Consider the following 115,343-nt stretch of genomic DNA (forward strand, 5'->3'; position numbering starts at 1 on the left):
CGCGTGTTTCTTGCCGGAGGTAGAGCACTGGATGGTCTAGGGGGCCCACAAGCTTACTGAAATCAGCCAAACTCCGAATGCCGGTAAGTGAGAGCGCGGCAGTGAGACTGCGGGGGATAAGCTTCGTAGTCGAGAGGGAAACAGCCCAGATCGCCAGCTAAGGCCCCTAAGCGTGTGCTAAGTGGAAAAGGATGTGGGATCGCATTGACAACCAGGAGGTTGGCTTAGAAGCAGCCACCCTTTAAAGAGTGCGTAATAGCTCACTGGTCAAGTGGTTCCGCGCCGACAATGTAGCGGGGCTCAAGCACACCGCCGAAGCTGTGGCATTCACATATTAACTTAGCTTGGTCCCTTGAGGATCTTGTTCAGGTGTGTGGATGGGTAGGGGAGCGTCGTATGGCGGGTGAAGCGGCGGAGTGATCCAGCCGTGGACGCCATACGAGTGAGAATGCAGGCATGAGTAGCGAATGAAGGGTGAGAACCCCTTCCGCCGGATGACCAAGGGTTCCAGGGGCAGGCTAATCCGCCCTGGGTGAGTCGGGGCCTAAGGCGAGGCCGAGAGGCGTAGTCGATGGATAACGGGTTGATATTCCCGTACCCGCGTAGAAGCGCCCAAGACGAACCCATCTGTACTAAGCACATGAAGCGCCGGCGGTCTTCGGACTTATGGTGTGGAGTCTGTGACCTCGGGTGGTAGTAGTTTAGCGATGGGGTGACGCAGGAAGGTAGATGATCCCGGCCGGTGGTTGTGCCGGGGTAAGCGTGTAGGCCGTACCGTAGGCAAATCCGCGGTGCATATGAGGCTGAGACGTGATGCCGAGCCGTTCTGGTGAAGTCATTGATCCTATGCTGCCGAGAAAAGCCTCTAGCGAGCTTCGAGCGGCCCGTACCCTAAACCGACACAGGTGGTCAGGTAGAGAATACCGAGGTGACGGGTGAACTGTGGTTAAGGAACTCGGCAAATTGCCCCCGTAACTTAGGGAGAAGGGGGGCCGGACGCGTGAAGCCCCTTGCGGGTGGAGCGTGGTATGGCCGCAGAGAGCAGGGGGAAGCGACTGTTTACTAAAAACACAGGTCCATGCGAAGTCGTAAGACGATGTATATGGACTGACGCCTGCCCGGTGCTGGAACGTTAAGGGGACCTGTTAGCGAGTAATCGCGAGGCGGAGAACTTAAGCGCCAGTAAACGGCGGTGGTAACTATAACCATCCTAAGGTAGCGAAATTCCTTGTCGGGTAAGTTCCGACCTGCACGAATGGCGTAACGACTTCCCCACTGTCTCAACCACAGGCCCGGCGAAATTGCAGTACGAGTAAAGATGCTCGTTACGCGCGGCAGGACGGAAAGACCCCGGGACCTTTACTATAGCTTGACATTGGTATCCGAATTTAATTGTGTAGGATAGGTGGGAGCCGGTGAAGCTCGGACGCCAGTTCGGGTGGAGGCATTGTTGAAATACCACTCTGTTGGGTTTGGGTATCTAACTTGCGGCCCTGATCGGGTCGAGGGACAGTGTCTGGTGGGTAGTTTAACTGGGGCGGTTGCCTCCTAAAGGGTAACGGAGGCGCCCAAAGGTTCCCTCAGCCTGGTTGGCAATCAGGTGTTGAGTGTAAGTGCATAAGGGAGCTTGACTGTGAGACTGACGGGTCGAGCAGGGACGAAAGTCGGGACTAGTGATCCGGCACTTGCGTGTGGAAGCGGTGTCGCTCAACGGATAAAAGGTACCCCGGGGATAACAGGCTGATCTTCCCCAAGAGTCCATATCGACGGGATGGTTTGGCACCTCGATGTCGGCTCGTCGCATCCTGGGGCTGTAGCAGGTCCCAAGGGTTGGGCTGTTCGCCCATTAAAGCGGTACGCGAGCTGGGTTTAGAACGTCGTGAGACAGTTCGGTCCCTATCCGCCGTGCGCGTTGGATACTTGAGAAGGGCTGTCCCTAGTACGAGAGGACCGGGACGGACGAACCTCTGGTGTGCCAGTTGTTCCGCCAGGAGCATGGCTGGTTGGCTACGTTCGGAAGGGATAACCGCTGAAAGCATCTAAGCGGGAAGCCTGCTTCGAGATGAGGTATCCCACCACCTTGAGTGGGTAAGGCTCCCAGTAGACTACTGGGTTGATAGGCCGGAAATGTAAGCACGGTAACGTGTTGAGTTGACCGGTACTAATAGGCCGAGGGCTTAACCACCCTAAATTTTATGCTTACGCGTCCACTGTGTGATTCACAGCAAACGAACAACCACCTCGTTTGCCGGCCTTTCGGCTGGCATATCGAGTTGCTGGTTCTTCGCTGCGCTGAAAGGTGTTTCGGTGGTCATAGCGGAGGGGAAACGCCCGGTTACATTCCGAACCCGGTAGCTAAGCCCTCCAGCGCCGATGGTACTGCACTCGGGAGGGTGTGGGAGAGTAGGACGCCGCCGGACTCAACTTGTATGAAAGCCCACCCGGGTTATCCGGGTGGGCTTTCTGCGTTTCTGCGCCGTTTTTTGCTGCCGGCTTGGACGGTTTTGGGGCGGGGATAGGCCACGCAGGGCGGTCAGGCTTGATCCCTGCGTGGCCTATCCCCGCCCCAAAACCTTGCCTACTCGATCGACTTTTGGTCATCCTGGGTGGTCGAGGAAACTCCTCGATCTTCAGCCGGTCCGCGCCAGCCTCGATAGCAGCTTGCGGTATTTCACGCGAAGCGACTCCCGCACTGCGACGGCTCGCTGGTTGGGCCTTGCCGGCTTGCCGGCTTGCTTGCTTGCCTGCCGGATTTGGTTAGGGGAGGGGGAGGGTGCGCCAGTCCACGTATTTGAAGTTGGTGCTGACCCGGTCGTTGTTGGGGGTGTTTTCGCCGTCGTGGAGGACGAGGAGGCCCTTGGGGTAACCGGGAAGAGGGGTGGCTGTGGCTGCTGCGCCGTCCGAGTGCTGGACGCCGTCGATGTTGGAGCCGTCGGTGACCGCGAAGGTGGTCAGTGGGCGGTTGGTTTTGCGGTCGTAGGCGAAGAAGCGGCTGTCGCCCTGGCTGGAGACGATCAGATATCCGGAGCGGGTGCCCGTGGAGTAGATGGTGGCGCCCTCCACGTCAGCGGTGATTCGGCCGCCGAAACCCGGGTCGTTCTGGGTGTCCAGGGTGCATTCTTCGGTTTCGGGGTCGTAGGTGGCTGGGACTCCGAACTCTTTTACCCGCTCCACGACTCTGGGGATGCTGCTGAAGGTGCCGCCCTTGAGGTTGATGCGCCATAGGGCTACGTCCTCTTGGGCTGCGTACAGGACGCCGGCCTCCTGGTCCACGACCATTCCCTCCACCTGCGGGTCCTCGCCTGGTTCGCCGCAGGGGGTCCAGCTGGTGCCGTTGGGGAGGCGGAATGTCTTGGGCAGGTCGAGGGTGTCGGTGGTGCGGTAAGTGACCTTTCCGTGCTTCTCCTCCAGGCGGAAGATGCCAAGGCGGGTGCTGTGGCGGCGGCTCACCACGGCGTATCGGTCGTACAGGGCCAGGCCGTAACCGGTGGCCTGTTCCTCGACCTCGGCTTCGTCCTTGGCGAAAAGCAGGGGGACGTTTGCCGCGGTGATGTCGGTCAGGCCGGTGGCGTCGATCTGGTAGATGCGGAGCTTGTCGAGGCCCCGGTCGGTTACTACGGCTACGTCGACCTTCTTGGTGCCCAGCTTGAAGCCGGTCAGGATGTCCACGTTGTTGAAGCGGCCGCCGACGGGGGTCGCGATGGCCTGGATCTCGTGGCCGGCCAGGTTGTAGACGCGCAGACCACCGTTCTTGGCGGTACCGATGATCAGGCTGCGACCCTTGTCGGCTTTGTTGACCCAGATGGCCGGGTCGTCGGCGTCGGCGTCGCCACCGAGCTCGTCGTCGTAAAGCGACGGGGTCTCGACTGTTGCGGTGATCTCGCGGGGCGGGCGATGGGCCGCCTGTGCGGGAACGGCGGAGAACGTGGTCAGTGCGACCAGTGCGGCAATACCGGCAGTCCGTTGCATGACAACGAAGCTATCTCGATCAATCTAGCCGGTGGGTGGCCGGTGCTTTAACAGCGTGCGCGTGGGACAGGGAGGGTGCAGGATGTCGGTGAGGATCGTGGAACGGTAGGCTGACACCCGACGGGCCGCTAGCTCAATGGCAGAGCTGTGGACTTTTAATCCATAGGTTCAGGGTTCGAGTCCCTGGCGGCCCACCACTCACTTCTCGCCGATCCGGCCCCGCGCGGACACCGCGCCGGGCCGGTTCGTCGTATTTCAATCCGTAACTTAAATGCGAGTAAACCTCTGGTAGATTCCTGCCCCGGAGTCGAGATATCCGGCGCTCTGGCCGCGTTGAGGCCGGGCGCTTCCAGCCGCACTCCTGCAAGCCGATGAGCTCCCGTTTCGGGCCGCGGCGCAGGGCAGGCGCATCAAGAATACGGGGAGTAAGTCGTTGAGCACGGCGCCCTTTACGCTGTCGGTCGTCATACCCATGTACAACGAGGAAGCGGTTCTACCCCTCCTCGTCGAGCGGTTGCGGCCGGTTCTCGACGGCCTGCGCGAGCCGTACGAGGTGGTTGCCGTCGACGACGGCAGCACTGACCACACCGCAGCCGTGCTGATCGGCCTGCGGCGCAACTGGCCGGAGCTGCGGGTCGTGCGTCTGCGCCGGAACAGCGGGCACCAGGCGGCGCTTTCCGCCGGGCTCTTCAGCGCCCGAGGCGAGTACGTCGCCAGCATCGACGCGGACCTCCAGGACCCGCCGGAGAAGATCACCGAGATGCTCGACGTGGCGCGCAAGCACCAGCTCGACATCGTCTACGGGGTGCGCACCGACCGCAGCACCGACACCTTCTTCAAGCGCTGGACCGCCGGCGCGTACTACAACCTGATCCGGCGCCTGGTCGGCAAGAACGTGCCGTCGCAGGCCGGCGACTTCCGGCTGCTGAGCCGCACCACCGTCGAGGCGCTGCGTGAGCTGCCCGAGCGTGCTCCGGTGCTGCGTCTCATCGTGCCGTGGATCGGTTTCCCGAGCGGCCAGGTGGCGTACGTCCGGGAGGAGCGCGCTGCCGGCAGCACGAAGTACCCGCTCGGCAAGATGATCAAGCTGGCGACGGAGAGCATCACCAGCTTCTCCGCGGCGCCGCTGCGGCTGGCGACCTGGCTGGGCCTGATCGGGGTCGGCATCTGCTCGCTGCTCCTGGTGATGGCCCTCGTGGCGTACCTGATGGACGAGACGGTGCCCGGGTGGTCGTCGCAGTTCGTCGCCTCACTCTTCCTCGGTGCCGTCCAGCTGCTCTGCCTGGGCCTGCTGGGTGAGTACGTCGGTCGCATCTACACCGCGGTGCAGGACCGGCCGACGTTCTACATCGCGTCCGACACCGCCGAAACCGAGGACGCGGCTGACAGCACCGAGACGCAGGCTGCCGGAGCGGGTCGGTGACGGTCGGCGCCTCCGCTGCCGAAACGGTCATTCTGGAGCGGGTGACCGAGTCCGACGCTGACCCGGTCGAGCCTCAGCAGGTCGCCGCGCTCTGGCGCTGGCTGCCGGCCGCTGTCGGTCTCGTCGCGTTCGTGGTGATCCTGCTGGTCACCGGAACACCGGTGCTGGACGTTCTCCGGTACGCGGGCTACGTCGCGTACGCCGTGGTGTTGCCCGGCACGCTTGTCTACCGGCTGCTGCGCCGGACCCCGCACACCCTGGTCGAGGACCTCGCTTTCGGTGCGGCCGTCGGGCTGGCGATGGAGCTGGTGGCCTGGGCGGTCTACTCCTACCTGGATCTCCGGTCGCTGATCTGGACCTGGCCGCTGCTGGTGGTCGCGGTGTTCGCCGCGGTGCCACGACTGCGGCGGCACTGGTCGCCGAGCGGTTACCGGATCGTTCCGCTGGGCTGGTCGTGGGCGGTCACCGGGGTGGTCGTCTTCTTCACCGGATACATCTGGGCGACGTTCTTCGCGCAGAACCCGATCATGCCGACCGGCGAGGACACGCTTCAATTCATCGACCTGCCGTACCAGCTGTCGCTGGCCGGTGAGGCGAAGAACCATTTCCCGATGCACCTGCCGCAGGTGGCCGGCGAGGCGTTGCCGTACCACTGGTTCGCGTTCGTGCACGCCGCGATGATCAGCATGATCGGGCACGTCGACCTCTCGGTCGTGACGATGCGGCTGCTGGTCCCTGGCATCGGGGCGTTGATCGCTCTGGTGACCGCGGTGGCCGGCTGGCGGATCACCGGCCGGGCGTACGCCGGTGCGGCCGCCGCCGCGCTGTTCCTGGTCGTCGGTGAGTTCCAGTTCACCGAGGTGTTCAGCACCACGCTCGGCGTCCAGGTTGCCTGGATCGTCTGGCCCAGCCTTTCCATGACGTACAGCTGGGCCTTGCTTGTCGCTCTTGTCGCCGTGATCGGTGACGCTCTGCGGCGCAAGGACGACGACTCGCCGGTGCCGCGACTGGGTCTGCCGGGTGCGTTCGCGCTGGCCGCGATCCTGGCGTTCGCGTCGAGCGCTGCGAAGGCGAGCTCGCTCCCGGTGACCCTGGCCGGTCTGGCGCTGGCCGGAGTGATGGTGCTGGTGACCACCCGCCGGATTCCCTGGACCCTGGTCGGCATGGGCGTCGTGGTTGCGCTGGCGCAGCTCTTCTGCACCGCGGTGATCTTCCAATTCCAGTCGTACGGTCTCGGTGTTCATCCGTTCGGCGGCCTGATCCCGCTCTGGAACGACCCGGAGGGTGAGCGTTCGTTCCTGGCGCAGGGCGCTGTCATCGCCGGCGTGAGCATCGCCTGGATCCTGTCGATGCAGATCCGGCTGGCCGGCATCATCCCGCTGGCCTGGTTGAAGCGCGGGCGGCTGGAGCCGGTGCAGTGGTTCCTGCTCGGCGGGGCGCTCGCCGGACCGGCGCTCTTCATGCTGCTGGGCACCTTCAACGCGAGCTGGTTCTACCGGGCCTCGCTGCCGTTCGGGCTGATTCTCTCGGCGTGGGGTTTCGCTATGGTCTGGGACCGGGCGAAACTGTCCCGCCGGGCCGTGCTGGTCCTCGGCGCCGGCGCTCTGGTGTTCGCCGAGGCGCTGCTGATCGCGGTGCTGCTCTTCGCGCCGAGGCAGCCGCGCGGTGAGTCGTACTCGGGTGTGCTCCCGATCCTGTGGTGGGCCGGGGTGCTGAGCGCGCTGGCGCTCGTCATCGGGTTCGCTTGGCGACCGGCGGCTCGGCGCTGGCCCGGTCTGGCCGGGCGTGGCGGTGTGGTCCTGCTCGCGGCGATCCTGCTGACCGGAACCCCCGGTTTGATCATGGAGGCGCGGCGCAGTCAGCTCGCACCCAACGGCGGCGGCAACACCACTGTCCCGATGCCGGAGTCGCGGGTGGAAGCGGCGCGCTGGGTCCGGGCGAACAGCGACCCGAACGACATCATCGCCACGAACGTCCACTGCTCGCACGACGTGCCGCTGGCGAAGTGCCGGGACGCGCGCTCGTTCTGGCTGAGCGCGTACTCGGAACGGTCCGTCCTGGTCGAGGGCTGGACGTTCGCGCCTCGGCTGGCCGGTGTGCCGGATGCCCGGTGGAAGTTCTGGGACTCCAAGAAGCTGGCCTTCAACGACGACGCCATCTACAAGCCGTCGGCGAAGGCGCTGAACCGCATGCGCGACCGCTACCACGTGCGTTACCTCGTGGTGGACCGCCGGCTGCGGGCAGAGGGCACGAAGCTGAGCCAGCTCGCGACCCTGCGCTTCGACAACGGCCGGATGGCGGTCTACGAGCTGCGATGACCGAGAAACGAATCTCGCGGCGAACCCTGATCGCCGGCTCGGCAGCCGGTGGTGTGCTGATCACCGGCCTTGGCGTCGGGTTGAGCCGCCTGGGCGGCCCCGGCACGCCGTCCGGAACCGACGACGACGCGGTGCCGGTGCCGTCGACGCAGATTCAGATCGTCGCCCACCCGGACGACGACCTGATGTTTTTCGCCCCCGACTCGTTGCGGGCGATCGACGACGGCGCGAAGCTGATCACCGTCTGCCTCACGGCGGGTGAGGGCGACGGGCGCAACGTCGACGCGTACACCCCGGCTGTGGCGATCGCGCCGGTCCGGTACGGCGATTACGCGGTTGCTCGGTACGACGGTTTGCGGGCGGCGTACGCCAAGCGCGCGACCGGCGACCCGAACAGCGTCTGGCGACGTGAGGCACTGCCGGTCGCCGGTGGCGCGGTGGCCGAGCTCTGCACGCTGGACGCCGCACCGCAGATCCAGGTGATCCTGCTGAACATGCGGGAACTGGCGGACGGCTCGACGCTGCGTACCCTCTGGGACAAGAAAAAGGACTCCCAGCCGGTGCTCCGGATCCCCGGCTCGCCGGTCACCGAGTCCCGGGCCTTCTCCCGGGCCTCGCTGATCCGTTCGCTTGCCGATCTCCTTGAGCGTTACCAGCCCACGCTGGTCCGGACCATGGATCCCGACCCGGATCGTCTGGTGCACAACGAGAGCAACGCGCAGTTCTCCGACTTCGGCTACTTCTCCGACCAGATCGACCACGCGCCGGCCGGGCTGTTCGCCTGGGCCGCCGTGCAGGAGTGGTGCCGTGAGGGTCAGCGCCGGACAGTCGTGCAGAGCTACCGGGGCAACTACAACCGGCGCTGGCCGGCCAACCTCGGCCCGGCGCTGGCGCGCGAGAAAATCGACTATCTGAACGTCTACGGTGAGCACGACCGCAAGAGCGGGCGGCAGGTCTCGCTGATCGGTAACGGTCAGAGCACCACGGCTCGGTACGCCCTCAGCACCGCCTGGCTTGGCCGCGGTGACAAGGACGAACGACTTGCCGCGTTCGGCGTGCTGGGCGGCCGGGCCGTGCACTGGTCGGAGACCGAGGCGGGTTCGGGCGCCTGGCTGCCGCCGACCGTGCTCGACGGTGAAGGCCTGCTGCCGCACCTGGCCGCGGCTCAGCTGAAGGACGGCCGGTGGCAGGTGTTCGGCGTATGGGCCGTGCTGGGCGCCACCGAGGCGCAGCAACGGCGTGAGGTCGTCACCGCGGTGCAGCGGGCGCCGGGTGAGGCGTTCGGGCCGTGGGCCAACCTCGGCAATCCGGTACTGAGCACCAAAATCAAAGGCGTCAAGATCAGCCCTGAGGGCGCTGTTCCGGTGTGGCCGCGTGGCCTCGGCATGCCGGTGGTGGCGGCTAACAAGGATGGCCGGCTGCAGTTCTTTGTGCGTACCTTCACCGGGGCCGTGCACACCCGGACGCAGACCGCCGGTGGCGACTGGGGCCCGTGGGTTGACCTGCGCGGCAGCCAGACCCAGGACGGGCTGACCACGATCACCACGGGCGGCGGGCGCATCGAGGTGCTCGCGGCCCGGCAGAACGGGATCGCGCGGTGGCTTCAGCGCAACCGGAACGTGGAGAGCTTCCGGCGTTCGCTCATCGACGTCCCGGCGCCGGCTGGGCCGCCGACCGTGCTGAAGGTCGGTGACGGGCGGCTGATGATCCTGGTCCGGGAGGCGCTCACCGGGCGCGTTCTCGCGTACCAGCAGCAGGGCGACAATCGGCAGTGGAGTAATGAGGCCGTCGATCTGGGCGGTCACGGCGGTTTTGGCCCGGTCGCCGGAGCGGGTTATCGCGACGACATGGTCGCGATCAGTCAGTGCAATGACGATGGTACGACCAGTTTGACGCTGCGGTACCTCGATGCCCTCCACGAGGGCGATTGGAAGCGGACCGGCCCGGTGCTAGCGTCCCCGCCGGCGCTGTCGGTCGACGCTTCCGGACATCTGGTGCTCGCGGCGATCTGCGCCGATGGACGGCTGCGTGTCACACGCCAGGAGCAGCCGGGCCCGACGATGAGTCTGCGGTCCTGGGTCGCGGTGGAAGGTTAGCGGTGTCGACGACAACGAAGACGACAGAGGCGGCAGCCGAGCGGAAACGCCCGCGCCTGGAGGTCCTGGACGGTCTGCGTCTGGTGGCGGCGCTGGTGGTGCTGATCTACCACTACTCGGCTGTCAAGAACAACCACATCTGGTCGGAGCCGCCGAAGGAGGCGTTTCCGACCGCCCACTCGATCACGTTCTACGGTTGGCTCGGCGTCAACCTGTTCTTCCTGATCAGTGGCTTCGTCATCTGCATGAGCAGCTGGGGTCGCAGCCTCGGTGACTTCTTCACCTCGCGGGCCGCGCGGCTCTATCCGGCGTACTGGTTCGCGGTCGTCGCGGCGATCGTCGTGCAGCACTTCTGGCCGGAGCACAACGCGGGGCGCGACTGGCTCACGAACCTGGTGAACTTCACCATGCTCCAGGAGCCGTTCGGGTACGGCGGCGTCTCGGCGGTCTTCTGGACGCTCTGGACCGAACTGCGGTTCTACCTGCTGTTCGCCCTTTTTGTGGTGTGGCGCGGAGTCACGTACAAAAGGGTGGTTGTCTTCTGCTGTGTGTGGACCGTCGCTTCGGTGATGGCGAACGCGGCGGACACCGAGGCACTGGCGCCGCTGCTGCTGATGATCGTGCCGGACTACTCGTTCCTGTTCATCGCCGGCATCGCCTGTTACCTGATGTACCGCTTCGGCCCGAACCTGCTGCTCTGGGGCATCTTGGGCATGTCGTTCATCCTGGGCCTGCCGGTGACCATCCGGAAGCACTACCGGGTCGAGAAGGGCGAGACCGGGCACATGGTGGCCCGCTGGCCCACCGCGGTGATCATGTTCCTGATCTTCGCGGTCATGGTGGCGGTGGCGCTCGGCTGGCTGTCCTGGATCCACGGTCGCTGGCTGACCGTTCTCGGCACCATGACGTACCCGCTGTACCTGCTGCACGAGACGGTCGGTGGAACCCTCCTGCACGAGCTGGAGGGAACGATGAACCGGTGGGTTCTGATCGTGCTGGTGACGCTGGGCCTACTGGTGGCGAGCTGGCTGGTCCATAGATGGATCGAGAAACCGCTGGGGCTGAGGCTCCGGTCGGCGATCAAGAACGGTGTGAAGGAACTCAGCAAGGACGTCGAGAAGCCGGAGCCGGTGGCGCCGAAGCGGGCGGACATGGATCAGACGCAGGAGCTGACAGCGGTTCGCTGAAATAACGTGAAGTCAGCTGAAGGGGGCCGGGATCCGGTCCCCTTCAGCGTTGGTAAAGGGTCACCGTCGCCCGGTAGACCCGCCAGCTCTGCTTGACGTGGAACCGGCCGTTCTTCAGCATCGACCGGGCCGGCATGTGCAGGCCGACCGCCGGATTGTCCAGGCAGTCGCCGTAACAGGTCACCCAGATCCGGGCCACCCGCGGGTCGACACAGGACGGAGCGTTGATGCACTCCGGGACCTCGAGCCGGCCGGCCTCCACCGCGCTGCCGGCGACCAGGATGTCGTCGGGGCGCTTGTCGGCCGGCAGGTAGTACTCGACGCCCTCACGGAACCGGCCACGCGGCGTGTACATGATCGCGTCACCGGGGATCACGTGGTCCGCGATGATCGCGGCGATCGCCTGATGGTCGATGTCGTCGTGGCCGTTCACTCCGCGCAGGGTGATCTGTTGCGGCAGGCTGAAGAGCGCGAGCGCGGCCAGGGCCGCTGTCACCGGTACGCGATTGAGCCGGGCCAGCGCGGCACCCGCCAGCAGAGCCCAGCCCGGGATGGTGAACAGGACGTACCGCATCATCCACAGTGGCGACACGGCGAGCGACATGATCGCGAGGACCAGCAACGGCAGCACCGCGATGCCGAGGCAGAGCGCGGTCGCCGACCATTTGCGGTTCACCGCGAGCAGGGCCAGGACGACCACCAGGCCGCCGACCGCGCCGTCCATGAAGAGCTGCTCGTGCCAGACCTGGCCGGTGTCCCAGTTCAGCTCGGGGATCCAGGCGACCTGGCCGCTCTGCTTCGTCGAGACGTAGGCCAGCGGCGCGATCACGACGATCCCGGCGGCCACCGAGGCGGTCCAGGCCGGAACCCGGCTCTGCCGGATCCAGGTGAGGAGCGGACGCTTGCGCTCGGCGAAGAAGCCGAAGAGAACGTACGCGGCATGCGCGCTCAGCACGGTCAGCGCGAAGATGTGACCGGCGCCCACGAGGACCACCGAGACGGCGTACGCGATCCAGCGCGTCCACCGGGGCTGCCGGACCGCGCGGAGCAGGAGCCACGACGAGAGCAGTGTGAACGCGACGACCGCGGCGTAGACCCGGATCTCCTGGCCGTACCGGGTGACCGCCGGGATCGAGGCGAAGATCAGGCCGGCGAAGAGACCGGTCTTGCGGTCGTAGAGGTCCTGGCCGATCCGGGCGACGAGCCCACCGGCGACCGCCATCGCGAGCACCGACGGCAGGCGCAGCGACAGCATCGAGATGCCGAACAGTTCCGTCCACACGTGCATGAACGCGTAGTAGACGGCGAAGACGGCGTCGAGGTTGTGTTCCATGTGCAGCTGCTCGCTGAACGAGCGCTGCGCGGCGATCAGCGTCGCGAGTTCGTCGCGCCACGGCACCGGCGAACCGGCCCGCACCAGGCAGACGATCCCGGTCACCAGACCGGCGACGAGCCAGGCCGGTATCGACAGGGGATCCAGACGTGACCGGCGGGCCGGGGGCGGGTCGTCGTGCACGACCCGCTCCTCGGCGACGGTGACCGCTGACATCAGATTTCCTGTACCGGCTTCCGGTTACGGGCGCTGCCGAGCTCGAACTCGCTCGGCACCGGGAAGTAGTTCTCCAGGAAGACCTTGACGACCTGAGCGCGCTCGGCCGGCGACAACACGCTGTGGTGCGTGTCGTTGAGGCAGAACACGTCGTTGCCGCGGATCGTCAGGAGCTGGGTGAGCCGCGGGTGCTGGTCCGGGTCGCCGATGTCGACGTACGCGACCCGGATCGAACCACGCGAGCTGCGCCCGGTGAAGTACGCGTAGTAGTGGTGCAGCGACGACGGGATCGAGATGTCGGTCGCCGACCGGAGACGGCTGTTCGCGGTCCGGTTCACCGCGTCCGCGAACTGCTCTTCCAGCTCGTTGAGCACGCTGGTCCGCAGCGAGTACGGCGCGTGCAGGAACGACTGGGTGATCGTGTGGCCGAAGGCCTCCTTGATCAGTACCCGGTTGTTCTTGGCGGCCGCGAAGTTGAAGTCGTCGTCGGCCGAGATCGGGGTCATCGGCACCGGCGTCGGCGACTGGAAGAACTGCGCCACGCCGTTGGCGGCGAAGAACATGCTCGGCTGCAACGGGCGACCGATGAAGAAGTCGTCGTTGAAGTAGAGGAAGTGCTCGGCCAACCCGTCGATGTGGTGCAGCTGGCTCTCGATCGCGTGCGAGTTGAAGGTCGGCAGCGCGCTCGAGTCCTTGAAGATCTCCTTGTGGCTGACCACCTGGATGCCCGGGTGCTCGGCGTCCAGCCAGCTCGGGGTCTGGTCGTCGGTCACCAGCCAGATCTTGCGGACCCAGGGCGCGAACATCGCGATCGAGCGCAGCGAGTACTTGAGCTCGTCGCGGCTGCTGAACCGGGCGTCGCCGTCGGCCGCCGGGATCGGCGGGAGGCCGAGCTGCTCCAGCGTCGTGGACTTTTTCGCCCGCCAGGCCGGGTCGTCGCCGTCCACCCAGGTATAGACGACGTCGATCGGGAATTGGATGTCCGACACCAGCGTCTCGGTGAACGCGCTGAGCGTCGGGTACTCCCGCTCGCGGATCGTCACCTGGGTCCTCGACTCGAGGACGGCGGTCGGTACGGTCGCGCCGATGAGCGTACGGCGCAGCGGCCGCATGCCGGTGCCGTCCTCCTCGTCGCGCCAGAACTCGACGTCGCACCCGTACGCCGGGCCGAACCGCAGGGTCCGCGACGTGGTCACGATCGGCTGGAAGATGCGCAGGCCACCGGCCCGCTTGCCCTCGTCCGAGGTGCCGGCCAGGCCGGCCAGGGTGATGCCGGAGACGGCGGCGCTCGGGCTGATCAGCTCGGTGTAGATCGGTTGCTCGGCCCACTCCTGTGCCAGGGCGGCGAGGGTGGCCGGACGGTTCGACTCGTGGATCGCGACGCGGATCCGGACGCCGTGGTCGCGAACGATCCAGTACTCGATGCCGTGCTTCTCCAGCACGTCGACGACGAGCCGCAGGTTACGGTCGGCCGCGTCGTACGGGTTCAGGTCGTCCGACAGGATGCAGAGCTGGCCGGCCGAGCGGACCAGGGTCTCGTCGCGTTCCGCGATCAGCGCCTCGATGTCACGCGCGGTGCGCTGGAACAGCGGCCGGTCCGGGCGCGGCGCCGCCGGGGCGAGGCCCATGCCGCCGGTGCCGGCGATCCAGGCCGCCAGCCGGTCGGCCTTCTTCTCCAGGCGTGACGACTGCTGCCGCTCGTCGACGAGCTTGCCGTACAGCGCCGTCCACTGGCCCATGATCCGGTCGAGGTCGTACGCCTGCGACGCGCGCAGAGCCGCCTCACCGAAGGAGTGTCGCAGCGCCTCGTCCTCGATCAGCTTGCCCAGCGCGTCGGCGAGGCCGTCGATGTCGCCGGAACCGATGATGTAGCCGTTCTCCCCGTGGGTGATGATCTCCGCGGGGCCGGTCTGGATGTCGTAGCTGACCGCCGGGACGCCGGCGGTGAACGCCTCGATCAGGACCAGCGGGAGTGCTTCGCCGTCTTTCGAGGTCAGCAGCGCGATGCTGCTCTTCGACCACTCCTCGGCCATCGCCTGCACCGAACCGAGGAACTGGACGTTGTCGTTGAGGCCAAGGCTCTCGGCGAGCCGGCGCAGGGTTCCGAGCTGCTGCCCGTCGCCGAGGACCCGCAGGATCCAGTCCGGGTGCTTCTCGGAGACCTTGGCCCACGCGCGGATGGCGTGGTCGATCTGCTTCTCGGCGACGACCCGGCCGGCCAGGGTGACGGTACGCGTGGTCCGGCTCGATTTCGGCCGGAAGCCGGGCGGCAGCGCGTTGCCGATGATCTGCAGGTGCGGCGCCGCACCGCGCAGCGTGTCCTGGAACCAGCTCCGGGTGCGCTCGGTGAGCAGCACGAGCGAGTCGAGGCGCGGGATGAACTGGAACAGCGGGTCACCGGTGGCGCCACGCAGCTGCGATGGGCGGTGCTCCTGGTGCACCGTGACGACCTCGGGCGGGCTCAGCGTCGTGGTGGCCGCCATCAGGGCCGGCGACGACGAGACCAGGACGTCCGAGTCGAGGTGGCGCAGAGCGTATTCCAGCTCGAGGTCGGCCAGGCGGTGGAAGGTCTTCTCCCACCGCTTGTGGATGATGCGGCTGTCCGCGGCGACCAGGGCCTGGCACTGCGCGTCGTCCAGGCCGCTCTCGCGGACCGGGCGGGGCACCGCGCCGGTGTTGTCGACGAGGTACCGCACCGTGATCCGGGGGTCGATCGTGAAGAAGCGTTCCTTGCTGGTGCGGAAGACGCTGAGTACCTCGACCTCGTGCTCCCGGACCAGGTACTCGGCCTGCGTGTAGATGGCCCGTTCGGTGCCACCCATCGCGTCCGCTGTGTTGAGGAGGAACGTGATCTTCATACGGTGTCTCCAGGGTTGGCACCGGTGCAGGTGAGCGCGAGGCTGCCGGCGGGTGTGTAGTACGGGCGCAGGTGGAAGACCACACCACCGGGCATCAGCATGCGGCGCTCGTAGGTGCGGAGGGTGGCCCGGATGTCCTTGAGGTCGTGCAGGTAACGACCGACGCGCAGGCGACGCCCGCCGACCCGGATCCGGATGTCCCAGATGTCTTTCTCGCCGGGGACCGGCGCCATCTCGGCCAGCGGTACGCGAATCCGGAAGATGTCGCCGTCCACGTGGACCGGGGTCTCGTGGACCGTGGTGTCCTCACGCCGGCTGAACTCGGCCACCGCGTCGGAGCCGTCAGGGACGTTCACGAAACGTCCAAGGATCTCGGCCTTGCCCAGGTCCAGCATGAGCCGGGCCACCTCGGCGCGGACCTGCGGACCACGCACGATGAGCTGGGCCAGGCCGAACGACGTGATGGTGGGCCGGAACCGCATGCCGGTGTCAGCGCACGGCGGCACCGCCACCGTCGGGGTGGCGCCCCGGACCGGACCGGCGTTCATCCGGCGGATCGTGATGTTGCGACTCTCCCCGGAGCTCAGCTCGACGCGGAGGCCGACCGTCCAGGTGCCCGGGTCCAGCGGGATGCGACCCGGCACAGGACCGAACACGGCGATGGTGTCGGCGTACCAATAACCGTCGTACATCTTTTTCAGTGTGGCCGGCGCCTGATGTTCGGCGCGGTCCTTGCTGAAGACGATCTCGGCCGAGGTGGGGTCGGCGTCTTCCAGGACGGGCAGCCGGACCTGCAGGTTGAGCGTGTGCCCGTCGAGAACCGCGAAGTACTCGGCGTTCGCGATGTTCTGGCTGGGCCCGAGACGGACCATCCCGAGGGCAATCTTGGTCCAGGTGCGCTGCGCCCGGGACTTGATCGCCGTGTCGACCTTGCGGCGCGCGACCGAGATCGTCTCCGCCGGTCCACGGCGCAAGGTCCGCTCCACCCGAACAGCTAGCGGGTCCACGCTCATCTGCTGTATTTCCTTCATCCGGCCGTTGGACATGGTCGTGTCACGCCACCGGCCGGTCGGTAAGTGGCGGGAAGGCTAACAATAGTGGGCGCGCCGGGTAAATATTGCCCGCCAAGATCGAGGGGGATCTCTCAGTCGGGCGGCAACCGTTCCGGTCGCCGCCCGACGAGATCAGTGGATCTCCGAAGCCTGGATCTCCGGCGCTTGGTGCTCGCGGGTGACCTGCCGTGGCAGCGTCGGAGCGCCCTCGCGGGCCGCCAGAGCAAGCTGCGTCGCGCTGAACTTGGCACGCTCGGCAGCCACCTCGTCGGGCAGCTCGAATGGCGAGCGGAACGGGAAGTACTGAGGCAGGAAGTCCGCCATCATCGCCGCTTGCTCGCTCAGGGCCACGGCCGCCGAGTCGGTGTCGTTGAGGCAGAAGACGTCACAGTGGCGGCGGGCCAGCAGGAAGGCCAGCTGCACGGGAGTCGACGGGTGCGCCAGGTCGGCGTAGGTGTACTTGATCGAACCGGGCACCGCCCGCTTCGTCAGGTACGACCAGTAGTGCTGCAGCGACGACGGGATGGACAGGTCGCCCGGGTGCCGGAACGGGTGCTCGGCGGTCTGCCGCACCTCGTCCGGCAGCCACTTCTCGATCTCCTCGAGAACGCTCTTCTGCAGCGTGTACGGCACGTGCTGCATCTTCTGCGTGATGCTGCGGTCGAAGCGGTCGGCAATGTGCCGGCGGTTGTTCTTGCCCGCCGCCGTCACCGGCGCGTCGAAGATGGTGGCCGGACCGGCGTCGAGCTGCGCTTTCGACTGGAAGAACTTCGCGATGCCGTTGCCGTGGAAGAACGCTTCCGGCGAAACCGGGCGGCCCAGGAACATGTCGTCGTTGAAATAGATGAAGTGTTCGGACAGGCCGGGGATCCGGTGCAGCCGGGACTCGATCGCGTGCGAGTTGAAGGTCGGCAGCATGCCGGTGTCACCGAACAGCTCGCGGTGGCTGACCACGGTGAGCCGCGGGTCCGAGGTGTCCAGCCAGGCTGGGATCTGGTCGTCGGTGACGAGGAAGATCTTCCGGACCCAGGGCGCGTACGACGCGATCGACCGCAGCGAGTACTTCAGCTCGTCGCGGCTGATGAACCGGGACGCGTTCGTCGCGATCGTGTTGATCTGCTCGTGGCCGAACGCGGCGAGCGAGGTGTTCTTCCGCGCGACCCAGTCGGGGTCGTTGCCGTCGACCCAGGTGTAGACCACGTCGATCGGGAAGCGGACGTCCTCGGCCGGCACCATCGCGAACTCGGAGCGGGTGCGGTAACGCGGTTCGTCGTCCTCGATCGAGAGCATCGGGTTCAGCGCGACCGGCGGGACCTGGCAGAACTCCGCCTCGGCCGGCAGTTCGTCGGCCACCGAGTTGCGGCGCGGCGCGACGATCGTGTCGGGGGCGCCACCCTCACCCTTCACGGTCTTCCAGAACTCGATCTCGCAGGCCGAGCCGCTGCCGAGCACCGTGGTGCCGTACGGGCTGGTGACCGGGAAGTAGACCTGGACGCCGGTCTTGCCGCGACCGGACGAGAAGCCGAGGTCGTTGACCTCACCGGTGCGGATCTGGGCGCCGGCGAGCTGGTTGTCGGCGCGCAGCGCGGCAAGCGTCCGGTCCCGGTCGCGCCGGTTGACCGCGACGGCGCTGTGCAGGTTGTTGATCGGGCGCAGGTTGAAGTACTCGATGCCGGCGCGTTCGAGCACGGCGACGACCGAGTCCAGGTTGTGCTGCCATGCGGCGGCCGGCGTCATGTCGGGCACGACGCGCGCGGAGACGGCCTCGCCCGCGTCGCGGACGGTGACCATCGAGCCTGGCGCTGCGGGCTTGGGCAGCGGCCGTTGCCTGGTGAGGCGACGGACCAGCCAGAGTTGCCGGTTGGGCGGAAGGAGTTCCACCAGCTTGAGCCGGTAGTCCTTCGGCAACAGCCGGTAAAAACGAAGCGCGATCATGCAGCACCCAGCACTGTCGCCATGGCGAGCAGCGACGATCGCCGGCTCGCAAGCCCGTCAAAGTCCTTCGAAGACACCTCAGCCTTCCCCCCGTGCACCGCTGTATCGGCCGGAGGTCGACGTCTGGCGCCGATGGTCTTGGCCGTAGCGAGTTGCCAGGGTAGTTGGCTGAGCTTCGCGAAACAAATCCATGTATGGTAGGTGGCCGGTCGGTTACAGAGCGCTGGTGCTAATAGACCCAGACGCGAGTCTTGATCGGGATTTCGTCGTTCGACCATAGCCAGTTCATCGCCGATATCGACACACGGGCGCACCCGTGTGATGCCGGATAGGCCGGAACGCTTGGCGCACCGTGCACCGCGATCCCGCCGTTGAAGTATTTCGGCCGCCACAGCATGCCGAGTGGAGCGTCGCGCCAGCCGTCGATCTGCCGGCTTACCTTGAACTTGCCGCGAGGGGTGTCCGCGAGATAGGTCTCGCCCTCCTGCTCGTAGTACTCGTTCGAACCGGTCGACGTGTTGAAGATCTGCTCGACCTGACCCTCGTCCACCAGCAGCAGAAGCTGCCGTTTCAGGTCGATCTCCACGAACTTTCCGGTGGTGGAGCGCGCTTTCGGGCGGACGCCCGTGTCGAGCGCCTGCTGCGTCTTGGGCCCGACGACGCCGTCACGGCCCACTTTCGCCGCTTTCTGCAGCGCGAACACCGCCTGCTGGGTGGTCGAGCCGAACTTGCCGTCGGCCTTCCCGTTCCAATACCCCAGCTCGGTCAGCCTGTTCTGCAGCGCGAGCACCTCGGCGCCTTTGGCGCCTGACTTCAACTTCTTGGCGGTGGTCGCGCTGGGTGCCACAGTCGCGCTGGGTGTCACAGTCGCGCTGGGTGCGGGCGCTGCGGCTGAGGGATCTGCCGGACCAGCAGACGACGACGGTACGGGTGAAGCACCCCCGTTGGCCGAAGGATCTTCCGTCTCCGGATCGGCGGAGTCGCAGCCAGCAGCGAGGATCGACGCCGTCACCACGGCGACCGTGATCGCCAGGAATTTCCGCACCGGTTCCTCCCTCCGTCACTGCTGGTGGCCGTCAGTGTAGAGACGTATGTCCACTTGATCCACCGAAGATCACCGATTGATCACCCGCCAGGGTGGATGGCCGGAGATGTTTTCACAAAAGAGCCGAGTAGTCTTTGGCTATGTCATGGAAGGCGAGCTCGCGGCACGGCGTCCGAGAAGCGCCGGGTGGCTTCGCGCTCGTCCAGGAGCTGCTGAACACTCGCGGCACGATGTCGTACGGCGCTGACCTGCTCGGCACGGTCGAGGACGCCCAGTGGTGGGTGACCGACACGCTCGGCAGCTGGTCGCGGGTTTCCGGCCTTCCGGCGCCGACGCTGCTGCTCTCCTCCGGCGACCTGCGTTCGCTGCGCCGGCTGCGGGCCGCGTTCGAGCAGGTGGTCCTCGCCGGGGCGAACCCGGAGCGGGACGGCGCCCTGCCCCCGGCCGACGTGCAGGTGAGCCTGGTCCCGGACGCGGATGGCTGGGTTCGGATGGTGCCGACCGGCCGGGGCACCCGGTGGTTCGCGTCGGCGCTCTGGGCCGAGGCGCTCGCGGCTCAGCAGAGCGGGCTGTGGCCCCGGCTGAAGCTCTGCCACAACGCGGCCTGCCGCGCGGCGTTCTTCGACACCTCACGCAACAACAGCGGCGTCTGGCACGACGTCAGCACCTGCGGCAACACGGCGAACCTGCGAGCGTTCCGGGAGCGCCGCCGGTTGCTCGGGCACACCGGCGGCCAGCAGGTGGGTGTGCCGGGCGGCCCAGAAATGGGCTGAACCCGCCGGGAACCGAACGGCCGCGCGGGGCGACTATTGATGCATGGCATGTGAGCGGTGGCGCGAGATGCTTTCCGCGCAGTTGGACGGCGAGGACGACCCGGCCCTGCGGCCGCTGGTCGACGAACACCTGGCCGGGTGCGCCGGCTGCCGGGACTGGCTGGACCGGGCGGCGGCGGTGAACCGCTTGACGCGTACTGCTCTGGTGCCCTCGGTGCCGGACCTGAGTGACGCGATCCTGGCCGCCCTGCCCCCGGTGGCTCCGCCTGTGCCTTCTGGCAAGACTGTGCCCTCGGTCAAGACTGTGCCTTTTGTCAAGAAAGCGGTGCGCCGGCTGCCGGTCGCCACACTGCTTTATATAGCGCTGGCGCTGGTCGGCACGGTGCAGCTGATCCTCGGGCTGACCCAGGTCGGCGGTGGGGTGAGCGCCGGGCACGACCACGCCGGGCTGGACGCGACCCCGGGGCACCTCTGGCACGAGTCAGCCGCCTGGAACGTCGCGGTGGGCGCTGGTTATCTCTTCATCGCGCTGCGCCGGACCCGGCCGACCGGCCTGCTGCCGATGCTCACGGCTTTCGTCGCGATGCTGCTGCTTCTCTCGGTCAACGACCTCACCGGCGGCCGGGTCGACGTGACCCGGCTGGTCGGCCACGGCTTCGTGATCCTCGGTTACCTGCTGGTGATCGCGCTGTCGCGTGGCGCCGGGGAGATCGCCCAGCCGCCCGGCCGGCGGGCCGGCGTGGGATGGCGGGCCCGGTTCGACACGGTTTCCTTCGACACCGGTTCCGAGGGGGGGACCGAGCCGCAAGTCAGGCCGGGGCTGCGGTTGTTGCCGCCGTCTGGCCCGCTCACCGCGCGGCAGGTCTCGCACCCCGGCGATCAAGCGGCCTGATCAGCGAACCGGCGGGCGGACCGAGAGCTCGCGCCACTCGTCCGGGCCGTTCAGCAGGGAACGGACCAGGTCCAGCGCGGCGTCCTCGCTGTTGAACTCGAAGAAGTGCGAAGCGCCGTCGGAGCCACCGGCGCGCTGCTCGACGTACCACTGGTCGCCGCTGACGCGTAAGTAGACATCCTTGCGGGCCAGCCGCCCCCACTTGCCGTTCCACCAGTGCTTACGCTGCTCCATCCCGGCACTGTATCGAACAAATGTTCGAACAGTGCCGGGTGGGGCGATCTTTTTCGGTACGTGTCAGCGCGGGGGCTCCGCGTGACGGCCGAGAACCTCGTCCAGGGCGTTGTTCGACACCTGGTGACCCTGGCCGCGCAGCAGCGCGTCGCGGATCTCGGTGAGCAGCTTGACCTCTTCGCTGGGCGCCTTCGGCGGCGGCTCCTCGCCACGGCGGCGACGCTCGGCCAGCTTGTTCAGCGGCATGACCACGAGGAAGTAGAGCACCGCGGCGGTCAGCAGGAAGGTGATCAGGGTGTTGATGAAGGCCGCGTAGGTGAATTCCACGCCCTTCGCCGGCGACACGGAGCCGGCGAGTTCACCGGTTCCACCGGAGATCCACTTGATGAGGGGCTCAAGGAAAGACTTGGTGAAGCTGCTCACGACAGCGGTGAAGGCAGTGCCGATCACCACGCCGACCGCGAGGTCGACGACGTTGCCGCGCATGATGAAGTCTTTGAAGCCTTGGAACATCTTGCTCACAGGCACTCCCGGGGGGCCGAAGTTTTCCTCCGGCGACGGACGTGCCCGTCACCGGTCGGCGACAAACTACGCCGACCGGTCCGATCGCGGGAATTTCGACGCGCGGGTGGCGTCAGTCGAGCACCGGCTCCTCGGCCGTGACCGCCTCGTCCACGGTCGGGTAGGTGTGCAGGACCTCGACCAGGCCACTTACCTCAAGGATGCGCAGAACGCCTCGCTGCGGCGCGGCCAGGCGGACCGTGCCGCCGGCGTCGTCGGTGCTGTTCTTCGCCCGGACGAAGACCGAAAGACCGGTGGAGTCGCAGAAGGACACCTCGGCCAGGTCGAAGATCAGGCGGGTCCGGCCCTTCTCCAGCAGGTCACTGATCTGATCCTGCAGTTGGGGGGCGGTCGCCATGTCGAGCTCGCCAGCCACCGAGACGACGACCATGTCGCCGCGCTGCTCTGTTTGTACCGTCAGGGACATTCGCCGACCTCCAGTTATTGCTGAACGGTACTCCAGGTACCCGGGGATGCGCAGAACCGGACCGGGCTCCCCCGGTCCCTATATTTGGTCTACAGCAAGTAACGGACCTTCTGATGGTAAAGTCCGGCCGTTGTGCACGGTTCATGTGGTTGGGGAGGCAGCGGTGCCGCTGAGTTCGGACGAGGCGAGTCGCTTCGCCGACCTGCTGAAGGAGCACGCGGAGTCACTGACGGCCCGATGGGTCGAGCTGGCCGGCGCGAGCCTGCGGGGCCGGTTGAGCAGTGCTGAGCTGCGGCGACAGCTGGATGATCTCCGGAAAGGCTTCGAGCAGGCCTTGCGATCCGGCTCGGTGCACCTGACCGACGAGGGGTCGGCCGAGCTCCGTGCCCAGCTCGCCGAGATCTCCGGCCATCGTGCCCGCCAGGGCTTCAGCGCCAACGAGACCGCGGTCAGCGTTTTCGCGCTCAAGGACGCGGTGCTGGATGCGCTCGGTGACGGTGACGACGCGGGCACGCTGCGCGATTACGTGGCGTTCTCCGCCTTCGTCGACCGGGCCGCGCTCTTCACCTTCGACAGTTACGTGCAGGTCCGCGAGTCACTCATCGCCGACCAGGCCGAGCAGCTGCTGGAGCTCTCCACCCCGGTGGTGAAACTCTGGGACGGCGTCGTGGCGGTGCCGCTGGTCGGCACGCTCGACTCGGCCCGCGCCCAGGTGGTGATGGAGCGGCTGCTGCAGACCCTGGTGGATACCGGGTCGCCGTACGCGATCATCGACATCACCGGTGTGCCGGCCGTTGACACCCAGGTGGCGCAGCACGTTCTCAAGACCGTGGTGGCCGCCCGGCTGATGGGCGCCGACTGCATCATCTCCGGCATCCGGCCGCAGATCGCGCAGACCATCGTGGCGCTCGGCATCGAGTTCGGTGACATCGCCACGAAGGCCTCGCTGGCCGACGCGCTGCGGTACGTGCTGAGCAAGACCAACCGCTCGCTGAACGCCAAGCGGACGGAGCGCTGACGTGGAACGTGTCCCGGTCCTGAAGATCGGCGACATCCTCCTCGTCTCGATCCAGATCGACATGGAGGATCAGGTCGCCCTGCAGTTGCAGGAGGACCTGGCGGATCGGATCGTGGCGACCGGCTGCCACGGCGTGATCATCGACATCAGTGCGCTCGACATCGTCGACTCCTTCGTCGGCCGCACGCTCGCCACCATCGCGTCCGTCTCCCGGGTGCTGGACGCCGAGACCGTCGTGGTCGGCATGCGTCCCGCGGTGGCGATCACCCTGGTCGAGCTGGGCCTGTCGCTGCCGGGGATCCGTACGGCTCTGAACGTGGAGCTCGGCATCGAGCTGCTCGCCCGCTCACGCCAGGACGAACTCACGGATCTCGACTTCGACGAGGATGAGCCCGACGAGGCAGCGGTAAGCACGTCGTGAGCGACGAGGACCAGCGGCTTCCGGTCACGACCGATCAGGACGTTGTCCGGGTCCGTCAAGCGGTGCGTACCCTCGCGGTCGCGGTGAAGCTTTCCTTGGTGGACCAGACCAAGCTGGTCACCGCCGCGAGCGAGCTGGCACGCAACACGCTTGTGTACGGCGGCGGCGGTGAGGTCGTGGTGACCCGCGTGCAGAACGATCGCCGGGCCGGCATCAAGATCGTTTTCGCTGACGAAGGACCGGGCATCGTCGACCTGTCCCTCGCGCTGACCGATGGATACACCACAGGTGGTGGTCTCGGGCTCGGTCTGAGTGGCGCACGTCGCCTCGTCGACGAGTTCGACATCGATACCGAACCGGGTAAGGGCACCACCATCACCATCACCAAATGGTGCCGATGAGCGGAGGCACGGTGGCGTCGATGCCCGAAGGACTTCTCTCCGAAGGGGTCTGGTTCCGGGTCGACGAGGCTGTGACCGCCGCTTCGGTACGCCGGGCCGCCGAACGGCTCGCCGCCGACCTGGGCATGCCGGAACGCCGGATCTCGGACCTCTCGATCGTCGCCGCGGAGGCGGCCGGCAACCTCGTCAAGCACGCCGACGAGGGAGTGATACTGGTCCGGGCGGTCCGCACCGCGGAGCAGGCCGGCGTCGAGATCCTTGCGATCGACCGCGGTCCCGGCATCGCTGACATCGACCGGGCGATCGGCGACGGGCACTCCACGGCCGGCACCCTGGGCATCGGGCTCGGCGCGATCCTGCGCCAGGCCAGCCGATGGGACATGCACTCATTGCCGGGCAAGGGAACCGTCCTGGCCGTGCAGGTCTGGCCGGACGCGGCCCCGCCGGAGGCCTGGGTCACCGGGCTGACCCGGCCACTGACCGGCGAGCAGGTCAGCGGTGACGCGTACGCGGTCCGTGAAGTGGGTGACCGGCGGCAGGTGCTGGTGAGCGACGGTCTTGGCCACGGCGGTCTCGCTGCCGCGGCGTCGCAGGAGGCGGTGCGCACCTTCCTCTCCGGAACGTTCACCGGGCCGACCGGCGCGGTGGAGGCCCTGCACCGGGCACTCGGGCACACCCGTGGCGCCGCCCTCGCGGTCGCCGAGCTGGACTCCCGTGCCGGCGTGGTCCGGTACGCCGGGCTGGGCAACATCTCCGGCACCGTGCTGGCCCCGGACGGCACCCGGCGCGGCATGATCTCGATGCCCGGCATCGCGGGCCACCAGCGCCGGCAGGTACGGGAATACGACTATCCAATGGTCCCGGGATCGATCGTGCTGATGCACACTGATGGCGTGGTGGATCGCTGGACCGCGGCCGACTATCCCGGCCTGCTCGCCCGCTCGCCCGCGGTGATCGCCGCGACGGTGCTGCGCGACGCCGGTACGCGCCGGGACGACGCCGGCGTGCTGGTGGCGCGGTCGTCATGACCGGGCCGACCGGCGAGTCGCTGATGAGCATGCGCCTGCGGATCGAGCAGGACATCTTCGTGGTACGGCAACTCGGCCGGGAGGTGGCGCGCGCCGTCGGCCTGGAGTCACAGGACCAGACCCGGTTCGCCACGGCCATCAGCGAGGTCGGCCGGGTGTTGCTTGCCGAGGGCCCGGACACCGAGGTCGCGTTCAGCGTTCGAACGTACGGGGTACCTACTCTGCACGTGACGATGGCGCATCCGGCCTCCGCTGAGGCGGGCCAGGTGGCCGGGCAATTGCAGCAGGTCGGCCGGCTGGTCGACACGATGGAGGTCGACGATGGTGGCTCCGGAACAGTCGTACGGATGGCTCGGCGCCTGCCGGCCGGCGCTCCTGGATTGACATCCGCTCGCATGGACGAGATACGCGCTGGGCTGTCCCAGCACGTTCCCGGAACCCCGCTCGACGAGCTGGCGGCGCAGAACCAGCAGCTCATCGCGGCGCTGGACGAGGTACGTGCGCAACGCGACGACCTGGCTCGTCTCAACGCCGAGCTGGAGGAGACCAACCGCGGCGTGATGGCCCTCTACCACCAGCTCTCCGAGGAGCTCGAAGAGACCAACCGCGGTGTCGTGGCGCTCTATGCCGAGCTCGACGAGAAGTCGGTGCAGCTGCGCGCCGCGAGTGAGGCGAAGAGCCGGTTCCTGGCCAACGTGAGCCATGAGCTGCGCGCGCCGGTCACCGCGATCATCGGGTTGGGCCGGTTGCTCACCGACTCCGGCTCGGACGACCTCACCGACGAGCAGGACCGCCAGGTCGAACTGATCCGCGCCTCGGCCAGTGACCTGCTGACCCTGGTCAACGGCTTGCTGGACCTCGCCAAGGCGGAGGCCGGCCGGATCGAGCCGAACTGGTCGGACGTCGACCTCAAAGCGGTGTTCGGTCAGCTCCGCGGCACGCTGCGGCCGCTCGCCACCCGGCCCGAGGTGGACTTCGTGGTCGACGAGCCGTCGGTGCCGTCGCTGCGCTGCGACGACGTGCTGCTCGCCCAGGTGCTGCGTAACCTGCTGACCAACGCGCTGAAGTTCACCGAGTCCGGCTCGGTGCGGCTCAGCGTGCGCCGGGTCGACTCCGACGTCGAGTTCACTGTCGCCGACACCGGGACCGGCATCCCGCCGGAGTTGCACGAACGAATCTTCGAGGAGTTCTTCCAGGTGCCCGGCAGCAAACCGGTGAGCGGCCGGGGCACCGGCCTGGGCCTGCCTTACGCCCGCAGGCTGGCCGGCGTCCTCGGCGGTGGCCTGTGGGTCGACTCGGTCCCCGGCACGGGCAGCACCTTCACGCTGCGGCTCCCGGCCTCATGAGCGACATCCCGCGCGCCGGTGTGCAGCCCCGGGTGCAGGCCACGGTCCTTGTCGTCGACGACAGCGCCACAAAGCGATACCTGCTGGTCAGCTGGCTGACCCGGGCCGGTTTCACGGTGCTGGAGGCGGAGACCGGCGGCGAGGCGCTCAGCAGACTGCTGGAGATCGAGGCCGACCTGGTCGTGCTCGACGTGAAGCTTCCGGACATGAGCGGTTTCGAGGTCTGCGAGCGGATCAAGACCGACAAACGGTACGGGGTTCTGCCGGTCATCCACGTCTCCGCGCACGCCGTCGACGTGAACGACCGCACCCAAGGGCTGAACCGGGGTGCTGACGCGTACCTGATCGAGCCGATCGAGCCGGACGAGCTGATCGCGACGTCGCAGGCCGTGCTCCGCTATTACCGTGCGCGGCGCCGCGCCGAGCAGCTCGCCGAGCGGATGGTCCGGCTCGCCGAGACCACCCTGGCGATCAACTCGGCGTCGACCCTGCAGGCCCTGCTCGCCGCGGCGGCCGAGGGCGCTTTCGACATCTTCGGCGGTTCGGTCGCGGTCGTGGCGGAGACCTCCGAGGGCGAGAGCCTGGTCGCCGCCGGCAAACCCGCGACGGTACGCCCGTGGGCGGTACCCGAGCACAACGTGGCCGTGGGCTCGCTGGTCCGCACGGACGAGCCGGCGGACTGGGACATGGTCGACTGGCCGGCCGGCGAGACCGTCGCGGTCGCCGCGGCCCGGCTGCGCCCCGACCGGCCGCCGGTGTACGTCGCCGCCGCGGGCAGCTCGCAGAACCCCGGCTTCCCGGTGCTGCGGCAGCTCTCCCAGGCGGTAGCGGCGGCCGTGGAGGCGCAGCGGTCGTTCGACGAGGAGCACCGGATCGCGGTCACCCTCCAGCGCAGCCTGCTGCAGTCCGAGCTGCCGAAGGTGCCGGGTGTCGAACTCGCCGTCCGGTACGAGCCGGCCGGCGCGCAGACCGAGGTCGGTGGCGACTTCTACGAGCTGACCATGCTCGGCGGCGAGCTGCTGGTGGCGATCGGTGACGTGGCCGGGCACTCGCTGCACGCCGCCACGGTGATGGCCGAGCTGCGGCATGCGGTTCGGGCGTACGCGGTGGAGGGGCATCCGCCGGGCGCGGTGCTGGAGCTGGTCAACCGATTCATGCGTACCGTGCTGCCGCACGACTCGGCGACGCTCTGCCTGCTCACCCTGGACCCGGCCACCGGGCGGATCCGGATGGCCAGCGCCGGTCACCTCCCGCCGCTGGTGCACGTCGACGGTGAGGCGACGTTCCTGGCGCCGCGCGGGCCGCTGCTCGGCATTGACGCGCCGCGCCGGGCCGAACTCGAACTGACCCTGCCGCCCGGCGGCACGCTGGTGCTGTACACCGACGGGCTGATCGAGCGGCGTGACGCCGACATCGACGTCGGTCTGGGAGCGCTGAAGGCGATCGCGAGCGAGGTCGAGCCGGATCTCGATGCGTTCTGCTCCCGGCTGCTGAGCCGGCTCGCCGGCCCCGGTGAGCAGGCTGACGACATCGCTGTGGTGGCGCTGCGTCGCAGCGCCTGATTTTCCTATTGGGGGATGTAACCCTCCTTCGATAGCTTGACGCCAGCTATTCACTCGATGAATAGTACCGGGCATGTCCACCGCACACGTCCTCCTCGGGCTGCTGGCCAGTGGCCCGAGGCATGGTTACGACCTCAAGCGGGAGCACGACGAGCGGCTGCCGCAGGCCAAGCCCTTGGCGTACGGGCAGGTCTATTCGACGCTCGGCCGGCTGGAGCGCGACGGTTTCGTGAAGCAGTCCGGCCAGGACCAGGAATCCGGCCCGGAGCGTACGTCCTACACGCTGACCGACCTCGGCCGTGACCGGCTCGACGCCTGGCTCGACGAGGTCGAGCCGCCCGCGCCGCACGTCACCAGCGCCCTCTTCAACAAAGTCGTCGTCGCGCTGCTCGCCGCCGACGCCGACCGCGCACGGCAGTACCTGACCGCTCAGCGCTCCGCGCACATGACCCGGATGCGCGAGCTGACCGTCTCCAAGACCACGCCCGGCACGACGGTCGGCGATGTGATCGCCGCCGATTACGCCATCGGGCACCTCGACGCCGACCTGCGCTGGTTGCAGACAACCATGGCCCGCGTCGCCGACCTACAGAAGGAAGTGAGCTCATGAGCGCACCCCTGCTGACCGCCACCGGGGTTCACAAGAACTACGGGAACACGCCGGCTCTGCGCGGCGTCGACTTCAGCATCTCGGCCGGCGAGATCGTCGCCGTGACCGGCCCCAGTGGCTGCGGCAAGTCGACACTGCTGCACTGCCTCGCCGGCATCCTCCCGGCCGATGCGGGCGAGGTTCGCTATCGGGACCAGGACATCGGGCTCTGGTCCGAGGCAGCCCGGTCCCGGCTGCGTCGCAGTGACTTCGGCGTGCTGTTTCAGTTCGGGCAGCTGGTGCCCGAGCTGACAGCATCCGAGAACGTCGCCCTCCCGCTGCTTCTCGCCGGTTCGGGGCGGCGAGAGGCGCGGGAGGCGGCGCTCGGATGGCTCGACAAGTTCGGCGTGGCCGATCTCGCCGACAAGCGGCCCGCCGCGATGTCCGGCGGCCAGCAGCAGCGCTGCGCGGTGGCCCGGGCCCTGGTCACCGAGCCGCAGGTGGTGTTCGCCGACGAGCCGACCGGTGCGCTCGACCAGCTCAATGGCGAGCAGGTGCTGGGCGCGATGGTCCAGGTGGTGCGCGAGCAGGGCGCGGCCGTCGTGCTGGTCACCCACGAGGCCGCGATCGCCGCGTACGCGGACCGGGAGATCGTGCTCCGCGACGGCGCTGTCGACCCGAGCGGTCTAGGGGTGGCACCGTGAAGTTCTCCACGCTGGCTCGCCTCAGCCTCGCGGGGAACCGTACCGACCGGCTGCGTACCGTGCTGACCGCGGCGAGTGCGGCGCTCGCCGCGCTGGCCCTGCTCGCCGCCGCGACCGTCGCCTCGATCACCGGCGGTGCCTGGCTCGACTCACCGACCGGCCTGCGGACCCTCGGGCCCGGCACCGAGCAGTACGCGAGCCCGCTGCTCTACGAGGCAGGGCTGCGGCCCGGGGTGATTTTCGCGCTGGTGGCGCTCGCGCTGCCGATCCTGGCGCTGGCCGGGCAGTGCATCCGGCTCGGCGCTCCGGCCCGGGACCGGCGGCTCGCCGCGCTGCGCCTGGGCGGGGCCACTCCGGGCCAGGCCGTGCTGATCGCCGGCGCGGAGACCGCGGTGGCCAGCCTGCTGGGATCGGTCGCCGGATTCGTGCTCTTCCTGGGCCTGCGGGAGTTGCTGGACTTTCGCTCTGCTGACGGGCGGCTCTGGCTCCCTGTCGACCAGATGCCGAATGTGTTCCTGCTGGTCGGGGCGTTGCTGCTGGTGCCGGTGCTGGCCGGCGCGATCGGCGTGCTGCTGATGCGGCGCGTCGTGATCACCCCGCTCGGCGTGGTCCGGCGAGTACGCGAGGACGGCCCCGGACCGTGGCCGGGCATCCTGATCGGCGTCGGCCTGGTCGGGTTCATCGGCCCCGACCTGCTGCCGGACGGCTGGCCGGGCGGCTGGGAGGTGCCGGAGTGGGCGCCGCTGGTCTTCATGGGCGCCGGGGTGCTGCTGGTGATGACCGGGGTGGTGCTCGGCGTCGGCTGGATCTCGTACACCGCCGGGCGGCTGCTGCGGCGGTTCGGCCGGGGGCCGGCGACGCTGCTCGCCGGCGGGCGGCTGATGGCCGACCCGTGGAACGGCAGCCGGACCCTCGGGGCGCTGCTCGGCGCACTGGTGTTCGGCGCCGGGACGCTCGGGTTCCGGGCCATGCTCGCCGCCGACTTCGAGGCCTCCGAGAAGTACAGCCGGTTGACCGACCCGACCGGCCTCGGTTCCGGGTACGACACCGAGTTCTATTTCGGCGCGATCCGGCTGGTCATGGTGGCGGTCTCGGTGGGGATGGCGGTCGCGGCGGCCGGCGTGCTCGTCGTGTTCGTCGAGGGGATCGTGGCCCGGCGGCGGGCGTACGCGGCGCTCACCGCGGCCGGGGTGCCGCGCCGGACGCTGAGCGCGGTGCTGCTCTGGCACACGTTCGTGCCGCTGGTGCCGGCCGTACTGCTCGCGCTCGGTGCCGGAGCGTCGCTGTTCCGGATGACCGGTACCGAAGCGCGGATGGGTGGGACCACCGAGGTGTGCATCGACCCGGCGGCGGACTTGGCCACCTGTGCGACGCAGACCCTGGTCGAGCCGGGGGTGGTGGTGCCGATCCAGATTCCGTTCGACGGGCTGGCTCTGCTCGGCGGGGGAGCGCTGCTCGCCATGCTGGTCGTGGTCGGTGTCGGTGCGGCGGTGCTGCGGACCAGCACGGATCTTGAGGAACTCAGGATCGGCTGAGTTCGGGGCTTTTCGGGGCTTTTCGGGGCTTTTCGAGATTTTCTCGCGCTTTTGGTGGGCGACGGCCTTGCGCCCGCATCCGGGCCGGATGCGGGCGCAACGGCCTTGAGTGCATCCGAGGTCGCTGGGACTCTCGGGTGCCTATTCGGTTGCGCGTATCAAAGAAGGTTTTTCTAGATGGCCTTGGTCGAGTCCAAGATCCAGGAGAGCACGAAGGCCTCCTCTTTCCAGGCGTCGTAACGGCCGCTCGGGCCGCCGTGGCCGGCGCCCATCTCGGTCTTGAGCAGGTATTGCCCGTCGGGGGCGACCGAGCGCAGGCGCGCGACCCACTTGGTCGGCTCGTGGTAGAGGACACGCGTGTCGTTGAGGCTGGTCACCGCGAGGATCTTGGGGTAGTCGAGTTTCGCCACGTTCTCGTAGGGGCTGTACGACTTCATGTACGAGTAGACCTCGGGGGATTCGAGGGGATTGCCCCACTCCTCCCACTCGGTGACCGTGAGCGGCAGGCTCGGGTCCAGGATCGAGGTCAGCGGGTCGACGAACGGGACCTCGGCGACGATCCCGGCGAAGGCTTCCGGAGCGAGGTTCGCCACCGCGCCCATCAGCAGGCCACCGGCCGAGCCGCCGCGCGCCACCAGGCGTGACGCCGACGTCCAGCGGGCGCGGACCAGGGCCTCGGCGCACGCCACGAAGTCGGTGAAGGTGTTTTTCTTGGCGAGCATCTTGCCGTTTTCGTACCAGTTACGGCCGAGCTCGCCACCGCCGCGCACGTGCGCGATCGCGAAGACCACGCCCCGGTCGAGCAGGCTCAGGCGGGCGATCGAGAAATAGGGGTCGATCGAGTGCTCGTAGGAGCCGTATCCGTAGATCACCGCGGGGTTGTCGCCGTTCTTCACGGTGTTCTTGCGCGCGACGATCGAAATCGGGATCTTCGTGCCGTCCGGAGCGGTCGCCCACTCGCGGAACTGCTCGTAATCGGCCGGGTCGTAACCACCGAGCACCGGCTTCTGCTTGCGCAGCGTCATCGCCCGGCTGACCAGGTCGACGTCGAAGACCGACTCCGGGGTGACGAGCGAGGTGTAACTGATGCGTACCGAGCTGGTCTCGTACTCCGGGTTGCCAGCCAGCCCGACGCTGTAGATCGGCTCGGGGAAGGGCATGTCGTACGCATCGGTGCTGCCGTCGGTCATCACCCGCAGGCCGGTCAGGCCGGCACGGCGCAGCGAGACCACGACGTGCCGGGAGAACGCGTCCACCGACTCCAGGCGGGTGCCCGGGGTGTGCGGGATCAGCTCCACCCACTCGCCGGGGTTGTCCACCGACGTGCAGGCCAGCGCGAAGTCCTCGGCGTCCCGGTTGTGCAGGATCAGGAACCGGTGGCCGTGGTGGTCGATGGTGTATTCCACGCCCTGGACACGCTCGGCGATCAGGGCCGGCTCGGCCGTGGGCTGATCGGCCGGGATCACCCGCACCTCGGAGGTGATCTTGCTCTGGGCGTCGACCACGATGAACTTCTCGCTGCGGGTCAGGTCGACACCGACCCAGAAGCGCTCGTCCGGCTCCTCGTAGACGAGGGTGTCCTCAGTTGCGCCGCCGACGATGTGCCGCCAGACACGGTACGGGCGCCAGGCCTCGTCGACCGTGATGTAGAAGAGCACGCTGCCGTCGGCCGACCAGGCGCTGCCGTAGAAGGCGTCCTCGATCTCGTCGGCCAGGACTTCGCCGGTGCGGAGGTTCTTGACCTTGAGGGTGAACCGTTCGTCGCCGGCGAAGTCCGTCGAGTACGCCAGCCAGTTGCCGTCCGGGCTCACGTCGAACGTGCCCAGCGCGAAGAAGTCCTGGCCCTCGGCGAGCGCGTTGCCGTCGAGGAGGATCTCCTCACCCGGCTTCTCGGCGTCCATCGGCGGGGCGGTCTCACCGGGTTTCGCCGGGACGCGGCAGTGGATCCCGTACTGCTTTCCCTCGACCGTGCGCGTGTAGTACCAGAACGCGCCCTTGCGGCTCGGCACCGACAGGTCGGTCTCCTGGGTGCGGCTGCGGATCTCCTGGAAGATCTTCTGCCGGAGATCCTCCAGGTGCGCTGTCGCCCGCTCGGTCCAGGAGTTCTCAGCCTCCAGGTACGCGATGGTCGCCGGGTCGTCCTTTTTCATCAGCCAGGCGAACTCGTCGGTGACCGTGTCGCCGTGGAAAGTCCGCTCGGAGGGCGACTGGTGTGCGGTAGGAGGCGCTTCGATCGTCACCCGAAACACGTTACCGGCCGATTGGTCCGCCATGAGTTTCTTACACACGCCGACTCCGGTCTTTCGAACATGTGTACGATATGCCAGAGTGGACGATCTTCAGGGGGTCTCTAACTCCGTTAGGGGGAGGCATCGGCGTGAGTGATTCCCTTCTCGATGCACTCGTGGACATCTGCGGTCCGGGCTTCGCGCGCCCGGCCCGTACCGTCGACCAGGTCACCGGTCGCCGTGCAGGGCTGGTCGCGCAGCCTGCCACGGCGCCGTCGCTGGCCGCCGTCCTGCGGCTCGCCGCGGCGCGAGGGCTGTCGTTCCGGCCGCGCGGCGCCGGCACCAAGATTGATTGGGGTGCGCCGCCGCCCAGCCTCGACCTGATCGTGGACACCGCCCGGCTGAACGGGATGTGGGACCACCACGACTCGACCGCGGTCGTCGCCGCCGGCACACCGGTCTCCGCCGTGCAGGCCGCGCTCGCCCTGCGTGGCCAGCGACTCGCCGTCGACCCGCCGTCGGTGGGCGCCACGGTCGGCGGGATGCTCGCGGTCAACGAGTCCGGGCCGCTGCGGCACCGGTTCGGCAGCCCGGCTTCACAGACCGTCTCGGTCGACTACGTCTCCGCCGTCGGGGTCGAGGACGAGTCCGACGGTGAGGACGGCCGCCCCGGCATCGCCGAGATCGACGGGGTGATCACCTCGGCGGTGCTCCGGCTCGAACCGTTGCCGCCGGCCCGCAAGTGGGTCGGTCGCAGCGTGTCCACGCCGGCCGAGGTCGACGAGTTGGTCGCACACACGCTGGAGCTCTCACCCAGCGCCATCGAGGTCGACCTGCCGGGAGCGGGAGGTGGCGTGCTCGCGCTGCTCCTGGAGGGCCAGGAGCCGGAGGTGGCCGGCGCCGCCGACAAGATCGCCGGACTGTGGGGCGGCGGTGCTGTGGTCGCGTCGTCGGCGCCGTCCTGGTGGGGGCGCTATCCGTTCGGTGCCGATGACGTGGCGCTGCGGATCGCGGTGCATCCGCGCCACCTCCAGGCCGTCGCCTATTCCCTGGGCGACGCGGCCGGGCGGGCCGTGGCGATCCGGGGGTCTGCTGGGGTGGGCACGGTGCATGCCGTGCTGCCGAGCTCGCTGGGGCCGGTCCGGGTGCGCGAGATCGTGGCGGGCATGGAGCACGTGCTGCTGGCCAGGCGCGGCCGGCTGAAGATCGTGTCAGCACCGCCGGAGCTGGCTCCTGACCTCCCGATGTCCAGTCGGCAAGATCTGTTTTAAGCGGGCATTCGGCTTGCTCGGGTTCTGCCATTGGCGGGGTTTTGTGGCGGTTTTTTGGGGTGCGAGGTGCTGCTTGGAGATCTTGTGCGGTTTGGCCGGCTGATCGACCGCGAGTGCACGAGTTTGCGGCGCGGGTGTCGGTGGCATGTCGGTTTCGGGTGTTTTGGGAGTGTTGTGGTGACGTGCTGCCGCGACAGTGGGTGACACGGGGTGTCGGAGCTTGGAGACTCGTGGGTGATCTATGCCCAGGTCTCCAAGGTTCGGCCGACGCGGTGCTTCATAGTTTTGGCGTGGTGAGCGTGGTGCTTCGCGGTTTTGGCGTGGTGAGCGTGGTGCTTCGCGGTTTTGGCGTGGTGAGCGTGGTGCGTCGCGGTTTTGGCGTGGTGAGCGTGGTGCGTCGCCGATCTTGTGGAGTTCGGCGAACCGTTTGCGCATAACTCCGCAAGATCGGCCAGGTCTCTTCGATCTTGCGGAGTTGTGCGGGCACGTCTGCGGGGAAGTCCACAAGATCCAGGCCGAGCCGGGCCAGGCCGAGCCGGGCCGGGCCGGCCCGGCCGGGTCGAGCTGGGCCGGCCGGGTCGAGCTGGGCCGGCCGAGCCGAGCCGAGCTGGGCCGAACAGAGCAGAGCCCGGCGCGGCGCGGCGCGGCAAAGCGGGGCGGAACGAGGCGGGATGGGGCAGAGCGCGGGGTGGAGTGTCTGCGGCGGAGTGTGTCGGCGCTCGGCAGGGCATGACTCTTGCGTCGTGGCTGATTGCGGTGTGTATCGGGAAACCGGGTCAACCTGGCGGATCCGCAGGCCCACCAATTGTTGGGCGATGAGGCCGGTCGCCGAGCGGGACCGCAAATGGCGAAGTCGAGGGCTTGCTGATCGCGTATCCGGCGCGACCGCCAGCGGCCCGACAGCCGCCGCCTGCTGTTTGCCGGCAGGCGGCCTTGTCGGCGGTGCTCGGGTAGCGCTACTTGCGTTGCTACTGCTCGTGCCGCGCTTGGCGTGGGTCAGGGCTTGGCGTGGGTCAGGGCTTGGCGTGGCTCAGGGCTTGGCGTGGCTCAGGGCTTGGCGTGGCTCAGGGCTTGGCGTGGCTCAGGGCGCACATAACGCCACTGTGTGCCTGGGTCGATGTCTCGGCCGTGGTGAAGTCGCACAGACCGCAACTGTGTGACCACATCTACGTCAACCCGAGCATCTGTGCGCTCCCGGCCACGTGCGCCTGGGCCCACCGTGTGCCCTTGACCTCCTCATGCCTTGCCGGCACTGATCGGATGGCTTGCTTCGCCGGCCCTACCTGCGAGAAGAGGGTGGCCGGCCGAGTCAGGGAGGGCGGCCAGTCGCCCTCGGGAGGGCAGCCAGTCAGCACGGAGAAGGTGGCCGGTCACCCTTGGGAGGCGACCAGCCACCCCTCGGGAGAGCGGCCAGTCAGCATGGAGAGGCGCCGGTCACCCTTGGGAGGCGGGCGGTCAGCACAGGGAGGGCGGGTGGTCAGCACAGGGAGGGCGGGCGGTCAGCACAGGGAGGGCGGGTGGCCGGTCAACCCTTGGAGAGTGGTCGGTTGGCGGGCGGAGGGTGGTCGGTTGGCGGGCGGCGGGTGGTGGGTCAGCCCAGGGATGGGATTCGGGTTACTGCTTCGGAGGCCAGGTGGCGGCCCATGCGGGCTACGTCGCCTACCGCGTAGGTCAGGTAGGCGAACTGGCCCACCTCGCGGACCCCGGTCAGGATCAGGTCGTCCATCAGGAGTTTGCTGCGCAGCAGGGGTGCGCCCTCGCCGAGGATGGCCGGTGCGATGCCGAGGATGATCTCGTCGAGCAGGCCCAGGTCGACGAACTGGCTCACCAGGTTGCCGCCTCCGGCCAGCCAGACGTTCTTGCCCTGGGCGGCGACCAGCATGGCCTCGTGGACGCGGCGGACGTCTCCGCTGATCATGAAGACGTTGGCGTCCGGCACGGGCGGCAGATCCCGGTGGGTGAAGACCCAGCACGGTACGTCGCCGTACATGTCGTGCCAGTTCTCCGGTTCCTCGAGCAGGTTGTCGTTCTTCAATACCCACTCGTATGTGGTCGCGCCCATGGCGAACGCGCCGACGCCGGCGAAGAACTCGCCGAACGGGTTGGCGGTGCCCTCGTCAACCTCGAAGAGCCAGTCCAGCGAGTTGCTCTTGTCGGCAATGAAGCCGTCGATGCTGGTGGCGGTGTAGTACTGCGTCTTCGCCATGAGAGACACGATGCCACGATCAGGGCGACAAATAGGGCAGATCGATCAACTGTGGGAAACGCGAGGGCGAGCGAGGGCTAGGAGGGCCGGACGTCGTAGGTGAGGTAAGCGAACTGGCCGATCGGGCGGGCCCCGGTCAGCGTGAAACGCGACGACGTGATGCGGCGTGGCAGCACCGGTGCACCTTTGCCCAGGCTCACCGGGGCGACGCCGAGGATGACCTCGTCGAGCAGGCCCTCGTCGGCGAACTGGCCGACCAGGTCACCGCCGCCCACGAGCCAGATGTTCTTGCCGTTCGCCGCGGCGGTCATTTCCTGATGAACGGGTGCGACCTCACCGCGTACGAAATGGAGGTTTGCTCCTGGCACTGCTGGCAGGTCGCGGGAGGTGAAGACCCAGGCTGGGATGTCGCCGTAGGGCTCGAGCCATTTTGCCGGGTTGTCCAGCGCTTTCTCCTGGGCGAGGATCCACTCGTAAGTGGTGGAGCCCATGGCGAACGCGCCGATGCCGGCGAAGAACTCGGCGAACGGGTTTTCCCCGCCCTGGTCGACCTCGAAGAGCCACTCCAGCGAGTTGTGCTCGTCGGCGATGAAACCGTCGATCGTGGTCGCGGTGTAGTACTGCGTCTTCATACCCACGACCCTGCCACGAGGGTCCGACAAAAATCCGGCCACAAAACCAGCCACAAAAATCCGGCCACAAGTCCGGCCACAAAAATCCGGCCGCAAAAACTCGCCGCAAAACCGGCCGCGAGAAATCAGGCGTCGTTGCGCAGAACCAGGATCGCGATGTCGTCCCGCGGCTCCTCGACCGAGAAGTTGATCGTGGTGGAGCGCAGTCGGGCCGCCATCACGTCAGCCGGGTACCCAGCGAGCGGCGCGCACGCCTCACGCAGCCGGTTCGAGCCGAACAGCTCCCGGCCGCGGCGGCGCTCGGTCACGCCGTCGGTGTAGAAGATCAGTGAGTCGCCCGGGTCCAGCGTGACGACCACGTCCGGCGAGGTGATCGTTTCCAGCAGGCCGAGGGCGGTGCCGCCCTCACCGACGAACGAGGTCTTGCCGTCCGCGCGTACCAAAACCGCTCGATCGTGCCCGGCCAGGTGCAGGCAGACGCTGAGCGAGGTGCCCTTGCGGGTGACCGACGCCATGGCGAGCGTGCAGTACCGTCCGCCGCCGCGCTGCACGAGCGTGCGGTTGACCCGCCAGAGGATCTCGCTCATCGCCTTGCCGTCGTCGACCAGGATCCGGATCACGTCACGGACCAGGCCGGTCACGGTCGCGGCCTGCACACCCTTGCCGGAGACGTCGCCGACGACCACGACGTGCTTGTCGTCGCCGAACGGGACCACGTCGTAGAAGTCGCCGCCCACCTCGGAGCCGGTCGGCACGTATTCGGCGGCGAACCCGATGCCTTCCACATGCGGCAGGGCGGGCGGCAGCAACGAGGCCTGGAGGGTACGCGCAACCGTCCGCCGCTCATCGTGGATGCGCGCGTTGTCGATGGCCAGAGCAGCGCGCCGGGCGACGTCTTCGAGCACGGCCACCTCGTCGGCGTCGTGCCGGTGTTTCGGATGCCGGCCCACGGCCAGCGTGCCGAGCCGGGCGCCCCGGGCCACCAGAGGCACGGCATAACCTTCGTACGGCGTACCGAACATGACCTGAGTGCCGAGGCGGGACGCCTCCTCCAGCCGGGCCAGTATCGATTCCGGACCGGTCTCGGCCAGTGACGAGTGCAGCTCGGCCAGCTGAGATTCCTCGGCATGGGTGGCGGCGGCGAGCTGGAGCCGGCCCCACGCGTCGGTGGTGTGCACGGCACACCACTGCCCGAGCCGGGGCACCACGAGCTGCGGGATCAGGGCCATCGTCAGGTTCACGTCGAGGGACTGGGCGAGCAGCTCGCTGGCCTCGGCCAGGAACGTGATCCAGGTCTGCCGGCGGATGTCGGCGCGGCGGAGGCGGTCGTTCTCCAGGTGCAGCGAGAACCGTTCGGCCACCATGGTGGCGAGCGATTGGGCGTACCCGGCAGGTGAGGCGTCGAGTTCGAGCTCGCCCGAGTACGGCCGATGCACGTCCAACGGCACCCGGATCGTGTCGGCGTTGTCGCGGGGCGCCCGGCCGTACCGTGCCAGCAGCTGGCGGCCCATGCCGTCGCCGCGGTCGAGCCGGACCACGCCGCCGGCCGCGCCGGTCAGCCGGGCGAGCCGGGAGAGCAGGTCGGTGGCGAGGTCGGCCAGGCCCTCGTCGGTGTGCCGGTCGAGACCGCTGCGCAGCAGGCCGGTGAGCGCGCCAAGGCTGGGCGTCTCCGTCTGGCTGGGCAGCCGGACCGGTACGCCTCCGCCCTCGGAGCGCTGGTCGATGCGGAACCAGACACCTTTGCCGTCGCCCTCGTGGACGGTGCCCCAGCGGCTGGCGAAGTGGTCGACAAGGAGCAGGCCACGGCCGCGTTCGGCGACCTCACCGATGTCCGGGCTTTCGTTGCGGGGGCCGACCGCGAGCTGCTCGACCGGACCGGGCGCGAAGTCGGTGACCGTGACGGTGAGCCCGCCGGGGTCGGCGGTCACCTCTATCTCCAGGTCGGTGTTGGCGTGCACCACCGCGTTGGTGGAAAGCTCGGTGGTGAGCAGCAACGCTTCGTTCAGCAGACCGACGAGGCCGGTCTCCTCCAGCACCGAACGAACGAGTGCGCGGGCCGCTGCCGGGGTACGACGATCATTGGGCAACCGGGTCCGGCGCACCAACGCATCAGGTGACGCACCTGTAGGAATGGTTCCGACCTCGGCTGGCACCCATGCATCCTCTCCTGCCAGTGGGTGTATGCACAAAGTCGTCTCTCGCATTGACCCGGTCGGGCGAGAGAGGATAGGGAACCCCGGCAATGCAGCGAGTGAGGACAGCATGACTACGGCGAACCAAGCCAGCGTCGGCGTGCCCGACGAGACCGTTCTGCTCGGTGAGCTCGCCGACGCGTTGCGCCGTGTGCGCCGCGGCGATCTCAAGGTCCGGCTGCCCCGGCGGGGTGGCGCGGCGGGTGCGGTGGCGGAGGCCTTCAACGAGGTCATCTCCCTGCAGGAACGGCAGAACCTCGACCTGCGCCGGATAAGCCGGATCGTCGGCCGGGACGGCCGGCTGACCGAGCGGCTCGACGAGGAGGGCCTGGACGGCGCCTGGGCGGACAGCGTCCGCTCGGTGAACTCGCTGATCGACGACCTGGCCCGGCCGACCACGGAGATCTCCCGGGTCATCGTGGCGGTGGCCGAGGGTGACCTCTCTCAGCACATGGCGCTGGAAATGGACGGCCGGCCGCTGCGCGGTGAATTCTTGCGGATCGGCCGCACGGTGAACACGATGGTCGACCAGCTGTCGTCGTTCGCCGACGAGGTGACACGGGTGGCCCGCGAGGTGGGCACCGAGGGTGAGCTGGGCGGCCAGGCGGACGTTCGCGGCGTCGCCGGCACCTGGAAGGACCTCACCGACTCGGTGAACACGATGGCGTCGAACCTGACGCACCAGGTCCGCTCGATCTCGCAGGTGGCGACCGCGATGGCCCGCGGCGACCTGTCCCAGAAGATCACGGTGTCGGCGCGCGGCGAGGTGGCCGAGCTGGCCGACACGATGAACGGTCTCACCGACACGCTGCGGCTCTTCGCCGAGCAGGTGACCAGGGTGGCCCGCGAGGTGGGCACCGAGGGCAAGCTCGGCGGCCAGGCCGAGGTGCCGAACGTGGCCGGCACCTGGAAAGACCTCACCGACTCGGTGAACTCGATGGCGTCGAACCTGACGAGCCAGGTGCGAAACATCGCCCAGGTCTCGACGGCGGTGGCGAAAGGTGACCTGTCGCAGAAGATCACGGTGGCCGCGCAGGGCGAGATCCTCGAACTCAAGGACACCGTCAACACGATGGTCGACCAGCTGTCGTCGTTCGCCGACGAGGTGACACGTGTGGCCCGCGAGGTGGGCACCGAGGGCCGGCTGGGCGGTCAGGCCCAGGTCCGTGGGGTCTCCGGCACCTGGCGCGACCTCACCGAGAACGTGAACCAGCTCGCCGCGAACCTCACCGCCCAGGTCCGCAACATCTCCCAGGTCTCGACCGCTGTCGCCAAGGGCGACCTGTCGCAGAAGATCACTGTCGACGCCCGTGGCGAGATCCTGGAGCTGAAGAACACCGTCAACACGATGGTCGACCAGCTCTCGTCGTTCGCCGACGAGGTCACGCGCGTCGCGCGCGAGGTGGGTTCGGAAGGCAAGCTCGGCGGCCAAGCCCAGGTCAAGGGCGTTTCTGGTACGTGGCGCGACCTCACCGACAACGTGAACTACATGGCGTCCAACCTGACCAGCCAGGTCCGTAACATCGCCTCGGTCACCACCGCCGTGGCGAAAGGCGACCTGTCGCAGAAGATCACTGTCGACGCCCGAGGCGAGATCCTGGAGCTCAAGTCGACGGTCAACACGATGGTCGACCAGCTGTCGTCGTTCGTCGACGAGGTGACCCGGGTTGCCCGCGAGGTGGGCACCGAGGGCAAGCTCGGCGGTCAGGCGCAGGTGCGCGGCGTCGCGGGAACCTGGCGTGACCTCACCGACAACGTGAACTCGATGGCGTCGAACCTGACGAGCCAGGTGCGAAACATCGCCCAGGTCTCGACGGCGGTGGCGAAGGGCGACCTGTCGCAGAAGATCACCGTCGACGCCCAGGGCGAGATCCTGGAGCTGAAGAACATCGTGAACACGATGGTCGACCAGCTCTCGTCGTTCGCCGACGAGGTGACCCGCGTCGCGCGCGAGGTGGGTTCGGAAGGCAAGCTCGGCGGTCAGGCGCAGGTGCGCGGCGTGGCCGGCACCTGGCGTGACCTCACCGACAACGTGAACTACATGGCCTCCAACCTCACCGGCCAGGTCCGCAACATCGCCTCGGTCACCACGGCTGTGGCGCGCGGTGACCTCGGCCAGAAGATCACTGTCGACGCCCGTGGCGAGATCCTGGAGCTGAAGAACACCGTCAACACGATGGTCGACCAGCTCTCGTCGTTCGCCGACGAGGTCACGCGCGTCGCGCGCGAGGTGGGTTCGGAAGGCAAGCTCGGCGGCCAAGCCCAGGTCAAGGGCGTTTCTGGTACGTGGCAGGACCTCACCGGCAACGTGAACCAGCTCGCTTCGACGCTCACCACCCAGCTGCGTGCCATCGCCGAGGTGTCCACCGCCGTGACCCGGGGTGACCTGACCCAGAGCATCGCGGTCGAGGCACAGGGCGAGGTGGCGGAACTCAAGGACAACATCAACCAGATGATCGTCACGCTCCGCGACACCACGAAGGCGAACGCGGAACAGGGCTGGCTCGACTCGAACCTGGCCCGCATCGGCGGCCTGCTCCAGGGCCAGCGGGACGTCGGCGAGGTCTGCCGCATGATCATGACCGAGGTGACGCCGCTGGTGGACGCGCAGCTCGGCGCGTTCTTCCTGGTGGACAACGAGGAAGCGGTGATGCGCCTTCGGCTCGGCGCCGCGTACGGATACGTCGCCCGTGACTACGAGGTGACGTTCGGGCCGGGTGAGGGCTTGGTCGGCCAGGCCGCGGTGTCGCGCCGGACCATCCGGGTACGCGCCACCCACGACGGAATACTGACCATGCGCTCCGGGCTGCTCGCCATGCCGCCGAACGATCTCGTGGTGCTGCCGGTTCTCTTCGAGGGCGAGATGCTCGGCGTCATCGAGTTCGCGTCGGTCGCGGCCTTCTCCGGTCTGCACCTGACGTTCCTGGAGCGGCTGGTCGCCACGATCGGCATCGCGCTCAACACGATCCAGGCGAACCGGCGTACCGAGGAGCTTCTGACCCAGTCGCAGCGCCTGGCACGCGAGATGCAGGACCAGTCGGCCGAACTCCAGCGCACCAACGCCGAGCTGGAGGACAAGGCGAAACTGCTCAGCGACCAGAAGGCCAACATCGAGCTGAAGAACCGGGAGATCGAGCTGGCCCGGCTCGGCCTGGAGGAGAAGGCGCAGCAGCTGTCCCGGGCCAACACGTACAAGTCGGAGTTCCTGGCGAACATGAGCCACGAGCTGCGTACGCCGCTGAACTCGCTGCTGCTGCTGGCCCGGCTGCTCGCCGACAACACCGAGCAGAACCTGAGCAGCAAGCAGATCGAGTTCGCCCGGACCATCCACAGCGCCGGCTCGGACCTGCTGTCGCTGATCGACGACATCCTGGACCTCTCGAAGATCGAGGCGGGCCGGATGGACGTCGAGCCGGACGTGGTCGACTTCTTCGGCATCCGCAGTTACGTCGAGCAGGCGTTCCTGCCGCAGGCCGAGGAGAAGGGCCTGGAATTCCGGGTCGACGTGGCGCCCGAGCTGCCGGAGTCGATCGTCACCGACCCGCAGCGGCTTCAGCAGATCCTGCGCAACCTGCTGTCGAACGCGGTGAAGTTCACCGACAGCGGCTCGGTGACGCTGAGCATCTTCGCGGCCTCGCCGGACGTCGACCTGGACGTGCCGTCGCTGCTCTCGGCGCGGCAGGTGGTCGGTTTCGCGGTCACCGACACCGGCATCGGCATCTCGGACGAGAAACTGGCGATCATCTTCGAGCCGTTCCAGCAGGCTGACGGCACAACGACCCGTAAGTACGGCGGCACCGGCCTGGGCCTGTCGATCAGCCGCGAGTTCGCGGCGCTGCTCGGCGGCACGATCACGGTGGCCTCGGTGCCGAACGGCGGTTCGACGTTCACCCTCTACATGCCCGAGGCCCTGGTGCCGGACGCCATCCCGATGCCGGCTCTCCCATCGGCACCGGCCAAGGCTGTTTCGGTACGCCCAGCGACGACGTTCGACCTGCCGCTGATGGAGTTGCCGCAGCTCACCTCCCATCCGGTGGAGGAGAAGAAACCAGTGGTGACCCCGGCCGGCCGCAAACTGGACGGCGCCACCGTGCTGATCATCGACGACGACGTGCGGAACGTCTTCGCCCTGACCAGCGCCCTGGAGATGCACGGCCTGAACGTCCTGTACTCGGACAACGGCGTGGACGGCGTCCGCATCCTGGCCGAGCATCCCGAGGTGGACATCGTGCTGATGGACGCGATGATGCCGGACCAGGACGGGTACGAGACGACCCGGGGAATCCGGCGCAATCAGCGTTTCCGGGACCTACCGGTAGTGTTCCTGACGGCGAAGGCGATGCCCGGCGACCGGGAGTCCGCGATCGCCGCCGGCGCGAGTGACTACATCACCAAGCCGGTTGATCTGGACGAACTGATCGAGCTGATGGCGCGCTGGGTGAACGCGGAGGGAACGCAGACACCGGAACACGGCTGAGAATGGCCCTACTACCTGTGGTGAGGTGAATACGCGTGGGTGAGCGCGCCAAGGCTCTTCTGGTCGACGACCGGCGAGACAACCTGCTCGCACTGGAGGCGATCCTGCAAGGGCTGCCGGTGACCGCGGTCGCCGTGGAAAGCGGCGAAGCGGCCCTCAAGCAGCTGCTCACCGACGACTTCGCGGTGATCCTGCTGGACGCGCACATGCCCAACATGGATGGCTTCGAGACGGCCAGCCACATCAAGCGGCGGGAACGTACTCGACACGTACCCATCCTGTTCCTGACCGCGGCCGACCGCGATGCGCAACTCGCTCTGCGGGGTTACGCGGTCGGCGCGGTGGATTACCTCACGAAGCCGTTCGACCCGTGGGTGCTGCGCGCAAAAGTGTCGATCTTCGTCGAGCTCTGGACGAAGAACCAGCAGCTCAAGGCGTCAGCCGAGGCCTCCCGCGAGCGTGAGGCGCAATGGCAGATGCTCACCGAGACGATGGACGAGGCGGCGCGCGTGCTGCGTGCCGGCGGGGACGACGCCGCCTCCGAGGCGCTCGATCTGCTGGAAAAGGCCCGATGGGGCAGCTGACCAGCCTGGTGTGACCTGGGTCACGCCGAACAACCTTGCCGGGCATCCGCGCCACTACCGGGACGTGACCGCTTGATCATGCGGTCTTCTTCTTCCTGAGTAGGAGCAACATGCGGCACGCAATGCCTACCTCTGCCTCGGACCGGCGCCGGCGTCGCCGGCTGGTCACGGGCCTCGGCGCTGCCGGTGCGGCCGGTGCGGTCACCGCGCTGGTCGCCGTTCTCGTCCCGTCGGCCTCGGCCGCCACCGTCTTCTCCGCCGACTTCGAGAGCGGCGCGAGCGGCTGGTCCAAGTCCGGTGGCACCTGGGTGGTCGGCACCGACGGCTCGAAGGTCTACCAGCAGACGAAGGCCGACAGCGAGCTGGCCCGCGTCTTCGCCGGCGAGACCTCCTGGACCGATTACTCGGTGCAGGCGAAGGTCAAGCCGATCAGCCTCGGTAGTGGCCTGGCCGGCATTGCGTCCCGCGCGAGCAGTGCCTCCACGATGTACCGCCTCGCGCTCACCTCGGCCGGCAAGGCCGAGCTGCAGTCGGTCAAGGGCAGCACGGTCAGCGTGCTCGGCTCGGCCGCGGTCAGCAACCTGACCTCCTGGCACACCCTGCGCATCGACGCGTCCGGCAGCACCGTGACCGGGTACGTGGACGGCGTGAAGGTCGCCTCCGGCACCGGCTCGCTGACCGGCACCGGCCGGATCGGCCTGGTCACCAGTTACGCGTCGGCCTCGTTCGACGACGTCGCGGTGAACCCGGTGACCGGCGCGACCGCGACTGCCACCACCAGCCCGACCGCATCGAAGACCGCCAGCGCGAGCGCTTCGGCCAGCAAGACCGCGACCGCATCGGCGAGTGCGACCGCGTCGGCGAGCAAGACCGCGACCGCCTCCGCCACTCCCAGCGCGTCGAAGACCGCGACGGCGACGGCGACGGCGACCGCGACCGCCGCGCCCACCAGCGCGACCGGCACCAGCCCGACCGCCGCGTGGCCGGCCGCGACCGGCACCAAGGCGGTGACCGCGACCATCGCGGTCTCCGGCACCCTTGATGGCGGCAATGTCCGCTACTACGGCAGTGGCGCCCTGGGCTCCGAGTCGCAGGACGAGGGCCAGGACCCGCTGTTCAAGCTCGCCGACGGCGCGGTGCTGAAGAACGTCATCCTCGGCGCCCCGGCAGCCGACGGTGTGCACTGCTCCGGTTCCTGCACGCTGATCAACGTGTGGTGGGAGAACGTCGGTGAGGACGCGGCCACCTTCAAGGGCGGCACCTCGGCGACCTACACGGTCGACGGTGGCGGCGCGAAGAGCGCTGACGACAAGGTCTTCCAGCACAACGGTGGCGGCACGCTGACCATCAAGAACTTCCAGGTCTCCGACTTCGGCAAGCTCTACCGGTCCTGCGGCAACTGCTCCACCCAGTACAAGCGGGCTGTGGTGGTGCAGAACGTGGTCGCGACCGCCCCGGCGAAGAGCCTGGTCGGCATCAACGCGAACTACGGCGACACCGCCACGCTGTCCAAGGTGACCATCGTCGGTGACAACGACCTGGACATCTGCGTCCGGTTCACCGGTAACAACACCGGCGAGGAGCCGACCAAGATCGGCACCGGTGCGGACGGTGTGAACTGCAAGTACACCGATTCCGACATCACTTTCAAGTAGTTCGACCGGTGGCTGCCGGACACCCGGGTCCGGCAGCCACCGTCGCCGATGAGCCAACCGATGGCTGCTGACGGCAACAGATCCACGGTTGGAGGGCGGCGGCATGAGGCTCATCGAGGACGACGTGCGCGCGGCACTGCGCGCGGAGGCGGTCAAGCACCGTCCGAACCGCGAGGCGATGCTCGACCGGATCACCGAGACGGCGATGCGTAACCAGTTCGCCAAGCATCGGGCCGAAGCGAAGCCCCGGTGGCGGATCAGCGGCGCGGCCGTCGCGGTGGCCGCCGTTCTCGGAGGCGGCGGATTCGCGCAGTGGGCGGTCGCCGGCGACGGGGCGCCTCAGCCGGCGCCCCCGGCACCGAGCATCAGTGTGCCCGTGGTCCCGCCGGTCGCACCGTCGCCCTCCGTCGCACCAACGTCCCCATCCGGGGCACCCAGCACCAGCAGAACCACCAAGTCTTCGTCGGCGCGGAGTGCCAGCTCCGCGCCGGCGTCCCCCTCGTCGGCGCCGGCCAGCAGCGTCCCGCCGGAGAACACCGCCACGGCCGACCCCGCGATCAGCGGTCCGCTCTGGTCGGACGGCTCGATCGACGCCTCCGACTCACAGGGCTCCGGTGTGGTGACCGTGAAGACGACCGAGCGGCTCACCGCGCTCGACGTGGCGATCCGGGTGACGCGTACCCCGGAGCTTGTTTCTCGCGGCGGCAGTCAGCAGGTGCCGGGCGCGAGCGTGAGCAGCTCGGTCACCGAGGAAGCCGACGCCCTGGTCTACCGCTTCGCGCTCTCCTCAGGCGACGTCCTGGAACCGGGGACGTACGTCTTCTTCGCGCGGTACACGTTCGCCTCGGGTGGGCGCGATGCGAACGGTGATGGATACGCTGCCACGGCGGTCACCGAGAGCGGCGCCACCGTGAACGTGTCCGGAGCCTTCGGCTAAATCCACAGCCGACCGCGCTCTCAGGAATCACCCAATCGCGATGTGACACCATCGCGGTATGTCGGGTTCAGGCCGTGCTGCTGATCATCAGGGCGCTGCGCAGGCCGGTGATGTCCAGCACCCGCATCAGGAAATCACCCACGTTGGCGAGGGCGAGCACGGTCTGCGCGTGCTGCGCCTTGCGGCTCAGCACCACAAGCGTGCCCAGGCCCTGCGAGTCACAGAACGTCACTCCGGACATGTCGAGGACAATGCGCGACGACGGCGGCTCGACAAGCAGTTCGTTGACGATCGTGGACAGCTCGGTGACGGTGAGCACGTCGATTTCCCCGGCGAGCGCGATTACCACCTCGTCGGGGGCGCGCTGCACCGCGATGGACAGCTCGGGTCGCTCCACGCAGCTCAGCCTATCCTCTCCGGGACAGTTCGGCCCGTTCGGCATGGTCAGACCGGGCGCATCCGGGCATCCCCCGGTGACGTGAACAACCCTCCAGAGATACTCGCCGTACGCCGCTGACAGAATGGGAACCGCTGTGACCACGACATTTCCCACCGCGGATCTTCCGTACCCGGAGGACGCCCCGGTTTCCCAGGCCCTGTTCGACCGCGCCCAGGCCATCGTGCCGGGCGGGGTCAATTCACCTGTGCGTGCGTTCCGAGCGGTCGGCGGCACGCCCCGATTCATGGTCTCGGGCAGCGGTCCGTGGATGACCGACGCGGACGGGCGGCGGTACGTCGACCTGGTCTGCTCGTGGGGTCCGCTGATCCACGGGCATGCGCACCCGGAGATCATCGAGGCGGTGCAGCGGGCCGCGTCCCTGGGCACCAGCTTCGGTACCCCGACGGCCGGCGAGGTCGACCTGGCTGAGGAGATCGTCCGGCGTACCGGGATCGACGAGGTGCGCCTGGTCAACTCGGGCACCGAGGCGACGATGACCGCGATCCGGCTGGCCCGGGGTTTCACCGGCCGCTCCAAGATCGTGAAGTTCGCCGGTTGCTACCACGGTCACGTGGACGCGCTGCTCGCCGCGGCCGGCTCCGGCGTCGCGACGCTCGGCCTGCCGGACTCGCCGGGTGTCACCGGTGCGGCCGCCTCCGAGACGATCGTGGTGCCGTACAACGACGTGGCCGCGGTCGAAGAGGCGTTCAAGCTCAACGGGCCGGACATCGCGGCGATCATCACCGAGGCCGCGCCCGGCAACATGGGCGTGATCTTCCCGCGTGACGACTTCAACGGAAAGCTCGCCGAGATCGCCCATCGGTACGGCGCGCTGCTGATCGTCGACGAGGTGATGACGGGATTCCGGATCTCGGCGGGTGGCTGGGCCGGGTTGCATCCGGTCGACGCCGACCTGTTCACCTACGGCAAGGTGATGGGCGGCGGCCTGCCCGCTGCGGCGTTCGGCGGCCGCCGGGAGATCATGTCCCGGCTGGCGCCGGCCGGCCCGGTCTACCAGGCCGGCACGCTCTCCGGTAACCCTCTGGCCTGCGCGGCCGGCCTCGCCTCACTGCGGCTCGCCGACGACGCGGTCTACAAGCGGCTCGACGAGGTGGCCGGCACGGTCAGCTCGCTCGCCTCCGACGCGCTCACCGCGGCGGGTGTGCCGCATCGGCTCTCGTCCGCCGGCAACATGTTCTCGATCTTCTTCACCGATGCGGAGGTCGTCGACTACGACTCCGCGAAGACCCAGGACGCCGCGGCGTTCAAGGCCTTCTTCCACGCGATGTTGTCGAACGGTGTGTACCTGCCGCCGAGCGCCTTCGAGTCGTGGTTCGTCTCCACCGCGCTGGACGACGCGGCGTTGGAACAGATCGCCGCGGCAGTGCAGCCGGCGGCCCGGGCGGCAGCAGGAGCAAAATCTTGAGCGAGTCGACAAAGACCACGGTGCACGTGCTCCGGCACGGCGAGGTCTTCAACCCCGGCAAGATTCTGTACGGCCGGCTGCCCGACTTCCATCTCTCGGAGCTCGGCAACCAGATGGCCAAGGCGGCCGCCGAGGTGCTGGCCGGGCGGGACATCACCCACGTGGTGTCGAGCCCACTGGAGCGCGCACAGGAGACGTCAGCGCCGTTCGCCGCCGAGTTCAAGCTGGAGACGGCGACCGATGTCCGGCTGATCGAGAGCGCGAACTACTTCGAGGGCAAGCGGGTCTCGGTCGGTGACGGTGCGTTCAGCAACCCCCGGCACTGGTGGGTGCTGCGTGACCCGATCACCCCGTCCTGGGGCGAGCCGTACCTGGTGATCGCGCAGCGGATGTTCGCCGCGGTGCAGGCGGCCCGGGTCGCGGCCGAGGGCCACGAGGCGGTCTGCGTCTCGCACCAGCTTCCGATCTGGACACTGCGCCGGTACGTCGAAGGCAAGCGCCTGTGGCACGACCCGCGTAAGCGGGAGTGTGGCCTGGCCAGCCTGACCTCGTTCCGGTTCGAGGGGTCCAAGGTGGTCGGTATCGATTACTCGGAGCCCGCCGCTCACCTGGTGGCCCTCTCCGCGACGGCCAAGACCGCCAAGGGGGCGTGACCATGCGCCGGCTGGTGGCCGTCACCGTCGCGGCGTTCGCCGCTGCCGGGCTCCTGGCCGGCTGCGGTGAAGACCGGAACTGGGCGAAGAACTGCTCCACCACCGAGAACCTCGTGGTGGAGTGTGCCGTGGCGGACCGGCCGCAGGTCTCCGGCGTGACCGGCGAGCTGCTCGACGGCGGCTCGTACGACATCGCGGACGAAGCCGGCAAAGTCGTGGTGGTCAATTTCTGGGGCTCGTGGTGCGCGCCCTGCCGGGCCGAGGCCGATGACCTGGAGAAAACGTACCAGGCCACGAAGGCCAAGGAGGTGTCGTTCATCGGGGTCAACTCGCGGGACGACCGGGACGCGGCGATCAACTTCGAGCGGGGCCGGGTCAGCTACCCGAGCATCTTCGACTTCGACGCGAAGGTCGCCCTGCAGTTCGACGTGAGCCAGGTGAGCACCCCCGCCACGCTGATCCTGGACCGGCAGGGCCGGATCGCTGTCGCCATCCGCCGAGCCACCACGCTCGGCGAGCTCCAGCCACTGGTCGAACGGGTGGCAGCCGAGGAGAACCCCTGATGGGCGACGCATTCCAGTCAACCGCCCTGAACGGGCCGCTGCTGCTCGCGGTCGGCGCGGCACTGATCGCGGGGTTGGTCAGCATCCTTTCGCCCTGCGTGCTGCCGCTCGTGCCCGGCTACATCTCGTATGTGACGGGCCTGGCGGGCAGCGATCTCGAAGCAGCGATCGGGAGCACGCAAGAGGAGGGCACCACCAAGACCAAGACCGAGACGCTCGCGCTGAAAGGCCGGGTGCTGCTCGGCAGCAGCCTCTTCGTGCTCGGCTTCGCGGTGGTCTTCACCCTGCTCATGACCCTGGTTGCGAACATCGGCTTCACCCTGCTGACGCACCGCGACACCCTCAACATCGTGCTCGGCGTGCTGGTGATCGTGCTGGGCCTCGGTTACCTGGGCCTGATCCCGGGCTTCCAGCGTGAGGCCCGGTTCAAGAAGCTGCCGGCCGCCGGCCTGATCGGCGCGCCGGTCTTCGGGGCGATCTTCGCGGTCTCCTGGATCCCCTGCGTGGGCCCGACCCTTGGCGCGGTCTCGGCGCTCGCCGCCACCAGCGGCAGCACTGCCCGGGCGGTGATCCTGGCGCTCGCCTTCAGCCTCGGCCTGGGCATCCCGTTCATCCTGTTCGGGCTCTTCTTCCGGCGGCTGCTCGGCGTCTTCCAGGCGATCCGGCGCAACAGCCGCTGGGTCACCCGGGTCGGCGGGGCGCTGATGATCATCATTGGACTCACCCTGATCACCGGACAGTGGAATTACTTCCTCGCCTGGCTGATGACGACCTTCAACTTCGGCGGGGAGCTGTTGCTGTGACCGTGGTAGAGGACCGGCCGGCCGAGGAGGCCGAAGCGCCGCCGCCGCGACGGGTCAACCCGCTCTGGGCGCTGCTGCGTAACTCGTGGCGGCAGCTGACCAGCATGCGTACCGCGTTGATCCTGCTCTTCCTGCTCGCGGTTGCCGCGGTGCCCGGCTCGATCTTCCCGCAGCGGTCGGTGAACCGGGAGAACGTCGCGGAGTACTTCGCGACGCACCCGAAACTGGCACCGGCCATCGACCGGGCTTTCGCCTTCGACGTCTACTCGTCGCCCTGGTTCGCCGCGATCTACCTGTTGCTCTTCACGTCGCTGATCGGCTGCGTGCTGCCACGGCTTCGTGATCACATTCGGGCGCTGAGGACCGTACCCCCGGAGGCTCCCAAGCGGATGGGCCGCTTGCCGGAGCATGCCGGTGGCCTGGAGTCGGCGCAGCCGGCCGGTGAGACGGCCGTGAGGGTCGCAGCGACCTTGCGCCGCAGGTGGTTCCGGGTTCGGGTACGGGATCAGAAGGATGGCAGCTGGACCGTCTCCGGGGAGAAGGGTTATCTCAAGGAGACCGGGAACCTGCTCTTCCACGTCGCTCTGCTGTCAGTGCTCGTGGGCGTCGGTTTCGGACATTGGTACGGGTGGCACGGCAACCGTCTGCTGGTCACCGGCGCGGACCAGGGGTTCTGCAACTCGCTGACGCAGTTCGACGACGTGTCCCTCGGGCCGCAGGTGGACGCGAGCGACCTGCCGAACTTCTGCATGAAGCTGACGAAGTTCGACGCCACGTACCAGAGCACCGGCCAGCCGAAGTCCTACGACGCGACGGTCTCGGTGAGCCAGAACGGCGGGGCGGACGAGACCCGATCGTTCACGGTCAACGACCCGCTGCGCCTGGACGACGCCAACATCCACCTGCTCGGCCAGGGTTACGCGCCGGAGCTGAAGTACACCGACCGGTACGGCGTCTCGCAGACCAAGGTCGTGCCGTTCCTGCCGGTCGACGGGATGCTGACCAGCGAGGGTGTCGCCCAGTTCCCGGACGTGAACATCGACCCGAAGACCAACAAGCGGGACGACAAGCTCCAGATGGGCTTCGAGGGAGTGTTCCTGCCGACCGGCTCCACCGACGGCAGTGCCCGCTCGCAGTTCCCGGAGCTGAACAACCCGGTGCTCTACCTGACGGCGTACCAGGGTGATCTCGGTCTCGACGTCGGCATCCCCGGCTCGGTGTACTCACTGGACCGTGACCAGATCGACAGTGGCGCGCTGAAGAAGATCGGCGGCGACCGTCCGTACGTGCTGAAGCTGGGCGAGAAGCTGGCTCTGGAGGACGGGACCACGCTGGAGTTCGTCGGCGTCCGCCAGTTCGCAACGCTCTCGATCAGGTACGACCCGACTCAGTTCCTGCTGCTGATCGGCGCTGTACTGGGCCTCATCGGACTGATGCTGTCGCTGTCCGGGCATCGACGCCGGGTCTGGTTCCGGGTGGTACCGGCAGCCGGTGACGACGCGCGGAGTAGCGTGATCGAAGCCGGTGGGCTGCCTCGCACCGACTATCCCGGGTTCGGCGACGAGTTCGCCTCGCTGACCCGAAGTCTCAAGGAAGGGACGCCCTGATGGCGGAGCTGTCGAACCAGTTGATGGCCTTCACCGTTTTTGCCTACCTGGTCGCGATGATCTGCTACGCCGGTGAGTACGCGTTCGGCCAGCGCAGCCGGATCGGCAAAGCGGCGTCACGGCAGCTGGTGGGTGCGGGAGCGCCCGTCATCGAGGAGCCGGTGGCAAAAATCCCGGCGCCGGTCCCAGCCGGCCGTGGCGAATGGGCCGGCCGGATCGCCGTCGTCTTCACGATCCTCGGCTTCGCGCTGCACCTCGGCACCACTGTCACCCGTGGCCTCGCGGCCGAGCGGATGCCGTGGGGCAACATGTACGAGTACATCCTCTCCGCGAGCCTGGTCGGCGCCGCGGTCTGGGTGGGTGTGCTGCTGCGCAAGCCGAACCTGCGCCACCTCGGGCTTTTCGCCTCACTGAGCCTCGTGGTCCTGCTCGGCGCGGCCAGCCTGGTCGCGTACACGCCGGTTGGGCCGCTGGTGCCGGCGCTGAACTCGTACTGGTTCATCTTCCACGTGTCGACGATCATCATCTCGTCGGGCATCTTCCTGATCGGCGCGGTTCCGGCCGCGATGTTCCTGATCAAGAACGGGTACGACGAGGGCAAGCGCAGCTTCCCGTACACGCTCGGCAAGCGGTGGCCGGACGCCGGAGCGCTGGAGCGGCTCACGTTCCGCCTGCACGCGTTCGCGTTCCCGCTCTTCACGTTCGGCGCGCTGATCGCCGGCCCGCTGTGGGCCGAGGCGTCCTGGGGCCGGTACTGGGGCTGGGACCCCAAGGAGGTCTGGGCGTTCATCTCCTGGATCGTCTACGCCGCGTACCTGCACGCGCGGGCCACGCCCAGTGTGAAGCGGACCGTCGCCACCTGGATCGCGCTGCTCGGCTTCGTCACGATGCTGATGAACCTGTTCGGCGTGAACCTGTTCTTCGAAGGCCTGCATTCGTACGCCAACGCCGGCGATTAAAAGGGCCGTCAACAGTCTCCGGCTGTCCACGTGTCGTAACGCGTCACCCAGTCAAGACAGAAACCGCCTCGGCGCAACTGCTGCCCCGGGGCGGTTCCCGTTTGAGTGGCCACGTCCTCGCGCCAGTACCGGGCCGGTCCGCCCTCGGCCGGGCGCAGCTGCACGTTGTCCACTGTCACCCGGGGCACGTCGATGCGGACGATCGGCTTCTTCGCGTCGGCGTGCACCTCGACGTACTGCTCCATGTTCGCGGACTTGCCGACCGGCAGCTTCTGGGTGGTGAGCAGGTTCCAGCGGTTGTTCCACCAGAGCCAGGCCTGCCAGATGCCGTCCGCGTCGGTGTGCAGGTCGACCCAGACCGTGTCGCCGGGCCGGATCGGGTACTGGTCGTAGAACTGCCAGGCGTTCGTGTTGGTGTTGAAGGTGTAGACGCGCTGCTTGCCGGGGCTGGACCAGCCGGTCTCCGCCCAGCCCGCCTCCAGCCACGAGATCCGGCCGCTGCCCATGTCCCGCTTCGCCATGAACCGGCTCGCCACGAAGTCGTAGGTGTTCGGGCGTACCGAGACGTCCACCACGGAGAGCCGGCCGGAGACGCCGCCCCACTCGCCGCTGGTGCCCGCCCCTAGGTGGTGATAGCCGCTCGGAGTGTTCACTCCGGGGAGGGTCACGCGTACCGAAGACTCGAGAATGCGACCGACGGCCCGGCACGCACCGGGGGTTCTGGGCCCGGCCGGCGCTGCCGGCGGCTTTGTCGAGCGCGCGCCCGGCGCGCAGTGAGGCAGCTTGGCTGCCGCGAAGGTCGCCGGAGCGGCCACCGCGAGACCGGCGAACAATCCGGTCAGCGCACACCATCGGGCCACGTTGCGGAGCTTCACGATCCGGTCAACGCGAGTGCCCGATCACTAGTGACGGGACCTGCCAGCCAGTCGGCGGTGATCCGGTGCCAGACTGGGTGGCATGGCGCCGCGTGGATTCCCCTATGCCGATCTGCAGAGCTTCATCGCCGCCCTCGAACAGGCGGGTGAGCTGCGCAGGATCAAAGTTCCGGTGGATCCGACGCTGGAGATCAGCGAGGTGGTGACCCGGACCGTGCGGGCCGATGGGCCGGCATTGTTGTTCGAACGGCCGACCCGGGGCGAGATGCCTCTGGTGATCAACCTGTTCGGCACCGAGAAGCGGATGGCGATGGCGCTCGGCGTCGACCGCCTCGACGAGATCGGCGAGCGGATCGGCGCGCTGGCGAAACCGGAGCTGCCGGTCGGCTGGTCCGGGATCCGTGAGGGCATCGCGAAGGTTCTGCAGCTCAAGAGCGTGCCGCCGAAGCAGGTGAAGAGCGCACCCTGCCAGGAGGTCGTGCTCAAGGGCGACGACGTCGACCTGAACCTGCTGCCCGGCCTGCAGGTCTGGCCCGGTGACGGCGGCATCTTCCACAACTTCGGGCTGACCCACACGAAGCACCCGGAGACCGGGAAGCGCAATCTCGGGCTCTACCGGCTCCAGCAGCACTCGAAGAACACGCTCGGCATGCACTGGCAGATCCACAAGGACTCCACAGCCCATCACGCGGTCGCCGAGAAGCTCGGTCAGCGCCTGCCGGTCGCCATCGCGATCGGCTGCGACCCGGTGGTGACGTACTCGGCCAGCGCGCCGCTGCCGTCCGACATCGACGAGTACCTGTTCGCCGGCTTCCTCAAGGGCGAGCGGATCGAGATGGTCGACTGCCTGACCGTGCCGCTGCAGGTCCCGGCCTCGGCGCAGATCGTCCTGGAGGGTTACCTGGAGCCCGGCGAGCGGTTGCCGGAGGGCCCGTTCGGTGACCACACCGGCTTCTACACCCCGGTCGAGCCGTTCCCGGTGCTGCACGTCGAGACCATGACGATGCGCAAGAAGCCGATCTACCACTCGATCGTCACGTCGAAGCCGCCGCAGGAGGACCACGGCCTCGGCAAGGCCACCGAGCGGATCTTCCAGCCGCTGCTGAAGATCCTGATCCCGGACATCGTCGATTACGACCTGCCGGCCGCCGGTGTCTTCCACAACTGCCTGCTCGTGTCGATCCGCAAGCGGTACCCGAAGCACGCGCAGAAGGTGATGAACGCGATCTGGGGCGCCCACCTCATGTCGCTCACCAAGCTCATCGTGGTGGTGGACGAGGACTGCGACGTGCACGACTATCAGGAGGTCGCGTTCCGGGCGTTCGGCAACGTCGACTACGCACGGGACCTGTTGCTCACCGAGGGGCCGGTCGACCACCTGGACCACGCGTCCTACCAGCAGTTCTGGGGTGGGAAAGCGGGTGTCGACGCCACCCGTAAGCTGCCCGCCGAGGGTTACACCCGGGGCTGGCCGGAAGAGATGGTCATGTCGCCCGAGGTCGTGTCGCTCGTCGACAAGCGGTGGAAGGAATACGGGATATGACGACTGCCGTGGAGAAACCCGGCAAGGTCAAGGCCTTCCTGCGGCTCGTGATGATCGAGCACTCGATCTTCGCGCTGCCGTTCGCCTACCTGTCGGCGCTTGTCGCCATCGACCGGGACGGCACCGGGCGGCACTGGGGTGACCTGGTGCTGGTCACGATTGCGATGGTGTCCGGGCGTACCTTCGCGATGGCCGCCAACCGGATCCTGGACCGCAAGATCGATGCGCAGAACCCGCGAACCGAGAACCGGGAGCTGGTCACCGGCGCGGTAAGCGTCCGCACGGCCTGGACCGGGGCGCTGGTCTCGCTCGCCTTCCTGTTCGTCTCGGCCGGCCTGCTCAACCCGCTCTGCCTGGCGCTCTCGCCGCTCGCCGTGATCCCGCTGGTCGTCTACCCGTACGCGAAACGGTTCACGAACTTCCCGCACTACGTCCTGGCGCTGGCCCAGGCGGTCGCACCGGTCGGCGCGTGGCTGGCGATCACCGGCACGTTCGCGGGCTCGTGGCCGGCGTGGGTGCTCGGTGTCGCGGTCGGATTGTGGATCGGTGGCTTCGACATCATCTACGCCTGCCAGGACATCGAGGTGGACCGGCGGATCGGGGTGCACTCGACGCCGGCGCGGTTCGGTGTTGCTACGGCCTTGAGGATTTCGACTTTTACCCACATCGCGTGTTTCGCGCTTTTCATCTGGTTCGGCCAGCTGGTCGGCTTGACCTGGTTCTGGTGGGCCGGCCTCCTGCTGACCGGCGCCGGGCTCGTCTATCAGCACGTCGTTGTGACCGAGCACGATCTTTCCAAGGTCAACCGGGCGTTCTTCACCGCCAACGGCTTCATCGCGATCGCGCTGTTCGTCTTCGCCCTCCTCGATCTGATCCTGCTGTAACCCGCCAGGCGTCGACGAACGTCTAACCCCCGTGAGCGATCGAGAGACCCAGTTCCGGGAGTTCGTCGCCGCGCGGATGGAGTCTTTGCGCGGGCTGGCGTATCTCACCTGTGGTGACTGGCAGCTGGCCGAGGACGCGGTGCTGGCTGCCCTGCCGCGGCTGTATGTCAAGTGGAACCGCATCGACAACCACGATGCCTATGCGCGCACCGCTGTGGTCCGGGCCGCGATCGACGAGACTCGCCGCCCGTGGTGGAAGCGCGAACGGGCGGCCGAGTTGTTGCCCGAGCGCGCCGAACCCGACGACGCCACCCAGGCTGTGCACGACAGGCTGCACCTGAGGGCCGCGTTGGGCCGCTTACCGGTCCGCCAGCGCGCTGTCCTGGTGCTGCGCTTCCTGGAAGGCCTCAGCGTGCAGCAGACCGCCGCCGCGCTGAAATGCCCGGAAGGCACCGTCAAGGTCTACACCGCGCGAGGTCTCGCAACGCTGCGTCAGATCCTGGAGGCACCCTATGCGAATCGATGAATTGCTCGAAGAAGCCAAGGCCGACGCGCCGCCGACACGCCTGGCCGTCGACGACCTGGTGAACGCCGGGCGGCGCCGGCTGCGCCGTAGGAACGCCGGGTGGGCGATCACGGCTGTGGTGGCGGTCGCCACCGCAATCGGGGTGCCGCAGATCCTCACCCGGCCGGCGGCATTGCCCGCGGTGACGCCGACCGTTCCCGTTCCCGTCACCGTTCCCGTCGTCCCGGAGAAATTCTCTTTCACCCCGGCTTTTCACGGCTACTCGGCCGGCGGTTATACCGTGGACGAGCCCGCCGCGATGTCTCTCGGGTGGACGTCCGCGAAGATCCGCGAGGGTGACGAGGGGGTGGCCTACCTCAGCGTGTACCCGCCGGGCGTCCAGCGGATTCCGGAGGACGGCGCCAAGAAGTTCGAGACCGAGCCGGTCGACGGACGTGACGCATATTTTCTCCGCTTGAAGACCGGCAGTGAGTACCTCGTCTGGGAACTCGCCGACGGAGGAACGGGCCAGGTGGGCGACACCGAGAAACTGTCCCGAGCCCAGATGCGCAAGATCGCGGCAGGCTTCGCGCTCGGCGACGGGAAACCACTGGGAACGGCCTTGACCGCCACGTACATCCCGGACGATTACCGGCTCTTCGTGGCGAACGACCTCCGCGCCCGCTTCGTCACCGAGGCGAAGACCAAGGAGATCCTGGCCCGGCCCGACCGCGAGCACGCGCCGGGCGTGGTGCGCAGTCTGATCTCCATCGAGCTGGAGCCGGTGACTGAGGGGACACCTACGAAGCCGGCGTGCCACGAGGACATTCCGTCATGTCAGAAACGGGTGCTGGACGGCCGCTACTCGCTTGTCGTCTCCGGGCACGGCGTCAAGCTCGCCGAGCTGCGGAAGATCTTCGAATCGGTCCGGGCTGCCGACCCGGAGAAGCCTTCCACCTGGACGCCGGTGGACGAGGCATACCCCACGTTTGTGCTGCCCCAGCTCAACTGACGGCACACTGGAAGACATGCGCGAACCTTGGCTCGTCGGTGTCTCCGGTGCTTCCGGCACTCCGTACGCGAAAGCGGTGATCACCGGTCTCCTTGACGCAGGAGAATCCGTTGATCTGGTGATCTCCCGGGCTGCCCGGCTCACCCTGCTGGACGAGACCGGCGCGACGGTCCGGGACGCGCACTGGAAGGACGATGTGTCCTCGTGGCTCGGCCGGGACCTGGGCGACCTGGCGTACTGGCCGGCCGGTGACCTGGCCGCCGGCCCGAGCAGTGGTTCCTACCCGGTGCGCGGCATGGCCGTTGTTCCGGCGAGCACTGCTGCGTGCGCCGGGATCGCCATCGGTCTTTCCAAAGATCTGTTGCAGCGCGCCGCCGAGGTGAATCTCAAAGAACGACGACGCACGGTAGTGGTGCCCCGGGAGACTCCGGTTACCCGGAGTCACCTGGAGCACCTCATCGCTTTACACGATGCCGGTGCGGTGGTCCTGCCGGCGAGCCCGGGCTTTTACGGGTCCGGGGCAGGTGCCACCGCACAACAATTGATCGACTTTGTTGCCGGTAAGGTGCTGGACGCTTTGGGCGTATCGCATACGCTTTTCCGCAGATGGACCGGCGAGCTGGGCGAAGGACGCGTTTAACGCAATCCGTTGGGCGGGCCGTAACCCGCACCTGGATTTGCCGGGCCGTTGTTACGCGGCTTGTTGGCGGCGTCGTCCTCGCGCATTTCCTCGACCACGCCGTCGCCTTCCAGCAACGCGCGGACCTCGGACTCGCGGAATCGGCGGTGTCCACCGGGAGTACGGATGCTGCCGATGCGCCCGGCTGCTGCCCAGCGCGTTACGGTTTTGGGGTCGACGCGGAAAAGCGCGGCGACTTCGCCCGGCGTCAGCAGACGATCTCCAGTGTCCACAACCCCCTCCTTGTGTGTGTTCTGGAGCGGCCGGTGGTCACGCTGAGTGTCGGCTTGCTCGATCGGGACGTAAAGCCATTAGAGCACCGCCCCTGAACCAAGTCCGTGAAATGCGGAAAAAGCCCCGATTGCGACAACGGTCATTATCCTGGCCCCCTTTCCCCGCTACCGGGCGTGAAGGTGGGAGCGCCACCCGATTAGGGTTTCAGGCATGGACTCCATCGACCTCCGGCTGATCGACCTGCTACGAGAGAACGCACGCTCGTCGTACGCCGAGCTCGCCCGCAAGGTCGGCCTCTCCGCCCCCGCAGTGCACGAGCGTGTGGGTAAGCTCGAGACCGCCGGAACCATACGCGGTTACCGGGCCGACATCGACCACGACGCGATCGGACTCGGCGTCACCGCGCTGATCGGCATCATCGAGGACTCCGGTGCCGACACCGACGACGTGCTCACCGCGGTCCGCGCGATGCCCGAAGTGGAGAGCTGCTACTTCATGGCCGGGGTCGAGTCGTACCAGCTCACCGTGCGGGTCGGCACGATCGCCGAGTTGGAGCAGCTGATCGTCCGGATCAATCGGACCCCTGGTGTCGCGTCCACGCGTACCGCTATCGCGCTCTCCACCAAGTGGGAAAACCGACCACAGCCGGGGCTGGGCTGAGATGGAAATCACCAGCCTCGATCGCTCCGGCATCGTCGAGCGTAACTGGGCCCGCGACGCGATCGCGCAGGTCGAGGCGGACGCGAACCGGTCGGCCGACACCCATCTGATCCCGTTCCCGCTGCCCCGCGCCTGGGGGATCGACCTCTACCTCAAGGACGAGTCGTCGCACCCCACCGGCTCGCTCAAGCACCGGCTGGCCCGCTCGCTCTTCCTGTACTCGCTCTGCAACGGCTGGATCGGCCCGCGAACGACCATCGTGGAGGCTTCGTCCGGATCGACAGCGGTGAGTGAGGCGTACTTCGCGCGAATGCTCGGCCTGCCGTTCATCGCGGTGATGCCGGCCAGCACGTCCTCGGAGAAGATCTCGCTGATCGAGTTCCAGGGCGGCAAGTGCCACCTGGTGCCGACCGCGACCGAGGTGGTGCCCGAGGCGATCAAGCTCGCGGCCGAGCTCGGCGGGCACTTCATGGACCAGTTCACGCACGCCGAGCGAGCCACCGACTGGCGCGGCAACAACAACATCGCGGAGTCGATCTTCAGCCAGCTCGCTCTGGAACGGCACCGGATCCCGGCCTGGATCGTCGTCGGCGCCGGCACCGGAGGCACCAGCGCGACAATCGGCCGCTTCGCCCGATACCGCCGATTCGCCACGAAGCTGTGCGTTGTCGACCCGGAAGGCTCGGCGTTCTGGCAGGCTTATCTCGCCGGCGACTGGAGCGTCGTGACCGGCCAGGGTTCCCGCATCGAAGGCATCGGCCGCCCGTGCGTCGAGCCGTCGTTCCAGCCCGGCGTGGTTGACCGGATGGTGCACGTGCCGGACGCCGCGTCGCTCGCCACCATGCGAGCCGCCTCGGACGTGCTCGGCCGCCGGGTGGGCGGCTCAACCGGCACCAACCTCTGGGGCTCGTTCCGCCTGATCGCCGAAATGCTCGCTGCCGGCCGCACAGGCTCCCTGGTCACGCTCATCTGCGATGGCGGCGAACGCTACGCCAACACCTATTACTCCGACGACTGGGTCACCCGCCAAGGCCTCGACCTCGCCCCGCACACCGCGGTCGTCAGCCGCTTCCTCTCCGACGGAGAGTGGCGAGACCGCTGAGCGTCCCTCACCCTTCTATTTGGTACGCGTAACCGCCGGGCCGGCGTGCCACTCCGGCCACGCCCAACTGCCCGCTCAAGGCCGTCGGCGGCTTCCGGCGGCCCAGAAACGCAGGCTCCAGAGATCCAGGCAAGCAAAGGCCCGGCACGCTGATCACGTGCCGGGCCTTTGTCGTGCTTCTAACGGTTACGCACCGCCGGCTTCAGCTCAGTAGCTGCGGGCCGGGCGGGACGTGCCGAAGCGACCCTGGGGGCCCTCGCGGCGGTCGCCACGGGGAGCCTCACGGCGCTGGCCGGTCGGACGGTCACCGTAGTGACGCTCGCCGGCCGGACGGTCGGTACGGGCCGGACGGTCGCCGTATCCGCCACGGTCACCGGCGGGCCGGTCACCGAACGAACGCTGCGGGCGGTCGCCGTAGCCGCCACGGTCGCCGGCGGGCCGGTCACCGTACTGGGGGCGGTCGCTGCCGGCCGGGCGGTCGCCGTACTGCGGGCGGTCGCCAAACGAACGCTGCGGGCGGTCGCCGTAGCCACCACGGTCGCCGGTCGGACGGTCACCGGCGGGCCGGTCACCGTACTGCGGGCGGTCGCTGCCGGCCGGGCGGTCGCCGAACGAGCGACGCGGACGGTCACTGAAGCCGCCACGCTCGTTACGGTCGCCGAACGAACGCTGCGGGCGGTCGCCGTACCCGCCACGCGACGGACGGTCACCGAAGCGGCGGGGACGGTCGCCACGCTCGCGGCGCTGCTCCGGCTCCTCGACAACCGGGATGCCGCTCGGCTGGCGAGCGCCGGTGATCTCGGACAGCTTCTCGTCGCCGACCCGGACCCGGGTCTCGGCCGGCGCGACGCCGGCCTTGGTCAGCATCGCCTGAGTGGTGCGGCGCTGCTTCGGCAGGACCAGCGTCACGACCGCGCCGGACTCGCCGGCCCGAGCGGTACGACCGGCCCGGTGCAGGTAGTCCTTCGGGTCCTTCGGCGGGTCCACGTGCATGACCAGCGAAATGCCGTCGACGTGGATGCCACGCGCCGCCACGTCCGTCGCGACCAGGACGTTCGTCCGGCCTTCCTTGAACTCGGCGAGCGTGCGGGTGCGTACCCGCTGGGTCTTGCCACCGTGCAGCGCGCCGGCGCGAACGCCCACCGCGGCGAGCTGCTCGACCAGGCGGTCGACGCCCATCTGGGTACGGGCGAAGACGATGGTCTTGCCGTCCCGGTTGGCGATCCACGACGTGATCGGGAACTTGTCCGCCGGCGGGATCAGCAGCATGTGGTGATCCATCGTGGACACGCTGGCCTCAGCCGGCGCGGTCGAGTGGGTCACCGGGTCGTGCATGAAGCGCTTGACCAGGCTGTCGACGTCACCGTCCAGAGTGGCCGAGAACAGCAGGCGCTGCGCGTTCTCCGGCGTCTTGGACAGCAGGTCGGTGACCTCGGGCAGGAAGCCCATGTCGGCCATCTGGTCGGCCTCGTCCAGCACGGTGATCTCGACGTCGTCGAGACGGCACGCGCCACGCTCGATCAGGTCGGCGAGCCGGCCCGGCGTAGCGACGATGACCTCGACGCCACGGCGCAGAGCGTCCATCTGACGGTCGTACGGAACGCCGCCGACGGCGGTCTTCAGGAAGACGCCGACCGAACGGCCGAGCGGCATGAGCGAGTCGGCCACCTGCATGGCCAGCTCACGGGTCGGCACCAGGATCAGGGCCTTGGGGTAGTGCGGGCGAGCCTTGCCGCTCAGCGCGATCCGGGCGAGCACCGGAAGGCCGAAGGCGAGCGTCTTGCCGGAGCCGGTCTGGCCGCGGCCGAGCACGTCACGGCCGGCCAGAGCGTCCGGAACGGTGGCGGCCTGGATCTCGAACGGCGTGGAGATGCCCTCACGGGTCAGCACGCGGACGATCTCGGCGGGGAGGCCGAGGTCACCGAAGGTGAGACTCGGGGCCTCGACGGCCTCCGGCGCCTCAGCGGCCTCGGGGGCCGCAGCGATCTCGGGAGAGTCAGTCTGCTCAGCAGCGGCCTCAACGGTCGCGCTGGCCTCGGTGTTCTCGGCCGTCTCCGAGGACTCCGGGGCGATGATCTCCGTGGTCGCGGTGGTTTCTTCTGATGTTGCGGGGGTTTCGAGTACGGACGGGAACGTGCTGGGATCAGCGAAAGTGGTCAAGAGAACCTCTCTACGGGGGCGCATGCTCGCGAAAGGCCCGCCGCGGATTCTGAGAACCGCTCGCTGAAATGCCCGCAAGAACGCCCGTGGCGTGCACCGGGTGGGCACGCCGCGTGAATAACTGTCATTAGTGTACGGGTCAACGTTTGCCAGACCGGCCGCATTCCCGGCTGGTAGTGGGCAGGCTCACCCGGAGCACAACCCTGCAAGCTTAGGTCTAGACGCTCCCAGCGGCAAATACTCACCGCATCGGGTTAACCCGTCCGTCCTCGCCGTAACCTCCACCCGGTCCGATCTCAGCGGTACTCAACCGCCGATGTTCTTGACCATGTCGGTGAAGGCGTCGCCCGCGGTGAATACGAAGATGAGGCTGATCGTGACGAGCAGGCCGAGCACGGCCAGCATCGCGACGACCACCTTGAAGTTGCTCCGCCGCTGGTCGACGGGGCCGTCGTGCCAGCCCTGCGCCAGGATGTGCCCGGTCAGCGAGCCGGAGTTCTCCACCGGGTCGACGTTGACCGGCATCGTCATGTCGATGGCCGGGTAGCCACCGGTGCTGTAGACCGTCCCACCGGCCTGCGCCCGCTGCTGCGGCACGCCGTTCTGCACCGGTGTGGTGGGCGGGGGAGTGTTGAACCCGTACGGGTTCCCGGTCTGCACCGGTTGAGTCATGTCGCTGGGAACCTGCTGCGTCATGTCGCTGTTCTCCGGTGCGGACGGGAAGCCCGGATAGGCCTTCGAGACGGGCGTGCCATAGGTCTTAGGCGGTCCAGAGGTCGTAGGCGGCCCAGTAGGCGGCAACCCACCCGGCCCGGCGGCAGGCGGCAGCGTGTAAGCCGGCAACCCGTTTCCGATGACCGGCGGCACCGGGCCCGGTCCAGGCGGCATCGGTCCAGGCGGCATCGGTCCAGGCGGCACCGGTCCAGGCGGCACCGGCCCTGGCCCCGGAGGGACAGGGCTTGGTCCTGGCCCGGGCGGGACAGGGCTGGGTCCAGGACCCGGTGGCACGGGGTTCGGCCCTGGCCCGGGCGGAATCGGGGACGGCCCTGGGCCTGGCGGCACGGGTTTCGGCGCGGGCGGAACCGGGCTCGGGGCCGGACTTGGAGCTGGCGTCGGCGGGGCCGGCGTGGGCCCGGGTCCCGGGACCGGGTCCAGTGGTCCCGGGGTGGGCACCGGGCTAGGCGCAGGGCCTGGAGGCAGCGGCGTTGGGGCCGGCTCCGGCGTGGGCGTCGGGAGCGGTCCGGGCGGCTCCGGGAACGGCACCGGCGGCGGACTGATCGGCTCCGGCCGGATCGGGCCGGGCTCGGGTGCGGGCTCAGCAGGCTGAGGACGCGCCGGAACAGGCCGCGGCCCAGGCGCGGGGCCAACCGGGTCAGCGGGGTCAACCGGGTCAGCGGGGTCCGCAGGGTCGGCCGGGTCCGCAGGGTCGGCCGGATCCCCCGGGTCAGCGGGATCGGCTGGGTCAGCGGGATTGGCCGGGTCAGCGGGATCGGCTGGATCCCCCGGGTCGGCGGGATCTCCGGGATCCATCGGGTCAGCGGGATCTGCTGGGTTAGCGGGATCTGCTGGGTCAGCCAGCTTGGCGGAGTCGGGCTCGGCGGCGTCGGTCTTGACGGAGCCGGCCTCGGCTTCGGGCTCGGCTGGTTTGACATCGGTCGAGGCAGAGCCGTTGGAGGACTCGGCAGCCTTGAACTCCGCCACCTTCGCCTCGAAGAACGCGGAACCGCTGACAGGCTTGGCAGTCTCGATCTCGGCAGCCTTGGCCGCCGCGCTGTTCTCGGCAGGCGCCGAGCCGTTGGGAGACTCGGTGCTCGTGGACTCGGCTTCGTCGCTGGGCTGGTGCGGAACTCCGTAAACCGCCGGCTTCCCCGACGAGTGCACCTCGCCGTCGCCGGGCCGGATCGCGCCTGGCACGGTGGCGCGGGCGGCGCCGGCAGCGGGCACAGCCGAAATCGGCCGAACCGACCCACCGGACAAAGGAACCCCCGACACCGGCGCAGAGCCGGCAGCCGGAGGCCGCGAAACCGAAGCCGACCCACTCACCGGTGGGCTGGAAACAGGAGCCGAGCCACTCGCCGACGGGCTGGAGACAGGAACCGAGCCACTCGCCGGTGGGCTGGAGACAGGCGCCGAGCCACTCGCCGGCGGGCTGGAGACAGGAGCCGAGCCCGAGGCCCACAGTGCTCCAGGCGCAGGTGGAGGCGGTGGTGCGTACCCCTCGGTGTCGGGCGCCGGCGGCCGCGCGGCTGCCGGCGTGCCGAGCTCGCCGTCCCGGGTCGCCTGCTGGTCCTCCATGGGTCCTCCCGACCACCGCTGCCGACGGTTCGGACGTCGCGCGCTGACCTTAACCGTGCCACATCAGCCGGTGTGAACACACCCGGCATCAGGCTCGCTTGCCGGACGCCGGGTGTCCGATGGGCTGATGGCCGTTTCGGATGGAATTTCGGGAGTTTTTACCGACTCAAATCTGACTATTCGGCAGAGGACGATGTGGACTCGGAAGGGGAATTCGACTCCGTGTCCGCACTCGCCGCGGAGGACTCGGCCGCGGAGGACTCAGCCGCGCTGCTCGAAGACTCCACCGCGGCCGGCGACGAGGACGTCTCTGCCGGTGCCGGCGTGGTCGCCGGCGCGCTCGGTGAGGTGGCGGGCGGCGGGGTGGTCGTGGTCGCCGGCGCACTGGGCGAGGTGGCGGGCGGCGGGGTGGTCGTGGTCACCGGCGTGCTGGGCGACGTCGTCTTGGTCGGCGATGTCGACGGCGAGGTCGTCTTCGTGGGTGTCGTCGACGGCGACGGCGTCTTGGACGGCGTGGTCGACGGGACCGCCGACTTCGTGGGCGACGCCGACGGCGAGGTCGGCGTGGTCCCGGCCGGTGACGTCGGTGTGGTCCCGGCCGGTTCGTCCGGGTCGGGAGCGCCCAGATCAGGGGCCTCGGTGTCACCCTCGATCGAGCCGAACACCCGGGTGGCCGCGAAGAGCCGGCTCCACCGGACCGGCGTGAGCCGGACGTTCAGACCCGTGCGGGGCGCCTCCACCATCATGCCCTCGCCCGCGTACATGGCGACGTGGTGAATGCCGGTCCAGCTGTTGGAGGAGCTGAAGAAGAGAAGGTCGCCGGGGAGCAACGAGTACCGCGAGACCGTCCGGTTGCGGGTCTGGTTGAACTGGTCGCGCGACACACGGACGAGCGGGTAACCCGCGCCGGACGAGCGGTAGGCCGCGTACATCAGGCCGGAGCAGTCGTACTGATCCGGGCCCTCCTCGGACCACACGTACGGGTCGCCGCGCTGCGCTAGCGCGAACTCGAGCGCCTTGATGGCCCGGGCGTCGGCGCTGCGACCGGCTTCAGTCCCGGCGAGGTAGTCGTTGCCGAGAGCCTGGTCAGCCGCGTTCTGAACGGTCTCGGCGGCGCTCAGCTCGGCCGCGTTGTCCAGCTCGAGTTTCTGCTGGGCGGCCTGTTTCTTGGTGAGCTGGGCGCTCAGTTTCGTCCACTCGCCGTTGAGCTGCTCGTATTTGGCGCCGGAGACGGTCTGCTCGTCCAGCGCGAGCTGCGCGGCGGTCTGCGCCGAGTCGAGGCGGCGGGCGGCTGCCTGGTGCACGGTGTCGTCACCGCGCTGGAGCCGAGCCAGCGACTCGAGGTCGATCAGGCCGGAACCGGTGGCGCCGGGCGGGAGCGCGGCCGCATCGAGGACCGCGGCGTCAGCGGCCTCGACGGCGGCAGTCTGCGCCGACCGGAGTGACTCCTGCGCGGCCAGCACTTTCTGATCCGCGGTGGTGACCTGGTTCTGCACGATGTCGCGGTCCTGGCCGACCCGGATCAGCTCGTCGCCGAGAGTGGCGATCTCCGCGCGGCCTTTCTCCACCTTGGCGACGATGGGGCTGGTCGCGATGCCGGTGATCGAGGTCGCCGGAACGGTCGTGGTGGTGGAGGCCGGTGCGCCGGGGAGAACGAGAGATCCGAGCTGCGTCGGGCGGGACCCGCTGTCGGGGATCGAGACCGGGGTGGCAGGTGCGGGGTCGGTCGGCGCGGCCATCGCGGGGATCGGCTGGAACAGCGCGGCGATCGCCGCCAGCACCGCCGCCGGGTACACGAACGGACGGAGACGCCAAGGTACGAAGCGTGACGATCCGTACCGCACAGCCTTGGACATGAGCTCCCCGTCCGCGCGGACCTAGACCGCGCTAGTCGTTCCTTAAGGTTCATACCCCAGGGCGAGGACCGGTGTCGATCGAAAGAAGGTGAAAACACGCTGAGAGAATTTCGACTTTCCGGTGTCCGTGAAGATCATCGCAGGTGCCGGAGGTAACGGCCGCGCACGTCCCGTACTTGTTGTCGGACCCGGCACGTACCCTCGACCACGAGGTTGACGAAAGGGGCGCACATGGACGCCGGGCTCAAACGCGAACTCGAGGCGAAGGTCTACGCCGGCGAACGGCTGACCCGTGAGGACGGCATCGCGCTCCACGAGTCGGACGATCTGGTCTGGCTCGGCCGGCTGGCCCATCACCGCCGCACCGAGCTGACCGGTGACCGAGTGACGTTCACCCTGAACGACCACCCGAACGTACTTGGTGAGTCGGCGGCCGCGCTGCCAAACGTGGTAGACGACGTGCTGCGCCTGCGCGCGCGTCAGGACGAGACCGGCGGCTTGCACACCTTCGCCCCGGTGCGCCACGAGTCGGCGATGCCGGCCGAGTCGCTGAAGGCGTTCGCCGTCGCCCGCCTGCTCCTCGACAACGTCCCGCACCTCACCGCCCTCTGGGACTCCCACGGCCTGTCCGTCGCCCAGCTCGCGCTGAACTTCGGCGCCGACGACCTGGCAAGCGCCACCCCGGAAGACGAAAACGCAGCACCAGAGAAAAAGGACGAGACCGGCCGCGACGAGCTGCTCGACCTGATCTGGGACGCCGGCTTCCAGCCGGTCGAGCGAGACGACCGCTTCGAGATCGTCAAAGAGCACGACAAGCCCATTTCGTACGCCGAGCGGCGCAGCGAACCGCAACAGGTCTGGGCCTGACGGGCAGCCCACGATGACTCAGCAGAGAAACGTGCCAGGGCTGCGCCGTGACGCCGACGGCCGGCTCGCGACCATCAACGACCTGCTGGGCGCGGCGTTCGCCGGGCTCGCGGTCGGCCTCGTGGTGCTGCTGATCTTCGAGGCGGTGATGGCGCTGACCGGCCTCGGCGAGTTCGGCGCGTCCAACGGCTGGCTCGTCCTGATCCTGCCGGTCTGGCTCTTCGTCGAGGAGTTCCGGTCCGAGGGCTTCGGGGCGGACCGGGTGATCGTCGCCGCTCTCGCCGGCGGTTTCGGTGTCGCGGCCGGGATGTCGGTGGCCGGTCTTGTCTCTTCAGTGGCACCGGCACTGGTCAGCGGCGTGGCCGGAGCAGCCACCGGTACGGTTCTGTACTGCCTGATCTGGTTCTACGGCCTCCGCTGGCTCAGCCAGCGGTCCGGCTGAGGGAGAGATAACGATGAGCCCCGCCATCAAATACACGTTCGGCCGGATCGGCCTGTTCGTGATCGTCTTCGTCGCGCTGTCACCCACCCCGCTGAACATCCTGGTCAAAGCGATGGTCGCGTTCGTCGCGTCGGCTGGGCTCTCGTTCCTGCTGCTGCGCAAGTGGCGTGACGAGATGGCCGAGCAGCTCGGCTCGATCTCCGCGAAGCGCACGGCGGAAAAGGACCGGCTGCGTTCCGCGCTGGCCGGTGACGAGGACGCCGCGGCCGCGGGTGACCGGGTCGTCGCCGCCGACACGACCGACAAAGCACCCGACAGCCGTCCCTGACGGCCGACAAACCACCCGGCAGTCGCCCCTGACGGCCGACAAAAGCACCCGGCCAGCCGTCCCTGACGGCCGACAAACCACCCGGCAGTCGCCCCTGATAAGAAACAGGTCATGCGACAACGACGTCTGATCAGCACCGCGATAGCCGCGACCGCTCTGCTTTTCGCCGGAACCGGATGTGGTGGCGAGCAGGCCGCGGATCCGAGGGTGGCACCGGCCAGCTCCAGCCCGTCGGCGGCGTACCCGGTCACGGTTGGCTCGGTGACCCTCGACGCCCGGCCGGAGAAGATCGTTTCGCTGAGCCCGACCGCCACCGAGATGCTCTTCGCGATCGGCGCCGGGTCGCAGGTCACGGCAGTCGACGACCAGTCCACCTACCCGGCCGACGCGCCCAAGACCGATTTGTCGGGCTTCAAACCGAACGCCGAGGCGATCGCGGCGAAAGACCCGGACCTGGTGGTGCTCTCCAACGACCTCGAGAACATCGTGGCGCAGCTCGGCAAGCTGTCCATCCCGGCGTTCGTGGCGCCGGCCGTGACCACTCTGGACCAGACGTACGACCAGATCAGCGACCTGGGGACACTCACCGGCCACCAGGCGGAGGCGGACAAGGTCGGCTCGGACATGGCCGCCAAGATCGACGAGATCGTGAAATCGGTTCCGGAACGTGCCAAGCCGCTCACCTACTTCTACGAGCTCGGCCCGGAGCTGTACTCGGCCACCTCGAAAACGTTTGTCGGCTCGATCTTCACCCGGTTCGGCATGACAAACGTGGCGGACGCCGCCGACCCGGACGGCTCGTTCGGCGGTTACCCGCAGCTCGCGCAGGAATCGCTGGTCAAGGCGAACCCGGACACGATCTTCCTGGCCGACACCAAGTGTTGCCAGCAGTCCGCCGAGACGGTGAAAGCGCGGACCGGCTGGTCCGCGGTCACTGCCGTCGAGACGGGTCAGATCTACGGCCTCGACGACGACATCGCGTCGCGCTGGGGTCCGCGTACCGTCGATCTTGTCCAGGCTGTCGCCGACGCGGTGAGCAAGGTTCCCGCGTGACCGATCGCCGCGTCGTGGCGCGGCCTGCCGGACTGCGGCCTGCTGAGCTGCGGCCAGCCGGGCTGCGGCCTGCGTGGCTGGTCGCGGGGGTGCTGTCGGTGCTGGTCGCGATGCTGGCCGGCCTCGCTTTCGGCTCCGCCCGGCTGCCTCCCGCAAGCGTCGCGGTGGAGATCTTCAATCAACTTCCCTGGGTACGCGTGAACAGCGGCCTCAGCGAACGTGAAGTCGCAATCCTGATGCAGTTGCGGCTGCCCCGAGTCGTGCTGGGTCTGCTGGTCGGCGCGATGCTGGCCCTGGCCGGCGCCGCCTATCAAGGCGCCTTCCGCAATCCGCTGGCCGACCCGCACCTGCTCGGGGTGGCGGCCGGCGCGGGGCTCGGCGTGACAGCGGTGATCGTGCTCGGTGCCAGCGGCGCCACTGAGCTGCCGGTGGGCGTACCCTTGGCTGCTTTTGCCGGTGCGGTGATCGCGGTGGCTCTCACCTGGTTGCTCGGCGCGGCCGGCAGCCGGGATCGATCGCCGGCCGCGCTGATCCTGGCCGGGGTCGCGGTGTCGGCCTTCCTGTCGGCGGCGCAGACCTACCTGTTGCAGCGGCACGTCGAGTCGTTGCAACAGGTGTACTCGTGGCTGCTCGGCCGGCTGTCCACCGCCGGGTGGCACGACGTGCTGGTGATCCTTCCGTACGCCGTGGTGACCGGCGTGATCGTGCTGGCCCAGCGCCGTGAGCTGGACGTTCTGACGGTCGGTGACGCGGAGGCGGCAAGTCTCGGGCTGCATCCGCAGCGCAGCCGGTACTTGTTGATCATCGCGGCGTCGCTCGGTACCGCGGCGGCGGTGTCCGTCTCCGGGCTGATCGGGTTCGTCGGGATCATCGTGCCGCACACGATCCGGTTGCTGACCGGCCCGAGTTACCGGTCGCTGCTGCCGCTGTCGGTGCTGTTCGGCGCCGCGTTCCTCACCCTGACCGACCTGCTGGCCCGGACCGTCGCCGGCGACGCGGAGATCCCGATCGGTGTGGTCACCGCGTTCCTCGGCGCGCCCTTCTTCGTGCTGGTGATGCGCACGATGAAGTCGATGCCGACATGATGGGGCCCGGATGACCGGCGCGATCACCGTGCGGGGCCTGACGGTCCGGCTGGACGGCACCCTGATCGTCGACGGGGTGGACCTCGAGGTCGCCGAGGGTGAGTGGGTGACCGTTATCGGACCCAACGGCGCCGGCAAGTCCACGGCGCTGCGGGCGATCGGCGGACTGCTGCCGCACGACGGGGAGATCCGCTGGCACGGCACGCCGATCGATCGGCTGCCACGCCGGGAACGCGCCAAGGCGATCGCCACCGTGATGCAGTCGCCAGTGGTCCCGCCGGCCATGGGGGTCTACGACTACGTGCTGCTCGGGCGTACCCCGTACATTCCGCCGCTGGGCCGTGAATCGGCCTCGGACCTGGCCGTGGTCGACGAGGTCCTGGCCGCGCTCGACCTGGAGCCGTTCGCCGGGCGCCGCCTCGACACGCTGTCCGGAGGCGAGCGGCAGCGGGTATTCCTGGCCCGCGCGCTGACCCAGGGCGCCGGCATCCTGCTGCTGGACGAGCCGACAAGCGCCCTCGACATCGGCCACCAGCAGGAAGTCCTCGAACTCGTCGACCGGCTGCGCGCCGAACGCGGCCTCACCGTGCTGGCGACCATGCACGACCTGTCGACCGCGGGGGAGTACGCCGACCGGATGATCCTGCTGGCCGGCGGTCGTGTGGTCGCCGCAGGCACACCCGCCGAGGTGCTGACCGAACAGAACCTGGCCGAGCACTACCGGGTACGCGTACGGGTCATCGACGGTGAGCACGGCCCACTCGTCGTGGCGGTCCGCGGCAACCCGAATGCAACCGTTTAGCACTTGAAAAGCCCTTGATTCGCCCGAACAGTTCGTTATGACGGACACGATGGTGGTGGAATTAGCGTTCCAGGCCATGACTATCTCGGCGAAGCTGGCGGCACCGGTGCTGCTGACCGCGCTCGGGGTCGGCTTCGTGATCTCGCTGTTCCAGTCGGTGACCCAGATCCAGGAGGCGACGCTCTCCTTCGTCCCGAAAGCGATCGCGATCGGGCTCGTCCTGCTACTTACCGGCAACTGGATGCTGCGCGAGATGATGACGTTCACCGAGCAGCTGTACGCCAAGATCCCCCAGCTCCTCGCCTGAGCGTCTCGGCGGGGCCTTACGGGGCCAGGACGGCGAAGCTGCCGCCCTGCGGGTCTTCCAGTAGGGCGTACCGGCCTGCGGCGATTCTGGTGGGCTGGTGCACGATCCGGCCGCCGAGCCGGCTTGCGTGCTCGGCCGCGGCGTCGCAGTCGCCCACCGCGAAATAGACCAGCCAGTGCGGCAGCAGATCGTCGGGCCACCCGGCGCCGGCCATCAGCTGGACACCGGCGACCGGCTGCTGGTTGAGCTGGCACAGTGCGTACGGCAACCCGCCGATGCTGGCGTCCTGGTACTGCCAGTCGAAAACCATGCCGTAGAAGTTCTTCGCGCCGTCCAAGTCCCGGGTGTTCAACTCGTTCCAGGTCAGGGCGCCCGGCGCGTTGAAGATCTCGGCGCCTCGCATCGACCCCGGCTCCCAGACGCTGAACGGCGCCCCGGCCGGGTCGAGGAACGCGGCCATCCGGCCCTGATCCATCACGTCGAACGGGGCGACAAGCACTTTCCCCCCGACCGCCTCCACCCGGGCGGCCACCACGTCGGCGTCGTCGGCGGCGAAGTACGTGCTCCAGGCGGTCTGCTGGCCCTCGCCGAAGAGCGGCCCCGCCCCGGCCACCTGCAGGCCGTTGAGCAGGAACGTCGTGTATCCACCGAAGTCGTCGCCGGAGACCTCAGCGGTCCAGCCGAACATCTCGGTGTAGAAACGGGTCGCGTCTCCCAGGTCGGCGGTGGCCAGATCCACCCAGGTAGGCACGCCCGGCGCTGGAACGGTCATGTTCCGCATGGTCGCATTTACATGCTCCGCTAAGAATGAAACTGTCGTTGTTCCGGCTCACGTGAACCGATGCCGTGGCCGCCGACGTAACTATCATGGCGGTCATGATCTTGAGGCCGGTGCGTCGCGACGAGTTGTCCCAGGTCCTGGCGTTTTGGCAGGAAGCCGCGGAGAACGACGTCCGCCCCGTCGACACGCCCGCCGCAGTCGAGGCTCTCGTCGACCGTGACCCGGCCGCGCTGATCGTCGCGGTTGTCGGCGAGTTGGTCGTCGGCACCATCGTCGCCGGATGGGACGGCTGGCGCTGTCATCTCTACCGGCTCGCGGTCGCGCCCGCGCACCGCAGAGAGGGCATCGGTGGGCGGCTGATCGAGGCCGCCGAGCAGCGGTTCCGCGAGTTGGGTGGCACCCGTGCCGACGCCATGGTGCTCGACCACAACACGAAGGCGCACGGCATCTGGGCCGCACACGGCTATCGCCGGCAGGACGAATGGTCCCGCTGGGTGAAGCCGCTCTAGTACAGGGCTGGGTGAAGCCGCTCTAGTACAGGTGGGTTCGCTCGTCCAGGAAACGTGACGGTGTGCCACCGAAGACGCCGATGGCTCCATATGCGAGATTCAGAGTGTCGAGGCGGTAGCTCCACTCGCCGTCACGCAGGTGTGCGATCCGATAGTTGATCTGCCAGCGCAACCACTGCCCGGGCGCGAGCAGCACCATCGACCCGCGGTACCACCGGAACGGGTTCATGCCCGGCTCGGGGACGAGTTCCACACTCAGCAGCCGACCGGCCGGGCGCAGCGAGACCCGGGACGGATCCGGCAATTCGCGCCGCAGCGTGAACCTGGGATCGAAGTTGTTCCACTCGGCCATGTCGATCTCGTGCAGGATCGGTGTGCCGGCCTCCGGGACCGGGAACGCGATCGGCATCGCAGTGTGCCGCGCGGCCGCTTCCCCGCCGCGCGACTGTTTCGTCCATGCAGTTCGTACCCATTGGGCGACGATGTCCACATCGGGATCGTCACCCGAGCCGACCCTGTTCGGCGAGTGAGTTTCCCCGTTCAGGGGAGGGAAATCAGCGGCCCAGCGCTGCGAACGTGGCCCGCACCTGGCCGACCGGGTCCGGGCCGAGGGGTCGCAGCACCAGCGTGCTCATCCCCGCGTCGGCGATCGCCTCAACCTTGGCCGGTGTCTCCGCGGCCGGGCCGATCAGCGAGAACAGCTCCGACGGTTCGACGCCGAGCCACTCGGACTGGACGCGTACCAAATCGCCTGTGATCTTTTCGGCGTCAGCCGAATCGTCGTTGACGTGCAGGAACACGAAGACGATCGCCTCGTGATCGGGTTTGGCGCCGCCCTCGCGCACGTGCGCGAGGGACTCGCTCAGCTGTGCCGGACCGTTGCCCTCGGCGATGATCGTCCCGTCCGCGACCCGGCCGGAGAGCGCCAGTGAGAGCGGCTTGACCACGCCGGTGACGATCGGCGGCACGACGGCCGGCGGATGCACGAGTTCCACTCCGTCGATGTACACCTCGCGGCCGTGCAGCGTCACGGTCTCGCCGCTCAGCAGGCCGCGGATCGCGACGATGCTCTCTTCGAGAAGGGCGAGTTTCGACTTGTGCTCGGCGCCGACCTGGCGCATCCAGCCCGCGACGCCGTGACCGAGACCTGCGACGATGCGACCGGGGTGGACCCGGGCGAGCATCGCCAGCTCCATGGCGAACAGCGCCGGATTGCGCAGCGGCGCCGGTGCGATGCCGATGCCGACGCGGATCCGGGAGGTGGCGGCGAGGGCCAGAGCCGCCGCGCTGATCGACCCGGCCCAGCCCAGGTCTTCGACCAGCCAGAGATCGTCGACTCCGGCTTCCTCCATCGCCACGGCGAAGGCGGGCAACTCCTCGGGGGCACGGTCGCGGTCGAACATCACTCCGATACGAGACATCAATCGATCCTAAGGGCGTCGGGCAGTGGCTCGGCGTGCAATACCGACAGCCGGGTCACGGCCCGGGTGAGCACCACGTAGAGGCGGTTCAGCCCCTTCGGCTCGGCGGCCACGATCGCGGCGGGCTCGTGGACGATGACATGGTCGTACTCAAGGCCTTTGACAAGCGTGGCGGGCACCACCGTGACGCGCGCCTCGGACTCGGTCTCGTCGGGGGTCGCGTGCTCGATACCCGCCGCGGTGAGGTGACCACGGAGCCGGTCCACCGCGTCGTCAGCGGCGATGACCGATACCGATCCCTCGTGCCCGAGCGCGGCGGTCACCTCGGCAAGCGTCCGGGCGTCCAGGTCCGCGGGGTCCGGCACGGGGATCACCGCGAGGTCGCCGTCACGGCGGAGCGACACCGCTTCCGGCACGTTCACCCCGAGCCACGGCAGCAGGCGATTTGCCAGCGAAACAACGGCTTCGGGTACGCGGAACCCGACGGTCAGCGGCACCACGGCGGCGTCCGGCTTGCCGAGGTGCCCGAGGATCTCCCGCCAGTCCGTGGCAGCCCACGGCGCCGTGCCCTGCGCGAGATCGCCGAGCAGCGTGATCGAGCCGTGCTCGCTGCGCCGGGCGATCACCCGGGCCTGCATGGGTGACATGTCCTGAGCCTCGTCAACGACCACGTGACCGAAACTGTTCTCCCGGTCGAGGAGCCCGGCGGCCTCGTCGAGCAGCACCAGATCGGCCGCGGTGAACTTCGCTGACTTCGCGGTCTTCGGCGGCTTGGCCCAGCGAATAGCGTCCTGTTCGGACTCGGTGAGCAGGTCACCGGCGATCGACGGGTCGGTCAGCACGCTCGCGACAAGTGTCTCCGCGGTGACGGCCGGCCAGGTCGCCTCGAGAAACTCGGTGACCGGCCCGATCTTGCTCATTTTCCGTAGCCAGGTCTCGTTGGGTGAGTTGCCGGTGCGGTACTCCGACTGGCGTTGCAGCAGGCCGACGACGCGGGCCCGGACACGTTCACGCCCGACCGCGTACGGCAGCCCGTCGCGGCGTGCCTCGTCGACGATCCGGCGCAGCGGCTCGGTGTCGATCCGCCAGCGGTATGAGCCGTCCGACACCATGATCGGCTCGGTGGGCTTCCTCAGGCGGCCCCACAGGGCTTTGCGGAGCACCTCCGCCATGCGTACGTCATGTTTGATCAACGCAGCCGGCGGCGGGTCGACCGCCTTGACCGGCACGCGACCGATGAGTTCTTCCAGTGTCGCCTGCTGAACCTCGACCTCGCCAAGGGTCGGCAGGACCGCCGAGATGTACGACAGGAACGCGGTGTTCGGCCCGACGATCAGCACGCCGGAGCGGCGCAACCGTTCCCGGTGCAGGTAGAGCAGGAATGCCGCGCGGTGCAGGCCAACCGCGGTCTTGCCGGTGCCGGGCGCGCCCTGCACGCAGATCGAGTCGCCGAGATCGGCGCGGACCAGCTCGTCCTGCTCCGGCTGGATGGTGGCGACGATGTCCCGCATCGGCCCGACACGTGGACGCTCGATCTCAGCGGTCAGGATCCGGCTGCTGGTGCCGAGCTCCTCGCCGCGGTCGAGGTGCTCGTCCTCGAAGCTGGTCAGGTCGCCTTTGACGAAGCCGAACCGGCGCCGGACGGCGACGCCCTGCGGGTCACGGACGCTGGCCCGGTAGAAGCTTCGGGACAGCGGCGCACGCCAGTCGAGCACCAGCGGCTCGCCGAGGTCGTCGGTGACGTGCCGCCGCCCCACGTGATAGGCGGCCTCGTCGATGTCGAGCCGGCCGAAGAAGAGCGGCGTCTCCGGGTCGTCGGCAAGCTCCTTGACCCGCCGGGCCATGTGCCGGCCCAGCTGCTCGGCGGTGTAGGCGTCGCCGGCGACCTTGTCACCGGCGGCGAAGAGCGACTGCGCCCGGTCACGCATGCGGCGCAGCGCGGCCCGGGACTCGATGAGATGGGTACGTTCGGTGGCGAGCTCGGTATCCAGATCGGTGGGCACAGATCATCCCCAGAAGCTTCGAGGGCTGCTGCTCGCGTATCCGCAGGACAGGTAGGCCGCCGGCGGCGCGGGGACGTCCGCTGCGGTGCATGCTCACCACGGCCGTCAAGCGGCCCTCCACGCTACGCCTAGACAACCGTCTGTCCACCGAATTAGCGACTGCCAGCCGAGATATCCTGAGATATCAAAGGGGGTGTGGAGATGGATCTACTGATTCGTGACGTTCCCGACGAAGTGGTGGCTGCCCTGGACGCCGAGGCCAGGCGCCTTGGTCTGTCCCGCAGCGAGGTCCTGCGACGAACCTTGGCGCGGGCATTCCCCCAGGAGAACCGCAAGGTGACCATGGCCGACCTGGTGCGCTTCGAAAGCGAGTACGCAGGACTCGCCGACGAGGAGTTGATGACCGAGGCCTGGTCCGGATAACCACCCCGACGTTGCTCGAGGTCGGTTTTTCGGCGCGGTCGGGTCCCGACCATCGCAGGCACTCCAGTCAGCCGCCGCTCTCCCTGATGCCGATCGAGTTCATGACTCCCGCCGCCGAGCAGCGTGCCGTCGAGGTGCAGACGCTCCTGGCGGATCAGGGCCGGCATCGGGCGCCGTCCGTTCCCGACCTGCTGGTCGCTGCGGTTGCCGAGCGATCCGGGCCCACCGTGCTGCATCTCGACAAGGACTTCGACATCATCGCTGAGATCACCGGCCAGCCTGTGGGACCGGGGCCGCGATGACGGCGACCGAGTGGGCCGGGCCAGGGCGACGGCCGGGAGCGGCGGTGGCGCAGCAAGGCCGCCAACCTCATGTTCGACGCCGACGCCGACGCCGAGCATCCCGAGTCGTTCGCGGCGGAGCGGGCGCTCGTCGAGCTCTACCTGGCCCGCGACAAGGACCGCATCCGCGAGTGGACGGAGCGTCAGCCGCAGGAGACGCAGCAGTGGCGCAAGGCGTCGCAGCTGATGGGTCCTTCACATCCGTCTCCGGGCTGCTCCTGGCGGCGAGCCTCCCGATCGCAGTGTTGGCCCCGCTCACCGGGCGTCTTGTCGACCGTGCGGACAGTCGTACCCTCCTGGTCCTCGCTGGTCTCGCCCAGGCCGCGCTCTGCGCGGCGCTGATCTTCACCACCCAGCCGGTTTTGATCATCGCGTCGGTGGCGCTGCTCGCGTGCGGCGTCGCGGTCACCCAGCCGACCTTCGCCGCGCTCGTGCCGGGCATGGTGCGTGAGGCCGATCTGGCGCGGGCGAGCGGCCTCGTGCAGACCGCCGGGCAGATCGGGATGCTCGCGGCACCTGCCCTCGCCGGGACCCTGCTCGGCCAGGCCGGACCGGAACTGCCACTCACGCTCGCTGCAGCGAGCTATCTCGCGCTGGTCGGAATCGGACTTCTCATTCGTACGCGTAGAGGCGCACCGACTGGGGCGAAAGGCCGCCGGCCGTGCCTTTCCGGCTGCGCGACGACCGCGTCCTCACCGTGATGACCGTGGCGGTCGCTGCCGTGGTCTGCCGGCTGGCTGATCCCGCTCTGGATCGTCGGCGGCGCCTCGAACGGCGCTCTCAGCATCTGCACCACCGTGCTGATCGCGAGCCGGGTGCTGTCGGCGGCGCACGGCCGTGCCTTCGCCGTGACCACCGCGGCCGTCCAGGGCGCCGGGCTGACCGGACTGCTCGTGGCCGGCCCGCTCGCCGAGGCCTTCGAGCCCCGGATCCTGGTCGCGGGCGCCGGAGCAGCCGGGATCCTGGCCGCGCTGGCCTGCCTGCCGCTGGTGCGATCTGAGCCACCCGCCACCCCGGCGACCAGCGGTCGCAGCGAGATCAGGGATAACGTCGCAGCATGAGCGACAGCGTCCGTCGGCCCCGGGTCGGGCACATCCAGTTCCTGAACTGCCTCCCGATCTACTGGGGGCTGATGCGTTCGGGCGCCCTCCTCGATGTCGATCTGCACAAGGACACCCCGGAACGGCTCAGTGCCGCGCTGGTCGCCGGTGATCTGGACATCGGGCCGATCACCCTCGTCGAATATTTGCGGCACGCCGACGAGCTGCTCCTGCTACCCGACCTGGCGGTCGGCAGCGACGGGCCGGTGCTCTCGGTCAATCTGGTCTCCACCCGGCCTCCGGCCGAGCTCGACGGACGGCCGGTCGCGCTCGGTTCCACCTCGCGGACCGGCGTTCTGCTCGCGCAGATGCTTCTGGCCGAGAGGTACGGGGTCGAGCCCGAATACTTCCGTTGCCCGCCCGACCTGTCGCAGATGCTGATGGAGGCCGACGCCGGTGTACTGATCGGCGACCCGGCCCTGCGTGCGATGTACGAAGCGCCCGCCCTCGGCCTCCAGGTGATCGACCTGGCCGACGCGTGGAAGGAGTGGACCGGGCTGCCGATGGTGTTCGCCGTCTGGGCGGTCCGTAAGGACTTCGCGGCCGCGCACCCGGGCCTGGTCAAGGACGTGCACGAGGCGTTCCAGCGGTCACGTGACCTGGCTCTCAAGGAGCTGGACGAGGTGGCCGAGGCCGGTGCCCGGTGGGAGCCGTTCGACGCGGCCACCCTTGCGAATTACTTCCGGGCGCTGGACTTCTCGCTCGGTGAGCGGCAGATCGCCGGGCTGCGCGAGTTCGCCCGGCGCGGTGCGCTGCGTGGCGAGGTGCCGGCGCTGCCCGACGACGGGCCCCGCTTCGCCGACGTCTAGTTTTCGTCTCTCCTTCATCGGAGAGGTTGCCTCTTCCTCACTGGTCGCCTTTAAGATCCTCGGACTTCCCGCCGTTGATCTCTGAATTCGGTGACCATGCGTCTGCGTACTCTGTTTCGTCGTTTCGCCCTGCCCGCAGTGGTCAGTGGCCTGGCCGTCACCGGTCTGGCCCTGCCCGCGCAGGCGGCCGAGGAGGAGGACTTCCCCTACGTAGCGGTGATCGGCCCGGAGACGGTCACCGTGATCAGCGGGCAGTCGAAAACCGTCAAGGTCGACGTCTACAACGTGACCGACATCGCGGCGAAGGACGTCGTCGTCAGCTTCGGCGACAAGGCCAAGCCGATCGGCGCGGACCTCGGGTTCACTCCGCCGGAAGGCTGCGACAAGACCACCTGCGACCTGGGTGACTTCAAGCCGGGTGAGAGGCGCACCCTCGCGTTCTCGATCAAGCCGGTGGCCGCGGCCGGGCCGGCGACGACCATTCCGGTCTCCGTCCGAGCCGGTGACCTGCCGGGCTTCGGGTCCTCGATCGCCGTGGTGCAGACCGACAAGGGCGGCGTCGACCTCGAGCTCGGCGACATAAAGGATCTGAAGGTCGGCCGCGGCAAGTCCGCGGACGTGCCGTTCGAGGTACGCAACACCGGCAACCGGGACGTCGAGGCGGTCGGCCTGTTCGTCATCTCGCCGTACTCCGACGTGGTCCCGGCGCTGAACTACCGCAACTGCCTCGACGACGAGGAACTCGGCGGCATCATCTGCGTCATCGACGAGCCGCTGGCGGGCGGTGGCACGTTCACCCTGCCCGAGGCCGCCCCGCTGCGGATCACGGTGAAGTCTGACGCGCCCGGCCCGTACGAGTACCCGGTCCTGGTCGGCGCAGTCGGCCTGAGCGGCGATTACCTCGACGACTTCGCGCGGAAAATCGCGAATGCGGCCGGCGCGGAGCTGAAGCTCCAGTCGGTGCCCACGGCGTCAGCCGACGAACCGGACGGGATCGACGACCTCAACCCGGACGACAACATCGCCGACTTCACGGTGGCGGTGCCGAAGTCGTCCGCGGACAGCAAGGCTATCGGTGGCGTCTTCGAGGGCAGCGCCGGCCAGACCGTGTCGGTCGACGTCGGCGTGCAGAACCTCGGCCCGACCGGAACGGTTCCGCCGAGCCTGCAGTACATCCCGTACGTGCACGTCACGATTCCGGGCGGCGTCACGCTGAGCAAGATCGACGACATGTGCATGGCCGGCACCTCGCTCGACGACCTCGTCGACCCCGAGTCGCTGACCGGCCGGGACTATGTATGCGTGATGGACGGCCTGGCCAAGAACGCCAAGGCGCTCTTCACCTTCACCGGCGAGATCAGCGAGGGTGAGCACGCGCCGGGGACGGTCATTGTCGACGGCGGTGTACAGGACTCGAAGAACGGCAACGACACGGCGGCCCTCACGGTGAAGCTGACCTCCGGCGGCGAGGGCGCCGGTGAGGCGCTGCCGATCACCGGGGCGCCGACCGGCCTGCTCGCCGGCGGTGGCGTGGCGCTGCTGCTCGCCGGTGTGATCGCGTATCGAATGGCCCGGCGCCGCCGGATCATCACGGTCGTGGAGTAGTGAACAAAGGCCGGGAGCAACGCTCCCGGCCTTTCGTTGTCAGCTCAGGATCGTTTCCAAGGTCGCGACGTCGGCCGCGGTGAGTTCCCAGGACCCGGCCGCTGCGTTCGCCTGCACCTGCTCGGCCGTGGTGGCACCGGCGATCACGCTGGTCACCGCGGGCAGAGCGGCGAGACCGGCGATCGCGACGTCGAGCAGGCTGTGCCCCCGCTCCGCACCGAACGCGGTAAGCGCCTCGATGGTGTCCCAGTCGGCCTCCTTCAGCCAGGGCGCGTACCGGTCCTGCGACAGGCGGGTGCCGGCGGCCGGCGGCTCGCCGCGGCGGTACTTGCCGGTCAGCAGACCGGAGTCGAGCGGGAAGAACGGCAGCAGCCCGAGACCGAACTGCTCGCAGGCCGGCACCACTTCCGCCTCGGCCTCCCGATGCAGCAGGCTGTAGCGATTCTGCGCGCTGATGAACCGGGTCTGCCCGCTGGTCCGCGCGGTCCAGTCGGCGTCGGCGATCTGCCAGCCGGAGAAGTTCGAGTTGCCGAGGTACCGGACCTTGCCGGATCGGACGAGGTCGTCCAGCGCGGCGAGCGTTTCGTCGATCGGGGTGGCCGGGTCCGGCTCGTGCATCTGGTAGAGGTCGATGTAATCGGTTTCCAGCCGGCGCAGCGACGCCTCGACGGCGCGGGTGATGTACCGCCGGGAGCCACGGGCGCCGAAATCCCGGCCGTTCAGGCCCTCCATGTTCATCCCGAACTTGGTGGCGAGCACCGCTTCCTCGCGCCGGCCCTTGAGGGCGGCTCCGAGCAGTTCTTCCGAGGTGCCGTGCGGGGTTCCGTAAATGTCTGCCGTGTCGAACAGCGTGATGCCGGCGTCGAATGCCGCGTCGACCACCTCGCGGGTGCCCTCGGCGTCCAGCTTGCGGCCGAAGTTGTTGCAGCCGATGCCGACGACGGACACCACGAGGCCCGAGTCGCCCAGCCGGCGGTAGGTCATCTCACTCACGGTTGTTAACTCCAATATTGGTTGTCATCTATTGACACGACTTGTCACCTCTCGCAAAGTTGAGGACACTCCCGGTAACCCCACAGGCCGCCGCGTCCATCGTGGACTCGCCCACGATCGGTTCACGATGGACGCGGCCCGGGTGTCATTCCTCCGCTTTCCCCAGGTCGCGGTACGCGGCTCGGAGCGTGTCGACAAGCGGGATGTGCCGCACCTTCACCGGCGGCGGGTCGAGTGCCCGCAACAGCAGCTCGGGCGGGGTGCCACCCCGAGCCGGGCGTTCCCGGAGCCGCCCCAGGCTGATCCCGGGTGCGTAGAAGTCGGCAAGCCGGGCCTCCAGCGGCTCCTCGTCGATCGCGAGCGGGTCCGCCATCTCCTCGTCCGGCTCGGGGGTGCCCCGCAGGTCGTCGAGGAGCGTGTCCCTGTTCCGGCCACGCCAGGCGAGCACCAGGAACGGGTCGTCGTCGAAGGCCTCGGCCAGCACGTAGAGCGCGGCCGAGCCGTGTTTGCACGGGATGCCCCAGTCCGGGCAGGAGCAGGAGATGTCCAGCTCCGAGGGGAACAGCGGCATGCCCAGGTCGGTGAAGAGCTCGACGATCTCGTGCGGCATCTCGCCGGCCAGCAGCGCCGCGCGGTACAGCGCCCGGCTGCCCAGCGCCTCGGTGATGTCGGTCCACTGCGCCTCGGCGTAGGCCGGGATCCGGATCTCGACCTGGTAGGGCACCGGTCGCGAACCTTGCACGCGAGCGGTCACCCGGCCAGGCGCAAGGGCAAAATCCAAGACCTGACCCTTGCGAGCGTACGTTCGCCCGCGCGCCAGCCGCCCCGGTTGGCAAACGCCCTCCAGCCAGTCGACGAATCGCCGTGACCACCACTGCTCGCCGATCTTCCCGCGCTGTGCCCGGACCGCGAGCCCGCCGTCCACCACGATCGGGCGTCCGGCCTCGTAGAACCTCCCGCTGCGGTCGACAGGCATGTCAGCTCACCGCCCCGGGGCCGAGGGAGAACAGCTCACGCAGCTGGTCGGTGTCCAGGTCGGTGACCCAGTCCTCGCCGGTGCCGACGACCGAGGAGGCGAGCGCCTTTTTCCGCTCGATCATCTGGTCGATCTTCTCCTCCAGCGTGCCGGTGCAGATGAACTTACGAACCTGCACGTCACGGGACTGCCCAATGCGGTACGCGCGGTCGGTGGCCTGGTCCTCGACCGCCGGGTTCCACCATCGGTCGAAGTGGACGACGTGGTTGGCCGCGGTGAGGTTGAGGCCGGTGCCGGCGGCTTTCAGCGAGAGCAAGAAGATCATCGGCTCGGTGCCGGTCTGGAACCGCTCGACCAACTCGTCACGGCGTGCCTTGGTGAGGCCACCGTGCAGCCAGAGCACCGGCCGGTCGAGCTGAGCCGTGAGGTACGGCTGGAGGAGGGTGCCCCACTCGGCGTACTGAGTGAAGACCAGGGCCTTGTCGCCGTCCTCGACGATCTCCTCGGCGAGTTCCTCCAGGCGGGCCAGCTTGCCCGAGCGGCCGGGCAGGCGAGAGCCGTCCTTGAGCAGGTGGGCCGGGTGGTTGCAGACCTGCTTGAGTTTCATCATCGCGGCGAGCACGTTGCCCCGCCGCTGAATGCCCTCGCTGTTCTCGATCTCGGCCATCATGTCCTCGACGACGGCCTGATAGAGGGTGGCCTGCTCCGGTGTGAGCGAGCACCACACCTTCATCTCGTTCTTCTCCGGGAGGTCCGAGATGATGCTCTTGTCGGTTTTGAGGCGGCGCAGCACGAACGGGCCGGTCGCCCGTTTCAACGCGGCGGTGGCGTCCTCGTCCTGCCGGTTCTCGATCGGCTCCTGGAAGCGGCGCCGGAACCGTTTCGCCGGCCCGAGTAGTCCCGGGTTCACAAAATCCATGATGGACCACAGCTCGGCGAGATGGTTTTCCACCGGAGTGCCGGTCAGGGCCAGACGGGTACGCGCCTTGATGGCCCGCACGGCCTGGGACTGACGAGTCCCGCTGTTCTTGATCGCCTGAGCCTCGTCGCAGGCCACCCGGCCCCAGCTGACCTCACGCAGCGCCTCGAGGTCACGCAGCGCGGTGCCGTACGTCGTGAGCACCAAGTCGGCGCCGGCCACCGCCTCGGTGAAATCCTCGCCGCGCAGCCGGGTGCCGCCGTGGTGCACGTAGACGCGCAGCGAGGGCGCGAACCGGGCCGCCTCTTTCTGCCAGTTGCTGACCAGCGACATCGGGCAGATGAGCAGCGTCTTCTGGGAAGGATCGGTCAGCATCAAGGACAGCGTCTGCGCGGTCTTGCCGAGGCCCATGTCGTCGGCGAGGATCCCGCCCAGCCCGAGCCGGCTGAGGAAGGCCAGCCAGGAGAGGCCGCGTTCCTGATAGGGCCGCAGCGTGCCGTGGAAACCGGCCGGCGTCGGCAGCGGAGTGAGGCGTTCCGCGGCCTGCCCGGACAGCAGGTCACCGAGCATGCCGTCGGCGTCGATCTCGACGAGCGGCAGATCCTCGTCGCCGCCGTCGACCACCTGCTGGAGCACCTCGCCCGCGGTGAGCTCTCCCTCGCGCCGCCGGCTCACCACCTTGAGCGCCGCTTTGAGCTGGCGATCGTCCAGCTCGACCCACTGGCCGCGGACCCGCACGAGCGGCACCTTGAGCCGGGCCAGCTCGGCCAGCTCCTCGGCGCTCACTGTGCTCTCGCCGATCACCAGGTCGATCCGGAACTCGACCAGCTCGGCCAGGCCGAACCCGGAGTCGGCGACAGCCCGGGACGCCCCGGCAGTGGATTTCGGTTTCGACCGGGTGGTGAGCTTGAGACCGACACCCTTACGCCCGGCCCAGGACGGCAGCTGCACGCCGAAACCGGCCGCCTGCAACAGCGGAGCCACCTGGCGCAGGAACTCGAACGCCTCCCCGGTGGTCAGCGGCATCGCGGCCGGCCGCTGTTCCAGCAGGGCCATGTGCAGCAGCGGGAAGAGCCGGACCGCCCGGCCCAGCCCGGCCAGCAGCGTCTCGTCGGGACGCCGGGGCAGGCCGGGGAACCGCTCGCCCTCCCACAGCGCGGCGGCCGTGAGATAGAGGCTCGGATCGTCGGCTGACTGAAGCGCGAACTCCAGGGCCCACTCGTCGGACTCGACGCCCGGCTCGATCAGCCGGAAGCTGACCCGGAGCGGGCCGTTCGCGGCGTTGGCGGCCCGCATCCAGTCGTCGAGCGCCTGGCGCAGCTCGCGGACCTCGCCGGTCGGCGCACCGGGCAACGCCGGGTCGTCGGTGGTCAGCGCGGAGAGCCAGCGGTCCGGCAGCGGCGCCTTGGGCCCGGGCCGGATGCCGGCCAGGATCCGCTCCGGCATCACGTCGCGCGCGGCCACGTCGACAAGCGCGTCGAGCGTTTCCCGGACGATCCGCCCGGCCGGATGACCGGCCGTTTGCTCCGCCCCGGGCTTTCCCGGCGCCGGCCTGCCCGACCCCGCTTTCCCGGGCGCGGATGTCATGACCGCACGGGCCACCGGCGGGATGCCTGTCGCGAAATCGCGGTAGGTCACGGCGTCGGCGCCGGTCAGCACCGGCCGCCAGCGCGCCGTGGGGACACCGGCCTCGACCACCAGCTGCGGCAGCATCCGCCCGCGTCGAGCGAGGTCACACGCGTAACCCGCGAGCAGGCAGAGGTAGCGCAGCGACGGCCCGGCGATCCACGAGCCGGCCGGACCGGGCTCGGCGAGGGTCGCGAGCACCGGCGTGGCGGCCGGCGCGGGCACGGCGAGCACCGGGATCGCCCAGGCGCCGAGCCGGAGCCCTCGGAGAGGTCGCCCGGCGCCGGCCTCGGCGTCGATCTCGCTCGCGGCGGCTGCGGCCGCCTCCGGTGAGGGTAGTGGGCCCGGTGCGGTGCCGGGCAGTGAGATGGTCGCGGTCTCGCCCGCCGCGTCGATCACCGGATCGCCGAGAACCTCACGCAGCACATCGGCGGAGACCGCGAACGGGTGCGGACGCGAGCGAGCCCGGGACGCCGAGGTCAGCGGCATCGCCGGATCCTCAGCCCAGAGCACGAGGCGACCCGGGCCGCCCGAATCCGGAACCCAGGCGCCATGAACCACCAGCACCGCGACCCCCTGCCTGGACCTTTATCTGTACGTCGTACACAATAGCGCCGTGGGCGAAGCGCGCCGAACCATCGACCTGCTCTGGTTTCCGGAGCCGGTGGCGAAAAAGCGGGGCCGCCGTCCCGGGCTGAGCGTCGCGCGCATCGTCGATACCGGCATCACTCTGGCCGACGCCGAGGGCCTGGAGTCGGTGACGATGCGGCGTGTCGCGCAGGAGCTGGGTGTCGTCCCGATGACGCTCTACACCTACGTTCCGGACAAATCCACCCTGCTCGACCTGATGCTCGACCGTCTCTACCTGGAGATGCCCCGGGCCGATCTGCCGGGCCGGCCGTGGCGTGAGCGACTGACCGCCGTCGCCGACGAGAACCACCTTCTCTTCACCGCGCATCCCTGGGCCGCCACCCTGCCGGCCGACCAGCCGCCGCGGGGACCGGGCCTGATGGCGAAATACCAGCATGAGCTGCGCGCTTTTGACGGCTGCGGCCTCGACGACCCGCAGACCGACGCCGCGCTGACCTTCCTGATCGGATTCGTGCAGACATCGGCGCGCTCGGCGGCCGAGACACGCGCTGCCGCGTACGCGTTCGGCCTGGGCCGCGTGCTCGACGGACTGGCCGCCCTGATCGATCGGTGACCCGCGCCGCTGACGGGCCAGGCGGGCGAGACGTACGCTTCGAGTCGTGACCGCGAATCCGGAGATCGACAGCATCCTGCAACGCGGCGCCGACGGCGGGCGGATCACGCCCGAGGAGGCGCTGCTGCTCTACACGCAGGCCCCCTTCCATGCCTTGGGCGAGGCGGCCGACGCGGTCAGGCGCCGCCGCTATCCGGACGGCATCGTCACGTACCTGATCGACCGGAACATCAACTACACGAACGTCTGCGTGACCGCGTGCAAGTTCTGCGCGTTCTTCCGCGCGCCGAAACACAAGGACGGCTGGTCGCACCCGACCGAGGAGATCCTGCGGCGCTGTGGCGAGGCGGTCGATCTCGGCGCCACCCAGGTGATGCTTCAGGGCGGCCACCACCCGGATTACGGGGTGGCGTACTACGAGGAGCTCTTCTCCTCGGTCAAGCAGGCTTACCCGCAGCTGGCGATCCACTCGATCGGCCCGAGCGAGATCCTGCACATGGCCAAGGTCGACGGCGTCTCGATCGAGGACGCGGTGCTCCGGATCAAGGCGGCCGGGCTGGACTCGATCGCCGGCGCCGGCGCCGAGATGCTGCCCCTGCGGCCGCGTAAGGCGATCGCCCCTCTCAAGGAGAGCGGTGAGCGCTGGCTCGAGGTGATGACCGTTGCGCACCGGCACGGGCTCTCCTCGACCGCGACCATGATGATGGGCACCGGCGAGACGAACGCGGAGCGCATCGAGCACATCACGATGATCCGCGGCGTGCAGGACAAGGCCGTGGCGAACGGTTACCGCGACGACGCCGTCGAGCAGAGCCACACGGTCGGCGGGTTCCGGGCGTTCATCCCGTGGACCTACCAGCCGGAGAACAACCACCTGAAAGGCCGCACCCAGGCCACCACGGTGGAGTACCTGCGTTTCATCGCGGTCTCCCGGCTGTTCTTCGACAACGTCGCGCACCTGCAGGCGTCCTGGCTCACCACGGGCAAGGACATCGGCCAGCTCTCGCTGCACATGGGTGTCGACGACCTGGGCTCGATCATGCTGGAGGAGAACGTGATCTCCTCGGCCGGCGCCCGGCACCGGTCGAACCTTCAGGGGCTGATCTCGATGATCCGCACGGCGGACCGCATCCCCGCGCAGCGCGACACCTGGTACCGCCACATGGCCGTGCACCGCACCGCGGCCGAGGACCCGACCGACAAGCGCGTGGAGTCGCACTTCTCCTCGATCGCGCTCCCGGGCGGTGGCGCGGGACGCACCCAGCTGCCGCTCGTGGACGCTTCCTGACCCCTTTGGGGGGTGGTCGTCGGCCGTTCGGCCAGGTTCGGATCGTCGGACCGGTGAGAGCGGGTTGCTCCTTCGTAACGAGGCCGCTCGTTGCCTGTACCGGGTCGTTCCCGCTGGTTACGTTGCCTGCGTAGGGATTGAACTTCTTATGCGTCGCAGGCCGCGGTTGTGGGTCGGTGACGAGCAGTCGGACCCGACCGATGGCGGTCGTATATATAACGCACAAGGCACGGGCGGGATGGGAAACCATCCCGCCCGTTCTGTTCGCGAGCGAAGTGGGAGAGTGGATCCCGTGACGCGCGCAGACCTGGACAAGCAGCCACACGAGGTCGCCGAGATGTTCGACGGCGTGGCGAGCCGATACGACCTCACCAACACCGTGCTCTCCTTCGGCCAGGACCGGGGCTGGCGCCGCGCCACGCGGGCCGCTCTCGCCCTGCGGCCGGGTGAGCGTGTCCTGGATGTGGGTGCGGGCACCGGCGTCTCCACCGAGGAGTTGAGCCTGTCCGGCGCGTTCGCCGTGGGCGCCGATCTCTCGGTCGGGATGCTGCGGGCCGGCCGGGCGACCCGGCCGGACGTGCCGCTGCTCGCCGGCGACGCGCTGCGGCTGCCGTTCGCCGACGCCACCTTCGACGCGGTGACGATCTCCTTCGCGCTGCGTAACGTCGTGGACACCACCGCTGCGCTGCGTGAGTTCGCCCGGATCACCCGTGCCGGTGGCCGGCTTGTGGTGTGCGAGTTCAGCCACCCGACCAACGCGGCGTTCCGGACGCTCTACATGTCGTACCTGATGCGCTCGTTGCCGACGGTGGCCCGCGGTGTCGCCACCAACCCGGATGCCTACGTCTATCTGGCCGAGTCCATTCGCGCCTGGCCCGATCAGCAGGGCCTGGCCGCGCGAATTGCCGAGTCGGGGCCGTGGGACCGAGTCGGCTGGCGAAACTTGACCGGTGGAATTGCCGCCCTACATCGTGCTACTAGGGTGTAAATCCAGACATTCGGCGTACAAGGCCGCCAATGGCTGTTTAGCTCGGGCCATGACCAATATCGGGCAACTCGAGGACACCGACATCGACATCGCGATCGACGAGGGCGAGGCCGGCGAGCGCCGTGCGACCGAGCTGGCAAACCGTCTCCGGATGGTCGCAGCCGAGGATCCACTGCTCGCTCAGGACCTGGTCGAAGGCCTGATCGTGGCGTTGGACCGGGCAATGGGCGGCACCATTCGGGACCATCTGGACGGACCCGCTCTCGGCGTGGCGGACAAGGTTCTCTCCGACCCTGAACAGGTTCGGTAGCCACGCCGAAACAATTAGGCGGACCTGAGCGCAAAGATCTTCGATAGTCGGCCTACACTCCGATCGAGGCATGCTTGTGAACTAATTCACGAGCACTGCACGAGATGGAGGTTGGACCGTGAGCGACCACGGAACAGGTTCGATCGTCGCCGATGAGGCGGACGTGATCGTGGTCGGAGCTGGGCCGGGTGGCTCTGCCGCGGCCTACCACCTCGCGAGGCACGGCGTGCGCGTGCTGCTGCTGGAGAAGACCGAGTTCCCGCGCGAGAAGGTCTGTGGTGACGGCCTTACGCCGCGCGCGGTTCGCCAGCTGATCCGCATGGGTGTGGACACTTCGGAGAAAGCCGGCTGGCTGCACAACCGTGGCCTGCGGGTGATCGGCGGCGGTGTCCGGATGGAGCTGGACTGGCCGGATCTCGCCAGCTTTCCGAACTACGGCCTGGTCCGTACCCGTCTCGACTTCGACGACCTGCTGGCCCAGCGCGCCGTGGAAGCCGGCGCGCTGCTGCGCACCGGTGTGAACGTCACCAGGCCGGTCTTCGACGAGGACGGCTACGTGATCGGCGTCCAGGCGAAAACCGACGGCGAGCCGGTCGAGTACCGCGCGCCGCTGGTGATCGCCGCGGACGGCGTCTCCGGCAAGTTCCCGCTCGCCCTCGGCCTGGCCAAGCGTGACGACCGCCCGCTCGGCGTGGCGGTCCGGCGCTACTACCGCTCGGCCGCCAAGGCCGACGACAACTACCTCGAGTCCTGGTTGGAACTGCGCAGCGCGCAGGACCCGGGCCGGCTGCTTCCCGGGTACGGATGGATCTTCGGCCTCGGCGATGGCCGGGTCAACGTCGGCCTGGGCATCCTCAACTCGTCCGACGCGTTCGGCAAGACGAACTACCGCGCACTGCTCACCGACTGGCTCGGCAGCACCCCGGAGGACTGGGGCCTGCGCGAGGAGGAGAACGCGGACGGCCCGACCCTCGGCGCCGCTCTCCCGATGGGCTTCAACCGGGTTCCGCACTACACCCGCGGCGTACTGCTGGTCGGTGACTCGGGTGGCATGGTCAACCCGATGAACGGCGAGGGCATCGCGTACGCGATGGAGTCCGGTGAGCTCGCCGCCGAGATCGCGGTGCAGGCGCTCGCCCGTCCGGCCGGACCGGAGCGCGAAAGGGCACTCCGGGCCTACCCGGCAGAACTCAGCATCCGGTTCGGTGGTTACTACCGGATCGGAGGGATCTTCGTGAAGCTGATCGGCAACCCGCAGATCATGCGGGCCGCGACGAAGTACGGCATGCCGCACCCGACGCTCATGAAGTTCGTCCTCAAACTCCTGGCCAACCTGACCGACCCCCGGGACGGCGACGCCATGGATCGCATCATCAACGGTTTGACCAAGGTGGCGCCCGCCGTCAGGTGACGGAATCGGGCACCCCGAGCAAAGGGATACAAAAGCGCAGGAACTAGTGTGAAGCGGCTAACAGTCGCACGGGAGTGAACATGACGGTCAACCCTTATGTCCCGATCGTCGGGTTGCTGATCCTCGGGGCCCTCTTCGCGTTGTTCTCGGTCTCCGTCGCGCCCATCGTCGGGCCGAAGCGGTACAACCGGGCGAAACTCGATGCTTACGAATGCGGGATCGAGCCTGCGCCACAGCCGATCGGTGGCGGCCGGTTCCCGGTGAAGTTCTATCTGACCGCGATGCTCTTCATCATCTTCGACATCGAGACCATCTTCCTTTACCCGTGGGCCGTCTCGTTCGACGCGCTCGGCCTCTTCGGGTTCGTGGAGATGGTCCTCTTCATCGTCACCGTCTTCATCGCCTACGCGTACGTGTGGCGGCGCGGCGGCCTGAACTGGGACTGATAACCATGGGAATCGAAGAGAAGCTGCCCAGCGGGATCCTGCTCACCTCGGTGGAGAAACTTTCCAACTACGCCCGGAAGTCGTCGTTCTGGGGTGCGACCTTCGGCCTGGCCTGCTGCGCGATCGAGATGATGGCCGCCGGCGGTCCGCATTACGACCTGGGCAGGTGGGGGATGGAAGTCTTCCGGGCCTCGCCCCGGCAGGCCGACCTGATGATCGTGGCGGGGCGGGTCAGTCAGAAGATGGCCCCGGTGGTCAGGCAGATCTACGACCAGATGCCCGAACCACGCTCAGTGATCTCGATGGGCGTCTGCGCCTCGTCGGGCGGCATGTTCAACAACTACGCGATCGTGCAGGGTGTCGACCACATCGTCCCGGTCGATGTCTATCTACCGGGCTGTCCACCCAGACCGGAAATGCTGATCGACGCGATCCTCAAGATGCGCGAGAAGGTGATGGCCGCGCCGCTCGGTCCGAACGGTCGCAAGATGCTCGCCCAGCGTGAGGCCGAGGGCAAGCTGCCCATCGTCGCGCCTGGTGCCATGCCGTCGTCGTACCGCGTGGACAAGACGCGTCGCGCGGAATGGACGCAGGCCGTCAAGGAAGGCCGTGAGGAGCAATTGCGGATCGAGAACTGGATGAAACTCCAGCCGCATTTGCGGGAAGGCGCCAAATGACCATTTCTTCAGGCACTGAGAGTGGCGTGCCGGTTACTGCGCCGGCCGGTGCGAATCTGGGTGCACCAGCACAGACCCCGGCCAGCCCTGATAAGGGGATGTTCGGAGTCAAAGGGACCGGAGACGTTTCCGGCTTCGGTCGCCTTGTCCGCCCCCGACCTGCTGTTTTTGACAGCCCACGGCCGTACGGCGGGTATTTCGACGACGTCTATGACGCGTTGGAGGAAGCTTATCCGGCCTTCTCCGAAGCGATCGAGAAAGTGGTCGTAGATAGGGCGGAACTCACACTTCACATCAGGCCCGAGAGAATCACCGAGGTCTGTCAGGTAATGCGTGACGACGAGTCGTTGCGCTTCGAACTCTGCTCCTCGGTCGACGCGGTCGATTACCTCGCCACCGACGAGCGCCGGTTCCACGTGACGTACCAGTTGACCTCCATGACGTACCGGCGGCGGGTACGTCTCGAAGTCGCTGTTGCCGACGGTGTGAGCGTTCCCAGTGTCACCGGCGTCTACCCGACGGCCGACTGGCAGGAGCGCGAGGTCTACGACATGTTCGGCGTCGTCTTCGCCGGACATCCCAACCTCACCCGGATCCTGATGCCCGACGACTGGGAAGGGCACCCCCAGCGCAAGGACTACCCGCTCGGCGGCGTGCCCGTCGAGTACAAGGGTGCTCAGATTCCGCCGCCGGACCAGCGGAGGGTCTACCAATGACGACATCCGAGTACGCGACCGAGCGCGAGACGACCGAGGGCCGGGTCTTCACGGTCACCGGCGGTGACTGGGACTCCATCGCCGCCGGCGTCGACCCGCTCAGCAACGAGAAGATCGTCGTCAACATGGGCCCGCAGCACCCGTCGACACACGGCGTGCTCCGGCTGGTGCTGGAACTCGAGGGCGAGACGGTCACCGAGTGCCGCCCCGTCGTCGGTTACCTGCACACCGGGATCGAGAAGAACCTGGAGTACCGGAACTGGACCCAGGGCGTCACGTTCGTGACGCGGATGGACTACCTCTCCAACATGTCCAACGAGACGGGTTACTGCCTCGCGGTGGAGAAACTGCTCGGGATCACCGATCAGATCACCGAGCGGACGAACACGATCCGGGTCATGTTCATGGAACTGCAGCGGATCGCCTCGCACCTGGTCTGGCTCGCCACGACCGGCATGGAGCTGGGCGCGATCTCGATGATGCTGTACGGGTTCCGGGAGCGGGAGTACATCCTCGACATCTTCGAGGAGACCTCCGGCCTGCGGATGAACAACGCGTACATCCGCCCGGGCGGGCTCGCGCAGGACCTGCCGGATTCCGCGGTTCGCAAGATCCGGGACTTCCTGGTGTACCTGCCGAAACGCCTCAAGGAGTACGAGGCGATGCTCTCCGACCAGGTGATCTGGCAGAAGCGTACCCAGGGTGTCGCTGTTCTTGATGTGACCGGTTGTCTCTCGCTCGGCATCACGGGCCCGGTGCTTCGTGCCACCGGCCTGCCGTGGGACCTGCGCAAGACCATGCCGTACTCCGGTTACGACACGTACGAGTTCGACGTGCCGACCGCGACGACGAGCGACGTCTGGGGGCGTTACCTGGTCCGGCTGGCGGAGATCCGCGAGTCGCTCAAGATCGTTGAGCAGACCCTGGACCGTCTGCGCCCCGGCCCGATCTGGGTCGAGGACAAGAAGATCGCCTGGCCGTCGCAGCTCGCGCTCGGCGTGGACGGTCTCGGCAACTCCCTCGAACACGTCGCCAAGATCATGGGTCAGTCGATGGAGTCGCTGATCCACCATTTCAAGCTCGTGACCGAGGGCTTCCGGGTTCCGCCTGGTCAAGTCTATGTCGCGATCGAGCATCCGCGTGGCGAACTTGGCGTACACGCGGTCTCCGACGGTGGCACCCACCCGTACCGGGTGCATTACCGGGAGCCGAGCTTCGTGAACCTGCAGGCCATCCCCGCGATGGCCGAGGGGGCGCTGCTCGCCGACGTGATCGCCGGCGGCGCCTCCCTGGACCCCGTGATGGGTGGGTGTGACCGCTGATGTCGGAAACCACTGTGGACTTCTCGCCGGCCGCCTCTCCGCTCGCGGAGACCTTGCTCGAGCCGGCACTCGAGATCCTCGCCCGGTACCCGGTGGGCCGGGAGCGTTCCGCGCTCCTGCCGCTGCTGCACCTCGTGCAGACCGAGGAGGGTTTCGTCAGCCCGCGGGGTGTGGCGTTCTGCGCCGAGATCCTCGGGATCAACAAGGCCCAGGTCGGCGCGGTCGCCACGTTCTACACGATGTACAAGCGCCGCCCGACCGGCGAATACCTGGTCAGCGTCTGCACGAACACCCTGTGCAACGTGCTCGGCGGCCAGCAGGTCTACGACGAGCTGGTCGAGCACCTCGGTGTCGGCCACGACCAGACCACGCCGGACGGCAAGATCACGCTGGAGCACGCCGAGTGCCTGGCGGCCTGCGACTACGCGCCGGTGGTGACGGTCAACTACGACTTCACTGTCGACCAGGCCACCCCGGAATCGGCCGTCGAGCTGGTCGAGCAGCTGCGCCAGGGTGAGCGGCCGACACCCAGCCGGGGCGCCCGGATCTGCTCGCTGAAAGACATGCAGTACCAGCTGGCCGGGTTCGCGGACCCGCGCGAGGGCGCGGTCGGCGACGGGGTGGCCGGTGCGCCGACGCTGCGCGGCGTGCACCTGGCGCAGGAGCACGGTGTCGCGGTGGCCGGGTTCGACCCGGACACCCCGATCACCAGGACCAAGCCGGCCCGGGACGAGAGCGCGCTCCCGCCGCGACCGGCCGAGGAGAAGTCCGATGGCCGTCTCGCGACGCTCGCGAAAAAGGCGGCGACGGTGGCCAAGTCCGCCGCCGGCACGGTGGCGGAGAAGGTCGGCGAGCACCGCCACGCCGGCCGGACCACCGACACCGGAGACGTCAAGGATCCCGAGGTCCGGGCGGCGGAAAGCCGTAACCCCACGGCGGACACCCCGGCCGAAAGCGGCGTGGCCACCGCCGACGCCCCGGAGCCGAGCAACCCGGCCGAGGCCGCAGGTGTGGCCGGCAACGAGCCGGCCGGCGACGGCAAACCCGCGGGTGACGGCACCCGTGGCGAGCGGATCGTCGCTCAGCGCACCGCCGGGCCGAAACCGGCCACCAACGTCCCGCGTGGCACCGAGGAGGAGAAGTGACCCAGCCCCGGCCGGAAGTCCTCCAGAAGCTCACCCCCGTGCTCACCAAGCGCTGGCTCTCGCCGGACGCCTGGCAGATCGGCGTCTACGAGCGGCTGGACGGGTACCTGGCGTTGCGCAAGGCGCTCGACGTGCACCCCGACGATCTGATCCAGCTGGTGAAGGACTCCGGCCTGCGCGGCCGGGGCGGCGCCGGCTTCCCGACCGGCCTGAAGTGGGGCTTCATTCCGCAGGGCGACGGCAAACCGCACTACCTCGTGATCAACGCGGACGAGGGCGAGCCGGGCACCTGCAAGGACTTGCCGCTGATGACGTACGACCCGCACTCGCTGGTGGAGGGCGCGATCATCGCCTCCTATGCCATCCGGGCCAACCGGGCGTTCATCTACATCCGCGGTGAGGCCGTGCACGCGGCCCGGCGGCTGCGCAACGCGGTCGACGAGGCGTACCAGGCCGGATACCTCGGCAAGAACATCCTCGGGTCCGGCTTCGACCTGGACCTGGTGGTGCACAGCGGCGCCGGCGCGTACATCTGCGGCGAGGAGACCGCACTGCTGGACTCGCTGGAAGGCTTTCGCGGGCAGCCTCGGCTGCGCCCGCCCTTCCCGGCCATCGCCGGCCTGTACGCGAGCCCGACCGTGGTCAACAACGTCGGCACGATCGCTTCGGTGCCGTACGTGATCCTCGGCGGTGCGGACTGGTGGAAGAGCATGGGCACCGAGAAATCGGCCGGTCCGATGATCTATTCGCTGTCCGGCCGGGTGGTCAACCCGGGCCAGTACGAGTGCGGCCTCGGCATCACCCTGCGCGAGCTGATCGAGCTGGCCGGTGGCATGCAGCCGGGCCACAACCTGAAGTTCTGGACGCCGGGTGGCTCGTCGACGCCGATGCTGACCGCCGAGCACATCGACACCCCGATGGACTTCGAGGGAGTCGCGGCGGCCGGGTCGATTCTCGGCACCACGGCGATGCAGATCTTCTCGGACCAGGACTGCCCGGTCTACAACACGTGGCGGTGGCTGGAGTTCTATCACCACGAGTCGTGCGGCAAGTGCACCCCGTGCCGCGAGGGCAACTACTGGATGGTCCGCACCTACCGGCGGATCCTCGCCGGCCACGGCACCCTCGCCGACCTGGACACCCTGCAGGACACCGCGGACAACATCTTCGGCCGGTCGTTCTGCGGCCTCGGCGACGGCGCCGCGACTCCGGTCGTGTCGACGCTCAAGTGGTTCCGGGACGACTACCTCGGATACATCGAGGGTCGCACCGCTCCGCGTCTGTCGGAGAAGACCCTGGTGGGAGCTCACTAATGACCGATGTAGCAAAAAAGGCAGACACCGTCACCCTCACCATCGACGGGGTCGAAGTCACCGCTGCGAAGGGCGAGCTGGTCATCCGGGTCGCCGAGCGGATGGGTGTCGCCATCCCACGGTTCTGCGACCACCCGCTGCTCGCACCGGCCGGCGCCTGCCGGCAGTGCCTCGTCGAGGTGGAAGGCCAGCGCAAGCCGGTGGCCTCCTGCACCCAGACGGTGGCCGAGGGGATGGTGGTGAAAACCCAGCTCAGCTCGCCGGTGGCCGCGAAAGCGCAGGCCGGCGTCATGGAGCTGCTCCTGATCAACCACCCGCTGGACTGCCCGACCTGCGACAAGGGTGGCGAGTGCCCCCTGCAGAACCAGGCGATGAGCACCGGCCGGGCCGACTCGCGCTTCGTCGAACCGAAGCGTGAGTACGAGAAGCCGATCCACATCTCCAGCCAGGTGCTGCTCGACCGGGAACGGTGCGTTCTCTGCCAGCGCTGCACCCGGTTCTCCGAGGAAATCGCCGGGGACAAGTTCATCGACCTGATGGACCGCTCCTCCGGCGAGCAGATCAACGTCTACCGGGACGACTTCTTCGGTGGCGAGGGCACCGGGGACGGTCAGGTCGGCGAGGGCGAGGGGGACGTTCCGTTCAACTCGTACTTCTCCGGCAACACCATCCAGATCTGCCCGGTCGGCGCGCTCACCAGCGACCAGTACCGGTTCCGCGCCCGCCCCTTCGACCTGGTCTCCACGCCGACGACGTGTGAGCACTGTGCCGGCGGCTGTTCGTTGCGAGCTGACCACCGGCGCGGCAAGGTGCTGCGGCGGCTGGCCGGCGACGACCCCGCGGTGAACGAGGAGTGGAACTGCGACAAGGGCCGCTGGGGCTTCCGCTACACCAATGCCTCTGACCGGATCATGACGCCGCTCGTCCGCGACGCGGTCACCGGTCAGCTGCGCGAGGCCTCCTGGAGCGAGGCCCTGCTCACGGCGGCGGAGGGACTGAAAGCCGCGCACGAGCGCGGCGTGGGGGTCCTTCCAGGCGGTCGGCTCACTGTCGAGGATGCGTACGCGTACGCCAAGTTCGCCCGCGTTGTCCTCGGCACCAACGACGTCGACTTCCGGGCCCGGCCGATCCGCGCCACGGCATCGCCGGTGACCGCGACCGAGGAGGCCGACTTCCTGGCCGCCGCGGTCGCCGGGATCACCGACGTGACGTACGAGGCGGTGGAGAACGCGTCCTCGGTGCTCATCGTCGGGCTCGAGCCGGAGGAGGAGTCAGCGATCCTCTTCCTGCGGCTCCGCAAGGGCCACCTCAAGAAGAATCTCAAGGTCACGGCCGTCAGCCCGTACCTTTCCCGGGGTTTTGAAAAGCTCGGCGCCGCGCTTGTCGCGGCCGTTCCGGGTGATGAGGCCCGGCTGCTGAACACCGACCCGGCGGTCGCCGGCGCGCTCAGCGCTCCCGGCAGCATCCTGATCGTGGGCGAGCGGTTGGCCACCGTGCCGGGTGGTCTCTCGGCGGCGGCCGCGCTTGCCGAGCGGACCGGCGCCCGCCTCGTGTGGGTGCCGCGCCGGGCCGGCGACCGGGGCGCGCTCGACACCGGTTGCCTGCCGAACCTGCTGCCCGGAGGCCGTCCGGTCACCGACGCGGCGGCCCGGACCGAACTCGCGCTGGCCTGGGGGACCGAGCCGGGCGTGCTGCCCGGCACGGCCGGACGCGACATCGACCAGATCGTCGCGGCGGCCGCGGACGGCACCCTCGGCGCTCTCCTGGTCGGCGGCGTGGACCCGGCCGACCTGGCCGACCCGGTGCTGGCCGAGCAGGCGCTCGACGCCGTTCCGTTCCTGGTCAGCCTGGAAATGCGGCAGAGCGCGGTGACCCGTCGTGCCGACGTGGTGCTGCCGATCGCCCCGGCGGTCGAGAAGGCCGGCACCTACCTGAACTGGGAGGGACGGCTCCGCTCGTTCGACGCGGTGCTGCCCAGCACGGCGATGACCGACGGCCGGGTGCTCGAAGCGATCGCGGCGCTGCTCGACGTCACGCTCGGCACCGGTGACGTCTCGGCGGTCCGTCGTGAGCTGGGTGCGCTGCCCGCCGCCGCGGCCCGTCCGGCCGCGCCGGCCACCGCGCCGGTCGAGACGGCCCGGCTCGGTGAGCGGGAGGCGGTGCTCGCCACCTGGAACCAGGCGATCGACCTGGGCTCGCTGCAGGACGGCGACGAAGCCCTGGCCGGGACGGCCCGCCCGTCGGTGGCCCGGATCGGCAAGGCCCTGGCCGAGTCGCTCGGCGTGATCGACGGTGACCTGATCACGGTCAGCACCGACCGCGGCGGCGTGACACTGCCGGCCGCGATCACCGACCTGCCGCCGGCCGTGGTCTGGGTGCCCACCAACTCGCCGGGATCGACGGTGCGCCGCAACCTCGGTGTGACCGCCGGCGCGGTGGTCCGGCTGCAGGCCGGGGTTCCGGGTCCGATCCTCGCGGAAGAAGCTGCTCAATGAACGCGATCCTGGCGGCGCACGCCGTCGATCCGACACTGGAGACGTTCGAGAACGACATCTGGTGGATCTCGCTGATCAAGCTGTTCGGCTTGTTCGTGCTGCTCCTGCTGCTGACCCTTTTCACGATCAACTATGAGCGCAAGGTCGTGGCCCGGATGGCGGTCCGGCCCGGACCGAACCAGGTCGGGCCGAAAGGCTGGCTGCAGAGCCTCACCGACGGCCTGAAGCTGCCGTTCAAGGAAGAGATCATTCCGAAGACCGCCGACAAGGTGGTCTACTTCATCGCTCCGGTGATCTCCGCGACCGTGGCGTTCACCGCGTTCTCGGTGATCCCGTTCGGCGGCGTGGTCAACATGTTCGGCCAGCAGACCGCGCTCCAGCTCACCGACGTGCCGGTCTCGGTGCTCGTGCTGCTCGCGTGTTCCTCGATGGCCGTGTACGGCGTGGTGCTGGCCGGCTGGGCTTCCGGTTCGACGTACCCGCTGCTTGGTGGCCTGCGGTCCAGCGCGCAGATGATCTCGTATGAGGTCGCGATGGGTCTCTCCATCGTGGCGGTGTTCATGACCGCCGGCACGATGAGCACGTCGCAGATCGTTGCGGCGCAGGCCTCCGGCGAGCCGATCAACATCTTCGGCATCGACCTGACCGCACCCGGCTGGTACGCGGTACAGCTGCTGCCGAGCTTCGTGATCTACATGATCGCGGCGGTCGGCGAGACGAACCGGGCGCCGTTCGACCTGCCCGAGGCGGAGTCCGAGCTGGTCGGCGGCTTCCACACGGAGTACTCGTCGTTCAAGTTCGCGCTCTTCTTCCTCGCCGAGTACATCAACATGATCACCGTGTCGGCGTTCTGCACGACGCTCTTCCTCGGCGGCTGGCGCGCACCCGCGCCGATCACCACCGTCTGGGAAGGAGCCAACTCCGGCTACTGGCCGTTGATCTGGTTCTTCGGCAAGGTGCTGATCCTGCTCTTCGGCTTCATCTGGCTGCGGGCCACGCTGCCGCGCCTGCGGTACGACCAGTTCATGCGCTTCGGCTGGAAGGTCCTCATCCCGGTCAACCTGGTGTGGATCCTCTTCCTGGCGTACTTCAAGGTCGCCCGCAGCGGCGAGCTCTCCACCGAGGTCCGGTGGATCTCCACCGGCGCCATCGCGCTGCTCGTGCTGGTGATCGCCTGGCGCTGGCCGGCGCCGAAGAAGCAGAGGCCGATCCCGATCGAGGAGGAACTCGCCCTGAGACCACCGGGCAGCTTCCCGATTCCTCCGATGGATCTCCAGGTGCCGCCGAGTCCACGCGCACGCCGAGCCGTGGCAGAACGCGCCCCGGCCACCGTCGGCGGCGACTCCGAGACGAAGGAGGTGTGACGTGGCATCACTGACCGGCTCCTTCAAGGGTTTCGGCGTGACCTTCGCGCACATGTTCCGCAAAGTGATCACGACCGACTACCCGTTCTCACCGCCGAAGCCAGCACCTCGGTACCACGGCCGGCACATCCTCAACCGTCACCCGGACGGCCTGGAGAAGTGCATCGGCTGCGAGCTGTGCGCCTGGGCCTGCCCGGCCGACGCGATCTACGTCGAGGGTGGCGACAACACCGACGAGCAGCGCTTCTCGCCCGGTGAGCGGTACGCCAGCATCTACCAGATCAACTATGCCCGGTGCATCTTCTGCGGGCTCTGCATCGAGGCCTGCCCGACCCGGTCGCTCACCATGAGCAACGAGTACGAGCTGGCACGGGACAACCGCCAGGACCTGATCTTCACGAAGAAGGAACTCCTGGCGCCGCTGCTGCCCGGCATGGAGCAGCCGCCGCACCCGATGCGGCTCGGTGAGACCGACAAGGACTACTACCTCGGCGCGCTCACCAACCCGGGCACGTCGGCCGGCGCTGAGCGGGCGCCGTGGTCCGAGAACGAGACCAGGGAGGCCAACTGATGGACGCCGTCTCCACCGGTGAACAGGTCGCCTTCTGGATCCTGGGCCCCCTCTCGGTGATCGGCGCGCTCGGCATGGTGCTGGCCCGTAACGCGGTGCACTCCGCGCTCTGGCTGGTCGTGACGATGCTCTGCCTGGGTTTCCTCTACGTCGTAAACGATGCGCCGTTCCTCGGCATGGTCCAGGTCATCGTCTACACCGGCGCGATCATGATGCTGTTCCTGTTCGTGCTGATGCTTGTCGGCCGGGACGCGTCGGACTCGCTGATCGAGACGTTGCGTGGCCAGCGGATCGCGGCGATCGTGCTCGGCATCGGGTTCGCGGCGCTGATCGCGACCGGCCTGGCTCGTTCGCTCGGTGACATCCCGACCGTCGGCCTGACCGAGGCCAACCAGAACGGCAACGTCCAGGGTCTGGCCGCGCTGCTGTTCACCAACTACGTCTTCGCGTTCGAGGTGACCTCGGCGCTGCTCATCACTGCCGCGGTCGGCGCCATGGTGCTGGCCCACGTGGAGCGGGCGAAGGAAGACAAGGTCGACCAGGTCACGCGGATGAAGGAGCGGTTCCGGCCGGGCAATTACCCCGGGCCGAAGCCCGGGCCGGGCATTTACGCGAACACCATGTCGGTGGCCGCGCCGGCCCGGCTGCCGGACGGCAACGGTGCCGAACGCAGCATCTCGCCGATCCTGCCGGTTCGTGAGCTGACCGACAACGAGGTCGCGCCGAAGGGGACCGAGAAGTGACTCCGGACTACTACATCGTTCTCTCGGTCGTCCTGTTCAGCATCGGTGCGACAGGTGTGCTGATCAGGCGCAACGCGATCGTCCTGTTCATGTGCATCGAACTGATGCTGAACGCGGCGAACCTCGCGCTTGTCACCTTCAGCCGGATCAACGGCGGCCTCGACGGCCAGATCATCTCGTTCTTCGTGATGGTCGTCGCGGCGGCCGAGGTCGTGGTCGGCCTCGCCATCATCATGTCGATCTTCCGTACGCGGCGCTCGGCGAGCGTTGACGACGCGAACCTCCTCAAGTACTGAAGGGCCTTCACGTGGAACAGACTGTGGAGTTCGCCCCAGCGACGGGGGTGCTGAGCAGCATCTGGCTGCTCGTCGCGATCCCGCTCGCCAGTGCGGCCGTTCTGCTGCTGCTGGGCAGACGGGCCGACAAGTGGGGGCACTGGCTCGGCGTCCTCTCGGTCGCCGCCTCGTTCGTGCTCGGCCTGGTCTTCTTCGCGGAGCTGGCAGGGCTGGACGCGGAACGGCGCTCGGCCGAGCTCAACCTCTGGGACTTCATCGTTGTCGGCGGCCTGCACGTCGACTTCGGCCTTCTCTTCGACCCGCTCAGCGGCGTCTTCGTACTCCTGATCACCGGCGTCGGATCACTGATCCACCTGTACGCGGTCGGCTACATGGAGCACGACCCCGGACGCCGGAAATTCTTCGCCTACTTCAACCTCTTCGTCTCGGCGATGTTGCTGCTGGTCCTGGGCAACAACTACGTGATGCTCTACTTCGGCTGGGAGGGCGTCGGTCTGGCGTCGTACCTGCTGATCTCGTTCTGGTACACCCGGCCGTCGGCGGCGACAGCCGGGAAGAAGGCGTTCCTGATGAACCGGGTCGGCGACGCCGGCCTGGCCATCGGCATCTTCCTGATGTTCACCGAGCTGGGCAGCACCCAGTACGACGACGTCTTCAATGGCGCTCCGACACTCGCCGCCGGCACGGTGCTGATCATGGGCATCCTGTTGCTGCTCGGCGCGTGCGGCAAGTCCGGCCAGTTCCCGCTCCAGGCCTGGCTGCCGGACGCGATGGAGGGCCCGACCCCGGTGTCGGCGCTCATCCACGCGGCGACGATGGTCACCGCGGGCGTCTACCTGATCGCCCGGTCCAACCCGATCTTCTCGGCGAACACCACGCTCCAGCTGATCGTGGTGAGCGTCGGCGCGCTGACGCTGCTGATCGGCTGCGTCATCGGTTCGGCGAAGGACGACATCAAGCGGATCCTCGCCTGGTCGACGGTCTCGCAGATCGGCTACATGTTCCTGGGCGTCGGGCTGGGTGGCGGCGCGTACGCGCTCGCGATCATCCACCTGCTGGCGCACGGCTTCTTCAAGGCGAACATGTTCCTCGGCGCCGGTTCGGTCATGCATGGCATGCACGACCAGGTCGACATCAGGCGGTTCGGCGGCCTGTCCAAGCACATGAAGATCACCTGGATCACGTTCGCCACCGGCTGGCTCGCGATCATCGGCATCCCGCCGCTCTCCGGCTACTTCTCCAAGGAGCCGATCATCGCGGCCGCGTTCGAGCGTGAGGTGGCCTGGGAGGCGTGGGTCTTCGGTCTGGCCGCGCTCATCGGCGCCGGCCTCACCGCGTTCTACATGACCCGGCTCTTCGTGCTGACGTTCCACGGCCCGGCTCGCTGGACCGACGACATCAAGCACCCGCACGAGTCGCCGCCGCTCATGACGATCCCGCTGGTCCTGCTCGCGGCCGGATCGATCGCCGCGGGTTACCTGATGAGCACGAGCGTGGCGGACTGGCTCACCCCGGTCTTCGGCGAGGAGTCCGGTGAGGCGGCGCACGGCGTCCTCTCGCACACCGTGATCACGATTCTTTCGCTGCTGGTCACGGTGCTCGGCGCGGGCCTGGCCTGGGCACTGTTCCGCAGGGGCACGGCCACTGAGCCGCAGCCGGCCGGGGTGCTGGTCACCGCGGCGCGGCGCAATCTCTACACCGACGCGTTCAACGAGGCGGTGTTCGAACGGCCCGGCATCTACCTCACCCGGGCGCTGGTCTACCTCGACAACAAGGGCATCGACGGCATCGTGAACGGCCTTGCGGCCGGGATCGGCGGAGGCTCCGCGCGCCTGCGCCGGCTTCAGACCGGTTTCGTACGTTCCTACGCGCTCTCGATGCTTTCCGGAGCGCTCCTCGTGGTTGGCGCCTTCATCGCGATCCAGTTGGGGTGGTTGGCGTGAGCGAGTTTCCTTTTTTGAGCGTTCTCACGCTCCTTCCTCTGGTCGGCGCGGCAGTGGTGGGGTTCATCCCCCGGGCCAAGGCCGAGTTGGCCAAGATGGTGGCGCTAGTCTGGTCGCTGATCGTTCTCGGTCTCAGCGTCGTCATGTGGCTGGCGTTCACCATCGACGGCGACCGGTTCCAGTTCCGCGAGTCGTACGCGTGGATCCCGTCCTGGGACGCCCGCTTCACCTTCGCCGCCGACGGCATCGCGCTCGTCATGCTGATGCTGATCGCCGTGCTGTTCCCGGTCGTCATCCTGGCGTCCTGGAACGACGTCGATCAGAGCCGGCGGTCCGCTCCGGCGTACTTCGCTCTGCTGCTCTCGTTCGAGTTCACGATGATCGGGGTGTTCGCCGCGGCGGACATCTTCCTCTTCTACGTGTTCTTCGAGGTCATGCTGATCCCGATGTACTTCATCATCGGATCGTTCGGCTCCGGCCAGAAGCAGTACGCGGCGGTGAAGTTCTTCCTCTACAGCCTGGTCGGCGGCCTCTTCATGCTGGCCTCGGTGATCGGGCTCTGGGTGGTCGGCGGGCACACCTTCGACTTCACGAACCTCGTCGAGGCGACCGGCTCGATCGACCAGAACACCGCGCGATGGCTGTTCCTCGGTTTCTTCGTGGCGTTCGCGATCAAGGCGCCGTTCTTCCCGTTCCACACCTGGCTACCGGACTCCGGTGGTGCCGCCCCTGCGGGTGCTGCGGCACTGCTCGTCGGCGTGATGGACAAGGTCGGCACGTTCGGCATCCTGCGGTACTGCCTCTCGCTCTTCCCGGAGGCGTCGCGCTGGTTCGCCCCGGCGGCGATGGTCCTCGCGGTCATCGGCATCATTTACGCGTCGCTACTCGCGGTCGGCCAGAACGACCTGAAACGCCTGGTCTCGTACACGTCGATCGCGCACTTCGGCTTCATCGGCATCGGGATCTTCGCGTTCACCACGCAGGCCGGGACCGGCGCGGTGCTCTACATGGTCAACCACGGTCTCGCGACCGGCCTGCTCTTCATCGTGGTCGGCATGTTCGTCGCCCGGCGCGGATCCGCCCTGGTCAGTGACTTCGGCGGTGCGGGCAAGCTGGTTCCGGTGCTGGCCGGCGTCTTCTTCTTCGCCGGCCTCGCCTCGCTGGCGCTGCCCGGCACAGCGCCGTTCGTCAGCGAGTTCCTGGTGCTGATCGGCACGTTCAGCACCCACAAGGCGTACGCCGTGGTGGCCACCCTTGGCATCATCCTGGCCGCCGCCTATGTGCTGTGGATGATCCAGCGCACCACACAGGGCACGCTCAACCCGGCGCTGACCGAGGTGCCGGCGATGTCCAAGGACCTCACCCTGCGGGAGAAGTTCGTGGTGGCACCGCTGATCGCGCTCCTGCTGGTGCTCGGCTTCTATCCGAAGCCGGTCACCGACGTGATCAACCCGGCGGTGCAGGCGACCCTGCAAGACGTCGGCACGACCGACCCGGCCCCGTCGGTGGTCGCGGATGGAAAGGTGGGCGGCTGAGCCATGGGAGAACTACAACTTCCCGAGATCAACTATGGCGCGCTGCTGCCGATGCTGATCCTCTTCGGAGCGGCGTGCGTCGGCGTGCTGGTCGAGGTACTCGTACCGCAGAAGGTCCGCAACGGTGTCCAGCTGGTGCTGTCACTGATCGCCGTGGTGGCGGCGCTCGCGGCCGTCGTGGTGCAGCGCGACACCCGGGTCACCACGATCGGCGGCGCTGTCGCGATCGACGGGCCGTCGCTGTTCCTGCAGGGCGCCATCCTGGTGCTCGGCGCGGTGTCGCTGCTGCTGATCGGTGAGCGCACGATCGAGAAAGGCGGCGCGTTCGTCTCGCAGGCCGCGATCACGGTCGGATCGCAGAAAGACCTGAGGCAGGCCGGCGGAGCGCCGGGCGCCACCGAGGTCTACCCGCTCACGTCGTTCGCCCTCGGCGGCATGATGCTGTTCGTCGCGGCAAACGACCTGCTCACCATGTTCGTGGCGCTGGAGGTCTTCTCCTTGCCGCTCTACCTGCTCTGCGCGCTGGCCCGGCGCCGGCGGCTGCTCAGCCAGGAAGCGGCGCTGAAGTACTTCCTGCTCGGCTCGTACGCCTCGGCCTTCTTCCTGTTCGGCGTGGCCTTCATTTACGGCTTCGCCGGCGGGATCCAGCTGGAGGCGGTGCAGGCCGCGGTGACGAACCCGCAGCGCAGCCAGGTGTTGCTCTACGCCGGCTTCGCACTGATCTCTATCGGTCTGCTGTTCAAGGCGGCGCTGGCGCCGTTCCACGTCTGGACGCCCGACGTCTACCAGGGCGCCCCGACGCCGGTCACCGCTTTCATGGCGGCCTGCACCAAGGTCGCCGCGTTCGGTGCGCTGCTGCGCATCCTGTACGTCGCGTTCGCCGGGGTGCAGTGGGACTTCCAGCCGGTCCTCGGGACGATCGCGGTGCTCACCATGTTCGTCGGCGCGATCCTGGCGGTGACACAGACCGACCTGAAGCGCCTGCTGGCCTACTCGTCGATCGCGAACGCCGGTTACCTGCTGGTGGGCGTGCTGGCGATGAACGAGGCGGGTCTGTCCAGCACGCTGTTCTATCTGGTCGCGTACGGCTTCTCGGTGCTCGCGGCGTTCGCGATCATCAGCCTGGTGCGGGACGCCGACGGCGAGGCCACCCACCTGTCCCGGTGGGCCGGCATCGGGCGGAAGAGCCCGCTGCTCGCCGCCACGTTCACGTTCGTCCTGCTCGCCTTCGCCGGCATTCCGCTGACCAGCGGATTCATGAGTAAGTTCGCGGTCTTCGGAGCAGCGATCGAAGGCGGACAGACCTGGCTGGTGATCTTCGGTGTCATCTCCAGCATGCTGCTTGCTTTCCCGTACCTTCGTGTCGTCGTGCTGATGTGGCTCTCCGAGCCGGGCGAGACGACGCCGGCGGTCTCCATCCCGGGCTTCCTCACCGCCACGGCGTTGGGGCTCGGCGTGATCGCCACGGTGGCGCTGGGTGTGGCCCCGGCACCGCTGCTGGAGCTGACCGAGCAGGCGGGGCAGTTCGTCCGCTGACCGACTTGGACCATAGACGAGGCCCCGGCTGTCCAGCCGGGGCCTCGGTGTCTATCGGACGTTTATCGCTTTATGCCTACGATGCGCGCCGTGTCTGACTCGACTGTTCTTCTGACGCCCGGTTCCTCACTCGTGGAGTCCATCGAGGCGTACCGCACCTGCGAGTTCGCGACGCTCACCAAGAGCGGCTCACCGGTCGCCTGGCCCACGTCCGGGCTGGTGAAGGCGGACGGGACGATCCTGCTGACCACGGCGCTGGGCTATCCGCAGAAGGCGTTCAACGTGCGCCGGGACGGCCGGGTCGCGCTGCTCTTCTCGAACCCCACCGCGAGCGGCCTGGAAAATCCCCGGCAAATCTTGGTACGCGGCCACGCGACCTGCCCGGACGTCGTACACACCGAGCCGCGGGGCGATCTGGGGCAGCTCTGGGGCCGGCTCATGGAGCGGCAGCCGAGCTCGCAGGCCTACCTCGACTGGCCGATGACGCAGATGACCGATTTCTATTACATGCGTCTGCTCATCACGGTGACGCCTACCGAGGTGATCGAGCGCCCGCTGCCGCAGCCGGCAGGCGGTTCCGGAGCCCTGGCCGGCAGCGGGCTGCTGGGCGCGGAGGCGCTCGCATCATTCGACTCGGTGGTGCTGACCGCGGTGGACGAGTCCGGCGCGCCGGTGCTGCTGCGGACCACTGTCACCGCGGAGGAGGGTGGCTATCGAGTCGCCGTCCCCGGTGACGTCCCGGTCGCAGCCGGACCGGCCGGGCTGCTCGTGCACCGGCACGACGACAAGCTGTGGAACCTCTACAACGCGAGCGTCCGCGGCGAACTGGTCGCCGACCAGGGCGGCTGGCTGCTCCGCCCCGAACGCCTCGTCGAGCCGGGCGCGCGACACAAGGCCGGCGCCCTCGACCAGCTGCGAATCCTGCGGGCGACCCGAGCCGCCACAAAGAACTACCTGAACCGCCGCGGCCTGGCCCGTCCGTCGATCCCGTGGGCCGAGTACCGCACGATCCGCTCCCGGGTCCGCAACCCCTGACCGTCCGGCGCCGGCGCACCCGCGTCAGCTCAGGGCGCATGCGCTGGCGCGTACATTTGCTGTCGGATTTTGGATCTTGTCCCTTGCCACCCTGGGACTGAAACCGTCGGAGGGGTATGGCATCGTGAGATGCGTGGTGAGCACCGGTGATCTGACGCTGTCGTCGCTGGGCCTCGACGTCGATCCCGCGATGGACGCGTCGGTGTCGGCGACGCTGGCCGCTGTGGAGGAAGCGCTGCGCGGCCATGTGGCCAGCGCCGACCCTCTGGTGGCCGAGGCCTCGCGCCATCTCGCCGATGCCGGGGGCAAGCGGTTCCGGCCGTTGCTGGTGGCGCTCGGGGCGCAGTTCGGTGATCCCACCTCGCCGCAGATCGTCGATGCGGCAAACGTGGTCGAGCTGACGCACCTCGCGACGCTCTACCACGACGACGTCATGGATGAGGCCGCCGTGCGCCGGGGCGCGCCCAGCGCGAACGCGCGCTGGGGCAACTCGGTGGCGATCCTGGTCGGTGACTACCTCTTCGCGCAGGCCGCCGACCTGGCCGCCCAGCTCGGGACGGAGGCGGTGCACCTCCAGGCGCAGACGTTCGCCCGCCTGGTGCACGGCCAGATCGCCGAGACGGTCGGCCCGCGCGGCACCGACCCGATCGAGCACTACCTGGACGTGATCAAGGAGAAAACCGCCTCGCTGATCGCCACCGCGGCACGGTTCGGCGGGCTCTTCTCCGGCGCGGAGCCGGAGCACGTCGAGGCTCTCGCGCAATACGGCGAGATCATCGGCATCGCTTTCCAGCTCTCCGACGACCTTCTGGACATCGCCTCCGAGTCGGTCCAGTCGGGCAAGACGCCCGGCACCGACCTGCGTGAGGGCGTGCCGACGCTGCCGGTGCTCTACGCGCTGGCCGGCGACGACACCGACGCGTCAGCGGTCCGGCTGCGGGAGCTGCTCTCGGCCGGCCCGATCACCGACGACGCCCTGCACGCCGAGGCGCTCACACTGCTGCGCGAGTCGGCGGCGATGAAGCAGGCCCGCGAGACGGTCCGCACCTATACCGAGGACGCCCGCGCGAGCCTCGGCCCGCTCCCGACCGGCGAGGCGAAGCGAACCCTCGAAGCCCTCTGCGACTTCATCGCCGACCGCACCAACTAAGTCGTCTCTGACCGATCCTGCGTGGTCGCGCGTGTGCCCGTGCGTGCTCGCCTGTGTGTCCGCGCACTCGCCTGCACTTGCCCGCGCGTCCGGCTGCTTGCCCGAGTGCTCGCCCGCGTGCCCGGGTGCCCGTGTGCTCGCCCGCGTGTCTGCGTGCTCGCCCGCGTGTCCGCGTGTCCGCGTGCCCGCGTGTCCGCGTGCCCGCGTGCCCGCCCGAGTGCTCGCCCGCCCGCCCGGCGGCCAGCAGGCGGCCCCCGCCCTGTGTCCGGGCGCTCGCTCGCCCGTCCGGCTGCTCGCCCGCCCGCCGGGGGCGATCTTGTTGAATTCTCCGAACCCGTCGCGGCAGAAAGCCACAAGATCGGCGGGGCTTTTCCGATCTTGTGGCTTCTCGCGAACTCGACTTTCGCCATTTGCGGTCCCGCCCGGCGACCGAGCTCATCGCGTAACACCTGGTGTCCCTGCGAATCCGCCCGGCCGACCCGGTTCCCGACACAGACCGCGATCAGCCACGACGCAAGATTCACTGCTATGCCGGACGCTGACGCCCTCCGTCGCAGGCACGCCGCTCCGCCGCAGGCACGCCGCTCCGCCGCAGGCACGCCGCTCCGCCGCAGGCACGCCGCTCCGCCGCAGGCACGCCGCTCCGCCGCAGGCGCACGCCGCTCCGCCGCAGGCACGCCGCTTCGTCGCAGGCACGCCGCTCCGCCGCAGGCACGCCGCTCCGCCCTGCCCCGCCCTGCACCGTGCCGCATCGCCCTGCACCGTTCTGCTGTGCGCCGCTTGGCTCCGCGCTGCTCGGCCGTGGATCTTGTGGACTTCCCCGCAGACGCCTCCGCGTAACTCCGCAAGATCGAAAGGGCCCGGCCGATCTTGTGGAATTCCGCGCGAACGGTTCGCCGAACTCCACAAGATCTGTGAAGCACCGGCATTCACGACGTGGGAAACTGTGAAGCTCCGCGTCAGCCGGATCTTGGAGACCTGTGGGGCATAGAACGCCTGGCATCGGGCCCCCACGAGTCTCCAAGATCCGGCGCTGTTCGCCTGCCGGGTTGCAGAGCGTCACCACAACGCTCACCAACCACCCGAAATCGACATGCCACGGAGGATCGTCCCGCAAACTCGTGCACTCGTGGTTGATCACCCGGCTAAACCGCACAAGATCTCCGGACGGCACCTCGCGCCAAAGAAACCGCTACGTCACCCCGAACCCGCTACCGCTCCACAAGTGGCGAAACCCGAGTGCGAACACCCGTGACGGATGCGGCTGTGCGCCGACGTCGCTACTCAACCCACCAAGATCGAGGCACGGCACGGCACGGCACGGTTGGTCAGCGCCTATGCGGCACTGTGCTGCCGCAACAGGCGACTCCCGAGCAGCATGAGGCCGGCCGCGCTGAGCATCGCGGCCGCGGACGCTGTCCACATCGCCGGATAACCGGCATATCCTGCGATGGCCCCCAAGCCGAGCGGCCCCACGCACCCGCCCGCATAGACGCCGGTCTGGGTGATCGACGTGGCCGCCGCCGGTGCCTGTGGGTGCAGCCGGACCACGGCGAAGTTCATCAGACCCGGCCAAGCCCAGCCGAACCCGAAGCCGAGCACGATTCCGGCCACCATCGCCACCGGCCCGGGTGTCGCCAGCAGGGCCAGTCCGACGGCCCCGGTGGCGAGCAGGGCCGCGATCACGCCGACCTGCCGGTCCGGGCGCCGGTCGGCCTGCCAGCCGCCGGTGATCCGGGCCGTCGCGCAGATCGCGCCACCGAGGGTCAGCGCCAGGCCGGCCGGTCCGGGCGCGATGCCACGGTCCACCGCGGAGGCGACCACGAAGGTGCCGAGCGCGTTCGCTGATCCGGCCGCCAGGGTGGCGGCCACGCCGATGACGACCAGGGCCGTGGTGGCCTGACCGGTCTCGGTGGCCCGGCGGCGATTCCCCGTGTCCCGGGGCACCAGTGGAATGGCCGCCGCTGCGGCCAGCCCGGCCAGGACGAACGCCCAGCGCCATCCGACGGTCAGTGCCACCACCGGTACGGCAGCGCCGGCCAGCAGCGTGCTGACCGGGATGGCGGCCTGCTTGATGCCGAAGGTCAGCCCCTGCCGCCGGGCCGGGACGTGCCGGGACAGGCTGGTGTTGCTCGCCAGCTGCCCCATGGCGTTGGCGGCGGCGCCGAGGGCGAGGATTGCCATGAGCGTCCACAGTGACCGCGCGAAGGCCGCTACGGCGATCAGGGAGACGGCGGCGAGGGTGATGCCGGTGCGTGCGATCCGGGTGGCGCCGTAACGCTCGACGAGGGTTCCGGCCGGCACCGAAGCCAGCGCACTCACTCCGAAGTAGGCGGAAACGGCGAGACCGAGGCCTGCCGGGGAGAAATCAAGTTCCTCGCCGACCTGAACGGCGAGACCTCCGACCAGGAAGACGGGTATCGAAACAGCGATGGTCGTGGTAACCGCTCCGGCGGTGACCCATCCCGCGTTCATGCTGGAGAAACCGGTTCCATTCGGGTTGATCTTCGCCTCTCGCACTCGTCGCAGACTAAGTCAGGATCGGTGTCTCCGGCTGCGCACAGTCCTATTGATCACACCCGCTGTGCAAATCGATCGTGATCCACATGGGTTTGGCATTCCGTCGACGAACGATTCTTCATATGGTGTAAGTCCCTGGGCCTCGGAGGTAGCTGTGCGTGACCCTCTAGCGGAGCCGTCAGATCTCATCCGGAGCGTGTCGCGCGCCTTGCGCGTCCTGGAATCGGTCGGGCGGGCGCCGCGTGGACTCACCGTCAAGCAGATCGCTCGGCGTTGCGAGCTGACCGTCGCGACGACCTATCACCTGGTGCGAACGCTGGCTTACGAGGGTTATGTGATCCGGCGTGAGGACGGCACGTACATCGTCGGGCTGGAGATAGCCGATCGATACCGCGAGCTGGTTTCCGCGTTCCGCGGCCCACCGGCTGTCGGCGAGGCGCTGCGGCGCGCCGCCCTGGACACCGGCTACAGCCACTACCTCGGCCGCTTCGTCGGCGGCCGGATAGCGGTGACCGCGTCGGCCGAAGGTGCCCGATCCCCGTTCCTCGACGATGTCGCGCCCGGTTTCGACGAGGGCGGTCATGCCACCGCGCTCGGCAAGGCGCTGCTCGCCACGCTCACCCCGGACCAGCGTTCGCGATACCTCCGGGATTACGGGATGCGCGGATTCACCCCGACCACACTCACCACCCCGGAAGCCCTCGAGGCCGACCTGACCGCAGGCGAGCGGCGCGGCATGCAGATCGAAATGGGACAGTTCCGGCAGGGGCTGGCGTCCGCGGCGGTGGTCGTCGTCGCGGATCGAGACATGGAACGCCGCCTTGTCCTGGCGTGCTCGATGCCTGCTGCCGAGATGCTGACCTCGGCTCGGGTGGTCCGGGCGAAACTCACCGCGGCGGCTCGAAATGTGGCTGAGGCGCTCTCCGGCGGAGAGTCCGCGACGGCATAGCCGAAGCTCGATCGGGCCAACACGATTGCCCGAAAGGCTGGTGGCTCTCCGCGTTTGGGCCGCCACGGCCTGACCGGGGGCTCTAAGGAATCGTTGAACCTTCGCGCCAGATACCGCGTACCAGAGACCGGGACGGACGAGCCGGTTGGAGGCGGTGTGCATGCGATGCGAGGACGGGCACGATGACGCCGCCTACGTCCTTGGCGCGCTGTCGCCGGGGGAGCGGGCGGCCTACGAGAGCCACCTGGCGAGTTGTTCGTTCTGCAGGGAAGCGGTAGCGGATCTTTCCCGGGTACCGGACATGCTGGATCGCCTCGACGCCGACGAGTTCGCGAAGCTGCTCGATCCCACCCTTGGCGCGCCGGTTCAGCGCCGCCGGCCGGTTGCCCGGCGTACGCGTGCACGAGCACTGTCGATCCGCGTTCTCAGCACCGCGGTGGCGGCCGTGCTGGTCCTGCTGATCGGTGGCGGCGTGGTCGCCTGGGGACTGAACCAGGAGACACCGACGACACCGCCGCCCGGTCCGGCCCTCGCGATGACACCTGTCGGCGGCGTCTCCCCGATCACCGCCACGGTCCGGCTGAGCAACACGCCGGGCGGAACCAGGGTGGAGATGCAGTGCTCATACAGCGAGTCGGCGGATCAGGCGTACACGTTCCGGCTGATCGCGTACGGGCCGGATGAGCAGAAGGAACAGCTTGGATCGTGGCTGGCGCAGCCCGGCACCGATTTCCGGATGCCCGGCGCGACGCACTTCGGCGAGGGCAGCCTCTCCAAGCTCGAGATCGTGCGGTTCGACGGGAAGGCGATGCTCACGTACGACCTTCCCGGGTTCGACTGAGAACTCCTCCCGCAGAACTCAGCGGGAGGGCAGGGTGGCGGCGGCCGACCCGCCGGCGGTGGCGGCCGTCGCGGCGGCCGCCGCACGTTCCCGCGCCGCGGCCCGGGTGTGCCGGATGCCGTCGAAGGTGAAGACCACAAGCGCGAGCCAGACCAGACCGAACCCGGCAAGCCGGGCCGCCGGCATCGGCTCGTGATAGATCAGTACGCCGCAGGCCAGCTGAAGGATCGGTGCCACGTATTGCAGGATGCCGAGGCCGACGAGCGGCACCCGGTTCGCGGCGCCGGCGAAGAGCAGCAGCGGGACCGCGGTGGCGATGCCGGAGACCAGCATGAGGGCGGTGTGCGTCGCCGACACATGCCCGAACTCAGCGCCACCGGACAGGTTCAACCAGGTCAGGTACGCGAGAGCGGGCAGAGCCAGCACACCCGACTCGACGAACAACCCCTCGGCCGGCGGCAGCGACATCCGCTTCTTGATCAAGCCGTAGCAGCCGAACGAGGCGGCCAGGGTCAGCGCGACGTACGGAAGATGCCCGTAGTCGAGGGTGAGGATCACGACCGCCAGGGCGCCGATCCCGACGGCGACCCACTGCCAGACCCTGACACGTTCCCGCAGCACGGTGACGCCGAGCAGGACGCTGACCAACGGGGTGATGAAGTAACCGAGCGCTGTCTCGACCACCCGTGACGAGTTCACCGCCGCGATGTACGTGCCCCAGTTGATACCGATCAGCACCGCGGCCAGGGTGATGCCACCGAGCAGGCGCGGGGTGCGCAGGAGCCGGCCGAGGAACGACCAGTTGCGGGCCACAGTGAGCAGCAGCGCCACGAACAGCACGGACCAGACGATCCGATGCGAGAGGATCTCCAAAGCCGGCGAGGGCTGCAGCAGCTTGAAGTAGATGGGGAAGAAGCCCCAGAGCGTGTACGCCGTCAGGCCGTACAGATATCCGCGCCGCTCATCGCTCATGCCCTCACCGTAAGGCGCGGGATGGGGAGCGGTCCTTGCTGTTGTGACTGCGGACACCAGGCCAATTCGAGGTGCCTGGCCTGTCGATTCAAAAACGATCAGGAGGGCGCCGTGGCCGGTGCCCTCCTGAATCGCTGTCAGTCGTCGCCGTCCGGTACCAGCATGTTCAGCACCCAGCTCACGACGCCGACCAGCAGCGCGCCGAGGAGCGCGGCCGGCCAGAAGCTGTCGACGTGGAAGCCGAGGTCCAGCTCACCGGCGATCCAGCTGGTGAGCAGGAACAGCAGGCCGTTCACGACGAGCGCGATCAGGCCGAGCGTGAGAACGTAGAGGCCGCAGCCGAGAACCTTGATGATCGGCCGCAGGATCGCGTTGACCACACCGAAGATCACCGCGACGGCGATCAGCGTGCCCGCTTTGCCGGCCGCCGTGTCGGAGGTGAGGTCGATTCCGTCGATCACCAGGGTCGCGATCCACAGCGAGACGGCCGTGATCAACAGCCGGATGAGGATGCCCATGGCAGGGGATCGTGCCACGCGCGGGCCAGCGTTGGGAGCGACACCCCGCGATCTTCATCCAGGTGCGACCAGCGAACCCGATCAGATCGAGATTTGTCGCTTATTTCGCTGTAGGGCGAGGATGCGTGCGGGCTGCCCGATCAGGACTTTCTCGACGGACGTCGGGGTGAGCGCCGCCCAGCGGACCGCCTGCGACGTGACGACGGCGACCGTGCCGGGACTCATCCGGGTCAGCAGGCCGGCTGTCTCGCCGAGAGCGAGGGCCGGCCCGAGCGCTGCTGCCTCGTCCGGCGTGAGCGGCTGAA

100 protein-coding genes, 1 tRNA gene and 2 rRNA genes (2 of these 103 running past the window's edge) are annotated in these 115,343 nt (G+C 68.3%); 73 read left to right on the forward strand and 30 right to left on the reverse strand.

Going from position 1 to position 115,343, the window contains the following annotated elements:
- Together ACQP2E_RS00770 and rrf are read left to right on the forward strand one after the other, a co-directional pair.
- Positions 1-2,185 (forward strand): 23S ribosomal RNA (locus ACQP2E_RS00770); it begins 930 nt to the left of the window's first position.
- Between the two features lie 118 nt (positions 2,186-2,303).
- Positions 2,304-2,420: ribosomal RNA gene (rrf, locus tag ACQP2E_RS00775) — 5S ribosomal RNA — on the forward strand.
- Between the two features lie 337 nt (positions 2,421-2,757).
- Here the strand turns inward: rrf and ACQP2E_RS00780 are convergent.
- On the reverse strand, positions 2,758-3,969 hold the full coding sequence (locus tag ACQP2E_RS00780) for a phytase (RefSeq protein WP_433827969.1): 1,212 nt from the start codon (positions 3,967-3,969) through the stop codon (positions 2,758-2,760).
- Positions 3,970-4,091: 122 nt separating this feature from the next.
- On the opposite strand from ACQP2E_RS00780, the gene ACQP2E_RS00785 reads away from it, so the two are divergent.
- The 5 genes from ACQP2E_RS00785 (at position 4,092) to ACQP2E_RS00805 (ending at position 10,993) form a co-directional block, all read left to right on the forward strand.
- Positions 4,092-4,166: transfer RNA gene (locus tag ACQP2E_RS00785), tRNA-Lys, on the forward strand.
- 275 nt (positions 4,167-4,441) lie between these two features.
- Complete coding sequence (locus ACQP2E_RS00790; protein WP_433827970.1) at positions 4,442-5,392, forward strand: glycosyltransferase family 2 protein; 951 nt, start codon at positions 4,442-4,444, stop codon at positions 5,390-5,392.
- Positions 5,389-7,710, forward strand: a complete 2,322-nt coding sequence (locus ACQP2E_RS00795) for a hypothetical protein (protein ID WP_433827971.1) — start codon at positions 5,389-5,391, stop codon at positions 7,708-7,710. Before ACQP2E_RS00790 ends, ACQP2E_RS00795 begins: the two co-directional genes overlap by 4 nt.
- On the forward strand, positions 7,707-9,806 hold the full coding sequence (locus ACQP2E_RS00800) for a PIG-L family deacetylase (protein ID WP_433827972.1): 2,100 nt from the start codon (positions 7,707-7,709) through the stop codon (positions 9,804-9,806). The genes ACQP2E_RS00795 and ACQP2E_RS00800 overlap by 4 nt, the downstream gene beginning before the upstream one ends.
- 2 nt (positions 9,807-9,808) lie before the next feature.
- Positions 9,809-10,993 (forward strand): acyltransferase family protein, encoded by a 1,185-nt coding sequence (locus ACQP2E_RS00805; RefSeq protein WP_433827973.1) that lies wholly within the window; start codon positions 9,809-9,811, stop codon positions 10,991-10,993.
- 43 nt (positions 10,994-11,036) lie between these two features.
- On the opposite strand, the gene ACQP2E_RS00810 is transcribed toward ACQP2E_RS00805, so the two are convergent.
- From ACQP2E_RS00810 to ACQP2E_RS00830, 5 genes are all read right to left on the reverse strand, one after another.
- Positions 11,037-12,542 carry a glycosyltransferase family 39 protein gene (locus ACQP2E_RS00810; protein ID WP_433827974.1) on the reverse strand — a complete coding sequence of 502 codons (1,506 nt, stop codon included), beginning with the start codon at positions 12,540-12,542 and terminating at the stop codon, positions 11,037-11,039.
- The gene (locus ACQP2E_RS00815; protein WP_433827975.1) at positions 12,542-15,400 is read right to left on the reverse strand and encodes a stealth conserved region 3 domain-containing protein; all 2,859 of its coding nucleotides are present in this window, start codon (positions 15,398-15,400) and stop codon (positions 12,542-12,544) included. The genes ACQP2E_RS00810 and ACQP2E_RS00815 overlap by 1 nt, the downstream gene beginning before the upstream one ends.
- Entirely contained in the window at positions 15,397-16,431 is a 1,035-nt protein-coding gene (locus ACQP2E_RS00820; RefSeq protein WP_433827976.1) for a hypothetical protein, read from the reverse strand. Before ACQP2E_RS00820 ends, ACQP2E_RS00815 begins: the two co-directional genes overlap by 4 nt.
- A 153-nt stretch (positions 16,432-16,584) precedes the next feature.
- Positions 16,585-18,387: a stealth family protein gene (locus ACQP2E_RS00825; RefSeq protein WP_433827977.1), complete on the reverse strand. Its 1,803-nt coding sequence runs from the start codon at positions 18,385-18,387 to the stop codon at positions 16,585-16,587.
- 229 nt (positions 18,388-18,616) lie between these two features.
- Positions 18,617-19,399, reverse strand: coding sequence for a L,D-transpeptidase family protein (locus ACQP2E_RS00830; RefSeq protein ID WP_433827978.1), 783 nt, complete (start codon positions 19,397-19,399; stop codon positions 18,617-18,619).
- Between the two features lie 173 nt (positions 19,400-19,572).
- On the opposite strand from ACQP2E_RS00830, the gene ACQP2E_RS00835 reads away from it, so the two are divergent.
- Together ACQP2E_RS00835 and ACQP2E_RS00840 are read left to right on the forward strand one after the other, a co-directional pair.
- On the forward strand, positions 19,573-20,205 hold the full coding sequence (locus tag ACQP2E_RS00835; RefSeq protein WP_433827979.1) for a CGNR zinc finger domain-containing protein: 633 nt from the start codon (positions 19,573-19,575) through the stop codon (positions 20,203-20,205).
- A 43-nt stretch (positions 20,206-20,248) separates the two neighbouring features.
- Positions 20,249-21,097, forward strand: a complete 849-nt coding sequence (locus ACQP2E_RS00840; protein ID WP_433827980.1) for a zf-HC2 domain-containing protein — start codon at positions 20,249-20,251, stop codon at positions 21,095-21,097.
- Here the strand turns inward: ACQP2E_RS00840 and ACQP2E_RS00845 are convergent, their stop codons facing one another.
- The 3 genes from ACQP2E_RS00845 to ACQP2E_RS00855 form a co-directional block, all read right to left on the reverse strand.
- On the reverse strand, positions 21,098-21,331 hold the full coding sequence (locus tag ACQP2E_RS00845; protein WP_111651891.1) for a hypothetical protein: 234 nt from the start codon (positions 21,329-21,331) through the stop codon (positions 21,098-21,100).
- 63 nt (positions 21,332-21,394) lie between these two features.
- Positions 21,395-21,844 (reverse strand): large conductance mechanosensitive channel protein MscL, encoded by a 450-nt coding sequence (gene mscL / locus ACQP2E_RS00850; protein WP_433833711.1) that lies wholly within the window; start codon positions 21,842-21,844, stop codon positions 21,395-21,397.
- Positions 21,845-21,965: 121 nt separating this feature from the next.
- Entirely contained in the window at positions 21,966-22,319 is a 354-nt protein-coding gene (locus ACQP2E_RS00855; RefSeq protein WP_360429344.1) for an STAS domain-containing protein, read from the reverse strand.
- 163 nt (positions 22,320-22,482) lie between these two features.
- On the opposite strand from ACQP2E_RS00855, the gene ACQP2E_RS00860 reads away from it, so the two are divergent.
- The 9 genes from ACQP2E_RS00860 to ACQP2E_RS00900 all read left to right on the forward strand — a co-directional run bounded on the left by ACQP2E_RS00860 (position 22,483) and on the right by ACQP2E_RS00900 (position 30,923).
- Positions 22,483-23,337 (forward strand): STAS domain-containing protein, encoded by an 855-nt coding sequence (locus tag ACQP2E_RS00860; protein ID WP_433827981.1) that lies wholly within the window; start codon positions 22,483-22,485, stop codon positions 23,335-23,337.
- Position 23,338: 1 nt separating this feature from the next.
- The gene (locus ACQP2E_RS00865) at positions 23,339-23,758 is read left to right on the forward strand and encodes an STAS domain-containing protein (protein ID WP_433827982.1); all 420 of its coding nucleotides are present in this window, start codon (positions 23,339-23,341) and stop codon (positions 23,756-23,758) included.
- A complete protein-coding gene (locus tag ACQP2E_RS00870; RefSeq protein ID WP_433827983.1) occupies positions 23,755-24,159 on the forward strand; it encodes an ATP-binding protein in 405 nt (134 codons plus the stop codon). Before ACQP2E_RS00865 ends, ACQP2E_RS00870 begins: the two co-directional genes overlap by 4 nt.
- A 20-nt stretch (positions 24,160-24,179) precedes the next feature.
- Positions 24,180-25,187, forward strand: a complete 1,008-nt coding sequence (locus ACQP2E_RS00875) for an ATP-binding SpoIIE family protein phosphatase (RefSeq protein WP_433827984.1) — start codon at positions 24,180-24,182, stop codon at positions 25,185-25,187.
- Entirely contained in the window at positions 25,184-26,533 is a 1,350-nt protein-coding gene (locus ACQP2E_RS00880; protein ID WP_433827985.1) for a sensor histidine kinase, read from the forward strand. Before ACQP2E_RS00875 ends, ACQP2E_RS00880 begins: the two co-directional genes overlap by 4 nt.
- On the forward strand, positions 26,530-28,095 hold the full coding sequence (locus ACQP2E_RS00885; RefSeq protein WP_433827986.1) for a SpoIIE family protein phosphatase: 1,566 nt from the start codon (positions 26,530-26,532) through the stop codon (positions 28,093-28,095). Before ACQP2E_RS00880 ends, ACQP2E_RS00885 begins: the two co-directional genes overlap by 4 nt.
- Positions 28,096-28,168: 73 nt before the next feature.
- On the forward strand, positions 28,169-28,705 hold the full coding sequence (locus tag ACQP2E_RS00890) for a PadR family transcriptional regulator (protein WP_433827987.1): 537 nt from the start codon (positions 28,169-28,171) through the stop codon (positions 28,703-28,705).
- Positions 28,702-29,388 carry an ABC transporter ATP-binding protein gene (locus ACQP2E_RS00895; protein WP_433827988.1) on the forward strand — a complete coding sequence of 229 codons (687 nt, stop codon included), beginning with the start codon at positions 28,702-28,704 and terminating at the stop codon, positions 29,386-29,388. Before ACQP2E_RS00890 ends, ACQP2E_RS00895 begins: the two co-directional genes overlap by 4 nt.
- Positions 29,385-30,923, forward strand: a complete 1,539-nt coding sequence (locus ACQP2E_RS00900) for an FtsX-like permease family protein (RefSeq protein WP_433827989.1) — start codon at positions 29,385-29,387, stop codon at positions 30,921-30,923. The genes ACQP2E_RS00895 and ACQP2E_RS00900 overlap by 4 nt, the downstream gene beginning before the upstream one ends.
- A gap of 173 nt (positions 30,924-31,096) precedes the next feature.
- Here the strand turns inward: ACQP2E_RS00900 and ACQP2E_RS00905 are convergent, their stop codons facing one another.
- Positions 31,097-33,163 carry a S9 family peptidase gene (locus ACQP2E_RS00905; protein WP_433827990.1) on the reverse strand — a complete coding sequence of 689 codons (2,067 nt, stop codon included), beginning with the start codon at positions 33,161-33,163 and terminating at the stop codon, positions 31,097-31,099.
- Positions 33,164-33,300: 137 nt separating this feature from the next.
- Here ACQP2E_RS00905 and ACQP2E_RS00910 point away from each other — a divergent pair, with 137 nt between their 5' ends.
- The gene (locus ACQP2E_RS00910; protein ID WP_433827991.1) at positions 33,301-34,422 is read left to right on the forward strand and encodes an FAD-binding oxidoreductase; all 1,122 of its coding nucleotides are present in this window, start codon (positions 33,301-33,303) and stop codon (positions 34,420-34,422) included.
- 1,591 nt (positions 34,423-36,013) lie between these two features.
- Here ACQP2E_RS00910 and ACQP2E_RS00915 read toward each other — a convergent pair.
- From ACQP2E_RS00915 to ACQP2E_RS00925, 3 genes are all read right to left on the reverse strand, one after another.
- Entirely contained in the window at positions 36,014-36,628 is a 615-nt protein-coding gene (locus ACQP2E_RS00915) for a dihydrofolate reductase family protein (RefSeq protein ID WP_433827992.1), read from the reverse strand.
- A 77-nt stretch (positions 36,629-36,705) separates the two neighbouring features.
- On the reverse strand, positions 36,706-37,260 hold the full coding sequence (locus ACQP2E_RS00920) for a dihydrofolate reductase family protein (RefSeq protein WP_433827993.1): 555 nt from the start codon (positions 37,258-37,260) through the stop codon (positions 36,706-36,708).
- Between the two features lie 125 nt (positions 37,261-37,385).
- Positions 37,386-39,413, reverse strand: coding sequence for a SpoIIE family protein phosphatase (locus ACQP2E_RS00925; RefSeq protein WP_433827994.1), 2,028 nt, complete (start codon positions 39,411-39,413; stop codon positions 37,386-37,388).
- A 109-nt stretch (positions 39,414-39,522) separates the two neighbouring features.
- Here ACQP2E_RS00925 and ACQP2E_RS00930 point away from each other — a divergent pair, with 109 nt between their 5' ends.
- The 4 genes from ACQP2E_RS00930 to ACQP2E_RS00945 all read left to right on the forward strand — a co-directional run bounded on the left by ACQP2E_RS00930 (position 39,523) and on the right by ACQP2E_RS00945 (position 47,105).
- Positions 39,523-43,929: a HAMP domain-containing protein gene (locus ACQP2E_RS00930; protein WP_433827995.1), complete on the forward strand. Its 4,407-nt coding sequence runs from the start codon at positions 39,523-39,525 to the stop codon at positions 43,927-43,929.
- Positions 43,930-43,964: 35 nt separating this feature from the next.
- A complete protein-coding gene (locus ACQP2E_RS00935) occupies positions 43,965-44,513 on the forward strand; it encodes a response regulator (RefSeq protein WP_433827996.1) in 549 nt (182 codons plus the stop codon).
- 122 nt (positions 44,514-44,635) lie between these two features.
- Complete coding sequence (locus ACQP2E_RS00940; protein WP_433827997.1) at positions 44,636-46,168, forward strand: pectate lyase; 1,533 nt, start codon at positions 44,636-44,638, stop codon at positions 46,166-46,168.
- 103 nt (positions 46,169-46,271) lie between these two features.
- Positions 46,272-47,105, forward strand: coding sequence for a hypothetical protein (locus ACQP2E_RS00945; RefSeq protein ID WP_433827998.1), 834 nt, complete (start codon positions 46,272-46,274; stop codon positions 47,103-47,105).
- Positions 47,106-47,172: 67 nt separating this feature from the next.
- Here the strand turns inward: ACQP2E_RS00945 and ACQP2E_RS00950 are convergent, their stop codons facing one another.
- Positions 47,173-47,502 (reverse strand): STAS domain-containing protein, encoded by a 330-nt coding sequence (locus ACQP2E_RS00950; RefSeq protein WP_433827999.1) that lies wholly within the window; start codon positions 47,500-47,502, stop codon positions 47,173-47,175.
- 124 nt (positions 47,503-47,626) lie between these two features.
- On the opposite strand from ACQP2E_RS00950, the gene hemL reads away from it, so the two are divergent.
- From hemL to ccsB, 6 genes are read left to right on the forward strand one after another with little or no spacing between them, the layout of a single operon-like run.
- Entirely contained in the window at positions 47,627-48,970 is a 1,344-nt protein-coding gene (hemL, locus tag ACQP2E_RS00955) for a glutamate-1-semialdehyde 2,1-aminomutase (RefSeq protein ID WP_433828000.1), read from the forward strand.
- Positions 48,967-49,623, forward strand: coding sequence for a histidine phosphatase family protein (locus ACQP2E_RS00960; RefSeq protein WP_111651912.1), 657 nt, complete (start codon positions 48,967-48,969; stop codon positions 49,621-49,623). The genes hemL and ACQP2E_RS00960 overlap by 4 nt, the downstream gene beginning before the upstream one ends.
- A 2-nt stretch (positions 49,624-49,625) precedes the next feature.
- The gene (locus tag ACQP2E_RS00965; protein WP_433828001.1) at positions 49,626-50,186 is read left to right on the forward strand and encodes a TlpA family protein disulfide reductase; all 561 of its coding nucleotides are present in this window, start codon (positions 49,626-49,628) and stop codon (positions 50,184-50,186) included.
- Positions 50,186-50,989: a cytochrome c biogenesis CcdA family protein gene (locus ACQP2E_RS00970; RefSeq protein ID WP_433828002.1), complete on the forward strand. Its 804-nt coding sequence runs from the start codon at positions 50,186-50,188 to the stop codon at positions 50,987-50,989. The genes ACQP2E_RS00965 and ACQP2E_RS00970 overlap by 1 nt, the downstream gene beginning before the upstream one ends.
- The gene (gene resB, locus ACQP2E_RS00975; protein WP_433828003.1) at positions 50,986-52,596 is read left to right on the forward strand and encodes a cytochrome c biogenesis protein ResB; all 1,611 of its coding nucleotides are present in this window, start codon (positions 50,986-50,988) and stop codon (positions 52,594-52,596) included. The genes ACQP2E_RS00970 and resB overlap by 4 nt, the downstream gene beginning before the upstream one ends.
- Positions 52,596-53,555: a c-type cytochrome biogenesis protein CcsB gene (ccsB, locus tag ACQP2E_RS00980; RefSeq protein WP_433828004.1), complete on the forward strand. Its 960-nt coding sequence runs from the start codon at positions 52,596-52,598 to the stop codon at positions 53,553-53,555. Before resB ends, ccsB begins: the two co-directional genes overlap by 1 nt.
- Positions 53,556-53,563: 8 nt before the next feature.
- Here ccsB and ACQP2E_RS00985 read toward each other — a convergent pair whose 3' ends face one another.
- Positions 53,564-54,208 carry a hypothetical protein gene (locus tag ACQP2E_RS00985; protein WP_433828005.1) on the reverse strand — a complete coding sequence of 215 codons (645 nt, stop codon included), beginning with the start codon at positions 54,206-54,208 and terminating at the stop codon, positions 53,564-53,566.
- A gap of 304 nt (positions 54,209-54,512) precedes the next feature.
- Between ACQP2E_RS00985 and ACQP2E_RS00990 the strand changes: the two genes are divergently transcribed.
- Genes ACQP2E_RS00990 through ACQP2E_RS01010 form a run of 5 tightly spaced genes read left to right on the forward strand, consistent with a single transcriptional unit; the run spans position 54,513 to position 59,014 of the window.
- Complete coding sequence (locus tag ACQP2E_RS00990) at positions 54,513-55,973, forward strand: menaquinone biosynthesis decarboxylase (RefSeq protein ID WP_111651917.1); 1,461 nt, start codon at positions 54,513-54,515, stop codon at positions 55,971-55,973.
- Entirely contained in the window at positions 55,970-56,857 is an 888-nt protein-coding gene (mqnP, locus tag ACQP2E_RS00995; protein ID WP_433828006.1) for a menaquinone biosynthesis prenyltransferase MqnP, read from the forward strand. The genes ACQP2E_RS00990 and mqnP overlap by 4 nt, the downstream gene beginning before the upstream one ends.
- Before the next feature lie 31 nt (positions 56,858-56,888).
- Positions 56,889-57,383, forward strand: coding sequence for a SigE family RNA polymerase sigma factor (locus tag ACQP2E_RS01000; protein WP_433828007.1), 495 nt, complete (start codon positions 56,889-56,891; stop codon positions 57,381-57,383).
- Positions 57,370-58,374: a hypothetical protein gene (locus tag ACQP2E_RS01005; protein WP_433828008.1), complete on the forward strand. Its 1,005-nt coding sequence runs from the start codon at positions 57,370-57,372 to the stop codon at positions 58,372-58,374. Before ACQP2E_RS01000 ends, ACQP2E_RS01005 begins: the two co-directional genes overlap by 14 nt.
- 16 nt (positions 58,375-58,390) lie before the next feature.
- Entirely contained in the window at positions 58,391-59,014 is a 624-nt protein-coding gene (locus tag ACQP2E_RS01010) for a UbiX family flavin prenyltransferase (RefSeq protein WP_433828009.1), read from the forward strand.
- Here ACQP2E_RS01010 and ACQP2E_RS01015 read toward each other — a convergent pair.
- Positions 59,011-59,286 carry a BldC family transcriptional regulator gene (locus ACQP2E_RS01015; RefSeq protein ID WP_111651922.1) on the reverse strand — a complete coding sequence of 92 codons (276 nt, stop codon included), beginning with the start codon at positions 59,284-59,286 and terminating at the stop codon, positions 59,011-59,013. The genes ACQP2E_RS01010 and ACQP2E_RS01015 overlap by 4 nt on opposite strands.
- 211 nt (positions 59,287-59,497) lie before the next feature.
- Between ACQP2E_RS01015 and ACQP2E_RS01020 the strand changes: the two genes are divergently transcribed.
- Positions 59,498-59,947: an Lrp/AsnC family transcriptional regulator gene (locus ACQP2E_RS01020; protein WP_433828010.1), complete on the forward strand. Its 450-nt coding sequence runs from the start codon at positions 59,498-59,500 to the stop codon at positions 59,945-59,947.
- A gap of 7 nt (positions 59,948-59,954) precedes the next feature.
- Positions 59,955-61,049 carry a PLP-dependent cysteine synthase family protein gene (locus ACQP2E_RS01025; RefSeq protein ID WP_433833713.1) on the forward strand — a complete coding sequence of 365 codons (1,095 nt, stop codon included), beginning with the start codon at positions 59,955-59,957 and terminating at the stop codon, positions 61,047-61,049.
- A 207-nt stretch (positions 61,050-61,256) separates the two neighbouring features.
- Here ACQP2E_RS01025 and ACQP2E_RS01030 read toward each other — a convergent pair whose 3' ends face one another.
- From ACQP2E_RS01030 to ACQP2E_RS01040, 3 genes are all read right to left on the reverse strand, one after another.
- Positions 61,257-63,209: a DEAD/DEAH box helicase gene (locus tag ACQP2E_RS01030; RefSeq protein ID WP_433828011.1), complete on the reverse strand. Its 1,953-nt coding sequence runs from the start codon at positions 63,207-63,209 to the stop codon at positions 61,257-61,259.
- A gap of 306 nt (positions 63,210-63,515) precedes the next feature.
- Positions 63,516-63,905: a hypothetical protein gene (locus tag ACQP2E_RS01035; RefSeq protein WP_433828012.1), complete on the reverse strand. Its 390-nt coding sequence runs from the start codon at positions 63,903-63,905 to the stop codon at positions 63,516-63,518.
- A gap of 1,775 nt (positions 63,906-65,680) precedes the next feature.
- Positions 65,681-67,360 carry a C40 family peptidase gene (locus tag ACQP2E_RS01040; protein WP_433828013.1) on the reverse strand — a complete coding sequence of 560 codons (1,680 nt, stop codon included), beginning with the start codon at positions 67,358-67,360 and terminating at the stop codon, positions 65,681-65,683.
- Positions 67,361-67,591: 231 nt separating this feature from the next.
- On the opposite strand from ACQP2E_RS01040, the gene ACQP2E_RS01045 reads away from it, so the two are divergent.
- From ACQP2E_RS01045 to ACQP2E_RS01075, 7 genes are all read left to right on the forward strand, one after another.
- Entirely contained in the window at positions 67,592-68,227 is a 636-nt protein-coding gene (locus tag ACQP2E_RS01045; protein WP_433828014.1) for a hypothetical protein, read from the forward strand.
- Between the two features lie 13 nt (positions 68,228-68,240).
- On the forward strand, positions 68,241-68,669 hold the full coding sequence (locus ACQP2E_RS01050; protein ID WP_433828015.1) for a hypothetical protein: 429 nt from the start codon (positions 68,241-68,243) through the stop codon (positions 68,667-68,669).
- 13 nt (positions 68,670-68,682) lie between these two features.
- Positions 68,683-68,997: a DUF4229 domain-containing protein gene (locus tag ACQP2E_RS01055; RefSeq protein WP_433828016.1), complete on the forward strand. Its 315-nt coding sequence runs from the start codon at positions 68,683-68,685 to the stop codon at positions 68,995-68,997.
- A gap of 111 nt (positions 68,998-69,108) precedes the next feature.
- Positions 69,109-70,050, forward strand: a complete 942-nt coding sequence (locus ACQP2E_RS01060; protein ID WP_433828017.1) for an ABC transporter substrate-binding protein — start codon at positions 69,109-69,111, stop codon at positions 70,048-70,050.
- Positions 70,047-71,135 (forward strand): FecCD family ABC transporter permease, encoded by a 1,089-nt coding sequence (locus ACQP2E_RS01065; RefSeq protein WP_433828018.1) that lies wholly within the window; start codon positions 70,047-70,049, stop codon positions 71,133-71,135. Before ACQP2E_RS01060 ends, ACQP2E_RS01065 begins: the two co-directional genes overlap by 4 nt.
- A gap of 10 nt (positions 71,136-71,145) precedes the next feature.
- Entirely contained in the window at positions 71,146-71,937 is a 792-nt protein-coding gene (locus ACQP2E_RS01070; RefSeq protein WP_433828019.1) for an ABC transporter ATP-binding protein, read from the forward strand.
- Between the two features lie 76 nt (positions 71,938-72,013).
- Positions 72,014-72,244 (forward strand): flagellar biosynthetic protein FliQ, encoded by a 231-nt coding sequence (locus ACQP2E_RS01075; RefSeq protein ID WP_433828020.1) that lies wholly within the window; start codon positions 72,014-72,016, stop codon positions 72,242-72,244.
- Between the two features lie 16 nt (positions 72,245-72,260).
- Here ACQP2E_RS01075 and ACQP2E_RS01080 read toward each other — a convergent pair whose 3' ends face one another.
- Positions 72,261-73,016 carry a VOC family protein gene (locus tag ACQP2E_RS01080; protein WP_433828021.1) on the reverse strand — a complete coding sequence of 252 codons (756 nt, stop codon included), beginning with the start codon at positions 73,014-73,016 and terminating at the stop codon, positions 72,261-72,263.
- Positions 73,017-73,120: 104 nt separating this feature from the next.
- Here ACQP2E_RS01080 and ACQP2E_RS01085 point away from each other — a divergent pair, with 104 nt between their 5' ends.
- Complete coding sequence (locus tag ACQP2E_RS01085; RefSeq protein ID WP_433828022.1) at positions 73,121-73,534, forward strand: GNAT family N-acetyltransferase; 414 nt, start codon at positions 73,121-73,123, stop codon at positions 73,532-73,534.
- 22 nt (positions 73,535-73,556) lie between these two features.
- Here ACQP2E_RS01085 and ACQP2E_RS01090 read toward each other — a convergent pair whose 3' ends face one another.
- From ACQP2E_RS01090 to ACQP2E_RS01100, 3 genes are all read right to left on the reverse strand, one after another.
- On the reverse strand, positions 73,557-74,024 hold the full coding sequence (locus ACQP2E_RS01090) for a hypothetical protein (protein WP_433828023.1): 468 nt from the start codon (positions 74,022-74,024) through the stop codon (positions 73,557-73,559).
- Positions 74,025-74,088: 64 nt separating this feature from the next.
- Positions 74,089-74,955, reverse strand: coding sequence for an LLM class flavin-dependent oxidoreductase (locus ACQP2E_RS01095; RefSeq protein ID WP_433828024.1), 867 nt, complete (start codon positions 74,953-74,955; stop codon positions 74,089-74,091).
- Positions 74,955-76,958, reverse strand: a complete 2,004-nt coding sequence (locus tag ACQP2E_RS01100; protein ID WP_433828025.1) for a HelD family protein — start codon at positions 76,956-76,958, stop codon at positions 74,955-74,957. The genes ACQP2E_RS01095 and ACQP2E_RS01100 overlap by 1 nt, the downstream gene beginning before the upstream one ends.
- Positions 76,959-77,159: 201 nt before the next feature.
- Between ACQP2E_RS01100 and vapB the strand changes: the two genes are divergently transcribed.
- The 6 genes from vapB (at position 77,160) to ACQP2E_RS01130 (ending at position 81,236) form a co-directional block, all read left to right on the forward strand.
- A complete protein-coding gene (gene vapB / locus ACQP2E_RS01105) occupies positions 77,160-77,381 on the forward strand; it encodes a type II toxin-antitoxin system VapB family antitoxin (RefSeq protein WP_433828026.1) in 222 nt (73 codons plus the stop codon).
- Between the two features lie 86 nt (positions 77,382-77,467).
- Positions 77,468-77,683, forward strand: a complete 216-nt coding sequence (locus ACQP2E_RS01110) for a hypothetical protein (RefSeq protein WP_433828027.1) — start codon at positions 77,468-77,470, stop codon at positions 77,681-77,683.
- 203 nt (positions 77,684-77,886) lie between these two features.
- Positions 77,887-78,423: an MFS transporter gene (locus ACQP2E_RS01115; protein WP_433828028.1), complete on the forward strand. Its 537-nt coding sequence runs from the start codon at positions 77,887-77,889 to the stop codon at positions 78,421-78,423.
- A gap of 96 nt (positions 78,424-78,519) precedes the next feature.
- Positions 78,520-78,783 carry a hypothetical protein gene (locus ACQP2E_RS01120; protein WP_433828029.1) on the forward strand — a complete coding sequence of 88 codons (264 nt, stop codon included), beginning with the start codon at positions 78,520-78,522 and terminating at the stop codon, positions 78,781-78,783.
- Entirely contained in the window at positions 78,780-79,631 is an 852-nt protein-coding gene (locus tag ACQP2E_RS01125; protein WP_433828030.1) for a menaquinone biosynthetic enzyme MqnA/MqnD family protein, read from the forward strand. Before ACQP2E_RS01120 ends, ACQP2E_RS01125 begins: the two co-directional genes overlap by 4 nt.
- Before the next feature lie 96 nt (positions 79,632-79,727).
- The gene (locus ACQP2E_RS01130; protein ID WP_433828031.1) at positions 79,728-81,236 is read left to right on the forward strand and encodes a hypothetical protein; all 1,509 of its coding nucleotides are present in this window, start codon (positions 79,728-79,730) and stop codon (positions 81,234-81,236) included.
- A 39-nt stretch (positions 81,237-81,275) separates the two neighbouring features.
- On the opposite strand, the gene ACQP2E_RS01135 is transcribed toward ACQP2E_RS01130, so the two are convergent.
- From ACQP2E_RS01135 to ACQP2E_RS01145, 3 genes are all read right to left on the reverse strand, one after another.
- Positions 81,276-82,220 (reverse strand): aldo/keto reductase, encoded by a 945-nt coding sequence (locus tag ACQP2E_RS01135; protein ID WP_433833715.1) that lies wholly within the window; start codon positions 82,218-82,220, stop codon positions 81,276-81,278.
- Between the two features lie 154 nt (positions 82,221-82,374).
- Positions 82,375-83,205: an SWIM zinc finger family protein gene (locus tag ACQP2E_RS01140; protein WP_433828032.1), complete on the reverse strand. Its 831-nt coding sequence runs from the start codon at positions 83,203-83,205 to the stop codon at positions 82,375-82,377.
- 1 nt (position 83,206) lies between these two features.
- Positions 83,207-86,317 carry a DEAD/DEAH box helicase gene (locus ACQP2E_RS01145; protein WP_433828033.1) on the reverse strand — a complete coding sequence of 1,037 codons (3,111 nt, stop codon included), beginning with the start codon at positions 86,315-86,317 and terminating at the stop codon, positions 83,207-83,209.
- Positions 86,318-86,366: 49 nt separating this feature from the next.
- Between ACQP2E_RS01145 and ACQP2E_RS01150 the strand changes: the two genes are divergently transcribed.
- The 21 genes from ACQP2E_RS01150 to ACQP2E_RS01250 all read left to right on the forward strand — a co-directional run bounded on the left by ACQP2E_RS01150 (position 86,367) and on the right by ACQP2E_RS01250 (position 109,238).
- Complete coding sequence (locus ACQP2E_RS01150) at positions 86,367-86,954, forward strand: TetR/AcrR family transcriptional regulator (protein WP_433828034.1); 588 nt, start codon at positions 86,367-86,369, stop codon at positions 86,952-86,954.
- Between the two features lie 46 nt (positions 86,955-87,000).
- Positions 87,001-88,242 (forward strand): cyclic dehypoxanthinyl futalosine synthase, encoded by a 1,242-nt coding sequence (gene mqnC / locus ACQP2E_RS01155; RefSeq protein ID WP_433828035.1) that lies wholly within the window; start codon positions 87,001-87,003, stop codon positions 88,240-88,242.
- Between the two features lie 238 nt (positions 88,243-88,480).
- A complete protein-coding gene (locus ACQP2E_RS01160) occupies positions 88,481-89,230 on the forward strand; it encodes a demethylmenaquinone methyltransferase (RefSeq protein ID WP_433828036.1) in 750 nt (249 codons plus the stop codon).
- Between the two features lie 49 nt (positions 89,231-89,279).
- The gene (locus ACQP2E_RS01165) at positions 89,280-89,540 is read left to right on the forward strand and encodes a hypothetical protein (protein ID WP_433828037.1); all 261 of its coding nucleotides are present in this window, start codon (positions 89,280-89,282) and stop codon (positions 89,538-89,540) included.
- Between the two features lie 118 nt (positions 89,541-89,658).
- Positions 89,659-90,951 carry a geranylgeranyl reductase family protein gene (locus ACQP2E_RS01170; protein WP_433828038.1) on the forward strand — a complete coding sequence of 431 codons (1,293 nt, stop codon included), beginning with the start codon at positions 89,659-89,661 and terminating at the stop codon, positions 90,949-90,951.
- An 80-nt stretch (positions 90,952-91,031) separates the two neighbouring features.
- Positions 91,032-91,397 carry an NADH-quinone oxidoreductase subunit A gene (locus ACQP2E_RS01175; protein WP_111652111.1) on the forward strand — a complete coding sequence of 122 codons (366 nt, stop codon included), beginning with the start codon at positions 91,032-91,034 and terminating at the stop codon, positions 91,395-91,397.
- Between the two features lie 5 nt (positions 91,398-91,402).
- Complete coding sequence (locus ACQP2E_RS01180) at positions 91,403-92,074, forward strand: NuoB/complex I 20 kDa subunit family protein (protein ID WP_433828039.1); 672 nt, start codon at positions 91,403-91,405, stop codon at positions 92,072-92,074.
- Entirely contained in the window at positions 92,071-92,790 is a 720-nt protein-coding gene (locus ACQP2E_RS01185; RefSeq protein ID WP_433828040.1) for an NADH-quinone oxidoreductase subunit C, read from the forward strand. The genes ACQP2E_RS01180 and ACQP2E_RS01185 overlap by 4 nt, the downstream gene beginning before the upstream one ends.
- The gene (locus ACQP2E_RS01190; protein ID WP_433828041.1) at positions 92,787-94,112 is read left to right on the forward strand and encodes an NADH-quinone oxidoreductase subunit D; all 1,326 of its coding nucleotides are present in this window, start codon (positions 92,787-92,789) and stop codon (positions 94,110-94,112) included. Before ACQP2E_RS01185 ends, ACQP2E_RS01190 begins: the two co-directional genes overlap by 4 nt.
- A complete protein-coding gene (gene nuoE / locus ACQP2E_RS01195; RefSeq protein ID WP_433828042.1) occupies positions 94,112-95,257 on the forward strand; it encodes an NADH-quinone oxidoreductase subunit NuoE in 1,146 nt (381 codons plus the stop codon). Before ACQP2E_RS01190 ends, nuoE begins: the two co-directional genes overlap by 1 nt.
- Complete coding sequence (gene nuoF / locus ACQP2E_RS01200) at positions 95,254-96,570, forward strand: NADH-quinone oxidoreductase subunit NuoF (RefSeq protein WP_433828043.1); 1,317 nt, start codon at positions 95,254-95,256, stop codon at positions 96,568-96,570. Before nuoE ends, nuoF begins: the two co-directional genes overlap by 4 nt.
- Positions 96,570-99,065: an NADH-quinone oxidoreductase subunit G gene (locus ACQP2E_RS01205; protein ID WP_433828044.1), complete on the forward strand. Its 2,496-nt coding sequence runs from the start codon at positions 96,570-96,572 to the stop codon at positions 99,063-99,065. The genes nuoF and ACQP2E_RS01205 overlap by 1 nt, the downstream gene beginning before the upstream one ends.
- Positions 99,062-100,429: an NADH-quinone oxidoreductase subunit NuoH gene (gene nuoH / locus ACQP2E_RS01210; protein ID WP_433828045.1), complete on the forward strand. Its 1,368-nt coding sequence runs from the start codon at positions 99,062-99,064 to the stop codon at positions 100,427-100,429. Before ACQP2E_RS01205 ends, nuoH begins: the two co-directional genes overlap by 4 nt.
- 1 nt (position 100,430) lies before the next feature.
- A complete protein-coding gene (gene nuoI / locus ACQP2E_RS01215; protein WP_433828046.1) occupies positions 100,431-101,000 on the forward strand; it encodes an NADH-quinone oxidoreductase subunit NuoI in 570 nt (189 codons plus the stop codon).
- Positions 101,000-101,743 (forward strand): NADH-quinone oxidoreductase subunit J, encoded by a 744-nt coding sequence (locus ACQP2E_RS01220; RefSeq protein WP_111651959.1) that lies wholly within the window; start codon positions 101,000-101,002, stop codon positions 101,741-101,743. Before nuoI ends, ACQP2E_RS01220 begins: the two co-directional genes overlap by 1 nt.
- Positions 101,740-102,039 (forward strand): NADH-quinone oxidoreductase subunit NuoK, encoded by a 300-nt coding sequence (gene nuoK / locus ACQP2E_RS01225; RefSeq protein WP_433828047.1) that lies wholly within the window; start codon positions 101,740-101,742, stop codon positions 102,037-102,039. Before ACQP2E_RS01220 ends, nuoK begins: the two co-directional genes overlap by 4 nt.
- Before the next feature lie 11 nt (positions 102,040-102,050).
- On the forward strand, positions 102,051-103,982 hold the full coding sequence (nuoL, locus tag ACQP2E_RS01230) for an NADH-quinone oxidoreductase subunit L (protein WP_433828048.1): 1,932 nt from the start codon (positions 102,051-102,053) through the stop codon (positions 103,980-103,982).
- Positions 103,979-105,517, forward strand: a complete 1,539-nt coding sequence (locus ACQP2E_RS01235; RefSeq protein ID WP_433828049.1) for an NADH-quinone oxidoreductase subunit M — start codon at positions 103,979-103,981, stop codon at positions 105,515-105,517. The genes nuoL and ACQP2E_RS01235 overlap by 4 nt, the downstream gene beginning before the upstream one ends.
- A gap of 3 nt (positions 105,518-105,520) precedes the next feature.
- Positions 105,521-107,053: an NADH-quinone oxidoreductase subunit NuoN gene (nuoN, locus tag ACQP2E_RS01240; protein WP_433828050.1), complete on the forward strand. Its 1,533-nt coding sequence runs from the start codon at positions 105,521-105,523 to the stop codon at positions 107,051-107,053.
- Positions 107,054-107,143: 90 nt separating this feature from the next.
- Positions 107,144-108,088 carry a pyridoxamine 5'-phosphate oxidase family protein gene (locus ACQP2E_RS01245; protein WP_433828051.1) on the forward strand — a complete coding sequence of 315 codons (945 nt, stop codon included), beginning with the start codon at positions 107,144-107,146 and terminating at the stop codon, positions 108,086-108,088.
- A 190-nt stretch (positions 108,089-108,278) separates the two neighbouring features.
- Positions 108,279-109,238, forward strand: coding sequence for a polyprenyl synthetase family protein (locus ACQP2E_RS01250; RefSeq protein ID WP_433833717.1), 960 nt, complete (start codon positions 108,279-108,281; stop codon positions 109,236-109,238).
- A gap of 1,335 nt (positions 109,239-110,573) precedes the next feature.
- Here ACQP2E_RS01250 and ACQP2E_RS01255 read toward each other — a convergent pair.
- Positions 110,574-111,713 (reverse strand): MFS transporter, encoded by a 1,140-nt coding sequence (locus tag ACQP2E_RS01255; protein ID WP_433833719.1) that lies wholly within the window; start codon positions 111,711-111,713, stop codon positions 110,574-110,576.
- A 199-nt stretch (positions 111,714-111,912) separates the two neighbouring features.
- On the opposite strand from ACQP2E_RS01255, the gene ACQP2E_RS01260 reads away from it, so the two are divergent.
- Positions 111,913-112,707 carry an IclR family transcriptional regulator gene (locus ACQP2E_RS01260; protein ID WP_433828052.1) on the forward strand — a complete coding sequence of 265 codons (795 nt, stop codon included), beginning with the start codon at positions 111,913-111,915 and terminating at the stop codon, positions 112,705-112,707.
- A gap of 160 nt (positions 112,708-112,867) precedes the next feature.
- Positions 112,868-113,548 carry an anti-sigma factor family protein gene (locus ACQP2E_RS01265; RefSeq protein ID WP_433828053.1) on the forward strand — a complete coding sequence of 227 codons (681 nt, stop codon included), beginning with the start codon at positions 112,868-112,870 and terminating at the stop codon, positions 113,546-113,548.
- An 18-nt stretch (positions 113,549-113,566) separates the two neighbouring features.
- On the opposite strand, the gene rarD is transcribed toward ACQP2E_RS01265, so the two are convergent.
- The 3 genes from rarD to ACQP2E_RS01280 all read right to left on the reverse strand — a co-directional run.
- A complete protein-coding gene (rarD, locus tag ACQP2E_RS01270) occupies positions 113,567-114,520 on the reverse strand; it encodes an EamA family transporter RarD (RefSeq protein ID WP_433828054.1) in 954 nt (317 codons plus the stop codon).
- 137 nt (positions 114,521-114,657) lie between these two features.
- Complete coding sequence (locus ACQP2E_RS01275; protein WP_433828055.1) at positions 114,658-115,038, reverse strand: phage holin family protein; 381 nt, start codon at positions 115,036-115,038, stop codon at positions 114,658-114,660.
- A gap of 81 nt (positions 115,039-115,119) precedes the next feature.
- Positions 115,120-115,343, reverse strand: partial view of a type VII secretion protein EccE gene (locus tag ACQP2E_RS01280; protein ID WP_433828056.1) — the 3' end only. It continues 1,438 nt past the right edge of the window; only the last 224 of its 1,662 coding nucleotides appear in the window; its start codon lies beyond the right edge, outside the window — the gene reads right to left on this strand; its stop codon occupies positions 115,120-115,122.

It is taken from the genome of Actinoplanes sp. CA-015351 (assembly GCF_050955685.1).
Lineage (GTDB): Bacteria > Actinomycetota > Actinomycetes > Mycobacteriales > Micromonosporaceae > Actinoplanes.

Excerpts from the sequence above, each read along its gene's own strand:
- ACQP2E_RS00780 (WP_433827969.1), bottom strand. The coding sequence starts at position 3,969 with ATGCAACGGACTGCCGGTATTGCCGCACTGGTCGCACTGACCACGTTC.
- ACQP2E_RS00790 (WP_433827970.1), top strand. The coding sequence starts at position 4,442 with ATGTACAACGAGGAAGCGGTTCTACCCCTCCTCGTCGAGCGGTTGCGG.
- ACQP2E_RS00800 (WP_433827972.1), top strand. The coding sequence starts at position 7,707 with ATGACCGAGAAACGAATCTCGCGGCGAACCCTGATCGCCGGCTCGGCA.
- ACQP2E_RS00810 (WP_433827974.1), bottom strand. The coding sequence starts at position 12,542 with ATGTCAGCGGTCACCGTCGCCGAGGAGCGGGTCGTGCACGACGACCCG.
- ACQP2E_RS00815 (WP_433827975.1), bottom strand. The coding sequence starts at position 15,400 with ATGAAGATCACGTTCCTCCTCAACACAGCGGACGCGATGGGTGGCACC.
- ACQP2E_RS00820 (WP_433827976.1), bottom strand. The coding sequence starts at position 16,431 with ATGAAGGAAATACAGCAGATGAGCGTGGACCCGCTAGCTGTTCGGGTG.
- ACQP2E_RS00825 (WP_433827977.1), bottom strand. The coding sequence starts at position 18,387 with ATGATCGCGCTTCGTTTTTACCGGCTGTTGCCGAAGGACTACCGGCTC.
- ACQP2E_RS00835 (WP_433827979.1), top strand. The coding sequence starts at position 19,573 with ATGTCATGGAAGGCGAGCTCGCGGCACGGCGTCCGAGAAGCGCCGGGT.
- ACQP2E_RS00840 (WP_433827980.1), top strand. The coding sequence starts at position 20,249 with ATGGCATGTGAGCGGTGGCGCGAGATGCTTTCCGCGCAGTTGGACGGC.
- ACQP2E_RS00845 (WP_111651891.1), bottom strand. The coding sequence starts at position 21,331 with ATGGAGCAGCGTAAGCACTGGTGGAACGGCAAGTGGGGGCGGCTGGCC.
- mscL (WP_433833711.1), bottom strand. The coding sequence starts at position 21,844 with ATGTTCCAAGGCTTCAAAGACTTCATCATGCGCGGCAACGTCGTCGAC.
- ACQP2E_RS00855 (WP_360429344.1), bottom strand. The coding sequence starts at position 22,319 with ATGTCCCTGACGGTACAAACAGAGCAGCGCGGCGACATGGTCGTCGTC.
- ACQP2E_RS00875 (WP_433827984.1), top strand. The coding sequence starts at position 24,180 with ATGCCCGAAGGACTTCTCTCCGAAGGGGTCTGGTTCCGGGTCGACGAG.
- ACQP2E_RS00880 (WP_433827985.1), top strand. The coding sequence starts at position 25,184 with ATGACCGGGCCGACCGGCGAGTCGCTGATGAGCATGCGCCTGCGGATC.
- ACQP2E_RS00885 (WP_433827986.1), top strand. The coding sequence starts at position 26,530 with ATGAGCGACATCCCGCGCGCCGGTGTGCAGCCCCGGGTGCAGGCCACG.
- ACQP2E_RS00890 (WP_433827987.1), top strand. The coding sequence starts at position 28,169 with ATGTCCACCGCACACGTCCTCCTCGGGCTGCTGGCCAGTGGCCCGAGG.
- ACQP2E_RS00895 (WP_433827988.1), top strand. The coding sequence starts at position 28,702 with ATGAGCGCACCCCTGCTGACCGCCACCGGGGTTCACAAGAACTACGGG.
- ACQP2E_RS00915 (WP_433827992.1), bottom strand. The coding sequence starts at position 36,628 with ATGGCGAAGACGCAGTACTACACCGCCACCAGCATCGACGGCTTCATT.
- ACQP2E_RS00920 (WP_433827993.1), bottom strand. The coding sequence starts at position 37,260 with ATGAAGACGCAGTACTACACCGCGACCACGATCGACGGTTTCATCGCC.
- ACQP2E_RS00930 (WP_433827995.1), top strand. The coding sequence starts at position 39,523 with ATGACTACGGCGAACCAAGCCAGCGTCGGCGTGCCCGACGAGACCGTT.
- ACQP2E_RS00940 (WP_433827997.1), top strand. The coding sequence starts at position 44,636 with ATGCCTACCTCTGCCTCGGACCGGCGCCGGCGTCGCCGGCTGGTCACG.
- ACQP2E_RS00945 (WP_433827998.1), top strand. The coding sequence starts at position 46,272 with ATGAGGCTCATCGAGGACGACGTGCGCGCGGCACTGCGCGCGGAGGCG.
- hemL (WP_433828000.1), top strand. The coding sequence starts at position 47,627 with ATGGGAACCGCTGTGACCACGACATTTCCCACCGCGGATCTTCCGTAC.
- ACQP2E_RS00965 (WP_433828001.1), top strand. The coding sequence starts at position 49,626 with ATGCGCCGGCTGGTGGCCGTCACCGTCGCGGCGTTCGCCGCTGCCGGG.
- ACQP2E_RS00970 (WP_433828002.1), top strand. The coding sequence starts at position 50,186 with ATGGGCGACGCATTCCAGTCAACCGCCCTGAACGGGCCGCTGCTGCTC.
- ccsB (WP_433828004.1), top strand. The coding sequence starts at position 52,596 with ATGGCGGAGCTGTCGAACCAGTTGATGGCCTTCACCGTTTTTGCCTAC.
- ACQP2E_RS00990 (WP_111651917.1), top strand. The coding sequence starts at position 54,513 with ATGGCGCCGCGTGGATTCCCCTATGCCGATCTGCAGAGCTTCATCGCC.
- mqnP (WP_433828006.1), top strand. The coding sequence starts at position 55,970 with ATGACGACTGCCGTGGAGAAACCCGGCAAGGTCAAGGCCTTCCTGCGG.
- ACQP2E_RS01005 (WP_433828008.1), top strand. The coding sequence starts at position 57,370 with ATGCGAATCGATGAATTGCTCGAAGAAGCCAAGGCCGACGCGCCGCCG.
- ACQP2E_RS01010 (WP_433828009.1), top strand. The coding sequence starts at position 58,391 with ATGCGCGAACCTTGGCTCGTCGGTGTCTCCGGTGCTTCCGGCACTCCG.
- ACQP2E_RS01020 (WP_433828010.1), top strand. The coding sequence starts at position 59,498 with ATGGACTCCATCGACCTCCGGCTGATCGACCTGCTACGAGAGAACGCA.
- ACQP2E_RS01035 (WP_433828012.1), bottom strand. The coding sequence starts at position 63,905 with ATGACGCAGCAGGTTCCCAGCGACATGACTCAACCGGTGCAGACCGGG.
- ACQP2E_RS01040 (WP_433828013.1), bottom strand. The coding sequence starts at position 67,360 with ATGTCCAAGGCTGTGCGGTACGGATCGTCACGCTTCGTACCTTGGCGT.
- ACQP2E_RS01045 (WP_433828014.1), top strand. The coding sequence starts at position 67,592 with ATGGACGCCGGGCTCAAACGCGAACTCGAGGCGAAGGTCTACGCCGGC.
- ACQP2E_RS01050 (WP_433828015.1), top strand. The coding sequence starts at position 68,241 with ATGACTCAGCAGAGAAACGTGCCAGGGCTGCGCCGTGACGCCGACGGC.
- ACQP2E_RS01055 (WP_433828016.1), top strand. The coding sequence starts at position 68,683 with ATGAGCCCCGCCATCAAATACACGTTCGGCCGGATCGGCCTGTTCGTG.
- ACQP2E_RS01060 (WP_433828017.1), top strand. The coding sequence starts at position 69,109 with ATGCGACAACGACGTCTGATCAGCACCGCGATAGCCGCGACCGCTCTG.
- ACQP2E_RS01070 (WP_433828019.1), top strand. The coding sequence starts at position 71,146 with ATGACCGGCGCGATCACCGTGCGGGGCCTGACGGTCCGGCTGGACGGC.
- ACQP2E_RS01075 (WP_433828020.1), top strand. The coding sequence starts at position 72,014 with ATGACTATCTCGGCGAAGCTGGCGGCACCGGTGCTGCTGACCGCGCTC.
- ACQP2E_RS01080 (WP_433828021.1), bottom strand. The coding sequence starts at position 73,016 with ATGACCGTTCCAGCGCCGGGCGTGCCTACCTGGGTGGATCTGGCCACC.
- ACQP2E_RS01085 (WP_433828022.1), top strand. The coding sequence starts at position 73,121 with ATGATCTTGAGGCCGGTGCGTCGCGACGAGTTGTCCCAGGTCCTGGCG.
- ACQP2E_RS01095 (WP_433828024.1), bottom strand. The coding sequence starts at position 74,955 with ATGTCTCGTATCGGAGTGATGTTCGACCGCGACCGTGCCCCCGAGGAG.
- vapB (WP_433828026.1), top strand. The coding sequence starts at position 77,160 with ATGGATCTACTGATTCGTGACGTTCCCGACGAAGTGGTGGCTGCCCTG.
- ACQP2E_RS01110 (WP_433828027.1), top strand. The coding sequence starts at position 77,468 with ATGCCGATCGAGTTCATGACTCCCGCCGCCGAGCAGCGTGCCGTCGAG.
- ACQP2E_RS01125 (WP_433828030.1), top strand. The coding sequence starts at position 78,780 with ATGAGCGACAGCGTCCGTCGGCCCCGGGTCGGGCACATCCAGTTCCTG.
- ACQP2E_RS01130 (WP_433828031.1), top strand. The coding sequence starts at position 79,728 with ATGCGTCTGCGTACTCTGTTTCGTCGTTTCGCCCTGCCCGCAGTGGTC.
- ACQP2E_RS01135 (WP_433833715.1), bottom strand. The coding sequence starts at position 82,220 with ATGACCTACCGCCGGCTGGGCGACTCGGGCCTCGTGGTGTCCGTCGTC.
- ACQP2E_RS01140 (WP_433828032.1), bottom strand. The coding sequence starts at position 83,205 with ATGCCTGTCGACCGCAGCGGGAGGTTCTACGAGGCCGGACGCCCGATC.
- ACQP2E_RS01160 (WP_433828036.1), top strand. The coding sequence starts at position 88,481 with ATGGGAAACCATCCCGCCCGTTCTGTTCGCGAGCGAAGTGGGAGAGTG.
- ACQP2E_RS01165 (WP_433828037.1), top strand. The coding sequence starts at position 89,280 with ATGACCAATATCGGGCAACTCGAGGACACCGACATCGACATCGCGATC.
- ACQP2E_RS01175 (WP_111652111.1), top strand. The coding sequence starts at position 91,032 with ATGACGGTCAACCCTTATGTCCCGATCGTCGGGTTGCTGATCCTCGGG.
- ACQP2E_RS01180 (WP_433828039.1), top strand. The coding sequence starts at position 91,403 with ATGGGAATCGAAGAGAAGCTGCCCAGCGGGATCCTGCTCACCTCGGTG.
- ACQP2E_RS01185 (WP_433828040.1), top strand. The coding sequence starts at position 92,071 with ATGACCATTTCTTCAGGCACTGAGAGTGGCGTGCCGGTTACTGCGCCG.
- ACQP2E_RS01190 (WP_433828041.1), top strand. The coding sequence starts at position 92,787 with ATGACGACATCCGAGTACGCGACCGAGCGCGAGACGACCGAGGGCCGG.
- nuoE (WP_433828042.1), top strand. The coding sequence starts at position 94,112 with ATGTCGGAAACCACTGTGGACTTCTCGCCGGCCGCCTCTCCGCTCGCG.
- ACQP2E_RS01205 (WP_433828044.1), top strand. The coding sequence starts at position 96,570 with ATGACCGATGTAGCAAAAAAGGCAGACACCGTCACCCTCACCATCGAC.
- nuoH (WP_433828045.1), top strand. The coding sequence starts at position 99,062 with ATGAACGCGATCCTGGCGGCGCACGCCGTCGATCCGACACTGGAGACG.
- ACQP2E_RS01220 (WP_111651959.1), top strand. The coding sequence starts at position 101,000 with ATGGACGCCGTCTCCACCGGTGAACAGGTCGCCTTCTGGATCCTGGGC.
- nuoN (WP_433828050.1), top strand. The coding sequence starts at position 105,521 with ATGGGAGAACTACAACTTCCCGAGATCAACTATGGCGCGCTGCTGCCG.
- ACQP2E_RS01250 (WP_433833717.1), top strand. The coding sequence starts at position 108,279 with ATGGACGCGTCGGTGTCGGCGACGCTGGCCGCTGTGGAGGAAGCGCTG.
- ACQP2E_RS01255 (WP_433833719.1), bottom strand. The coding sequence starts at position 111,713 with ATGAACGCGGGATGGGTCACCGCCGGAGCGGTTACCACGACCATCGCT.
- ACQP2E_RS01265 (WP_433828053.1), top strand. The coding sequence starts at position 112,868 with ATGCGATGCGAGGACGGGCACGATGACGCCGCCTACGTCCTTGGCGCG.
- rarD (WP_433828054.1), bottom strand. The coding sequence starts at position 114,520 with ATGAGCGATGAGCGGCGCGGATATCTGTACGGCCTGACGGCGTACACG.
- ACQP2E_RS01275 (WP_433828055.1), bottom strand. The coding sequence starts at position 115,038 with ATGGGCATCCTCATCCGGCTGTTGATCACGGCCGTCTCGCTGTGGATC.